General features: G+C 33.7%; 138 protein-coding genes, 3 tRNA genes and 1 pseudogene (2 of these 142 running past the window's edge). 67 read left to right on the forward strand and 75 right to left on the reverse strand.

Going from position 1 to position 114230, the window contains the following annotated elements:
* The 10 genes from NADRNF5_RS07290 to NADRNF5_RS07330 all read right to left on the reverse strand — a co-directional run.
* Positions 1 to 1053, reverse strand: partial view of a lamin tail domain-containing protein gene (locus NADRNF5_RS07290; RefSeq protein ID WP_048116706.1) — the start only. 2235 nt of this gene lie to the left of the window's left edge; the window shows 1053 of its 3288 coding nt (coding positions 1-1053); it begins with the start codon at positions 1051 to 1053; its stop codon lies beyond the left edge, outside the window.
* 226 nt (positions 1054 to 1279) lie between these two features.
* Entirely contained in the window at positions 1280 to 1522 is a 243-nt protein-coding gene (locus NADRNF5_RS07295; RefSeq protein WP_048116716.1) for a hypothetical protein, read from the reverse strand.
* Positions 1523 to 1630: 108 nt separating this feature from the next.
* On the reverse strand, positions 1631 to 1951 hold the full coding sequence (locus NADRNF5_RS07300; protein WP_148313084.1) for a hypothetical protein: 321 nt from the start codon (positions 1949 to 1951) through the stop codon (positions 1631 to 1633).
* Positions 1952 to 2397: 446 nt separating this feature from the next.
* Positions 2398 to 2547: a hypothetical protein gene (locus tag NADRNF5_RS11160; protein WP_160289400.1), complete on the reverse strand. Its 150-nt coding sequence runs from the start codon at positions 2545 to 2547 to the stop codon at positions 2398 to 2400.
* A gap of 143 nt (positions 2548 to 2690) precedes the next feature.
* Positions 2691 to 3509 (reverse strand): J domain-containing protein, encoded by an 819-nt coding sequence (locus NADRNF5_RS07305; RefSeq protein ID WP_048116721.1) that lies wholly within the window; start codon positions 3507 to 3509, stop codon positions 2691 to 2693.
* 56 nt (positions 3510 to 3565) lie between these two features.
* A complete protein-coding gene (locus NADRNF5_RS07310; protein ID WP_048116731.1) occupies positions 3566 to 4201 on the reverse strand; it encodes a 2'-5' RNA ligase family protein in 636 nt (211 codons plus the stop codon).
* 6 nt (positions 4202 to 4207) lie between these two features.
* Positions 4208 to 5020, reverse strand: a complete 813-nt coding sequence (locus tag NADRNF5_RS10725) for a CAP domain-containing protein (RefSeq protein ID WP_052661901.1) — start codon at positions 5018 to 5020, stop codon at positions 4208 to 4210.
* A 2-nt stretch (positions 5021 to 5022) separates the two neighbouring features.
* Positions 5023 to 5259 carry a hypothetical protein gene (locus NADRNF5_RS07320; RefSeq protein ID WP_048116734.1) on the reverse strand — a complete coding sequence of 79 codons (237 nt, stop codon included), beginning with the start codon at positions 5257 to 5259 and terminating at the stop codon, positions 5023 to 5025.
* A complete protein-coding gene (locus tag NADRNF5_RS07325) occupies positions 5256 to 5594 on the reverse strand; it encodes an AN1-type zinc finger domain-containing protein (protein ID WP_082051997.1) in 339 nt (112 codons plus the stop codon). The genes NADRNF5_RS07320 and NADRNF5_RS07325 overlap by 4 nt, the downstream gene beginning before the upstream one ends.
* Before the next feature lie 6 nt (positions 5595 to 5600).
* Positions 5601 to 7346, reverse strand: coding sequence for a zinc metalloprotease (locus NADRNF5_RS07330; protein WP_148313085.1), 1746 nt, complete (start codon positions 7344 to 7346; stop codon positions 5601 to 5603).
* Between the two features lie 332 nt (positions 7347 to 7678).
* Here NADRNF5_RS07330 and NADRNF5_RS07335 point away from each other — a divergent pair, with 332 nt between their 5' ends.
* The 3 genes from NADRNF5_RS07335 to NADRNF5_RS07345 are packed head-to-tail and all read left to right on the forward strand — an operon-like array spanning position 7679 to position 11288.
* A complete protein-coding gene (locus NADRNF5_RS07335; protein ID WP_048116743.1) occupies positions 7679 to 8887 on the forward strand; it encodes an ABC-three component system protein in 1209 nt (402 codons plus the stop codon).
* Complete coding sequence (locus tag NADRNF5_RS07340; RefSeq protein ID WP_048116747.1) at positions 8884 to 9372, forward strand: three component ABC system middle component; 489 nt, start codon at positions 8884 to 8886, stop codon at positions 9370 to 9372. Before NADRNF5_RS07335 ends, NADRNF5_RS07340 begins: the two co-directional genes overlap by 4 nt.
* Positions 9372 to 11288 carry a DUF3732 domain-containing protein gene (locus NADRNF5_RS07345; RefSeq protein ID WP_048116750.1) on the forward strand — a complete coding sequence of 639 codons (1917 nt, stop codon included), beginning with the start codon at positions 9372 to 9374 and terminating at the stop codon, positions 11286 to 11288. Before NADRNF5_RS07340 ends, NADRNF5_RS07345 begins: the two co-directional genes overlap by 1 nt.
* 42 nt (positions 11289 to 11330) lie before the next feature.
* Here NADRNF5_RS07345 and NADRNF5_RS07350 read toward each other — a convergent pair whose 3' ends face one another.
* The 9 genes from NADRNF5_RS07350 to NADRNF5_RS07390 form a co-directional block, all read right to left on the reverse strand.
* On the reverse strand, positions 11331 to 11600 hold the full coding sequence (locus NADRNF5_RS07350; RefSeq protein WP_148313086.1) for a hypothetical protein: 270 nt from the start codon (positions 11598 to 11600) through the stop codon (positions 11331 to 11333).
* Positions 11601 to 11714: 114 nt separating this feature from the next.
* Positions 11715 to 11939: a hypothetical protein gene (locus tag NADRNF5_RS07355; protein ID WP_048116762.1), complete on the reverse strand. Its 225-nt coding sequence runs from the start codon at positions 11937 to 11939 to the stop codon at positions 11715 to 11717.
* Entirely contained in the window at positions 11936 to 12088 is a 153-nt protein-coding gene (locus NADRNF5_RS11165) for a hypothetical protein (protein ID WP_160289401.1), read from the reverse strand. Before NADRNF5_RS11165 ends, NADRNF5_RS07355 begins: the two co-directional genes overlap by 4 nt.
* Positions 12089 to 12376: 288 nt before the next feature.
* Entirely contained in the window at positions 12377 to 13465 is a 1089-nt protein-coding gene (locus NADRNF5_RS07365) for a tyrosine-type recombinase/integrase (RefSeq protein WP_048116778.1), read from the reverse strand.
* 131 nt (positions 13466 to 13596) lie between these two features.
* On the reverse strand, positions 13597 to 13842 hold the full coding sequence (locus tag NADRNF5_RS07370) for a hypothetical protein (protein WP_237089235.1): 246 nt from the start codon (positions 13840 to 13842) through the stop codon (positions 13597 to 13599).
* A 144-nt stretch (positions 13843 to 13986) separates the two neighbouring features.
* Positions 13987 to 14063, reverse strand: a tRNA-Pro gene (locus NADRNF5_RS07375).
* A 131-nt stretch (positions 14064 to 14194) separates the two neighbouring features.
* Entirely contained in the window at positions 14195 to 15154 is a 960-nt protein-coding gene (locus NADRNF5_RS07380; protein ID WP_237089236.1) for a DNRLRE domain-containing protein, read from the reverse strand.
* Between the two features lie 90 nt (positions 15155 to 15244).
* Positions 15245 to 18616, reverse strand: a complete 3372-nt coding sequence (locus NADRNF5_RS11625; protein WP_237089237.1) for a S8 family serine peptidase — start codon at positions 18614 to 18616, stop codon at positions 15245 to 15247.
* An 89-nt stretch (positions 18617 to 18705) separates the two neighbouring features.
* On the reverse strand, positions 18706 to 20247 hold the full coding sequence (locus NADRNF5_RS07390) for an ATP-binding protein (RefSeq protein WP_048116785.1): 1542 nt from the start codon (positions 20245 to 20247) through the stop codon (positions 18706 to 18708).
* Between the two features lie 180 nt (positions 20248 to 20427).
* On the opposite strand from NADRNF5_RS07390, the gene NADRNF5_RS07395 reads away from it, so the two are divergent.
* The 3 genes from NADRNF5_RS07395 to map all read left to right on the forward strand — a co-directional run bounded on the left by NADRNF5_RS07395 (position 20428) and on the right by map (position 23744).
* The gene (locus NADRNF5_RS07395) at positions 20428 to 21645 is read left to right on the forward strand and encodes a response regulator (RefSeq protein WP_048116787.1); all 1218 of its coding nucleotides are present in this window, start codon (positions 20428 to 20430) and stop codon (positions 21643 to 21645) included.
* Positions 21633 to 22763 (forward strand): hypothetical protein, encoded by a 1131-nt coding sequence (locus NADRNF5_RS07400; protein WP_048116789.1) that lies wholly within the window; start codon positions 21633 to 21635, stop codon positions 22761 to 22763. The genes NADRNF5_RS07395 and NADRNF5_RS07400 overlap by 13 nt, the downstream gene beginning before the upstream one ends.
* A gap of 84 nt (positions 22764 to 22847) precedes the next feature.
* On the forward strand, positions 22848 to 23744 hold the full coding sequence (map, locus tag NADRNF5_RS07405) for a type II methionyl aminopeptidase (protein ID WP_048119341.1): 897 nt from the start codon (positions 22848 to 22850) through the stop codon (positions 23742 to 23744).
* A gap of 127 nt (positions 23745 to 23871) precedes the next feature.
* Here the strand turns inward: map and NADRNF5_RS07410 are convergent, their stop codons facing one another.
* On the reverse strand, positions 23872 to 24054 hold the full coding sequence (locus NADRNF5_RS07410; protein WP_048116791.1) for a hypothetical protein: 183 nt from the start codon (positions 24052 to 24054) through the stop codon (positions 23872 to 23874).
* Positions 24051 to 25181, reverse strand: a complete 1131-nt coding sequence (locus NADRNF5_RS07415) for a DUF1512 domain-containing protein (protein WP_048116793.1) — start codon at positions 25179 to 25181, stop codon at positions 24051 to 24053. Before NADRNF5_RS07415 ends, NADRNF5_RS07410 begins: the two co-directional genes overlap by 4 nt.
* Before the next feature lie 129 nt (positions 25182 to 25310).
* Between NADRNF5_RS07415 and NADRNF5_RS07420 the strand changes: the two genes are divergently transcribed.
* A complete protein-coding gene (locus tag NADRNF5_RS07420; RefSeq protein ID WP_048116795.1) occupies positions 25311 to 25871 on the forward strand; it encodes a TATA-box-binding protein in 561 nt (186 codons plus the stop codon).
* 167 nt (positions 25872 to 26038) lie between these two features.
* On the opposite strand, the gene NADRNF5_RS07425 is transcribed toward NADRNF5_RS07420, so the two are convergent.
* Entirely contained in the window at positions 26039 to 26368 is a 330-nt protein-coding gene (locus NADRNF5_RS07425; RefSeq protein WP_048116797.1) for a tRNA-binding protein, read from the reverse strand.
* Between the two features lie 38 nt (positions 26369 to 26406).
* The gene (locus NADRNF5_RS07430; protein ID WP_237089238.1) at positions 26407 to 26604 is read right to left on the reverse strand and encodes a hypothetical protein; all 198 of its coding nucleotides are present in this window, start codon (positions 26602 to 26604) and stop codon (positions 26407 to 26409) included.
* Between the two features lie 172 nt (positions 26605 to 26776).
* Here NADRNF5_RS07430 and NADRNF5_RS07435 point away from each other — a divergent pair, with 172 nt between their 5' ends.
* The 6 genes from NADRNF5_RS07435 to NADRNF5_RS07460 are packed head-to-tail and all read left to right on the forward strand — an operon-like array spanning position 26777 to position 33413.
* The gene (locus tag NADRNF5_RS07435; RefSeq protein WP_048119344.1) at positions 26777 to 27193 is read left to right on the forward strand and encodes an SRPBCC family protein; all 417 of its coding nucleotides are present in this window, start codon (positions 26777 to 26779) and stop codon (positions 27191 to 27193) included.
* A gap of 4 nt (positions 27194 to 27197) precedes the next feature.
* On the forward strand, positions 27198 to 28406 hold the full coding sequence (locus tag NADRNF5_RS07440; protein ID WP_048116802.1) for a glycosyltransferase family 2 protein: 1209 nt from the start codon (positions 27198 to 27200) through the stop codon (positions 28404 to 28406).
* 38 nt (positions 28407 to 28444) lie between these two features.
* Positions 28445 to 29587 (forward strand): S1C family serine protease, encoded by a 1143-nt coding sequence (locus tag NADRNF5_RS07445; protein ID WP_048116804.1) that lies wholly within the window; start codon positions 28445 to 28447, stop codon positions 29585 to 29587.
* A 41-nt stretch (positions 29588 to 29628) separates the two neighbouring features.
* A complete protein-coding gene (gene cofG, locus NADRNF5_RS07450) occupies positions 29629 to 30798 on the forward strand; it encodes a 7,8-didemethyl-8-hydroxy-5-deazariboflavin synthase subunit CofG (RefSeq protein ID WP_048119353.1) in 1170 nt (389 codons plus the stop codon).
* On the forward strand, positions 30795 to 32054 hold the full coding sequence (gene cofH, locus NADRNF5_RS07455; protein WP_048116808.1) for a 5-amino-6-(D-ribitylamino)uracil--L-tyrosine 4-hydroxyphenyl transferase CofH: 1260 nt from the start codon (positions 30795 to 30797) through the stop codon (positions 32052 to 32054). Before cofG ends, cofH begins: the two co-directional genes overlap by 4 nt.
* Positions 32055 to 33413 (forward strand): TldD/PmbA family protein, encoded by a 1359-nt coding sequence (locus NADRNF5_RS07460; protein WP_048116813.1) that lies wholly within the window; start codon positions 32055 to 32057, stop codon positions 33411 to 33413.
* Positions 33414 to 33433: 20 nt separating this feature from the next.
* Here NADRNF5_RS07460 and NADRNF5_RS07465 read toward each other — a convergent pair whose 3' ends face one another.
* From NADRNF5_RS07465 to NADRNF5_RS07475, 3 genes are all read right to left on the reverse strand, one after another.
* The gene (locus tag NADRNF5_RS07465) at positions 33434 to 34369 is read right to left on the reverse strand and encodes a calcium/sodium antiporter (protein WP_048116817.1); all 936 of its coding nucleotides are present in this window, start codon (positions 34367 to 34369) and stop codon (positions 33434 to 33436) included.
* A 121-nt stretch (positions 34370 to 34490) separates the two neighbouring features.
* A complete protein-coding gene (locus NADRNF5_RS07470) occupies positions 34491 to 34862 on the reverse strand; it encodes a DUF6659 family protein (protein ID WP_048116820.1) in 372 nt (123 codons plus the stop codon).
* 3 nt (positions 34863 to 34865) lie between these two features.
* On the reverse strand, positions 34866 to 36185 hold the full coding sequence (locus NADRNF5_RS07475; protein WP_048116823.1) for an ammonium transporter: 1320 nt from the start codon (positions 36183 to 36185) through the stop codon (positions 34866 to 34868).
* Positions 36186 to 36302: 117 nt separating this feature from the next.
* Between NADRNF5_RS07475 and NADRNF5_RS07480 the strand changes: the two genes are divergently transcribed.
* Entirely contained in the window at positions 36303 to 36632 is a 330-nt protein-coding gene (locus tag NADRNF5_RS07480) for a P-II family nitrogen regulator (protein ID WP_048116825.1), read from the forward strand.
* Between the two features lie 221 nt (positions 36633 to 36853).
* Here NADRNF5_RS07480 and NADRNF5_RS07485 read toward each other — a convergent pair whose 3' ends face one another.
* Positions 36854 to 37435 (reverse strand): P-II family nitrogen regulator, encoded by a 582-nt coding sequence (locus NADRNF5_RS07485; RefSeq protein WP_048116828.1) that lies wholly within the window; start codon positions 37433 to 37435, stop codon positions 36854 to 36856.
* Between the two features lie 176 nt (positions 37436 to 37611).
* Between NADRNF5_RS07485 and NADRNF5_RS07490 the strand changes: the two genes are divergently transcribed.
* The 3 genes from NADRNF5_RS07490 to purM are packed head-to-tail and all read left to right on the forward strand — an operon-like array spanning position 37612 to position 39779.
* A complete protein-coding gene (locus NADRNF5_RS07490) occupies positions 37612 to 37959 on the forward strand; it encodes a helix-turn-helix domain-containing protein (protein WP_048116830.1) in 348 nt (115 codons plus the stop codon).
* A gap of 22 nt (positions 37960 to 37981) precedes the next feature.
* On the forward strand, positions 37982 to 38707 hold the full coding sequence (locus tag NADRNF5_RS07495; protein WP_048116832.1) for a proteasome assembly chaperone family protein: 726 nt from the start codon (positions 37982 to 37984) through the stop codon (positions 38705 to 38707).
* A gap of 49 nt (positions 38708 to 38756) precedes the next feature.
* Entirely contained in the window at positions 38757 to 39779 is a 1023-nt protein-coding gene (gene purM, locus NADRNF5_RS07500; protein ID WP_048116835.1) for a phosphoribosylformylglycinamidine cyclo-ligase, read from the forward strand.
* A 32-nt stretch (positions 39780 to 39811) separates the two neighbouring features.
* Here purM and NADRNF5_RS07505 read toward each other — a convergent pair whose 3' ends face one another.
* The gene (locus tag NADRNF5_RS07505) at positions 39812 to 40114 is read right to left on the reverse strand and encodes a hypothetical protein (RefSeq protein ID WP_048116848.1); all 303 of its coding nucleotides are present in this window, start codon (positions 40112 to 40114) and stop codon (positions 39812 to 39814) included.
* A 205-nt stretch (positions 40115 to 40319) separates the two neighbouring features.
* Here NADRNF5_RS07505 and NADRNF5_RS07510 point away from each other — a divergent pair, with 205 nt between their 5' ends.
* The 6 genes from NADRNF5_RS07510 (at position 40320) to NADRNF5_RS07540 (ending at position 46781) form a co-directional block, all read left to right on the forward strand.
* Positions 40320 to 41567, forward strand: a complete 1248-nt coding sequence (locus NADRNF5_RS07510; RefSeq protein WP_048116852.1) for a cation:proton antiporter — start codon at positions 40320 to 40322, stop codon at positions 41565 to 41567.
* 76 nt (positions 41568 to 41643) lie between these two features.
* Complete coding sequence (locus tag NADRNF5_RS11630; RefSeq protein WP_237089240.1) at positions 41644 to 42519, forward strand: DUF6659 family protein; 876 nt, start codon at positions 41644 to 41646, stop codon at positions 42517 to 42519.
* A gap of 57 nt (positions 42520 to 42576) precedes the next feature.
* Positions 42577 to 44163 (forward strand): elongator complex protein 3, encoded by a 1587-nt coding sequence (locus NADRNF5_RS07525; protein ID WP_048116855.1) that lies wholly within the window; start codon positions 42577 to 42579, stop codon positions 44161 to 44163.
* 5 nt (positions 44164 to 44168) lie between these two features.
* Positions 44169 to 45755 carry a lysine--tRNA ligase gene (lysS, locus tag NADRNF5_RS07530; protein WP_048119362.1) on the forward strand — a complete coding sequence of 529 codons (1587 nt, stop codon included), beginning with the start codon at positions 44169 to 44171 and terminating at the stop codon, positions 45753 to 45755.
* A gap of 2 nt (positions 45756 to 45757) precedes the next feature.
* Entirely contained in the window at positions 45758 to 45958 is a 201-nt protein-coding gene (locus tag NADRNF5_RS07535; RefSeq protein WP_048116858.1) for a hypothetical protein, read from the forward strand.
* Positions 45959 to 45995: 37 nt separating this feature from the next.
* Positions 45996 to 46781, forward strand: a complete 786-nt coding sequence (locus tag NADRNF5_RS07540) for a coiled-coil domain-containing protein (protein ID WP_048116869.1) — start codon at positions 45996 to 45998, stop codon at positions 46779 to 46781.
* On the opposite strand, the gene NADRNF5_RS07545 is transcribed toward NADRNF5_RS07540, so the two are convergent.
* Positions 46776 to 47216 carry a pyridoxamine 5'-phosphate oxidase family protein gene (locus NADRNF5_RS07545; RefSeq protein WP_048116872.1) on the reverse strand — a complete coding sequence of 147 codons (441 nt, stop codon included), beginning with the start codon at positions 47214 to 47216 and terminating at the stop codon, positions 46776 to 46778. The genes NADRNF5_RS07540 and NADRNF5_RS07545 overlap by 6 nt on opposite strands.
* Before the next feature lie 227 nt (positions 47217 to 47443).
* On the opposite strand from NADRNF5_RS07545, the gene NADRNF5_RS11400 reads away from it, so the two are divergent.
* The 3 genes from NADRNF5_RS11400 to NADRNF5_RS11405 are packed head-to-tail and all read left to right on the forward strand — an operon-like array spanning position 47444 to position 48130.
* Entirely contained in the window at positions 47444 to 47593 is a 150-nt protein-coding gene (locus NADRNF5_RS11400; RefSeq protein ID WP_192828307.1) for a hypothetical protein, read from the forward strand.
* A gap of 29 nt (positions 47594 to 47622) precedes the next feature.
* Complete coding sequence (locus tag NADRNF5_RS07550; RefSeq protein WP_048119365.1) at positions 47623 to 47922, forward strand: hypothetical protein; 300 nt, start codon at positions 47623 to 47625, stop codon at positions 47920 to 47922.
* Between the two features lie 34 nt (positions 47923 to 47956).
* Positions 47957 to 48130, forward strand: coding sequence for a hypothetical protein (locus tag NADRNF5_RS11405; RefSeq protein WP_192828308.1), 174 nt, complete (start codon positions 47957 to 47959; stop codon positions 48128 to 48130).
* Positions 48131 to 48276: 146 nt separating this feature from the next.
* On the opposite strand, the gene NADRNF5_RS07555 is transcribed toward NADRNF5_RS11405, so the two are convergent.
* From NADRNF5_RS07555 to NADRNF5_RS07575, 5 genes are all read right to left on the reverse strand, one after another.
* Entirely contained in the window at positions 48277 to 48609 is a 333-nt protein-coding gene (locus NADRNF5_RS07555) for a hypothetical protein (protein WP_048116875.1), read from the reverse strand.
* 42 nt (positions 48610 to 48651) lie between these two features.
* The gene (locus NADRNF5_RS07560; RefSeq protein ID WP_048116878.1) at positions 48652 to 49170 is read right to left on the reverse strand and encodes a ferritin; all 519 of its coding nucleotides are present in this window, start codon (positions 49168 to 49170) and stop codon (positions 48652 to 48654) included.
* 81 nt (positions 49171 to 49251) lie between these two features.
* Entirely contained in the window at positions 49252 to 50517 is a 1266-nt protein-coding gene (locus NADRNF5_RS07565) for an NRAMP family divalent metal transporter (protein ID WP_048116888.1), read from the reverse strand.
* Between the two features lie 22 nt (positions 50518 to 50539).
* Positions 50540 to 50905: a carbonic anhydrase gene (locus NADRNF5_RS07570; protein WP_048116891.1), complete on the reverse strand. Its 366-nt coding sequence runs from the start codon at positions 50903 to 50905 to the stop codon at positions 50540 to 50542.
* Positions 50906 to 50934: 29 nt separating this feature from the next.
* The gene (locus NADRNF5_RS07575) at positions 50935 to 51489 is read right to left on the reverse strand and encodes a DNA-3-methyladenine glycosylase I (RefSeq protein ID WP_048116894.1); all 555 of its coding nucleotides are present in this window, start codon (positions 51487 to 51489) and stop codon (positions 50935 to 50937) included.
* Between the two features lie 48 nt (positions 51490 to 51537).
* Here NADRNF5_RS07575 and NADRNF5_RS07580 point away from each other — a divergent pair, with 48 nt between their 5' ends.
* A complete protein-coding gene (locus NADRNF5_RS07580; protein ID WP_048116897.1) occupies positions 51538 to 51963 on the forward strand; it encodes a hypothetical protein in 426 nt (141 codons plus the stop codon).
* On the opposite strand, the gene NADRNF5_RS07585 is transcribed toward NADRNF5_RS07580, so the two are convergent.
* The 6 genes and pseudogenes from NADRNF5_RS07585 to NADRNF5_RS11050 all read right to left on the reverse strand — a co-directional run bounded on the left by NADRNF5_RS07585 (position 51964) and on the right by NADRNF5_RS11050 (position 55750).
* Complete coding sequence (locus NADRNF5_RS07585; protein WP_048116900.1) at positions 51964 to 52356, reverse strand: CBS domain-containing protein; 393 nt, start codon at positions 52354 to 52356, stop codon at positions 51964 to 51966.
* A gap of 63 nt (positions 52357 to 52419) precedes the next feature.
* Positions 52420 to 53391 (reverse strand): annotated as a pseudogene (locus NADRNF5_RS11815) (dienelactone hydrolase family protein).
* A gap of 165 nt (positions 53392 to 53556) precedes the next feature.
* Positions 53557 to 54084, reverse strand: coding sequence for a hypothetical protein (locus NADRNF5_RS07595; protein WP_048116903.1), 528 nt, complete (start codon positions 54082 to 54084; stop codon positions 53557 to 53559).
* A 39-nt stretch (positions 54085 to 54123) separates the two neighbouring features.
* Positions 54124 to 54543 carry a hypothetical protein gene (locus tag NADRNF5_RS07600; RefSeq protein ID WP_237089242.1) on the reverse strand — a complete coding sequence of 140 codons (420 nt, stop codon included), beginning with the start codon at positions 54541 to 54543 and terminating at the stop codon, positions 54124 to 54126.
* Between the two features lie 64 nt (positions 54544 to 54607).
* Positions 54608 to 55432 carry a CBS domain-containing protein gene (locus NADRNF5_RS07605; RefSeq protein WP_237089243.1) on the reverse strand — a complete coding sequence of 275 codons (825 nt, stop codon included), beginning with the start codon at positions 55430 to 55432 and terminating at the stop codon, positions 54608 to 54610.
* A gap of 153 nt (positions 55433 to 55585) precedes the next feature.
* Positions 55586 to 55750 (reverse strand): CBS domain-containing protein, encoded by a 165-nt coding sequence (locus NADRNF5_RS11050; protein WP_237089244.1) that lies wholly within the window; start codon positions 55748 to 55750, stop codon positions 55586 to 55588.
* 176 nt (positions 55751 to 55926) lie between these two features.
* Between NADRNF5_RS11050 and NADRNF5_RS07610 the strand changes: the two genes are divergently transcribed.
* On the forward strand, positions 55927 to 57285 hold the full coding sequence (locus NADRNF5_RS07610) for a pyridoxal phosphate-dependent aminotransferase (protein ID WP_048116913.1): 1359 nt from the start codon (positions 55927 to 55929) through the stop codon (positions 57283 to 57285).
* Positions 57286 to 57610: 325 nt separating this feature from the next.
* Here NADRNF5_RS07610 and NADRNF5_RS07615 read toward each other — a convergent pair whose 3' ends face one another.
* From NADRNF5_RS07615 to NADRNF5_RS11410, 6 genes are all read right to left on the reverse strand, one after another.
* Positions 57611 to 58513 (reverse strand): sensor histidine kinase, encoded by a 903-nt coding sequence (locus tag NADRNF5_RS07615; RefSeq protein ID WP_052661902.1) that lies wholly within the window; start codon positions 58511 to 58513, stop codon positions 57611 to 57613.
* Positions 58510 to 58872: a response regulator gene (locus tag NADRNF5_RS07620; RefSeq protein WP_048116917.1), complete on the reverse strand. Its 363-nt coding sequence runs from the start codon at positions 58870 to 58872 to the stop codon at positions 58510 to 58512. The genes NADRNF5_RS07615 and NADRNF5_RS07620 overlap by 4 nt, the downstream gene beginning before the upstream one ends.
* A gap of 80 nt (positions 58873 to 58952) precedes the next feature.
* Complete coding sequence (locus tag NADRNF5_RS10730; RefSeq protein ID WP_160289402.1) at positions 58953 to 60464, reverse strand: sensor histidine kinase; 1512 nt, start codon at positions 60462 to 60464, stop codon at positions 58953 to 58955.
* Positions 60465 to 60592: 128 nt separating this feature from the next.
* A complete protein-coding gene (locus NADRNF5_RS07630) occupies positions 60593 to 61525 on the reverse strand; it encodes an ABC transporter substrate-binding protein (RefSeq protein WP_048116920.1) in 933 nt (310 codons plus the stop codon).
* A 244-nt stretch (positions 61526 to 61769) separates the two neighbouring features.
* Positions 61770 to 62978, reverse strand: coding sequence for a sensor histidine kinase (locus NADRNF5_RS07635; protein WP_052661905.1), 1209 nt, complete (start codon positions 62976 to 62978; stop codon positions 61770 to 61772).
* Positions 62979 to 63076: 98 nt separating this feature from the next.
* Positions 63077 to 63217, reverse strand: coding sequence for a hypothetical protein (locus tag NADRNF5_RS11410; protein ID WP_192828309.1), 141 nt, complete (start codon positions 63215 to 63217; stop codon positions 63077 to 63079).
* Positions 63218 to 63639: 422 nt separating this feature from the next.
* Here NADRNF5_RS11410 and NADRNF5_RS07640 point away from each other — a divergent pair, with 422 nt between their 5' ends.
* A complete protein-coding gene (locus tag NADRNF5_RS07640; RefSeq protein WP_048116927.1) occupies positions 63640 to 63840 on the forward strand; it encodes a C2H2-type zinc finger protein in 201 nt (66 codons plus the stop codon).
* A 67-nt stretch (positions 63841 to 63907) separates the two neighbouring features.
* Here NADRNF5_RS07640 and NADRNF5_RS07645 read toward each other — a convergent pair whose 3' ends face one another.
* From NADRNF5_RS07645 to NADRNF5_RS07665, 5 genes are all read right to left on the reverse strand, one after another.
* Positions 63908 to 64414 carry a dihydrofolate reductase family protein gene (locus tag NADRNF5_RS07645; RefSeq protein WP_048116930.1) on the reverse strand — a complete coding sequence of 169 codons (507 nt, stop codon included), beginning with the start codon at positions 64412 to 64414 and terminating at the stop codon, positions 63908 to 63910.
* Positions 64415 to 64757: 343 nt separating this feature from the next.
* A tRNA-Arg gene (locus NADRNF5_RS07650) sits at positions 64758 to 64832 on the reverse strand.
* A gap of 42 nt (positions 64833 to 64874) precedes the next feature.
* Entirely contained in the window at positions 64875 to 65696 is an 822-nt protein-coding gene (locus tag NADRNF5_RS07655; RefSeq protein ID WP_048119377.1) for a hypothetical protein, read from the reverse strand.
* Complete coding sequence (locus NADRNF5_RS07660) at positions 65689 to 66123, reverse strand: hypothetical protein (protein WP_048116933.1); 435 nt, start codon at positions 66121 to 66123, stop codon at positions 65689 to 65691. The genes NADRNF5_RS07655 and NADRNF5_RS07660 overlap by 8 nt, the downstream gene beginning before the upstream one ends.
* Before the next feature lie 39 nt (positions 66124 to 66162).
* Positions 66163 to 66867 carry an MIP/aquaporin family protein gene (locus NADRNF5_RS07665; protein ID WP_048116936.1) on the reverse strand — a complete coding sequence of 235 codons (705 nt, stop codon included), beginning with the start codon at positions 66865 to 66867 and terminating at the stop codon, positions 66163 to 66165.
* Positions 66868 to 66969: 102 nt separating this feature from the next.
* On the opposite strand from NADRNF5_RS07665, the gene bcp reads away from it, so the two are divergent.
* Positions 66970 to 67428 (forward strand): thioredoxin-dependent thiol peroxidase, encoded by a 459-nt coding sequence (gene bcp / locus NADRNF5_RS07670; protein WP_048116939.1) that lies wholly within the window; start codon positions 66970 to 66972, stop codon positions 67426 to 67428.
* A 25-nt stretch (positions 67429 to 67453) separates the two neighbouring features.
* On the opposite strand, the gene NADRNF5_RS07675 is transcribed toward bcp, so the two are convergent.
* The 3 genes from NADRNF5_RS07675 to NADRNF5_RS07685 form a co-directional block, all read right to left on the reverse strand.
* Positions 67454 to 68425, reverse strand: a complete 972-nt coding sequence (locus tag NADRNF5_RS07675) for a trans-sialidase (protein WP_048119380.1) — start codon at positions 68423 to 68425, stop codon at positions 67454 to 67456.
* Between the two features lie 141 nt (positions 68426 to 68566).
* Complete coding sequence (locus NADRNF5_RS07680; RefSeq protein WP_048116941.1) at positions 68567 to 68758, reverse strand: hypothetical protein; 192 nt, start codon at positions 68756 to 68758, stop codon at positions 68567 to 68569.
* Positions 68759 to 68826: 68 nt separating this feature from the next.
* On the reverse strand, positions 68827 to 69576 hold the full coding sequence (locus NADRNF5_RS07685) for a trans-sialidase (protein ID WP_048116945.1): 750 nt from the start codon (positions 69574 to 69576) through the stop codon (positions 68827 to 68829).
* 97 nt (positions 69577 to 69673) lie between these two features.
* On the opposite strand from NADRNF5_RS07685, the gene NADRNF5_RS07690 reads away from it, so the two are divergent.
* Together NADRNF5_RS07690 and NADRNF5_RS07695 are read left to right on the forward strand one after the other, a co-directional pair.
* Positions 69674 to 70048, forward strand: a complete 375-nt coding sequence (locus tag NADRNF5_RS07690) for a hypothetical protein (RefSeq protein ID WP_048116947.1) — start codon at positions 69674 to 69676, stop codon at positions 70046 to 70048.
* 178 nt (positions 70049 to 70226) lie between these two features.
* The gene (locus NADRNF5_RS07695; RefSeq protein WP_048116950.1) at positions 70227 to 71669 is read left to right on the forward strand and encodes a menaquinone biosynthesis decarboxylase; all 1443 of its coding nucleotides are present in this window, start codon (positions 70227 to 70229) and stop codon (positions 71667 to 71669) included.
* Here the strand turns inward: NADRNF5_RS07695 and mqnC are convergent.
* Positions 71664 to 72779 carry a cyclic dehypoxanthinyl futalosine synthase gene (mqnC, locus tag NADRNF5_RS07700; protein WP_048116954.1) on the reverse strand — a complete coding sequence of 372 codons (1116 nt, stop codon included), beginning with the start codon at positions 72777 to 72779 and terminating at the stop codon, positions 71664 to 71666. The genes NADRNF5_RS07695 and mqnC overlap by 6 nt on opposite strands.
* 143 nt (positions 72780 to 72922) lie before the next feature.
* Here mqnC and NADRNF5_RS07705 point away from each other — a divergent pair, with 143 nt between their 5' ends.
* From NADRNF5_RS07705 to aroA, 6 genes are read left to right on the forward strand one after another with little or no spacing between them, the layout of a single operon-like run.
* A complete protein-coding gene (locus tag NADRNF5_RS07705; protein WP_048116956.1) occupies positions 72923 to 73705 on the forward strand; it encodes a 2-amino-3,7-dideoxy-D-threo-hept-6-ulosonate synthase in 783 nt (260 codons plus the stop codon).
* Complete coding sequence (locus NADRNF5_RS07710; RefSeq protein WP_048116958.1) at positions 73698 to 74759, forward strand: 3-dehydroquinate synthase II domain-containing protein; 1062 nt, start codon at positions 73698 to 73700, stop codon at positions 74757 to 74759. The genes NADRNF5_RS07705 and NADRNF5_RS07710 overlap by 8 nt, the downstream gene beginning before the upstream one ends.
* A complete protein-coding gene (gene aroD, locus NADRNF5_RS07715) occupies positions 74756 to 75424 on the forward strand; it encodes a type I 3-dehydroquinate dehydratase (protein WP_048116962.1) in 669 nt (222 codons plus the stop codon). Before NADRNF5_RS07710 ends, aroD begins: the two co-directional genes overlap by 4 nt.
* A 46-nt stretch (positions 75425 to 75470) precedes the next feature.
* On the forward strand, positions 75471 to 76292 hold the full coding sequence (gene aroE, locus NADRNF5_RS07720; RefSeq protein WP_048116963.1) for a shikimate dehydrogenase: 822 nt from the start codon (positions 75471 to 75473) through the stop codon (positions 76290 to 76292).
* Complete coding sequence (locus NADRNF5_RS07725) at positions 76292 to 77146, forward strand: shikimate kinase (protein ID WP_048116965.1); 855 nt, start codon at positions 76292 to 76294, stop codon at positions 77144 to 77146. Before aroE ends, NADRNF5_RS07725 begins: the two co-directional genes overlap by 1 nt.
* A complete protein-coding gene (gene aroA / locus NADRNF5_RS07730) occupies positions 77136 to 78404 on the forward strand; it encodes a 3-phosphoshikimate 1-carboxyvinyltransferase (RefSeq protein WP_048116967.1) in 1269 nt (422 codons plus the stop codon). The genes NADRNF5_RS07725 and aroA overlap by 11 nt, the downstream gene beginning before the upstream one ends.
* Positions 78405 to 78713: 309 nt before the next feature.
* On the opposite strand, the gene NADRNF5_RS11640 is transcribed toward aroA, so the two are convergent.
* Both NADRNF5_RS11640 and NADRNF5_RS11645 read right to left on the reverse strand, forming a co-directional pair.
* Entirely contained in the window at positions 78714 to 79025 is a 312-nt protein-coding gene (locus tag NADRNF5_RS11640; protein WP_052661906.1) for an ATP-binding protein, read from the reverse strand.
* Positions 79026 to 79126: 101 nt separating this feature from the next.
* Positions 79127 to 80545, reverse strand: a complete 1419-nt coding sequence (locus NADRNF5_RS11645) for a PAS domain S-box protein (RefSeq protein WP_052661907.1) — start codon at positions 80543 to 80545, stop codon at positions 79127 to 79129.
* Positions 80546 to 80813: 268 nt separating this feature from the next.
* Here NADRNF5_RS11645 and aroC point away from each other — a divergent pair, with 268 nt between their 5' ends.
* The 4 genes from aroC to NADRNF5_RS07755 are packed head-to-tail and all read left to right on the forward strand — an operon-like array spanning position 80814 to position 84541.
* Positions 80814 to 81908: a chorismate synthase gene (gene aroC, locus NADRNF5_RS07740; RefSeq protein ID WP_048116970.1), complete on the forward strand. Its 1095-nt coding sequence runs from the start codon at positions 80814 to 80816 to the stop codon at positions 81906 to 81908.
* 4 nt (positions 81909 to 81912) lie between these two features.
* Positions 81913 to 83283, forward strand: a complete 1371-nt coding sequence (locus NADRNF5_RS07745; protein ID WP_192828310.1) for an aminotransferase class I/II-fold pyridoxal phosphate-dependent enzyme — start codon at positions 81913 to 81915, stop codon at positions 83281 to 83283.
* Positions 83280 to 84131: a prephenate dehydrogenase/arogenate dehydrogenase family protein gene (locus NADRNF5_RS07750; RefSeq protein ID WP_048116976.1), complete on the forward strand. Its 852-nt coding sequence runs from the start codon at positions 83280 to 83282 to the stop codon at positions 84129 to 84131. The genes NADRNF5_RS07745 and NADRNF5_RS07750 overlap by 4 nt, the downstream gene beginning before the upstream one ends.
* Before the next feature lie 5 nt (positions 84132 to 84136).
* Positions 84137 to 84541, forward strand: coding sequence for an NUDIX domain-containing protein (locus NADRNF5_RS07755; protein ID WP_048116978.1), 405 nt, complete (start codon positions 84137 to 84139; stop codon positions 84539 to 84541).
* On the opposite strand, the gene thiC is transcribed toward NADRNF5_RS07755, so the two are convergent.
* The 3 genes from thiC to NADRNF5_RS07770 all read right to left on the reverse strand — a co-directional run bounded on the left by thiC (position 84524) and on the right by NADRNF5_RS07770 (position 86495).
* The gene (gene thiC / locus NADRNF5_RS07760; protein WP_048116981.1) at positions 84524 to 85852 is read right to left on the reverse strand and encodes a phosphomethylpyrimidine synthase ThiC; all 1329 of its coding nucleotides are present in this window, start codon (positions 85850 to 85852) and stop codon (positions 84524 to 84526) included. The two genes, NADRNF5_RS07755 and thiC, sit on opposite strands and share 18 nt — an antisense overlap.
* Before the next feature lie 236 nt (positions 85853 to 86088).
* A complete protein-coding gene (locus NADRNF5_RS07765) occupies positions 86089 to 86316 on the reverse strand; it encodes a hypothetical protein (protein WP_048116983.1) in 228 nt (75 codons plus the stop codon).
* Positions 86313 to 86495, reverse strand: coding sequence for a hypothetical protein (locus tag NADRNF5_RS07770; RefSeq protein ID WP_048119386.1), 183 nt, complete (start codon positions 86493 to 86495; stop codon positions 86313 to 86315). Before NADRNF5_RS07770 ends, NADRNF5_RS07765 begins: the two co-directional genes overlap by 4 nt.
* A 103-nt stretch (positions 86496 to 86598) precedes the next feature.
* Here NADRNF5_RS07770 and thiD point away from each other — a divergent pair, with 103 nt between their 5' ends.
* The 3 genes from thiD to NADRNF5_RS07785 are packed head-to-tail and all read left to right on the forward strand — an operon-like array spanning position 86599 to position 89092.
* A complete protein-coding gene (gene thiD / locus NADRNF5_RS07775) occupies positions 86599 to 87891 on the forward strand; it encodes a bifunctional hydroxymethylpyrimidine kinase/phosphomethylpyrimidine kinase (protein ID WP_048116986.1) in 1293 nt (430 codons plus the stop codon).
* A gap of 53 nt (positions 87892 to 87944) precedes the next feature.
* Positions 87945 to 88646, forward strand: a complete 702-nt coding sequence (locus tag NADRNF5_RS07780) for a nucleotidyltransferase family protein (RefSeq protein ID WP_048119389.1) — start codon at positions 87945 to 87947, stop codon at positions 88644 to 88646.
* An 8-nt stretch (positions 88647 to 88654) separates the two neighbouring features.
* Positions 88655 to 89092, forward strand: coding sequence for a GNAT family N-acetyltransferase (locus NADRNF5_RS07785; RefSeq protein ID WP_048116988.1), 438 nt, complete (start codon positions 88655 to 88657; stop codon positions 89090 to 89092).
* On the opposite strand, the gene NADRNF5_RS07790 is transcribed toward NADRNF5_RS07785, so the two are convergent.
* Complete coding sequence (locus NADRNF5_RS07790; protein ID WP_237089245.1) at positions 89089 to 89541, reverse strand: hypothetical protein; 453 nt, start codon at positions 89539 to 89541, stop codon at positions 89089 to 89091. The genes NADRNF5_RS07785 and NADRNF5_RS07790 overlap by 4 nt on opposite strands.
* A 41-nt stretch (positions 89542 to 89582) precedes the next feature.
* A complete protein-coding gene (locus NADRNF5_RS07795) occupies positions 89583 to 90599 on the reverse strand; it encodes a galactose-1-phosphate uridylyltransferase (RefSeq protein ID WP_048119395.1) in 1017 nt (338 codons plus the stop codon).
* Positions 90600 to 90828: 229 nt separating this feature from the next.
* Between NADRNF5_RS07795 and NADRNF5_RS07800 the strand changes: the two genes are divergently transcribed.
* Positions 90829 to 92115, forward strand: a complete 1287-nt coding sequence (locus tag NADRNF5_RS07800) for a BPG-independent phosphoglycerate mutase family protein (protein WP_192828311.1) — start codon at positions 90829 to 90831, stop codon at positions 92113 to 92115.
* On the opposite strand, the gene NADRNF5_RS07805 is transcribed toward NADRNF5_RS07800, so the two are convergent.
* On the reverse strand, positions 92099 to 92662 hold the full coding sequence (locus NADRNF5_RS07805) for a DUF309 domain-containing protein (protein ID WP_048119402.1): 564 nt from the start codon (positions 92660 to 92662) through the stop codon (positions 92099 to 92101). The two genes, NADRNF5_RS07800 and NADRNF5_RS07805, sit on opposite strands and share 17 nt — an antisense overlap.
* 83 nt (positions 92663 to 92745) lie before the next feature.
* Here NADRNF5_RS07805 and NADRNF5_RS07810 point away from each other — a divergent pair, with 83 nt between their 5' ends.
* A complete protein-coding gene (locus NADRNF5_RS07810; RefSeq protein ID WP_048116994.1) occupies positions 92746 to 93138 on the forward strand; it encodes an eS24 family ribosomal protein in 393 nt (130 codons plus the stop codon).
* On the forward strand, positions 93138 to 93323 hold the full coding sequence (locus tag NADRNF5_RS07815) for a 30S ribosomal protein S27ae (RefSeq protein ID WP_048116998.1): 186 nt from the start codon (positions 93138 to 93140) through the stop codon (positions 93321 to 93323). The genes NADRNF5_RS07810 and NADRNF5_RS07815 overlap by 1 nt, the downstream gene beginning before the upstream one ends.
* 27 nt (positions 93324 to 93350) lie before the next feature.
* On the opposite strand, the gene NADRNF5_RS07820 is transcribed toward NADRNF5_RS07815, so the two are convergent.
* Together NADRNF5_RS07820 and NADRNF5_RS11415 are read right to left on the reverse strand one after the other, a co-directional pair.
* On the reverse strand, positions 93351 to 94058 hold the full coding sequence (locus tag NADRNF5_RS07820) for a hypothetical protein (RefSeq protein WP_048117000.1): 708 nt from the start codon (positions 94056 to 94058) through the stop codon (positions 93351 to 93353).
* A gap of 353 nt (positions 94059 to 94411) precedes the next feature.
* Positions 94412 to 94567: a hypothetical protein gene (locus NADRNF5_RS11415; RefSeq protein ID WP_192828312.1), complete on the reverse strand. Its 156-nt coding sequence runs from the start codon at positions 94565 to 94567 to the stop codon at positions 94412 to 94414.
* 40 nt (positions 94568 to 94607) lie between these two features.
* Here NADRNF5_RS11415 and NADRNF5_RS07825 point away from each other — a divergent pair, with 40 nt between their 5' ends.
* Together NADRNF5_RS07825 and NADRNF5_RS07830 are read left to right on the forward strand one after the other, a co-directional pair.
* Positions 94608 to 94937, forward strand: coding sequence for a winged helix-turn-helix domain-containing protein (locus tag NADRNF5_RS07825; protein WP_048117004.1), 330 nt, complete (start codon positions 94608 to 94610; stop codon positions 94935 to 94937).
* Complete coding sequence (locus NADRNF5_RS07830; RefSeq protein WP_048117008.1) at positions 94934 to 95545, forward strand: MEDS domain-containing protein; 612 nt, start codon at positions 94934 to 94936, stop codon at positions 95543 to 95545. The genes NADRNF5_RS07825 and NADRNF5_RS07830 overlap by 4 nt, the downstream gene beginning before the upstream one ends.
* 8 nt (positions 95546 to 95553) lie before the next feature.
* Here NADRNF5_RS07830 and NADRNF5_RS07835 read toward each other — a convergent pair whose 3' ends face one another.
* From NADRNF5_RS07835 to NADRNF5_RS07855, 5 genes are all read right to left on the reverse strand, one after another.
* The gene (locus NADRNF5_RS07835) at positions 95554 to 96693 is read right to left on the reverse strand and encodes a tRNA pseudouridine(54/55) synthase Pus10 (protein ID WP_048117010.1); all 1140 of its coding nucleotides are present in this window, start codon (positions 96691 to 96693) and stop codon (positions 95554 to 95556) included.
* A 22-nt stretch (positions 96694 to 96715) separates the two neighbouring features.
* Positions 96716 to 98044: a signal recognition particle receptor subunit alpha gene (locus NADRNF5_RS07840; protein WP_048117013.1), complete on the reverse strand. Its 1329-nt coding sequence runs from the start codon at positions 98042 to 98044 to the stop codon at positions 96716 to 96718.
* A gap of 2 nt (positions 98045 to 98046) precedes the next feature.
* The gene (locus NADRNF5_RS07845; protein WP_048117016.1) at positions 98047 to 98727 is read right to left on the reverse strand and encodes a diphthine--ammonia ligase; all 681 of its coding nucleotides are present in this window, start codon (positions 98725 to 98727) and stop codon (positions 98047 to 98049) included.
* A gap of 116 nt (positions 98728 to 98843) precedes the next feature.
* On the reverse strand, positions 98844 to 99254 hold the full coding sequence (locus NADRNF5_RS07850) for a translation initiation factor IF-5A (protein WP_048117019.1): 411 nt from the start codon (positions 99252 to 99254) through the stop codon (positions 98844 to 98846).
* 33 nt (positions 99255 to 99287) lie between these two features.
* On the reverse strand, positions 99288 to 99899 hold the full coding sequence (locus tag NADRNF5_RS07855; RefSeq protein ID WP_048117021.1) for a hypothetical protein: 612 nt from the start codon (positions 99897 to 99899) through the stop codon (positions 99288 to 99290).
* A 108-nt stretch (positions 99900 to 100007) separates the two neighbouring features.
* Here NADRNF5_RS07855 and NADRNF5_RS07860 point away from each other — a divergent pair.
* Positions 100008 to 100134, forward strand: a tRNA-Tyr gene (locus NADRNF5_RS07860).
* Between the two features lie 91 nt (positions 100135 to 100225).
* Here NADRNF5_RS07860 and NADRNF5_RS07865 read toward each other — a convergent pair.
* The gene (locus NADRNF5_RS07865) at positions 100226 to 100417 is read right to left on the reverse strand and encodes a cold-shock protein (RefSeq protein WP_048117026.1); all 192 of its coding nucleotides are present in this window, start codon (positions 100415 to 100417) and stop codon (positions 100226 to 100228) included.
* Positions 100418 to 100477: 60 nt separating this feature from the next.
* Positions 100478 to 100789, reverse strand: a complete 312-nt coding sequence (locus NADRNF5_RS07870; protein WP_048117032.1) for a translation initiation factor eIF-1A — start codon at positions 100787 to 100789, stop codon at positions 100478 to 100480.
* A 99-nt stretch (positions 100790 to 100888) separates the two neighbouring features.
* Between NADRNF5_RS07870 and NADRNF5_RS07875 the strand changes: the two genes are divergently transcribed.
* Together NADRNF5_RS07875 and NADRNF5_RS07880 are read left to right on the forward strand one after the other, a co-directional pair.
* Positions 100889 to 101452 (forward strand): YkgJ family cysteine cluster protein, encoded by a 564-nt coding sequence (locus NADRNF5_RS07875; protein ID WP_048117035.1) that lies wholly within the window; start codon positions 100889 to 100891, stop codon positions 101450 to 101452.
* A gap of 73 nt (positions 101453 to 101525) precedes the next feature.
* Positions 101526 to 102026, forward strand: a complete 501-nt coding sequence (locus NADRNF5_RS07880; protein ID WP_048117038.1) for an Lrp/AsnC family transcriptional regulator — start codon at positions 101526 to 101528, stop codon at positions 102024 to 102026.
* Here NADRNF5_RS07880 and NADRNF5_RS07885 read toward each other — a convergent pair.
* Both NADRNF5_RS07885 and NADRNF5_RS07890 read right to left on the reverse strand, forming a co-directional pair.
* A complete protein-coding gene (locus tag NADRNF5_RS07885; RefSeq protein WP_048117051.1) occupies positions 102018 to 102767 on the reverse strand; it encodes a response regulator in 750 nt (249 codons plus the stop codon). The genes NADRNF5_RS07880 and NADRNF5_RS07885 overlap by 9 nt on opposite strands.
* Positions 102768 to 102818: 51 nt before the next feature.
* A complete protein-coding gene (locus NADRNF5_RS07890; RefSeq protein WP_048117057.1) occupies positions 102819 to 103895 on the reverse strand; it encodes an alcohol dehydrogenase in 1077 nt (358 codons plus the stop codon).
* Positions 103896 to 103990: 95 nt separating this feature from the next.
* Here NADRNF5_RS07890 and NADRNF5_RS07895 point away from each other — a divergent pair, with 95 nt between their 5' ends.
* The 11 genes from NADRNF5_RS07895 to NADRNF5_RS07945 all read left to right on the forward strand — a co-directional run bounded on the left by NADRNF5_RS07895 (position 103991) and on the right by NADRNF5_RS07945 (position 110673).
* On the forward strand, positions 103991 to 104668 hold the full coding sequence (locus tag NADRNF5_RS07895; RefSeq protein ID WP_048117063.1) for a chromosome segregation protein ScpA: 678 nt from the start codon (positions 103991 to 103993) through the stop codon (positions 104666 to 104668).
* Between the two features lie 53 nt (positions 104669 to 104721).
* Entirely contained in the window at positions 104722 to 105300 is a 579-nt protein-coding gene (gene scpB, locus NADRNF5_RS07900) for an SMC-Scp complex subunit ScpB (protein WP_048117069.1), read from the forward strand.
* A 62-nt stretch (positions 105301 to 105362) separates the two neighbouring features.
* On the forward strand, positions 105363 to 105746 hold the full coding sequence (locus NADRNF5_RS07905; RefSeq protein ID WP_048117075.1) for a 30S ribosomal protein S8e: 384 nt from the start codon (positions 105363 to 105365) through the stop codon (positions 105744 to 105746).
* A 1-nt stretch (position 105747) separates the two neighbouring features.
* Positions 105748 to 106047, forward strand: coding sequence for a signal recognition particle subunit SRP19/SEC65 family protein (locus NADRNF5_RS07910; RefSeq protein WP_048117086.1), 300 nt, complete (start codon positions 105748 to 105750; stop codon positions 106045 to 106047).
* Positions 106048 to 106121: 74 nt separating this feature from the next.
* A complete protein-coding gene (locus NADRNF5_RS07915) occupies positions 106122 to 106388 on the forward strand; it encodes an H/ACA ribonucleoprotein complex subunit GAR1 (protein ID WP_082051999.1) in 267 nt (88 codons plus the stop codon).
* Positions 106388 to 107344, forward strand: coding sequence for a transcription initiation factor IIB (locus NADRNF5_RS07920; protein WP_048117088.1), 957 nt, complete (start codon positions 106388 to 106390; stop codon positions 107342 to 107344). The genes NADRNF5_RS07915 and NADRNF5_RS07920 overlap by 1 nt, the downstream gene beginning before the upstream one ends.
* Positions 107345 to 107435: 91 nt before the next feature.
* Positions 107436 to 108212: a Fe-S cluster assembly ATPase SufC gene (gene sufC / locus NADRNF5_RS07925; RefSeq protein ID WP_048117089.1), complete on the forward strand. Its 777-nt coding sequence runs from the start codon at positions 107436 to 107438 to the stop codon at positions 108210 to 108212.
* Between the two features lie 27 nt (positions 108213 to 108239).
* The gene (locus tag NADRNF5_RS07930; RefSeq protein ID WP_048117091.1) at positions 108240 to 108461 is read left to right on the forward strand and encodes a DUF167 domain-containing protein; all 222 of its coding nucleotides are present in this window, start codon (positions 108240 to 108242) and stop codon (positions 108459 to 108461) included.
* 36 nt (positions 108462 to 108497) lie between these two features.
* Positions 108498 to 109172 carry a chlorite dismutase family protein gene (locus NADRNF5_RS07935; protein ID WP_048117093.1) on the forward strand — a complete coding sequence of 225 codons (675 nt, stop codon included), beginning with the start codon at positions 108498 to 108500 and terminating at the stop codon, positions 109170 to 109172.
* A 156-nt stretch (positions 109173 to 109328) separates the two neighbouring features.
* Positions 109329 to 110327 carry an aldo/keto reductase gene (locus NADRNF5_RS07940; protein ID WP_048117096.1) on the forward strand — a complete coding sequence of 333 codons (999 nt, stop codon included), beginning with the start codon at positions 109329 to 109331 and terminating at the stop codon, positions 110325 to 110327.
* A 7-nt stretch (positions 110328 to 110334) separates the two neighbouring features.
* Entirely contained in the window at positions 110335 to 110673 is a 339-nt protein-coding gene (locus tag NADRNF5_RS07945) for a hypothetical protein (protein ID WP_048117099.1), read from the forward strand.
* On the opposite strand, the gene ahbA is transcribed toward NADRNF5_RS07945, so the two are convergent.
* Positions 110670 to 111686, reverse strand: a complete 1017-nt coding sequence (ahbA, locus tag NADRNF5_RS07950; protein ID WP_048117103.1) for a siroheme decarboxylase subunit alpha — start codon at positions 111684 to 111686, stop codon at positions 110670 to 110672. The two genes, NADRNF5_RS07945 and ahbA, sit on opposite strands and share 4 nt — an antisense overlap.
* Before the next feature lie 103 nt (positions 111687 to 111789).
* Between ahbA and NADRNF5_RS07955 the strand changes: the two genes are divergently transcribed.
* The 3 genes in view from NADRNF5_RS07955 to hemB are tightly spaced (at most 30 nt apart) and all read left to right on the forward strand, a layout consistent with a single transcriptional unit that may run on beyond the window.
* The gene (locus NADRNF5_RS07955; RefSeq protein WP_048117107.1) at positions 111790 to 112443 is read left to right on the forward strand and encodes a precorrin-2 dehydrogenase/sirohydrochlorin ferrochelatase family protein; all 654 of its coding nucleotides are present in this window, start codon (positions 111790 to 111792) and stop codon (positions 112441 to 112443) included.
* Positions 112440 to 113705 (forward strand): glutamyl-tRNA reductase, encoded by a 1266-nt coding sequence (hemA, locus tag NADRNF5_RS07960; RefSeq protein WP_048117110.1) that lies wholly within the window; start codon positions 112440 to 112442, stop codon positions 113703 to 113705. Before NADRNF5_RS07955 ends, hemA begins: the two co-directional genes overlap by 4 nt.
* A gap of 30 nt (positions 113706 to 113735) precedes the next feature.
* Positions 113736 to 114230 carry the 5' portion of a porphobilinogen synthase gene (gene hemB, locus NADRNF5_RS07965; protein ID WP_048117113.1) on the forward strand. It continues 486 nt past the right edge of the window, so the window shows 495 of its 981 coding nt (coding positions 1-495); its start codon is at positions 113736 to 113738; its stop codon lies off the right edge, out of view.

The raw sequence follows: 114230 nt of genomic DNA on the forward strand, positions 1-114230 counted from the left end.
ACCGTAGACAGGATTTACTGTAGTCAAAAATAAGCTAGTTGAGAATTTATCTTTTGTAGGATACAGATTGCCACTAGAGACAACTTTACCCTGAGGATCTTTTACAGTTAATTTCATTCCTTCAAATGGAATTGTTTCAGAAGTAACACCAGTTATTGAAACTAGTTGCCCTGGAATGTATTGTGATTTATCTGTAATAATACTTAGAGAAGAATCATCTTTAGTTTTTTGCTCTAATATTTCATAGCCTACAGAAAAATTTGTTTTGGTACTTGCGCCAGCATATGAAACAGATACGGTATATTCACCCTCTTTGATTCCCAGAACTTGATGTAAATTCAGAGTCGTTTTGTAATTTAGTTTCAGATCAGGGTATAATTTTAGAGATTGGAAATAGTTGGGGCCAGAAATCTCCACGTTGATTGGTTCAGATTGGAAAAATGGCTTTACAATAAAAACTTCTTTGGATACACTTCCAGATATTTTTGCAGTTTGTCCAAACAAATAAGATGATTTGTCAGTAGATACAGTTACAGTTATTTCATCAGATGCTTTAGTTTCTAAAATTTTTCCATTTGATGAGCCAGCAGTGGATGTTGCAAACTTCCAATCATCTGAACTATCAAAATCATATCCATCAAAAATTCGCTGCCATGATTTAAAGTCATTTTGAATATCTGCAATAAGAGGAGTCTTATCAACTACAACTCCATTCTTGTCTCTTAGTTCGACCATTTCATTTGAATCAGTAAACCAAACACTTTGATAAGAATATGTCAAAAATTGTCCAGGCTTTATGATGGTTCCATCAGGTATTGTCATTGTTTTTTTCAGAACGGTAGTGGATGCAATTTTCCAACCACCTAAATCAACATCAGAGTTTGTGGGATTGTAAAGCTCAACCCACTCTGAGATTGATGTTGCATCATTTCCAGGAGGATTGATATCCACTTCATTAATTACAACATGATCAGTATTTGTTTGAGCATATGCGGGAACAATTATTCCTACAAGTAATACCAAAGATAAAACTAGAGATAGATTACGAATCATTTTTGTTTCCTATTTTGATTGAATATAGGACTCTTTTTAGAATGAAATTGAGGAAAAGTTGAGCTTGTTGTTAAAGTTGACCTCAAATATCCGACTTTTTGTGGCTTTTTCATGCATATTTTACAGATTTTTGGTATTTAGGGTGTACGTAGAAATCATTCCAGTGAAAATAGCAGGAGTAATGATTTGATCAGTTTTATTCCAAACTTAAACTGGATATTGAACCTTAGCTCAATAACTCATACTCGCCTTTCAGAAAATTAGCACTTACTGCTTTTATTTCAATCAAATTTCCTTCAACATCAAGTGTTTGTCTCCCATACAAAGGTCCAATTTTCACATTATCCACATAAACTAACAGACTGGAATCAAGAGTTGGTCCATAAAGTCGATATAGCTTATTTGTTTTACCGTGATAAATTTTGGTTCTAAAAGTTCTCTGTGCAGACCATTTACCTACTTTTACCAATAAATGAACACTAATTTTTGAACTTAAGTATATTTCTGTTATCCATAAAGATACTTTCTACAGCATATGCAATTTTAGATAAAAAGCAAAAAATCCTGATGGGTTTTTCTATCTAGAAAAGATTCTCGCTAGGAATGTTTTCTTTTTTCTTGGAGATGAAGATATCTTCGAACTCTTTGTAAACTGCCTATCTATTATTGCATCAAGATGTTCATCTGAAATCAAAGTTTTTGGGTGGCTAACTTTAGGCTTTTCTGTCTTAAACGTACTTTTCTGTAGCATCTGTATTTTATCATCAAGCTGCTTTGTTTTTGATTCTAAATACATTTTATCAGTGTTGTAAAGAGGCTTGTTCTTTTCCATACATTCTAAAATGAATTTTAATCTGCCCTCATCCCCCATTCCAGAATTAAGAAGATCAGTTGCCATCGTTTTGTAATCACTATACATTTTTTATCTAATCACAAAATTGTTAATAATTCTTTCATTTTTGTAGATTCATTAAATGGTATTTGTATCATTCAAAATTAAGACTAAAAATAATTCACAATCAATAAATTACAACATTATTCAAGCTACCGTGACTTTGCAAACCCTGGGAGAGGTTCGCGAGCTTTCAGGTAAGGCATTGTCGTTAAATTATTAAATTTTCTCAATTCAATACCTGAATCCTAGTTGTAACATCATCTTGTGTAAGCAGTTTTGCATGTAATGTACAAAATCTCATGATACATTTTGCAAACGGTCTTCTTATACCTTCTTCAAAATAATAGTGCATTACCTGAGTAAATGCCTCACTATCACATCCTAGCATATTACAAATCATGAGAGAATCTATGAAAAATTGAGCCTAAAAGGGCAGGTTATTGTGAAAATCACCAGCAGCTATCATAGGTATCTACGGATTCCTTATTTTTCTGATACTCCAAAATTGCATCATACATCTGATTGAGAAGTTCATCATCTATTGGAATGCTCGTACCAAATTTCTCCAACTCTTTGACCATCACTTCTTTATTTTTCATCTGAATCTTCCTCCATGTTTGATTCAAGAAATGAAAACCCATCATACCACTTCATAGAAAAAATGCCAAAAAATTCATTATTTAACAATTATCCCATAAACGATCATCAGATGGATCTTAAGGTATTGCAATAAAATCTTGAATTATTTTCTATTCTTCATAATTGCCTCATATGCAATTTTAATTGAGATAAGCATTTTTTCTGCATATTTTGGTTCATTAGGATTTTTGTCTGGATGCCATTTTAGAACTAAACTTTTGTAAGCTTTTTTGATTTGTTCGACAGTAGCATTTTCTGATACTCCTAGTAGACTATAGTGTATTGCAAGATCTGGCGCTTCAAATATTTGCTCTGTTTGTTGATAACTCTTTTTGTGCTTGTTCTGATTTCTTTGCCAAAACTCTCTTTTGAATAGAGATTCAATGTATCTTTGGTGTGTCTGTGATTCTTCAGTGGATATGTCTGTCCAATGTGCTTGCTCAAACTCTTGAATTATTTGATCAAACTCATCATCGGAAATTCTATTCTTACTTGTTTGAAAAGTTGCTTCTTCTGGAACATAGTCTTGTCTTTCTCTGAATCGCCTGAAATTACTTTCAAAAGATTTTTGTTTTTTTAATCTACGATTTTTCTGGCAATTCCTACAGACAAACTCCTCAGAATTTTCTGGATGAGGCCACAAATCAATTCGGTTAAATGTTCCCTCACAATCCAAACACAAATTTTCACCATCATGTAGTTTACTTTTTTTCTTTTTCAATTTTTTTTCAGATTTTTTCTTTTCATACGTTGCATCTTTTTGTTCTGAATCATGAATTTCATGTGCTAATCCCATTCTATTCATTGCACATCGTGGATCATTACACGGATTCTCTACGGGTTTTGATTCAATGGATTCATGTATTTCATGTGAAACGCCCTGTCTGTTCAGGGGACATTTGGGATCATTGCACAAACTCATTTCTTTTGGTAAAGTTTAAGTTTGAACTTAAGCATATTGGAAATTGACATTTGATCTTATTTTCGAGTTATTCTTCGTCTTGGTCTTCGTCTTAGTGATTGTTGTCGATTAAGAAGTCTTTTTGTAGGCAATTCGTACTCATACATTATTTTTCCTTGATTAAGTAAGGTGATTCGATAGCACATCCCATTTGTTTTGATATCATAGTTTTGCAGATAATCCCAAATCTCATCAAATTTGTGATGAATGTCTTTCATTGCAATAGTTGCATGAAATTTGAATTTATCTTTGGAATCTTGATCAAAATTTACTGAATCTGTAATTTTGAGAAGTTTTTTTGCTAATGTATGCCTAAATTCTTTGAGTTCCTTACTTGGTTTGATTTTCAAATAGATTACATTTTTTCTAGACGATGTGGTAATGAAGAGAAATTTTTTCTTTAATTCAAAATAATCGAAACCATCAATATCATATTCTAATTCTGAGAACTCTGAACCTACTTCACCTATAGTGTGAATGACTTCTCTGAGAGAATGACACCTAAATGGACCAAATAATGACATGTGTGGAACTGGTCTATGTTTTACTGCTCCGTGAACTCTAAATTTTTTATGTATGTCATAGATTAACTGGCGTGCTGTATGTTTTGGTTCTCCCATCATTCGAATTTCGATTAAATATGGTTTGATCATAATTTATCAACAAAAGTTTTGTGTAGAGTATACTACTTCATCAGAATTTATCGAGACCCCCACTCCGATTCTATCATATTTCTTTTCCAGTATGTTTGCTCTATGTCCTGGACTGTCCATCCAACCATCGATAATTTCTTTTGCAATTGCTTCTTCATCTGCCATCCATGTATATGATGATTTGATCCCTTGAGTCATGTAAGATGAATAAGTATAACTCTGGAAAATATTTTCAGCTAATCCATATGTATAGTATGAACCATAATTTTTCTGGCAGTTATAACCTGCACTATTACCCCTATCTGTTGGATCTAGTCCTTCAGGAGTATCATGGGAAAAGAAATTACGATTTGACATATCTTCACTATGATTTCTTGCAATAGAATCAATTAATGAAATTCTATTAAGTTTTGACAATCCTTGTTTTTGTCTTTCATTGTTTGTAAACTCATAGATATATTGTTCAATTAAAGTACTATCAAACCCTGATTCAACTCTAAGAGGAGAAGTTATTTCAATTTCATTAATATCGACTTTAGGTATTTTTATTTCTGAAATAGTATCCCTAGCGTCTCCTACAAAATTCTCAGGAAGTGAATCCGGAATTTTTTGTAAGGATTGTTTTAGTTCATCTTGATTTATTTGAAAAATTCCATTAGAATACGCATAAACTGCTATGACTAAAACTAATCCTACTAAAATCCCTCCTACAAGTTTACTTCGTTGTTTTTTCTTGTATGCACGACCATAGGAACGTTTACCGCATTTTGTGCAAACAAAATATCCTTGAGTGAAAACATAGTTATGACTGCAGCCCATATCTAATGATGTGAAAAATAATGATGTGTTATGTAAGCGTCTTTATCTAAAAATTTCTGTAGGGGTCTGCAGTGTGCACAAATCCATAAATCTCCACCATCTGAAGAAGGATTTGTTTTTCTAAGAAATTCCTGAAGACATGTTCTGCATACATGACGTTTTTTTAACCAAGATTTCTCTACGGCAAAAACATCGATTCGATTAAATCTTTTTTTGCATTCAATACAACGTTTTTTCATTCTACACCCTCTAAGAATACTTTTGAGCCATCACAACTGTGTGTCTGAATGTGCGTTTCTCTTTCTTTACCTGCAAAATCAATTAATGAAAAACCTGATTGATATCCACATTGATCACAGACCACTTTGTATTGTCCACTACTAATGTTTAGTTCGTATTTTCGAAGCCAATTTTTTCTCAAATATTTTACATGAATAGTCTTTCCACATTCATGATTTTCAAGTTGTATGTGATCAAAGCAATACATATTATGACAAAATTTACATTTTTTACTATTGAAAAAATCTACCTCAGTATTACATCCTAAATAATTACATATTTTATCAGAGCTCATTTTCTATCAACACCACAACCAAGTACATTGATTTTTAGATACTTTTTCAGCATATTCTAGTTCCTGAGAGATGTACTTCATATCAGAACCAATCTGAGAAATCTCCGAGCTAACTTTTGAGAATTTACTTGAAAACTCTTTAAAATGATCATATGAAGAAGTCTTGGTTTTACTTTCTAGTAACAAATAGATGGATACGTTATCCTCAAGAATTTTCTGTAATTTTACTCTTTGATCATATAGTTTGTTGTATAGATCCCATGCTTTTTGTACATGGTGTTTTGATTGAGATTCAGAATATTTTGCATCTGCTTCTTTTAGATACTTCCATGTAGTATCCATTCCTTCTTCAAGTTTGAGAATAGATACTGAGGCAGTATCAATTTTCTGTGTCAGTGTTTGTTTTTGTTTTTCTGAAAATATTGGCATATGTGACTTGGAATTTGGTTTAGTGTCAGGGCAGCCATCTGAATCTTTGTAGCCATTTCTAGTCTCCTTTTGGTATTTACATTGATCATATTTGTCAACCATTCCATCCCCATCAGAATCTGCAGTCATTGTGTTTTTAGATGGTGGAACATATGCTCTACAACCCATCCTGTCTTTTGTTCCAAAAATTTTAGGACATTTGTCCTCTGAATCAGGAACGCCATCTCCATCTAAATCTGGTGAGAACTTATGATTTTGAGATTTTGATGACTCTTTAGTAATGTAAATTTCTTTTTTATCAAACTCTTTGCCATCAAATACTAATGAGATTTTATATTTTCCAGCAGGATAAGAATAATCCAGAGTTAACGGATATTTGAAAGTCTTCAGAGTCTTTGATACTTGAACAGCATTATGTTCAGTCACACCATTTGGTTTGTAGACTACAACATCCAGATACATGCCTCTTTTGTACAACTTGTCTGGAACATCACCTGAAATCATGTATGTCGCTACGGAGTTTTTGTTCAGATAAAAGGAGGATCTGTCGGAAGTTTGGATGATTGGTTCAGGGATTATTCTTTCATTAAATATGGTTCTGGGATTTTGTTTTTCTCCAAACCCCTTCACTCCATAAATTTCTTGAATTTTTTCAACATCTATTTTTGAAATATCTCTCCATTCCTCATTTGGTTCAATCCATGCCATAATTGATGGAGCTCCAATACCTGTATCATACCAACTTTGAGTTACACTATTGTCATATCCTCTATAATGACCTAATCCAATAATATGCCCAAACTCATGTTTTACAGTGTTGGCCATTTGTTTAGAACGAAAGAAATTATTTGTTAAGCAATATGAATTTACAAAAATTTCTAGTTCAGAATCATACACTTCATCACAAGCATAAAAAGACGAATAAGCTATTTCGATATATCCATTTCCCACATAAGCAATCCCAAAAACATATCGTCCATCATCAACAACAATTTTTTCAACATATTTTATAGAAATATCACAAACATTTGGTTTTAGCAAATCTAATTTTTCTAAGGGTACTTCAACTACAGTAATATCCCAATTTCCATTTCCTCCTCCTTGTAATTCTCCTCTCCAACTAATTATTCCATTTTTTGCATCTGAATACCATCTTTCCCATGTTTGTTTATCAACTCTAGAATCAGAGGGTTGAAAAACACAAACAGTTGGACTATGGGAAATTTGTTTCCCAAAAGTTTCTACGTAATATCCATTTGCAGCAAAAGCTGTTGTAGGAATTAGTAAAGTAGACAATAACACTAGAATTATGATACTTCTCATTTCATATATTCATAAAAAATTAGAAAATATATGATTTTTCTCAAATAAGCTCCAAAAATTATTCACAGATCAAATCAGGTTAATGTTTAGAACAATAATACAGCATTTTTGATGGTAAATTGTTAAATTTAACCTCAAATATCCGACTTTTTGTGACTTTTTCATGCATATTTTACATTATTTCGGTATTAGGTAGAACGTAGGAATTATCCTAAACAAGATATTCAGAAAAATTCCTCATTTTAAAAAAGCACTCTCTTTCAATCAAAGTAAAATCTAGGGAAAGATTAGTTTTTTAAAGTTTAATTATTCAAAGTATGATTTTCATATAATTGGTTAAAAATCAATTATCGCAATATTCAGCAACAGAGTCAGGGTTGGGGTTTCTTTATCAATTCGAAGTAGCATTTCTCACATTGCTTAAGAATCCAGGAAATGAAATTTCCATTGAAACAATTGATGATGTGGTTGTTGAAAAAAATGACAAAATATTAGAAATAATTCAATCCAAACATCACGTATCAGAAAAGGGGTCGTTACATAACACTAGCCAAGATATTTGGAAAACATTAAACATATGGTTAGATGGGTTTAATGAAATAAAAAAGAACAATCCATTTGTAAAAAGGATTTTGTTAACAACGGATGAATCAAAGACTACGCAAGCCGCATATTTTTTACAACAAGATGAACAGGTAAGAAACCCAAAAAAAGCAATGGACATATTAGAAAATATTGCAAAAACATCAGACGCTCTAAAAAATAAAAAAATATATAAAAAATTCCTAAGATTTAATCCAGAATTAAAAAAGGAGTTGTTTGAATCAATTTATGTTTTTGATGGTTCATTAAAAATTCAAGATGCGAGAAACAAGATAATGAATGAGATTGCGAAGAGAGGTAGAAAAGAATTTGAAAAACAGTTTTTTGAAAGAGTATGGGGACTTTGGATAAATATGGTAACAGACATTCTAGCTACAAAATCTAAATCTACAATTAGCTATGATGAATTTCACTCACACATTCAAGATATCAGAGATGAGTTCAATAGAGAATCATTACCAATAGATTTTATTTACAAAGATCCAACACAAAAACAAATAAAAACATACATGGATAAAATATTTGTTCAGCAATTGAATTGGATTATGGCAACAGAACCAATTATCGAATTAGCAATAGTGGATTATTGGAAGGCATATCAACAACGTTCCAAATGGATTAAAGATGAATTGTTATTTGATAAAGAATTGATTCAGTATGAAAAAAGGTTAGTAGATGCATGGAAAAAACAATTTGAGATGAAAAAATGGGAATTGGGAACTTCTAAAGAAAACTCAAAAAAGATTGAAAAAGGAAGAGAAATTCTAAATTGGGTCAATAGCACTACATCCCTTTGCATAAGGGACAGATGTACTGAACCATATGTAACCCAAGGTAGTTATCATATGCTAGCCAATAGGAAAAAAATTGGATGGCATGTAGATTTTGAAAAGAAATTGAAGAGCATCATAAGACATGCCACGGAGACTCCAGCATGATAGAATGGGAAGAGAGACCAATTGAAGTACAATCACTCTTAAATCCTGCATTTTGTGGCGAAATAATGTTAGAATGTATTAAAACATATAATGTAAAAAGCGGATCTTTCCCAATCACTTTAGCATTTTTAATTTTCCCTTTAGTTCTACATCAACCTACTAGAGAGATTCTACCTTTTTCATCAAAATATCTTCATAGTGCTCTAAATCAAAATAAGGAAGTCCTAATAGGATTTTCACAAAGAGCAAACCATATGATTTCAATTACTATTGAAACATTATTCTTTTTACTTCAAACAGAAGTTTTGAAAGTTGACTCATATGGAAAAATAACAATAAACAAAAAAGTAAAACTTAGTAAAATTCCAGAATCAAGAGATTCAGAAATTCAAGATTGTCTAAATAAATCTCATCAGCTTGGAAGATTATTTTCTAAAGGGGGAAAACCCTCAACAATCTATGCAATGTTTGGAGTAAGACCCTAATGCAGATTAAAGAGATTGTCATTTATAACAAAAAAGGACAAAAAAGAATTTTAAAAATCAAAGAAGACGAAGTGAATATAATCACAGGTAAATCTGGAACTGGAAAATCATCATTGATAGATATTGTAGAATATTGTTTGGGAAGAAGTTCCTGTAAAATTCCAAAAGGAGTCATCAGAAATCATGCTAGTTGGTACGGAGTTCTATTAACACATAGAGAAGAAAACATTTTCGTTGCAAGAGAAAACCCACCAGGGATACAAAAATCCACACAATTTGCATATATTGAACGAGGCAAAAATGTAGAATCGCCTGAGAATATACCTCAAACAAATTCAACTAATGATGAAATAGCAGTAACATTAAGTGAAATTTTAGGAATATCGCCTAACAAAAATTTCCCAAAAATGGGGCATACTAGGAACCCATTATCTGCAAATATCAAACACTCATCCTTCCTATGCTTTCAGAAAAAAGAGGAAATTGATTCTAGTCAAGTAATGTTTCACAGACAAGCTGAACAAGGTAGAATTCAAGATATCAAAGATACATTACCATATTTTCTAGGTGCGATACGTGAGGATGAATTAGCACTAAAACATGAATTAGAAAAAGAAGAAAGACTTCTCCGAATAGCTGAAATTACATTAAAAGAGGCAGAGATGCTAAAGGGGGATGAAATCAGTCAATCTATCAGTTTAGTTGAAGAAGCAATTGATTGTGGAATTATCAAATCTGAAATAAAAAATGAAAGTCAAACGGACAGAACAAAAATTTTAGAAAAAGTTTCAATATGGAGACCAGGTAAACCAACGCAATTTAATGATAATTTAGAAATTCTACAAGATGAGGCGAATGAATTAACTAAAAAATTATCATTACAAGATAGAAAAATAAGAGCAGCAGAAAGTTTTGCAAATGAATTAACTGGATTTTCAAGTGAAATGCTTCATCAAAAAAATAGATTAGATTCAATTGGAATATTTGAACACCTAAGTCAAAAAAATAAAGAGTGTCCTTTTTGCAAAGGAGAATTAGAACATAAAATTCCAGAAATCGAATCGATAAAAAACACATTAAAAGATCTTGATGAAGATTTAGAATATACGATTAAAGAGCGCCCACAATTAAGGAAAAAAATCTCCAATTTAAAAAGAGAAAGAGAAACCATACATTCAGAAATACAACAAAAATTGAAAGACATAGAGGGAGTTATTCAAAGTAGACAGGGGTTACTTGAAGAAAGAGATTTGAGATTTAGACAAGCACAAGTATCAGCTAGAGCAAAATTTTGGTTAGATAATGTCAGATTAACGGATGAGACATCACAATTAAAAATAGATGTCAAAAAAAGATCTGAAAAAGTTCAAGAATTAAGGAGAGAATTAGATGAAGAGAAAAAGCAACAACGTCTGAACTCGATTTTAAATAGAATCGGTGAAAAAATGACAAGATGGGCAAGAGAGTTGAAGTTAGAACATTCTGAATTCCCTGTTCGTATAAACATGTCTACAGCCAACATTATCATAGACTCTGAAGAAGGATCTATAGCACTAGATGAAATAGGAAGTAGTGAAAATTTGCTTGGATATCACCTAGTAACATTTTTTGCACTACATGAATATCTAAGAAATCATAAAAGACCTGTACCCGGATTTTTATTTTTAGATCAACCATCACAGGTCTATTTTCCAAAAGATACGGAATTCGATGATATGAAGGAAGTTCTAGACGAAGATAGAGAAAATGTTTTGAAAATATACAAATTCATTTTTAAACGAACAAAAGAAATCCCTGAATTCCAAGTAATTATCACTGATCATGCAGACATAAATGATAAAAAATTCCAATCAGTAATTAATGAAAGATGGCGAGATGGCATGGCACTTATTCCTAGAGAATGGATAGAAGGATAAATTCAAAAATTGTTTGAATAGAAAAAGAGAGAGAGTGAGACATTATTCAATGATGGAAGTTTCTTCAAATTTCCACATCTTTTGTTTTTTATCATATACAACTTGAAAACTAATCTCTTTTTTGGTTTCATAGTTTTTTCTTTTACATATGCTATAGCGAGAGCGCTCAATGAATTTGGATTTCCATACCTTCCATGTGTGAGGAGTGAACCTTAATTCCTCCATCAATAAAACATCAGGCACATTATGATTTTCAAAAATTATCTTTACAAGATAATTCCATTTAGAAGTAAAATTAATCTTCGAACTCATCATCACTCTCTCTCTTTTTTACACTCATGTCTATACCAACAACACATATCATCAAATGGCATAGTAATTCCATTTCTTGTGTCAAAATAGATAATTTTGTAACAATGATTACATTTAGTCATGATTACATTTCCTCTTTTGAGGTTCTTGCCAAATCCAAGGCAATTCTTCGTATTCCTCAAAATCTTTTCCAGATAACAGATCAATACCAAACACATTTTCAGAAATTACTATTTTGATTAGATCTTCAACAGACAAAGTTAGATTGTCAGCTGATTTTTTCAGCATTTCATATGTTATAATATCAAACTTTAGTTCGATTTTCTCACCCCAATTCATTGTAGCATTGCCTCTTCGTAAATCAAGAATTGTCTATCTTCTTCAGAATTACATTTTTCACATAAAGAAATAGAGTATTGGCCTTGTTCCCCACCATCAAAAATTAATCGATGTTTCTTTGGAGCAATACACATGCATTCTCTCTCCATTATGCGATACCTCCTTTTTCAAGAAGATTGCAAATCAAGTCATCAAAAGTCTGACCTTTTCTGCCTAAATTTTGTAATCGATTCCTCGTTGTTTTTTTCAGAGGAATCGAAGTTGTTTTAGATTTTTCCATAAGAATGATAGAAACAATCAGGCTTTGAGAAGTAATTTTGATGATTAATCTCATATTCCGTAACGGAATTCAAAATAACTATGATAAATTGTAAAAAATGAGCCTAATATGGCATATTTCATCCATTATGAAACCCAATAATAATTGAATTTTATAGTTAATAAACCAAATTTTCAGGATTTGGTGTCAAGATAGGAAGAGTGTTTTGAAGTCTTTCTACCATTTTTGTCAATTTGGCAATTTCTTGTTTATTGGAGGACGTTTCCTTATCATTTAGTTCAAGATCTCTTCTATATCGTTCACTTTGGTCAACTGTTAATTCAGGTTCAACCTTAGCAAACCATTCAATTTTCTTCTCTTCACTCATCCTATCATATTGAGGGAGATACCCACCATGACCAATCATCCTATGTGCATATCCTTCTCTATTAACATCAGCACATTTTCCAAAGAAAAATGATCTGAACGAATACAATGTAATTTTTCGATAATTGTTTGAATGATATCTATCTGTGAATCCAACCGAATCACAATATCGTGAAAATGTTTTACTTTCATTTTTTTCTGCAATCAGGGGATCTTTATGCTTTGCAAACACCAGATCATCATCCTGTAATTTTTCCAAAATTGGTAAAATGTGTCCATATGCTTCTTTTGTAAGATAAACAGAACGTCCAGAACGAGTCTTTACACCCTCAGGATGGATAGTTATTTTTATTCTAGAATTAGTTAAGTCAAAATCCTTTTTTCTTGCTTGTAGCAACTCACTAGGTCTTGCTCCAGTTGAAATTAGAGCCAAATAAAATGCCTTTTTCTGAGGTTTTGCTACAGCAAGTATCTTTTGTATTTCTTCCATTTGTAATGCATGTAATTCTTCACGAATTTTCTTTTTCCACACAAGGTTATCTTTGATATCCTGAGGGTGAATTTTGAATCCACGATAATGAAACAATACTTTGAGTTTTGAGAAATATACCTTTAATGTAGATGTAAGAATATTTTTTTGATAATTCCAATCAATCCAGCTTTGTAAAATATCAATTATGGCATCAGTTTTTTCTTTTTCAGAGATAGAATTTAACTCATCAAATATTTCATTACTGGTTCGTCCAGCATAATATTCGTGACAGAATTGATCAAAGGATTTTTGAACGGTTTGGAATATTTCCTGAGTTCTTTTTGAACGATTAGATATCTTTTCTTCAAATGTCTTTTCTTTGGATTTTTTGATGAGGAATGAACTCATAAGAGTAGAATGGATTATCAGAAATTAAGGAAGTAAAGTCCAACATTTCAGTCCGACTTCGTTGTTAAAGTCATATATCTTAAAAACATGAATATTTTTGGGATTTATCTCTATTAAGGCACACGTAGGAATTATTCTTTAGAATAGTCACAATTTGGGCATTTTTTATTAAAAACTTGAGAGCCGCATTCCATGCATATTCCCTCACCCACATCTTTTTCGATAGATTGTTTTCTTTTTCCCACATACACTTTGATTCCAAAATACATGAGAATTACAATAATTGCAGCATACACTGGAGCCATAAATGGGATAAGTCCTATCATGAATAGCAAAAGACCTACAATCAGTAGGATATCACGCCGCTCAAATTTCAATAAAAAAAACACTCAAAGAATTCATAAAAACATGCCGGAGCTCAGAGCCAATTAGTTTACTTCATATCAAAGTCAATTCTCTAACTCTTCTTCATTGCTCGGCAAATAGTATAGGCAATAATTTGATAATAACATAATGATTGATGGTGGGATCGGCGAAATTTGAATTCGCGACCTCTGCGTCCCAAACGCAGAATCATACCAAGCTAGACCACGATCCCAGCGAATTTCCAAAGTCGCCCAATTTAAGCTTCACAGATATGAGGTTTTCAGGGTAAAAATTATTCCCAAACTAAAAATCCATACAGGAGCATATTTGAAATAAAGAAAAATAAGAAAAAAGAGGTTTGTTTTATGTGAACGTTAGTTCCAATTGCGGAATGTTTGCCTGAGTTTCTCGTGCTGCAATATTGATTCTACCTGAAGAGTCCTCATCACTTTTCATGATTACCCAACCGTAGTTTGGAGTACCATCAAGATAAGCCATGATGTCTTTGGTAACATCAAACTCTATCCATTTTCCAGATATGTCATTTGATATCACTACCGTATCAGTAACAGTTGCCATAAAGCTACCACCATCCCAATTTTCACATGCATTCTCATCTGAGCAATCCCATGTTACACCCTTTTGTGTTCCAACAAAATTTGCAAATGGTGCATTAGAGCCTACTCCTTCTTGCCAAGGTTCAGTTAAACTGCGAACAGTAACTGATTGTCCTTCTTGCCATCGTCCATCATTGTCAACTACAAAAATTTTCAGTTTTGCAGAGTCCAGTGTTTTATCACCTATGGCAGTTCCCAATTGTGCTTCATCAAAACCAACTAGGACTCTGTTATTTGTTGGACCAGAACCCATGACACGCAAGACTTCGCTTGCGCCTTCATTTGATTGCTGTAGTCCTTCTCTAACAAAGCTGTCTTTTGATGAAAAGAGAATGGCTGAATTTTCAGTGAATTGAATGTCAGATACAGAAGTTTTTACTGCTCGGAATGCCGAGAAGCTTTCAGTGTTTGTTCCCATCATTTGTGAATCAAAACCTTGGCTTTGTTGAATAAATATTCCAGTAGGGAATGATGCAGATGAAGGATCAAAACATAATCCAGTGTTGCAAAGCATTTCGTAGTTTTTATCAGAAAGCAAAGACGACGTGAATCCATCACCTAGCATAAAAAAAGTCATGCCAGAAAAGACCACGCCAGCTATTACCATCACACTTAGAAGTTTAATTCCAGAATGCTCAGTTGTCGTCAGCGTTTTCATTACTTTATGATATACTATTGTATTAGTATAGACTTGTTTGTAATCCAATTACACACATTTTTCAAATGTATTCTAAAACCAAAATATTCAGAATGTGTTTTGGCAGCAAACAGGTATAATTGATGAAAATTTTAAAGATTAGTTTTTAGATGCAATGAATGATGCATCAACAACACCATATCCATATTCATTGAGATTACCACCTTGTGAGGAATTAGGTCTTGCATTTTGTTCAATTTCATTTAATAATTGTTCAGGAGACAATTCAGGGTTTGAGTCAATCATAAGTGCAACAATTCCTGCAACATGTGGAGTAGTAGCCGATGTTCCATAAAACAAGTTTCCACCATATGCAATTGTGGTGACACCATTTGGACCTACAACGCTTGGAACAGATTTACCATTATTTGTAGGTCCATGAGAACTAAATGATTCTAATTTTCCGTCCATGCTGTTAACTGCGCCAACTACAATGACACCTTTAGCATCAGCTGGAACTACAACACTACCTGAGGATACAGGGTATTCTATACTGTTGTTAACTGAAAATAACTCCATAGAGGAATGTTTTGGTACGTCTGATGGAGATTTCAGATCACCCACATAAGATATTCCCAAAGCATACAATCCGGCCATTTGTGGCATAAAGAATACACTTTCAGTTTTTTCAGAGTCAGAAGTCTGAGTGTTTGCAGAATAATCTACAATTTGTCCTAATGGGTCTACAAGTACCAAATCAAAGTCAGATGAATCACCAAGTCCATCATTCCAGTTCAGATAAATCATAATTGGGACTTTATTGTTAATTTGAGATTCAGATACCGATAGAGATAACCCTTCATCACTTTCTGCAAACTCATGCCATGAATTTAGATCACTATCAGAGAATGAACCCTCCCAGTGTTTTTCTGCAAAGTTACCTGATGGTACAATTACAGAGATTCCATGATTGATTGCTTCTTCAACTTTTTTAGTTATATGACTGGAACCATCAGTTGGTAAGTTTGGCCATCCTGCTGCCATTGCAATTACATCAACATTATTTGCAATTGCTTCATCAATTGCACGTCCAAATTCAACATCAGTGTTCATCTCATATAGATAAAGCCCAGAGTTTGGAGCAACATCAGATATGATTTCAGCAACTGCTGTTCCGTGACTTTGACTATCTCCTTGTTCAATGGATTGGAGAACCATAGAGTTTTCAAAAGAATTTCTAAATGATTTAAAATCTACAATATTATCAGATATTTTTGGATTTTCAGTATCAAATACAATATCAAGTACTGCAACTTTTACATCTTCACCTGTAATTCCAGAACCGTGAACGATATCCACATTTGTTGAGAATACTCCTTCTGAAACTGGATAGATAGTTTTTGGTTTGGTTGGTGTTACAGGAGCAGGGTTTGTTTCAGATTCTATTGAATCAGCATCATCTAAATCATCAGATTTTTTATCTTCGGAATCTAAAAGTCTATCAGACTTTTTATCATTACTGCTCTGTTGCGCGAAAGTATTGTCTTTGGTTTCATCATCTTTAGTTTCATCTATTTTCTCTTTTTCATCATCAGAAATTTCTAATGATTCTCTATCGGATTCTCTATCGGATTCTCTATCGGATTCTCTATCGGATTCTCTATCGGATTCTCTATCGGATTCTCTATCGGATTCTCTATCGGATTCTCTATCGGATTCTCTATCGGATTCTCTATCGGATTCTCTATCGGATTCTCTATCGGATTCTCTATCGGATTCCATAGTAGATTCTGAAGATTCTTTATCGGATTCCATAGTAGATTCTGAAGATTCTTTATCGGATTCCATAGTAGATTCTGAAGATTCTTTATCGGATTCCATAGTAGATTCTGAAGATTCTTTATCGGATTCCATAGTAGATTCTGAAGATTCTTTATCGGATTCCATAGTAGATTCTGAAGATTCTTTATCGGATTCCATAGTAGATTCTGAAGATTCTTTATCGGATTCCATAGTAGATTCTGAAGATTCTTTATCGGATTCCATAGTAGATTCTGAAGATTCTTTTTCTGAAGATTCAGATAATTGTATTAGATTAGCATATTTTACATCCCCAATGGTTTTCACCACATCAACAGAATTCACAAATGGAGACTGTACAGATTCAAATCCACCTCTAGCAAAGTCAGAAAGATTGGTAGTCGCCCTAGTTTTTGTTACATCTTGTAATGCATTAAGACGAGGGATATTTTCAACACTAGTACTAATTTGAACTATATTTTCACCTTGTACTTCTATATCAGAAAGACTTTGGATTTTCTCAATTGTTGCAGGATCAGTATTGGATAACTCTAAAACAATTCTTGTTTTACCTTGATAGGAGTCAACCCCATATTGCCATGCATTTTCATCAGGAGTTTCATCTTTCAAAAGTTCTCTAATTTGATTATCTGCTTTCTTTACCATAACACCAGGATTCTTTTGTTGCTGGATTTCTGAAGATATTTCTTTCACTTTATCCTTTACGTTTTCTACTTCAACAGTAACCCCAGGTTTAACTTCTAAAATCTTTTCAAAATATTGTAATTTTACTTTTTGAGTGTCTTTGATTAATTGTTGTTCAATCTGTTCTAATTGATCTCGAAAATTTTGATCAGGGGATTTTCCCTGATACTCTTTGTTAAGAGTCTTTATTGCTAATTTCGAGAGAACTTTTTCAACTAAAATTCCTTTTTTAGAATCTTTTTGAGCCTCTTTAACGGAGAAATCAATTTCGTCAGATTCATCGTCTGATTCGTCTTCAGATTCATCAATTATTTTATCAACTGCTTTTACAACAGCCTCCTTAATTTTCATTTTAATTTCAGATTCTAATTTTTTTGCTTTTTCCTCATTCTTTTTTGCATTCTCTGCTACTTTGGCAGCATGTTTTGCTGCATTCTCTGCTGCTGATTCTGCGTCAGATGCGGCTTGTTGAGCTGCTGATTCTGCGTCAGATGCGGCTTGTTGAGCTGCTTGTTCTGCGTCAGATGCGGCTTGTTGAGCTGCTGATTCTGCGTCAGATGCGGCTTGTTGAGCTGCTGATTCTGCGTCAGATGCGGCTTGTTGAGCTGCTTGTTCTGCTGCTTGTTCTGCTGCTTGTTCTGCTGCTTGTTCTGCTGCTTGTTCTGCTGCTTGTTCTGCTGCTTGTTCTGCTGCTTGTTCTGCTGCTTGTTCTGCTGCTTGTTCTGCTGCTTGTTCTGCTGCTTGTTCTGCTGCTTGTTCTGCTGCTTGTTCTGCTGCTTGTTCTGCTGCTTGTTCTGCTGCTTGTTCTGCTGCTTGTTCTGCTGCTTGTTCTGCTGCTTGTTCTGCTGCTTGAGTTACAGTCTCAGTTTCAGTCTCAGTTTTGTCTTTATCATTACCACCCAAATGAGTCACTTTATGATGAGCAAATGCGGGTTCGGCACCTGTAAATCCCCAAGTTAATAATAAAATCGATAAAGACAAAATTAGTATCTTAGAGTTAGTCGTGGCACCTGATTGAGTCTTCAATGTAGATATTATAGGATTAATTTAGATTATGAACTTCTGTTTGTAATTCAATTACATACATTTTTCATCAATATTGAATTTTTCAAAAATCATTCAGTTGAGGCAAATTTAGAACGTGATTTAGCATGTTCTTTTTTGATAGGGATTTGATAATTTGCTGGTTTTTTTGGCAATTGGATACTAAATGTTGTAGGATTATTTCTTACAGAGATTTTACCTTCGTGGGCATCAATTATACTCTTACAGCTAGACAATCCCAGACCGGTTCCTGTCTGCTTTGTAGTGAATAAAGGCTCAAATATTTTATCCAAGTCATCGTCTGAAATGCCTTTTCCAGAGTCCTCAACTTCAATAATTACATCATCATCAGTTTCAATAATTCTAAATATGATTTTTCCATCATCATTAATTGCATAGCATGCATTAATTACCAAATTTGTAAGAATGATCTCAAGCTTGTAAGGATCACATAAAATCATACAGTCATTTTCAGGAATAGTAATTTTTACGCCATAAGGAATTTTGTTATTTTTTATTGTTGATTTTATTATAGACAACAAAGAGCATTTTTCACGTTTTACTTCTGTAACGCTAACATAATCTAAAACATCATCTGTTTGGTGCGTAATTCTCTCAACGGCTCTCCCAATACGTTCAAAATTTTTCAACAAACTATCATCAAGAGTATTTTTAGTTTTAATTTCAATAATTTCAAAACTATTTTTTATAACAGATAAGGGATTTCTGATATCATGAGCAAATCTAGTAGCAAGGCTTCCAATTGAAGACAATCTTTCTTTTTCAATAATTTTTTTATGTAATTCTGCAAGGTCTTTTGACATAATATTGATGTCCCTTCCTAATTCAGAAATTTCATCATTTCCTTTTTCAGGATACAGTACAAAATCGCCCTTTGCTATAGAGTGAGTAACTTTTCTGATTTTATTAAGAGGGTTAGAGATTGATCTTAAAATCAAGAATCTGATTACAAGTGCAGTCAACACAAACAAATTTAATGCAATTACAATACTCCATGTGACTTCAGTGACTAGCAAATCAATGTATTCTTGTCTTTGATCAATGTTACCTGATGTCAATTCAATGGCATGATCAATTTCAGCATTCATTTTATCAAAAGAAGAATTAAAATCTTGATTTAATTGCAAGATTTGAAGTCCAGATACACCTGAAGTTTTCAATTGTATCATATTATTTGAAATGAATAAAAGATCATTCCATTTTGCAGCTAATTCCTCAGTAGTGTTGATATCATCATCATAATTTTTAATCATAAGACTAGAATATTTCGAGAATGAGTCATTGAACAAAGATTTTGCTTGCTCAATTTTATAGAAATTAATCTCAAGGATTTCCTCTAATTCACGATATTCATTTTCTCCAGTATTACGAGTTTCATCTTCAATTAACACAATCTCCATTGTTATTGCAGATAGTTGTGTGGATGCATAACGCATATCCTTTAAGGTATCTAAAACAGGCAAGGTCTCAGAACTGATACTAGAAAATGAATCTTGCAGTTGTTTTGTATTCATTATAGAAACAAAAGAAATCATACCGACTAGGGCAAATAAAACTACAACTTCCAGTACCAGTTTAGTCCTAATCTTCATGAAATTAATGCCTGATTTTAAAAACTAAAGAGTAGCTTGTCGAAAGTAAGCTGGCATAAATAACATATTTCATAAAATAATAATGAATTATAGGCATGAATATTTGAAGAAAAGCCTTGATTGTTTGTGAATAATGTAAACACATCTAATGATATAGCAAAAATGACGTAAAAGTTCCATATGCAGGTTCAAGATATCTCCCTAGACGATGATTTCAAACAGAGTGAAGAGCATGATGAGATTACAATTCTCAAGGATTTTGGTTTGGAGGAAGACGAGGCTCAAACATATGTAGGATTGGCACAGTTAGGATCAGCAAAAGCTAGTGAGATTAGTGCATTTACAAAAATTGATAGAGTGAGAACATACAAAATATTAGAAAATTTGAAAAATCTCGGATTTGCAACCTCAACACTTTCATCACCAATCAAATTTTCAGCAAATGAGCCAGAAAGTATTCTAAAAGATATAATTTTAAAACAAAAACAAAAAGTTGAGCATTTAGAAAAAAACAGTTCGCAGTTTTTAAAAATTTTGTCACGCTTAAAATTAAATGAGCCACAAATTGGACTTCCAAAATTAACTATAGTTTCAAACAGGAATAATATTTATGATCAAATGGCAAAAATTATCGAAGAAACCAATGATAGATTATTCATTGTGGTGACATTATCAGATATAATTCGAATGTATTATACATCAATTCCAGAAGTAATCAAAAAAGCAACAAAAAATAATACAAATATCAAATTAATGACAGGACCAGAACTTTTAACGAAACTTGAATACATCAAAAGGCTAGGAATAAATAAATTCAAAATTGTTACCCTTCCCTCACCAGGACGATTGCTTTGCAGTGAGACACAAGTGTTGATGTCAGGAAATACGTCATCTCAAGAAAACAAAAACATCAATGATGAATCAGTCATGGTTACAAACTCAAATGACATTATCAAAAACATGCAAAGCTTGTGTGAGTTTCTTTGGGAATCAGGAGAAGATATTGTAATAGAGGAGAAAAATAATAAAAAAGGAAAGAAATCGCAAAAGCAGTCAACGATTCTAGTAGTTGATGATGATGCAGACGCAGTGAATATTTTTGCAGATTATTTGGAGATAAAAGGAGTTTCAACGGTGGAGAGATGCACATCTGGTAAAAAGGCAATTGAGAGATTCAAAAAGATTCGTCCAGAAGCAGTATTTCTTGATATCATGATGCCTGATGTGGATGGATTTTATGTACTAGATGAGATTCGCAAGATTGAACCCAAAGCAAAAATCATTATGGTTACAGCAGATAAATCTCCTGAAACAACAAAAAAACTAAAAGAGGTAAAACCCGCAGACGTCATCTACAAGCCTTACGACATTGAGCAAATTACAAGGTGTTTAAAATAAAGTTCAATCAAAGAATTCTCCTCTTACCGTTGGCCATCACATTATTTGCAACATTAGCATCCAGTCAAGGGTATTCTCAATCACATGAAAGCGGATTAACTTGGCAGTTAATCTATCTATCAGATAAAGGATGTAATGTTTCAGAAGAACGTAAAGTAAAAGACATGACAGAGATTGTGGAAAAGTATTTTGCAATTTATAAAATAACTAATCAAAAATTAGATTCTGAATGCTTGTTTCAGGGGGAATTTTTTGACAAAACATTTTCAGACGTTGATTTGAATATCATAGTTTTTGATGACAGAATTGGACAGGATTTATTTCTAAAATATGGGTACAATGGTATGTATGCGCATTTTGGTTCACTTAGAATAGATAACCATGTAATTATGGCTACAACCCCTCCACAATTTAGCTCTGCATATGACCATACTGAATTTTCTTGGTCAATATCAGAAAAATTATCTCAATTCATTTTATCCTATCACGGATATAATTCTGAATCAATAGTAAGAATTCTTGATTTTAAATCTGATTATGATATCTGTGTTAAGAGAATTGTAGCTGACGAAAAATGTAACAGCATGGTTGCAGAAATACATTCAGATGTAACAGGAGACGATCATTCAGTACTTGCGCCAATTCCTGAAATATTTAATCAAAAATCAATAAAATATTTGCCAGAGGATCTATATTCATCACATGTGGTCAAAGAAGTATTACGTAAAATTACAAATTGGTGGGTAAATGGAATAATCGATGATCAAATGTATTTAGATTCAATTAAAGAGATTGTAGATGTTCCAATAAAAAATAATAAACAAATCAATACTATAGAATTAGAAATTCCTAATGGGTTTTCAATTCTAAGTTTTTCTAATAAAAAGATGCAAAAAGATTTCAACGAATCTCAAGTCATTACTGCAGAAAATAAGATACACAGTGTTTTAGAGTACGTTCCATTTAACACCGATTCACTATCACCTGATTCAGAATCAACCGAAATTCCAATTTGGTTCAAAAACAGAGCGACATTATGGGAACAAGAGAAAATAGGCGATAGAATATTTTTTGATGGGATGACAGCATTAATTCAAAATGGCGCCATAAGAGATTAACCACATCATCATATTTGCCAGCAATTTTGTAAAGATCCTTTCAACTGAGATAATCATTTTAAAGGCAACTAAATGAACAAAAATGTGCAACTAGAAGACTACCTCAAAGCAGGAAAGATTGCTGCCGAAGTAAGAGAAATGGTCAGAGTAAAAGACTGGATTGGAAAATCAGTATATGATATTTGTGAAGAAGTGGAAAGTGAGATCAAAAAGCGAGGAGCGAAATGTGCATTTCCGGTAAATGCAAGTATTAATGAAATTGCAGCACACTACACGGCTGAACCAAATGACCCAATTACAATCAAAGATACGGATTTGGTAAAAATTGATCTTGGGGCTCAAATTAACGGGCACATTGCAGATACTGCAGTTACTGTCTGCTATGATGCTCAATTTGATGGACTAGTTCAGGCAGCCGAAGAAGCCCTAGGCAATGCAATGTCGATGATCAAAGTAGGGGTAAAAGCAAGCGATATTGGACGCACCATCGAAACTACAATAAAACAAAGAGGATACAAACCAATTGCAAATCTCAGCGGACATTCATTAGAACAATATACAATTCATGCCGGAAAATCAATTCCAAACATTTGGTCAATTGGAGGGTTTTCACTTTCAGATAATTCAGCATATGCATGTGAGCCATTTGTCACCACAGAGCAAGGGGGAGGGTTTGTAAGGAATGGACAAATCAAAAATATTTTTGCAATTAATACACGAAAGAGAACAAAAGATGCAGAAGCTGACAGACTACTTGATTTCATCTGGCAGGAATTCAACATGTTGCCATTTGCATTAAGATGGATTACAAAAGAATGGGAAGAAAAGCAAGCAAGGGAATTACTAAATATTTTGATAAAAAAGAAAGCAGTTCAAGCATATCCCATTCTAATTGAAGTAAATGAACAAAGAGTAGCTCAAGCAGAACATACATTCATCCCATTAGAAGACGGAGTGACCGTAACTACAAAAGCACCATAGAGTAAATTGAGTGAAGAAGTAAGACCATGTCCTAAATGTGGCGGATTTATGTTCAAAGAACAAGGAGAGACAGTATCATGGTTTTGCCCATCATGTAACCTAAAATTTAGAACAAAGTAATTAGAATTTATTGTTCTAGAGATTCACCAAAAATTTTCTCAATCATCATCATACCATCACAAGAAGTACACTTTGAGCATTGAGAAAATAACACATCGCCTTCAGAATATTTTCTTTTTTCTTCTACTCCACATTTAGAGCATTTTTCAACAGTGTATTCTAGAGTAATTTTTTTCTTTTTGAAAATCATTGTGGTACACCACCAGTATTTCCCACACCTATAATTACAATTGAATGGCCTTGAGTTGTATTTTCTCGAATCATCTCATTTACTTGTTCACGCACACTATCAGCAGTATCTGCAATTTCTTTTGTCATCAAAGTTATTGCTTCTTTTACGGATTGTTTTACAACAATAGAAAATACAGGAATGTTCTTAGATGTAGCAATTGCTTCAATTTGAAATTTTTCTGTTCCAATTCCACCAATTGCAGCACCAAATCCTCTGGCAACAGTTGCAGAATCTTCACCTTCCATCTTTAATGCAGCATCAATCATAATTATTGCATCAATTTTATTTTCAGAAACAATTTTCTCCAAGCCATCAGCAGGACGCCCAACAGTCGAGCCAGGACCCTCAGCTTTTACAAGAAATAATTTTCTTCCTTCAAATTCAGATTTTACAAGAGTTGTTTGAAATGCAATTGTTTCTTTTTCTCTCTCTAACATCATTTTTCCAACAATCATCGGACCAATTCCATCACCTACTGGTTGGCCTTTCTTAAATACAGAAATTGCTTCTTTCATTGCCTCAGATTGCTCCATAATAAAAGGAAGAATCATCTGTAAAGGCAAAATTAATGGATAATTGTTTTGTTTTTTTGCAGTAAGATACATGTGATTAATTATTTTGTAAATCATTTGTAGCGATGAAGCAATTTCAAGCAAAGTTTGAGCTTTGCTCAATTCAATATCACTCATTTGAGGAGAAAGGGATCTAACGTGTTCTCGAGTGTAGTCTTCTCTTGACCTAACAATATGTTGGACTTTATCAACAATCCCATTAGGATCCATTTCAACTGGCATTATTGTAAAATAATCTATAAAGCGGTCAATTTTTGGAATTGGATCATCTGCAGGTTTCAAATTTTTATTCACATAACTGATCAATTCATCTCTTGATTCATTTCGAAATTCATCAAGTTTTTTAATTCCTTTTTTAATTTCACCTGATGTCACATAGAGTTGAATTCGTTGACCATAAAACACAAAAAAGAAAATTGGTAAAATCCAAATCAACATCATAAGTGGGTTTGTATCATCACTCATCGCAAATAGCTGTTCAAAATCAAAACTGGTAAAATTCACTAAACTCATCGATCGTCAAATCTAAATTAAATGATTCGTCTCATGGTCAAAATCCATCCAAAAATTAGAAAAAATAGTAAAGTAGAGTAAAAAATTGGCGAGTGCTTTTATTATAGTTCAAATACAAAAAACCTGAATATGCCACAAACAAAACCTATTGTAAGCGTGGAAAATGTTGTAGCCTCGGCTTCTGTAGACCAGAAGATGGACTTGAATGAAATCACAAAAACATTTCCAGATGTAGAATATCATCCGGATCAATTCCCAGGACTAGTTTTTAGATTAAAGACACCAAAAACGGCAACTTTGATTTTCACTTCAGGTAAAATGGTATGTACTGGTTCCAAATCTGAAGATATGGCAAGAAAAGCAGTAAAGACAGTTGTTCAAAAACTTCGAAAAGGCGGAATTAAAGTAAAAAAAGATGCAACAGTACAAATTCAAAATATTGTAGCATCAATCAATCTGGGTGGAAAAATCCATTTAGAGCAAGCAGCACGAACATTACCTAGAAGTATGTACGAACCAGAACAATTTCCAGGTCTTATTCACAGAATGCTTGATCCTAAGACAGTAATTCTATTATTTTCATCAGGAAAACTTGTCTGCACAGGAGCAAAGCAAGAGCCAGACGTATACAGATCTGTCAACAACTTGCATGCATTGCTAGAAGAAAAGAACCTAATGATTTATGATTAATCATAAATCAAATCTATTTTCATTAATTTTTCCAATTTGCTTATAAAGAAATTACCTTTTATACAAATTTTGTAATAACAATCATCCAATTCTGAAAAAATGGTTCCCAAAGAACCTACTTTAAAAATATGGATGAAGTGGAGGTAATTTGGACTCCTCTTCAAAAATTATTTGATTGGACTTCCCAATGGAACATCTTCATTGACTGTTAACCAAAAGGGCTTGTCATCAACATCAGCTGCCAACAGCATTGCATTTGATTCAACACCTGCCATCTTTTTTGGTTCTAGATTTGCAATTACAATCACAGTCTTTCCCACAATATCTTCAGGTTGATAATACTGAGCACCGCCAATAATTACGTCTCTCTTATCATCATTACCCAAATCAATCAAACCCTTGATGATTTTTGATTTACCCTCAATAGGCTCAGTCGAAATAATTTTTGCAACTCTAATGTCTAATTTTGCAAAATCATCATAGGATATGTTTGGCATGATAAACACTAATTATTCCTGTTAAAATAAATTCGCATTTACTGTAATTCCTTTTTGTCTATTCCACTAGTTTCAATCTCATATCTTAAAGCAGCTGGAAGCTCCATGTACTTTTTGTTGACCAGTGCAATTATCTGATCTTCTGGAACATTTACTTTTTTCAATAATTTCCCACGCTGGTGAGCATAGGAATTTTTCCAAAAACCAGCTCCGTCCAGTGTTCCAATTTTTGGCATGTATTTTGTGGGTTTCATTTTTTTTCAAATTTTAAGTGACTGTGACGGAAGAATGGCAAACGCCATTGGAACTGGAGTTACTGTTCCGGATTTTAGGCATGTTGCCCATCACAGTCTATTTGAAGTGTAGTTGGAATCTAATATATTTAATGCGGCAGTAATGATTTTGTACATGGCTACAATTGATGTCAAAGTAGAGATTAATGCCACACCTGAGAAAGTTTGGGAGATAGTCTCAGATATTGACAATGAGCCGAAATTTTGGAAGGGGACAAAGGAAGTCAAAAATTTATCAAAAGAAGGAGACACTATCAAACGAGAAATTACAATAGCGTTCAGGGATCAAAAATGTCTTCAAGAAGTAAGACTAGAGCCTAAAAAGAGAATAGAGGCCAAATTCACAAAAGGCATCATAAATGGTGAGAAGATTGTGTCAATCATTCCAAATGGAGACAAGACAATCCTGCAAACTGCATGGGACATTAAACTAACTGGAATGATGAGCATGTTCACAGGCATAATTAAAAATCACATCAAGAGTGGAACAGAGCAAGCAATGCAGAGTATCAAAGAAGAGATAGAGCGATAAATAGATGGAACTAATTTTTGAGATTATCAATTATTCTTTAACTGCAATTTTAATTGGAATTTGCGGCGCATGGATTTTTCTAATCAAATCCATGGTGGACTCATTTAGATTAACTCCATATCTTGATAAATTTGAAGATATATCAGTGTCCAACCCCAAGGTATCAATTATCCTTCCAGCAAGAAATGAAGAAGAGTTTATCAGTAAATGTCTGGACTCGTTAATTGATCAAGATTACAAAAATTATGAAATCATAGTAATCGATGATTCATCAGAGGACAATACACAAAAAATTATTTTAGAATATGCAGAAAAACATTCTAATGTAATTCCAGTTATTGCAAGACCAAAACCTAAAGGATGGATGGGAAAAAATTGGGCTTGTATGGAGGGATTTAGGAAAGCAACAGGAGAACTTTTGTTATTTACTGATGCAGATACAAAGCATTCTAGAAGTGTGATATCGTTATCAGTTGCACACTTAATTTCATTTAATTTGGATGCATTATCTGCAATTCCCAAAATGCTCACATTTGATTTTTGGACAAAAATCACACTTCCCATGATATCGACATTTTTACACAGTAGATTTTCTGCATTGAATGTAAATAATCCTGCAAAAAAGACAGGCTATTTTTTTGGTAGTTTTTTCATTTTGAAAAAAGAGACATACGAAAATGTAGGTATGCATGAAGGAGTCAAACATGAAATAATTGAAGATGGTGCACTAGGCAAAAAAGTCAAGGAGGCAGGGCATAAGATGAAATTAGTTAGAGGAGATCACCTAATTGATGCAGTATGGGCAAGAGACAAAAGCACATTATGGAATGCTCTTAAGAGACTAATGATTCCACTATATTTACAAAGTGGGAAGATTGCAATTGGTAGTTTTTTTGCAACTCTATTTTTGTTGTTTGTACCATTTCCAATATTTGCAGTGTCGATATCCCTACCAGTCGAGGCAATGTCTACAAAGATTCTTTGTATTTCTTCGGCAATTGCATCAAGTTTCATCTATGCAGCAGCAATTATCGAAGTAAAGCTTGGACTACATCTTAGATTAATTCATGCATTGTTTGCACCATTAGGTAGTTTGGCAGTAGTTTTGGGATTTCTAAGTGGGTTATTGCAAGCAAAAAGAAGCGAATCAGTAATGTGGAGGGGTAGAAGGTATTCTATGAAAGATCACACTCAAAGTTCAATCAGCATATAGCAAACCTTTTAGATACAAAATAGAAAAATAAAAATCTCATGGACAAATCTGGAATTCTTGCAGGCAGCGCAATAGGGGCTGCAATTGTACTGGTAATAGTTACAGTGTTATTCATTTCCCCTCCTGAATCAATTAAACCAGAGATCATAGTTAGCAACGGACATTCACCAAGTACAGTAGGTGAAGAAACTCCACTTTATGCAAAAAAATTATCGTTAATTGAAATTTTTGAAAGATCAGAACCGGGTGTAGTTAGAGTTAATGTGCAAAGAAGTGAAACAGCAGACATTACAAACGGGGTAGGCTCAGGATTTGTTTTTGATAAAATGGGGCACATTATTACAAATGCTCATGTTGTACGGGATGCAAACAAAGTCGTCATCACATTTCTAGATGGAAGATCATACAATGCAGAGATAATTGGTTCAGATGAATTTACAGATATAGCAGTAGTTAAGGTCAATGCAGATTTACAACTTTTACATCCTCTATCACTTGGAGACTCTTCAAATCTCAAAGTGGGAGAGCAAATAGCTGCAATTGGAAATCCATTTGGACTTTCAGGTTCAATGACTGCAGGAATTGTGAGTCAGCTAGGGAGATTATTACCATCAGGAAACGGGTATTCCATTCCAGATGTCATTCAAACAGATGCGGCAATCAATCCAGGAAACTCTGGAGGCCCATTGCTAAATATGCGCGGAGGCATAGTCGGAATAAATACAGCAATTCAATCAGCTACAGGTGAATTTACAGGAGTCGGATTTGCAATACCCTCACAGACTGTAGCAAAAATTGTACCAATTATCATTGAAAAAGGAGAATACAAGCACCCATGGATTGGAATTTCAGGAAGAGATATTGATCCAGACTTGGCAAAAGTTTTGGAGTTAAATGATGCAGTGGGATTCATGGTAGTCACAGTAGTCGAAGATAGTCCCGCATCAAAAGCTGGCCTAATTGGATCAGATAAAACAATCGAGGTTGACGGAGTAAGTTATGCAATTGGAGGAGACATCATTCTTGCAGTGGATGGAAATGAAGTTAGGAAAATTGATGATATTTTGATACATCTTCAAAGAGCAAAAAGCATTGGTGATGAGATGGTTTTAGAGATTTTAAGAGATGGTAGAACAACAAATGTAACAGTTGTTCTTGATGAAAGACCAAACGGCAATTAGGATAACACAAGAATAAATACTTCTAGTCAGGAATGATTCTGTTGAACAAGCTTGTCTTAAACTCTGAGAGTTTAAACAAAGTTTTAGAGAATAAAACCATATCTCGTGAAAATATTTCTGAAATCTATCAAAATGCAGTAAATGATCCTACCGAGCTTTTTTCAGCGGCTCAAAATCTAAGAGAGAAATTCAAAAATAACACAGTAACATTTTCAAAAAAAGCATTTTTCAATATCGTAAATTTATGTAAAGATACTTGCTCTTATTGCACATACAAATCAGAGCCAGGAGAAGAAAAACTATCTTTAATGTCAAAACAGCAAATTTTGGAATTAATGCAGTTAGCAAAAAAATACAGATGTGTTGAAGCACTCTTTGTAACAGGAGAACAACCTGAGCAAAAATATCAAGAAGCACGCGACTGGTTAAAAGAAAACGGGTTCAAATCAACTGCAGAATATTTAATTCATTCATCAGAAATTGCATTAGAGTTAGGACTATTCCCACACACAAATGCAGGAAATCTTAGTTTTGAAGAGATGAGAGAATTGAAAAAAACAAACGTGTCAATGGGAATAATGCTTGAAAATATCAGTGAAAGGCTAACTGAAAGAGGGATGCCACATTATCTTGCAGCAAGTAAAAGACCAAAGGCTAGGATGCAAGTGCTTGAGAATTCTGGAAAACTAGGAATTCCGATGACTACAGGAATTCTAGTAGGAATAGGTGAGACCATCGAAGAGGTAATTGATTCAATTTTAGCAATTAGAGAACTGCATGAAAAATATGGAAATATTCAAGAGATAATTTTACAAAACTTTCAACCAAAATCAGACACTATAATGAAAAATGAACCATCAGCTGATGAAAAATACTTCAAAACGATTGTTGCACTATCAAGAATAATAATGCCTGAGATGAACATGCAGATTCCCCCTAACCTATCACCAAAATCTTATCAGAGTTTTTTGTCTGTTGGAATAAACGATTGGGGAGGAATATCACCGTTAACTCCTGATTTTGTCAATCCAGAATTTGCATGGCCAGAAATTAACAAAGTAGATAGTGATTCTAAGAATGCAGGATTTGAATTGAAATGCAGATTCCCAGTATATCCAGAATTTGTGTCTTTTATTAGTAAAGAGTTAAGAGATAAGATGGCAGTGATTGAAAATGAGGAAGGATTGGTAAAGGAGGAGTATTGGAGATGACCATTAACATAGAACCGCTTTTGAAAAACGCTGATCCAATCGTATCTGAAATTCTTAACAATGCATTGTCAGACAAGGAAGTATCTGCTCAAGAGGGTTTAGAACTATTCAAAACAACTGGAATCGATTTTCATTTAGTAGGACTAGTTGCAGATGAAATTAGAAGGAGAAGAGTAGGAGATATTGTATCATATGTGGTTAACAGAAACATCAATTTCACAAATGTATGCATTAAACAGTGTGGGTTTTGCGCATTTAGTAGAGATTTTCGTGAAGAGGAAGGGTATTTTCTTCCAACAGAAGAAATAGTTCGTAGAGCAAAAGAGGCCCATCAATTAGGGGCAACCGAAGTTTGCATTCAAGCAGGATTACCCCCGGACATGAAAGGAGATCTTTATGAGAATATTTGCAGAGAGATTAAAAAAGAGATTCCAGATATCCATATTCACGGATTTTCTCCCGAAGAGATTCTTTATGGGGCATCAAGATCAGAAACATCAATTGAAGAATTTCTAAAAAGAATGAAGGAGGCAGGAGTAGATACGCTTCCAGGAACATCAGCTGAAATTCTTGATCAAAAACTAAGAGATGTTATTTCTCCTGGAAGAATAACAGTTGAGAATTGGGAGAAAATAATCAAGAACGCTCACAAAATGGGAATTAGTACCACATCAACTATGATGTTTGGTCATTTAGAAACACTTGAGCAAAGAGTAAACCACATCGCAAAATTAAGGGAAATTCAAAAAGAGACGGGAGGATTCACAGAATTTGTTCCGCTTAATTTCATCCATACAGAAGCACCAATGTACAAACACCAATTGCATGAGGGAATAAGGCAAGGTGGAAGTGGAAACGATGTATTACTAACACATGCAGTTGCAAGAATAATGCTAAACAATTCAATTGACAATATACAAATGTCATGGGTTAAGGAAGGACAAAAAATGTCACAGCTATTGCTAATGTGGGGAGCAAATGATTTTGGCGGCACACTCATCAATGAGAGCATTTCAACATCAGCAGGATCAGAGCACGGGCAATTATTAAGACCAAAAGAAATCAGAAGAATGATAAAAGAAATAGGAAGAATACCTGCAGAAAGAAATACCAATTATAAAATTCTAAAAAAGTTTGATTCAGACGAAGAAACAGATGAGGAACTAGACAAAGTATCAGATGCATCACAATTTGGCTCTTATGTAGAATTGATAAAAATAAACAAATTCAAATACAAAAATCCAAGAGAAAAGTAAATGTCTGCCTTAGATGAGGCATTAAATCATTCAAAGAATATTGGAATCGATGAATGTGAAGTAGTTATTTTGAAAAAAAAGATTACAACGGTACGCATTACAGATTCTGAGATTGCCGAAACAAAACAAAACTTTGATGAAAGTTACGGCATTAGATTAATTCACAAAAAGAAAATAGCATCAATTCAAACTACAAATTATCATGAGATTAAGGATCTAATTGATGAATCATTAAAAACACTGACAAATCTTAGACCAAGGGAATTTTGGAAAGGATTGCCCTCCAAAGCGCAATCAGAAAAATTAGATGGCACATATGATGAAAGGCTTGAGAAGATTTCAGGATCAAAATCAATTGATATCGCTGAATCCATGATAAATGCAACTAATAACGATAAAATTAATTCGATTACAGGCTCACTCAATATTGTTTCAGATGATTTTGAACTTGAAAATTCTAATGGATTAAATCTCAAAGAAAAGGCCACATACATTTCAGGAATAATTAATGCAGAATCAGAATTTGGGAGGGCACCAGTATCAGGAATTGGACACGATAGTTGCAGAACGTTATCACATTTTTCAGCTGAAAGAATTGGCATGGATGCAAAAAAAATGTGTTTAGAATCAATAAACCCCCAAAAAATTGATTCAGATGTTTATTCAATAATCTTTGAGCCATATTCAGTAGGAGAATTGCTGGCATTTGTTGTAGCAGCAAATTTTAATTTTAAAACATTTGCAGAAAAGAAAAGTTGTTTCTCAAATAATTTTGAAGAGCAGATTGCAGTAGAACAGCTTAGTCTCATCGACGATCCATATGCACTAGAAGGAATTGGAACAAAATCAGTTGATGATGAAGGAATTCAAACAAAGAAGCAAAGTTTGATAGATAAAGGGATTTTCAAGAATACTTTTTCGAATATTTTTGATAGTTACAAAGAAGAAAGACATTCCTCTGGAAATGCATTACGTTTAGGATCTCCATTGGGAAAAAGTTCAGAGCCAATCCCAATTGCAGCACCACACAATCTAAAAATCAATGCAGGTAAAAGTTCTCAAGAAGACATGATCAAAGATACCAAACGGGGATTGTTAGTGGGAAGATTATGGTACACATATGCGGTAAATCCAATCAAGGGCGATTTTTCATGTACTGCAAGGAGCGGAATCAAAATAATCGAGAACGGAGAAATAAAAGGTCCTGGAAAATCAGTTAGAATAATTCACAATCTCGGAGCAATGCTAAAAAATATTTCAGAGATTGGAAATAACCAAAGAAATGTGATTCAATGGGCATCACTGCCATCAATCACACCGTCAATAAAGGCCGAAAATATTTCAGTAAAATCAATTTAGTGCTAAAAAATAGGCACAAATTAATTAAAAAATGCAAATATCAGATACGCCACGTAGCCTACAGCAATACAACCACCCATTATGCGATTAATCACTCCAGTTTTCATGGCAAGTAATAATGAAACGCTAAAGATTATCATGATAGCATAATCAATGAAAACATCAGGTGCAATCATTACACCGCCAAGTGTTGCACCAACACCCATGATCATCAAAATATTGTATATGTTGCTTCCAATGATATTGCCAATTCCAATATCCCCATGCCCTTTTTTTATGGCAATTAGCGAAGTAATTAATTCTGGAAGAGATGTTCCAATTGCAATTACAGTCAGGCCAATTATTTTTTCAGACAAACCAAATTCTTGCGCCAAAATTACAGCATTGTCTACCGTTAGAATTGCGCCAACATACAAAAAAACAATCCCAATCCCAATTAATCCAAAAGATTTCAGATAAATGTTATTTTTGATTTGCTCAGATGTTTCTATTTTTTCTTCTCTATGTTTCATTGCATCTTTGAATGTATAATATCCAAAAACTCCCAATCCAGCAAGTAGTAAAACTCCATCATATGAAGAGATCTCCCCATCAATTGAAATCAAAATTAACAAAATAGAAACACCAAGCATTATCGGAATTTCTTTTCGTAAAACAGATTTACTTACTGCAATCGGAACAAGAATTGCAGAAATACCAATAACCATCCCAACATTTGCAATATTACTTCCAATGATATTTCCTAAAATTATTGCACTGTGTTCGCCAGCTGCTGCAACACTGGCAGCTAGTTCAGGAGTAGATGTACCATATGCAACAATAGTCATTCCAATGACAAGATTACTAATTCTAAATTTTTTGGCAATTGAAACACCGCCACTAACTAACCAATTCCCCCCAAAACACAGCATTACTAATCCAGCTATAGTCAATACAGCACTGATCACTACATCCATAGTTGGATTTCCAAGTATGATGGTTTAAACTCAATGATTTACCATAATTTCACAATTCTAACAATTCAAGCTAATTTTCAAAGTCATTTACAGGCTTAAAACGATATGAGAGTTTTCAGAATTAGGCTTCTTTTTGCGAATCTAGTGCAGAGCGTACATGATCAATGATCTTCAAATAGTCAGCCCTAGGTTCCGTACTAACCATAAACAATTCACTAGAATTAATTGGAATGCTAATCATTGTCACTTTTTCATATTCTGTAATAGAAGATGTTTCTTTGCCAATTTTGTAGGCCAAGTTAGTGTAAAGCTCTCTTTTTTGTAATGCATAGTGAATAGACATTTTTACCTCATCTTCAGATAACATGCCCTCAACATTCTCATTATGGTCTCCAGTTACTAGCTCACCTTTGCTGTTTGCAACCCCCGCAAATCTTACTTGTGAATCTAAAGCAAGAACTTCTTTTGATAATTTTTCATAATTTATCGCCATATTTCATCGATCTTTTTTCTTTTTGAATAAGATTTCATCTTTTTCTTGCAACTCATCTGTATAGTCATCCATATCCAACATGAACTCCTCTTCATCAGAATATGCAGATTCAGCATGCTCACTTATGTCTAGACCGACATCTTCAACTTCAGGTGAAACTCTAATGCCAATTAGATGCTTCAACACTTGTAGAATTATCCAAGTACCACCAAAGCCCATTGCAGCCGCGACCCCAACACCTACGGCTTGAATCCATAATTGATCAGGATTACCAAATAGTAATCCATCAACACCTCCAGGGTTAATCGCAGTGCTTGCAAAAATTCCTATTGCAAGTGCACCTACAATTCCTGCAACTCCGTGGACAGAGCTCACGTCAAGTGCATCATCAATCTTCAATCTTTCTTTGAATAGCACTACACCAGAATACGAGATAACACCAATTGCAATACCAATTACAAATGCATGTTCTGCGCTTACAAATCCAGATGCAGGGGTAATTCCGGCAAGACCTGCAATAGCACCATTAATTGTAGCTACAACAGATGGCTTTCCGGTTCTAATCCAAGAAAGGCCAGCCCAAATTAAAGCAGAAACAGAAGAGGCCATGTGAGTAACTATTACAGTGTTTCCTGCAACACCACCTGATGCTGAAAGTGCACTTCCTGCATTGAAACCAAACCAACCAAGCCACAATAATGAAGAACCAAGAACTGCAAGTGGAATACTATGAGGAATCATAATTGCGGGGCCATAATGCCTTCTTCTACCAAGTACAAGTGCGGCAGCAAGAGCTGCCATACCAACACTAGTGTGAATTACAATACCTCCTGCAAAGTCAACTACACCTAATTGTGCTAGCCAACCGCCACCCCAGACCCAATGGACTAGAGGATAGTAAATCAGCATAGACCATGCAGAAATGAATATGATAAAAGAACTGAACTTCATTCTTTCAGCAATTGTTCCTGTAAGTAATAGAGGGGTAATTGCTGCAAACATTAACTGGAATTTTACAAACAACACACCCGGAATTGTTGGAGCGTATTGTTCTAATGGAGCATCAGAAGGAACGCCTTTGAGAAAGACCCAATCCATATTTCCAACCAGACCCATTGTAGAGTCACCAAATGATAAACTAAATCCAAACACGAACCACATTACACTAAGTAAAGCCAAACCAAAGAATATCTGCATGAAAATTGATGCTGCATTCTTTTTTCTTAAGAGACCAGATTCAAAGAGACCTAACGCAGGAATCATTAAAAGTACAAGACTGCCAGCTACGAGCATCCATGCTGTATCCCCAGAATCAAGTACCATTATTGAAAGGATTTAATTCAAAACTAATAACAATGTCTAAAATCGATTACCAAATGATTATCATTTAGTTATCAAAATCAGAAATTATATTTGTGTAAGGGACAATATGATTACTAAATGCTCAAAATCGAAGTCATATTAGGCGAAAATGATGTAATGGCGATCAGTGAAGGACTAAAAAAGATCGGCATAGGAGGCCTCACAGTATCCAAAGTCAGAGGAAGAGGAAAGAGACCAGGTCCGGAAATTCACGCATCAAAAGGAAGTGAGATTTTCACACCACAGTTCAACGACAAATATAGAGTCGAGGCAATTATCACAGATGCCATGGAAGATGAAGTTATAGGAATTATCAAAGATAATGGAAGAGTTGGGAAAATTTTTGTCTCTCAGATTTTACGTGCAGTAGATATTGCAACCGGTGACGAAGGGGAAAATACAATTTAGAATTACAATGGATTTACGTAAAAGTAAATTATTTCGCAGAGAAAAGATGCAACCACTTCAACGTAAAGATTACCTCAAAGTTGCCGTAATGTGCGGAGTAATTATAGTACCATTACTTGTCGGTTTAGTTTTATGAAACTCTCAAAAATTTTTATTGCAAAATTAATTCTTGCAGCAGTTGGAATGACTTTGGTAGGATTAGCTTTGTTTGGACCTTATATCTAATAGTCGCCAAAAGTATTTTCATAAACAACAGTTGGGTTCTTCAATTGTTTTTCCAAAGTTGGCAGTGATTTTACAATACAGTAATTTACAAAGTCACTAAAAGATTTTATCCTATAATCATCTCTGAGTTTTTCTTTGTTTATCTCATAAACTGTTTGCAGTTTATGTAAAGTAAATTTCTGTAACGGAACAAATCTACTTCGTTTAGGTAATGCATTAGATTCTATTTTTTTTTCTAAAGAAACCTCCAAGTCTTGTTTTGCATCAAGTGTTTCCATATCTACAACTTCTTCCATCTCAGAAACAAAGATTTTTCCACCATGATCAGATGAAAGACCAGAATTTTTTGAAATCATCTCTACAACTTTTCTTGCATCTTTGTCAGATACAACAATCTCAATTTTTGCCAAAGGAACGGATTTTATTCCCGTAGAACCAATTCGAGAACCTTTTACCTCATCATAAATATCACTATCATCCAAATTTCGTTTATCAATTACATATGTCCCCATTACACTCAGATTAGTCTTAATTGTGGTGAAAGTTTTTCGCTTGATTATTGCCTCTATTTTTTTCACAAATAATTTCAAAAAAAGGTTCTATTTATCAGGATTGTTTATGTTCACAATTAAAAATTAGATCGCAGTAGAATTTAGAAGAAAAACAGGCACAATTAAGGTGTAAAAAAACCAGCTAGAAAGACAAGCAAAGCTCAAGTTAAAGACTAATAAGGTAATGTACCGTACGATACGGTATGATGCGAGCAAGACTAACATACGTACCACTAGAAGTGGCAGACCAATTTGGAGATTTTATCATACAAAGAGACGAACAAGTTCTCGATGCGGTAAAAGCAAGAACACGAGATTTTAGCACACTGTCTTTGATAAAGTTGCTATATCAATTAAGAGGAAACCCAATGACATTTTCTGATTTGTATTCAAAATCAAAAATCAGAATGAAAAAGTCATTTCTAAACTATCTACATCTATGTGTGGATTACAACTTTATCAAAAAAGAAGCAGTAGGTCCAAACATGATCTATACAATCACAGACAAAGGACGAACTATGTTGAATCTGTTTATGCAGAAAAGTAATTAGACAGAACAAATCGACGTAAGCAGTGCAGAAAGAATTTCCAGAAGCCGAAGTCTTTGAGATAAAGAAAGTAGAACTAAACAGTCCAATAATTTTTGCAGGGTTTGTAGGAGCAGGTCTGGTAGGCCCTCTTGCAATAAACCACATTATTGAAAAATTAGAAATGAAACAAATAGGAGTGATGAGATCAAAATACCTACCACCATCAACAGTATTCATGAGAGGAAGGCTTCGACATCCGTTCCGATTTTATGCAAATCAAGATGGAACGATTTGTGCAATAATTTGTGAAATAACTTTGAGAATGGAAGGATTGTACTATTTAGTGGAATCAATTTTAGACTGGGCAGCGCAAAAAGGATCAAAAGAAATTGTGATTCTAGATGGTGTTGCAAGTACAGAGCACGACGACAAAGCATATTGTGCAGCAGAAGAAGATTTGGTAAGAACCATGGCAGAAAAAGACATCAGTATGATTCCTCAAGGATTCATCACTGGAATTCCAGGAGGAATACTAAATGAATGTCTAGTAAGAGAAATCAAAGGAGTAACACTATTAGCAAAAGCAAACAAAGTGGCACCGGATTCAGGAGCAGCTGCTACGCTAATTGAAGCCATAAATCGATTTTATGACATGGATATTAATACAAAACAACTCCAAGATGAAAAAGATAGAATTCACACAGAATTCAGTGAATTGTCTCAGAAATATGTTGAGCATAGAGAAGAGATAGCTGGAATGTATATGTGATCGAAATAGCAGGCAAATTCTTTTATTCACAGCAAATAGGCATCAAACTATGACCCTAACCTACAAAAAAGCAGGAGTAGACATTTCTAAAATTAAACAAAGCCAGCAGGCAATTGGGAAATTAATCGCATCAACTCACAAGCTTCAGAAAAAAGCAAAGATAGCACATGGATTTGGACATTACGCAGGAATTGTAGAGATTCCAGGAGGAAAACTTTTGGCCACACATACAGATGGTGTCGGAACCAAAGTAGTAATTGCAAACATGATGAAAAAATACAACACCATAGGAATTGATTGTGTTGCAATGAATGTTAATGACATAATCTGTATTGGAGCAACACCAATTTCGTTTGTAGACTATATTGCTGCAAACAAAAATGATGTAACAATATTCAAAAAAATTGTAGAGGGATTAGTAACAGGTGCAAAGAAATCTTCAATGCCAATTGTAGGTGGAGAGACTGCAATAATGCCCGATGTAATTGAAGGGAAAGGATTTGCATTTGATTTGGCAGGAATGGTTGTAGGGCTAGTAGAGAAAAAAGATCTGGTGTTGGGAAATAAAATAAAAACAGGAGATGTGATTATTGGTGCAAATAGTTCCGGAATTCATTCAAATGGATACTCACTTGCAAGAAAAGCACTATTAACAAAATATTCAGTAAAGGACAAAGTTAAAGGAGTTGGAACAGTGGGCGATGCATTACTAAAACCAACGGAAATCTATACAAATCCAGTACTTGAGATAATTCAAAAATGTAAAGTGAATGGTTTAGCCCACATTACTGGAGGAGCATTCACCAAACTATTACGCCTCAAAAAAATAGGATACAAGATTGATTCTTTGCCAAAAATTCCACCAATCATGGGATTAGTTGAGGAACAAGGAGTAAAACCTGAAGAGATGTACAAGACATTCAACATGGGAGTAGGGTTCTGTGTAGTTGCACCAAAAAGCCAGGCAACTAGAATCAAATCAATATTCAAAAAACACAAAATATCAAGTCAAGAGATAGGACGAATTATTCCCAAGAAAGGTGTTTTTGTCAACTCTATTAAAATTGCATAAGAATCAATTTCCCAAAAGATAAAGATAAGAAATTAATTTGTAGGATTCATCAATGCGGCACGTTCCTTTGTTTTTTGATCTACTAGAGCATTAACAAATTGACCAGGTTCTGAATTACAATCACCAATATTTACTGCAAAACCATCCATAGTTTCTCCAATACAGCCATCTTCTGTAACTGCAATTATCTTAACTAGTTCCATAGTTTCTGCAGGTGCAATATAGAACATCAAATATGCAAAAAGAAGACCTGCCCCCAAGGCAATAATTCCAGCTATAATGAAAATAGAGTTCTTACTTGACGTTGGATTAGATTTTCCACCTACAGATGACATATTGGTATACCATGAATTTAACTAAAGAGGTATTCGGTTATTTCTCAGAATTGATTTTTAACAATACATGTTATTCGTGAAAGCATTTGGTAGATCTAGCACATTCTCAGCAAATTTACATAAATTGCTTTATTTACTAAAAACAAAATTATTTTCAACCTGATTTAGCTTATATGATAGATTCTCAGAAAGTAGTAAGATAGGAATGGCAGAGGCGCATCTAATTGAGACAATTATCGGTATAGGAATTCTTCTTTTTGCAGCTAAATTAATGGCAGAACTTTTCCTCAGATTAAAACTTCCAATTGTTTTAGGTGAGCTTTTGGCAGGAATGATAGTAGGACCATTTGCATTAGGAGCATTTTTTGTTGTTGACGGTAGGCAATTACTTCAGATCAACGACGAGATTAGAATTCTCGGAGAGATGGGTGCAATCGTAATTTTGTTTATGGCAGGACTTGAGATGACACCAAAAGAATTTCTCAAAGGGGGGAAAGCATCGTTTACTGTTGGGTCGCTGGGAGTAATAGTTCCATTCTTTGCAGGTCTTGTGGTTTTTCAAATGTTTGGCTTTGATGCATTACAATCAATGCTTATTGCAACGGCACTGACAGCTACCAGTATTGCAATATCAATTCAAGTTCTAAGTGAATTTGGTAAAATAAAAACACCCGAAGCAAGACTCATCATCGGTGCTGCAGTGGTAGATGATATTTTAGCAATTGCAGTGTTATCAGTAGTATCATCTATTGCAGGATCCGGTGGAGGAGTAGAAGATATAGAGATTAGTCAAGTAGTCATCACAATATTACAAGTGTTGGGATTCTTTGCAATAATGCTCATAGTAGCAGTAGTCATAATTCCAAAAATCATCACACCAAGATTATGGAAAGCAAAGGGCAGTGTGGAAGGTATTGCGACTGCGTCATTCTTCGGTGCAGCAGCGCTTGCAGGATCCATAGGGCTATCACCGATTGTAGGAGCATTTGCAGTCGGAATGGCATTATCAACTACCAAAGTATTTGAAAAAGTAGAGAACTACATTGGAAAAGTTGGATTAATTTTTGCACCCCTATTCTTTGCAATTATCGGCGCACAAGTAGACCTAAGGGCAGTGGATTTGAATGTGTTAATGTTAAGCGGAATAGTGATAGTAGTTGCAGTTGTAACAAAATTATTTGGTTGTGGCCTTCCAGCAATCCTATTTTTGAAAAACAAACAACAAGGTATGCGAGTGGGAATTGGAATGATCTCAAGAGGAGAGGTAGGACTTATTGTTGCAGGTGTAGGAGTAACGGCAGGGATTTTGACATCAGAAGTTTATTCTACAATCATCATCATGGTAGCAGTAACAACAATCATCACACCATTATGGTTAAAGATGGAATACAGAAAAGAACAGAAAAACAATACTGGCGCTACCGAGCAAAGTATAGAGCAAAAACCAGAATAAACAGCGAGTACCTTAGATTATATAGAAAATTCTTTATCGCAAAGTATGTTCTTTGAGAAAAGATGTGGTGAAAAAGTTGGCTGCTAATTACAACGATTTAACAAAACAAGTTCTAAATTTGCAACCACAGGTAAAATTTGCGGCAGTTGTAAATGTCAAAGGGGAAATTGTTGCTGGAGGACATAAAGAAAATGTGGAGCAATTACTCGTCGGTGACAATAGTAAGATGTCAATTCATTACGCTTTGCAAAAAAGAGACATCTACACTAATTTGACTTACAGAATAGGCAAAGAAAGATCTGCAATTACAGAATTTGAAAAAGTTGCAATCATCAGCATTCCAATAAATTCCAATGAATTGTTTTTAGTCCGTACAGATAAAGGAGTAGATTATTTTAAAATTGTAGAATTTGTTTATTCAAAATTAGATCCTCAAAAATATATTCGCGAGGAGATGAACGTGATAAAAAATGAGATCGAGAAATTAAAAAATCTCAAAGAAATCAAGACTGCTGCAAAGAAAAAGGTAGTAAAGAGAAAACCAGCTAGAAAGACTGCTGCAAAGAAAGAGGTAGTAAAGAGAAAACCAGCTAGAAAGACTGCTGCAAAGAAAAAGATAGTAAAGAGAAAACCAGCTAGAAAGACTGCTGCAAAGAAAAAGGTAGTAAAGAGAAAACCAGCTAGAAAGACTGCTGCAAAGAAAAAGGTAGTAAAGAGAAAACCAGCTAGAAAGTCTGCTGCAAAGAAAAAGGTAGTAAAGAGAAAACCAGCTAGAAAGACTGCTGCAAAGAAAAAGGTAGTAAAGAGAAAACCAGCTAGAAAGACTGCTGCAAAGAAAAAGGTAGTAAAGAGAAAACCAGCTAGAAAGACTGCTGCAAAGAAAAAGGTAGTAAAGAGAAAACCAGCTAGAAAGACTGCCAAACCTAAAAGAAAAACAAACAAAAGAAAATAGACAGCAAATAAGCCAAATTATTTAACGAATTTATGTCCAAATTAAGATGAGTAAACCATGAGTAATCTAGACCCAGTATTATCAAAGGCATGTAGTGAAATTACTCAGAATCTTCTAACAATCAATGAACCAAGTAAGAAACAAGTGAAAGAGGAAATCATAAAAATTTGTACAAAATATGCCCTAGAAAGAATTCCAAGAAATTATGAAATTCTATCAATGGCTAAAGAATCAGATTTTAACAAATTAAGAAAAGTATTGCTAAGAAAACCAGCAAAGACTGCATCAGGAGTATCAGTTGTTGCATTGATGCCTAAACCATATGCATGCCCACATGGCAGATGTACATATTGTCCAGGTGGTATAGAGTATAATTCTCCAAATAGTTACACAGGAAAAGAACCATCATCACTTAATGCAATTGAAAACGAGTTTGATCCTAAATTACAAATCACTTCAAAAATTAAAAAACTAATTGCTTTTGGACATGACCCATCCAAAATGGAAGTGGTGATTGTTGGTGGAACTTTTCTTTTCATGCCAAGAGACTATCAAGAAAATTTCATAAAATCATGTTATGATGCACTAAATGGTACAGATTCAGAAACTTTGGATGAGGCCAAATCAAATAACGAACATGCTGCAATTAGAAATGTAGGATTTACAATTGAAACAAAGCCAGATTATTGTAAAAAAGAACATGTAGATTTAATGTTAAACTATGGAATTACAAGAATAGAGATAGGAGTACAATCACTACAGGAACGAGTTTATGAAATAGTGAACAGGGGGCACAATTACAAAGATGTAGTAGAGTCATTTCAAATTTCAAAAGATGCAGGCTACAAAATTGTGGCACATATGATGCCAGGGTTGCCTACAATGACCCCAGAAGGAGACATTGCAGATTTTAAAAAACTATTTGCAGATTCACAACTACGTCCAGATATGCTCAAAATTTACCCATCATTAGTTATTGAGAATACTCCACTCTATGAAGAATACAAACAAGGAAAATACATTCCATATTCAGATGAAGATATGATCAAAGTTTTAACAGAAGTAAAAAAGAATGTTCCAAAATGGGTCAGAATAATGAGGATACAAAGAGAAATATCCCCAAAAGAAATCATTGCAGGACCAAAATCAGGCAACCTAAGACAAATTGTCCACCAGAATCTAGCAAAACAAGGACTGTCATGCAAGTGTATTAGGTGCAGGGAAGCGGGACTATCAAACAAAAAATCAGACCCAAATGATGTGAAACTAAAGAGAATCGATTATGATTCATCAGGAGGAAAAGAAGTGTTCCTATCTTATGAGGATAAAAATGAGTCAATTTACGGATTTTTGAGATTGAGAAAACCAAGCAGTGAGGCTCACAGAGACGAAGTTGGCAAGAACAGTTGTATCGTAAGAGAAATTCACGTTTATGGGAAGTCATTAAAGCTTGGAGAAAAAGAAGAAAATGAAATACAGCACTCAGGTCTTGGGAAAAACCTAATGCGAGAAGCTGAGAAAATATCCAAAGAAGAGTTTGATGCAAAGAAGATTCTAGTAATCAGTGCAGTTGGTACAAGAGAATATTATCAAAAGTTAGGGTATTCGTTATATGGGCCATACATGTCCAAGACATTGAATTAGTGGAAATGTCAGAACAAGAAATTATTGGTAAAGGGACCTGGATAGATAAGCTAGCATCAGAATTACTTGAACGTGAAAAATCACTTGGAAGAAATCTAGATATCATTAGAGTAGAAAGTGGTCTCGGAGCATCAGGTGTCCCACACATCGGAAGTCTAGGAGATGCAGTAAGAGCTTACGGGGTTAAACTTGCACTAGAGAATTTCGGTTACAAATCAGATTTAATTGCATATTCAGATGATCTTGACGGATTAAGAAAAATTCCTGAAGGATTTCCTGATTCTCTTGAAGAACATTTAGCAAAGCCAGTATCGCTAATTCCTGATCCTTATGGATGTCACGACTCTTATGGTATGCATATGAGCAGCATTCTTTTAGATGGACTAGACAAAGTTGGAATAAAATATGAATTTAGAAGAGCAGTTGATACCTACAAGAAAGGATTACTACAAGAGCAAATCCATACAATATTACAAAACAGTACAAAGATTGGAGATAAGATATCAGAGCTTGTAGGACAAGAGAAATATCAAAAATACCTACCATATTTTCCAGTTTGTGCAAATTGTAATCGCCTCTACACAGCAGAAGCTACAGAATACATTGCAGATGAGAAGAAAGTAAAATATCATTGCCATGATGCAGAAATTGGCTCAAAAATGATCAAAGGGTGTGATCATCAGGGGGAGGCAGACATTACAAAAGACCTTGGAAAACTAGCATGGAAAGTAGAATTTGCTGCAAGATGGGCTGCATTTGATATCAGATTTGAGGCATATGGAAAAGACATCATGGATTCAGTAAAAGTAAATGATTGGGTTGCAGATGAAATTTTAGGATTCCCACATCCACATCATGTAAAATATGAAATGTTCTTAGACAAAGGGGGAAAGAAAATTTCAAAATCTCTTGGAAATGTAATTACAGCACAAAAATGGTTAGAGTTTGGCAGTCCCAAATCAATTCTATTATTACTATACAAAAGAATCACAGGTGCAAGGGAATTAGGATTTGAAGATATACCATCACTAATGACTGAGTACAATGAATTAGAAGACATTTACTTTGGACGAATCAAAGTAGACAATAAAGCAAAACTTACAAAATCAAAGGGGCTCTACGAGTATGTCAATCTCCTCAATCCCCCAAAACAATCAACCACACATGTAAACTATAGACTATTAGTTGAACTTGCAAAAATATTCAAGGAAAATAGATCTGAAAGAGTAATGAAAAAATTACTAGACTATGGAGTAATCAAAAACCCTGAACCTGAAATAGAGAAACTCATAGAGCTTGCAGGGAATTATTCAAATGAGTTTGATGAGCAAGAAAAGATTCAAGTTGATTTAGATGACACTGCAAGAAAAGCACTAAAGATTTTAGTCGATGCACTTGGTGCAGAAGAGGAACCAGAAGATATTCAAAATACAATATATCAAATTGCAAAATCAAACGATGTTCAACCAAAAGATTTCTTTAAAATATTATACCAAATAATTCTCGGAACATCAAGAGGACCAAAAATAGGACCATTCATTTCAGACATTGGAAGAAAGCAAGTTGCAAAAACACTGTCAGAGTATGTTTAGTAATGGTTCACGCTGATCACAATAAATCAAAAAACAGTGGTGGATTTGCCTTGATAATTTTAGGGGCATTAATGCTATTTCTGGCACCCAATATCTATCCAGAAATGCCAGAATTAGGCATAATGGGCTTATTTGGAGGCTTGATTATTGGAGGAATTGGATTTTATCTGAAATTTATCAGGACACGAGTAAAGAAGGAATAAAGAAACGTTCATCTCTTGGAAATAATGGTTGAGTATCATGGGGCTTTTTGGTAAGAAAAAAGAAGAAGCAGAGACAATATCTCAAAACAGTGAAGAGTATGTACTAAAAGAGGAATTAGAATCCGAAGTAGAAAAGTTACAGCAAGAATACAGAGCAAAACAGGCAGAACTTGATTCGATTACCGAAAAAATTCAATCAGTAAAAAAAGAGTATGATTCTACAGTCGGAAATTTAATGCTTGTCAAGAAAGAACTTAATCAAAAAAAGATGGAGCATGACATCATTCAAAGAGAATGCAAAGAAATGGATGAAAGAATAAAAAATGCAGAAAAAATCAAAGATTCAAAATCAATTGAAGAGTTCAAACAGACAGAAGAGAATTTAGAGAAATTAAAAGAAGAATTAGCAGAATTTACAAAAAAACAAGACGAGATAAAAGATGAAATTGAACAAAGTAAAGTAGAACTACACAACATAAGAAAACAACAAATTGATGCTCAAAAGGAATTAGACGAAGCAAATTCAAGATTGTATAATGCAAAAGAAGAACTAAACAAAAAAGATCAATTCCAAGATACTGAAGTTTTAACACCTAAAGAAAAAGAATTCATTGTAGGTGAAAAAGCAAATGACAAGAGTTCTGCAGGAATCATAGAAGCTGCAAGTGCAGTAGTAGGATCTTTAAAATCAAAACTTAGTATGACAGAAAAAGAATTAGAAACAGTTCAACTGCTTTTAGAGAAAGAAAGAGAAGACCATCAAGAGACAAAAAAAGAATTAGATGAAATCAAAGCATTGTCTAAAAAACTAGAAGAATCATAAATTTGCAAAATGTTTTTTCCATTTTGATTTGATTTCTTGCTCTGAAACTCCCATATCATACAAGGGGGATATAACATTAGAAACATCAGTGACTTTTACTAGAACTATTGAATTGATTGGGCTCTTGACACCATTATCTCTATAATGATTGAGGATTTTCTCAAAGAGAGACTTGTCTTTGATAATTTGAGCCTCGCCCTTAAACAGATACCCCTTTCTAAGCAGAGGATCTATCACATTAATCTCCACATTAGGGTTTGTCTGTAAATTATTCATTGTGTCAGGTGAGCGTATATCAGCAAAAGCCAGTGTTTTGTCAGTCCATCCAATAATAGTTCCCTTGGGTGAAAGATTTGGAGTCCCATCAGAGTTTACTGTAGCAACATATCCAAGCTTTTGAAGGTCTAAAAATTCCTTAATTTCTTGTGTAATCACAAAGACTGTTACTCTGAATAGATATAATGTATTTAGTTTTGAAAATTATCGCATGAATTCAGCCATTTCTATTGAAAAGAAGAAAAACGCAATTCCCCCTCCAATAATTCCAATCCAAGCGGCAATTTGTTTAATTTTGGACATATAATAGAAATATCTAAACTCATTATTGAATCTAATTGAATTTTTTTAGACAATTTAATTAGACTGATTACAAAATACCAATATTGGCAAGTATCAAAGATATTGGAGGATTTTTTATGTTTATAGTTGGAGGGTTGGTAGCAATTATTGTAGGGTCATTTATGATTAGAGGAACTATGCATATGTGGGATAATCCAGATAATGAAAAAACAAAGGGCAAGAAAAAGGACTAAAAAGCAAGTAATATCAATTGAATTTAGAAGTGCTTCAGAATTCATCAATTAGAAAATCACTTGACGAATATATCAAAAGAAGGATTTTAGAAATTCCAACTGAAATAAAACAGACATTTCCAAACATCAGACAAATTTGGAAGTGCAATGACGAACTTGATTTTCTTTATGGGTATTACGTAGGAAAAATTGAAGAAGGCGCATTACATTATTTGCTTAAAGCCACACGAGCCTCAGCTGGAGGTTACGTAGACACATTTGAAATTAGAGGAATAATTGAAACACGGAAAATGGAATTGCATGATGCAATAAAGGCTGCAATCAATTAGTGAAGTAGAAATAGGACATCATTCATTCAATATCATGGTAGGACCACAAGATGGAGGATTTGGATTTGACCAATCAAAAAAATACACCAAGGTAGATAACATAGATGAGGTATGTGTGCAATGCCAAGCAGGTCAACACAAAAAATGTCTGAAAAAAGCAAAAGAACAAGATGTTTGCGAATGCGAGCACTGTATGATTTACGGATAGAAAGACAAGTTAATCGGTTTAAGAATAAAACAAATTGATATGAATTGCAATAATAAAAAAATTGGATGTTATCATGATAATTCCATTCACGCAGATATAGATGGAAAATGTCTAGTAAGAGGATGTAAGTGTGAAAAATTTGAACATTAAATATCGGCTAACTTGTTTTCAAGTTCTTTAATCTCTTTTTGATACAAGTCAGAAACATTTTGTGCAAACTCTTTGTGTGCTGAAATGATTGCATTCAAAGCTTCTCGATAATTCGGATGACCTTTTTTGAGAACATCACATGATTCCATGGATGTGATATGACCAGTTACAGTGGCGATTGCGCCTTTTTGGTTAAATTGCACAATCCCCCCAAATGCCTCAATTAGCATGTATGAAGAATCGGCTTTGCATTTGTACGTCACTCTTCCAGTTTCAGTGTTGAATAGTTGTGTTATTCCACCAGGTTTTCGGGTTACACTAACGGTCATGAAGGAATTTGAAATAAAGTGATATTAATTATTTTAGAGATCCTATGCTGCAGGATCAGCTTCTGGTGCCACTGTTTCTGCTGCAAGATATTTGTCAATTTCATTAATTCCTAGTTTATCTCTTCCAAGAAGATCAAACTTTTGTAGAATTGTTTCAAATTTTGTTTCTTCTTGAACTTGTTCATTTACGAACCATTCTAGGAATGCATATGTAGAGTGATCCTTTTCTTTTTGTGCAATCTCCACCATTTTGTGAATTGCAGCAGTTACTGTTTGCTCACTTTTCAGTGCAGTTTTGATAAGTGCTTCAAGTGATTTGTATGAACTAACTGGTGCTTTGATTGCAGGAATTGTTGCAGTTGCTCCAAGATCATTTAGAAAATGAACGAATTTGAGCATATGAGTTCGTTCCTCATCAGATTGTGCGTAAAAGTAATTTGCTGCTCCCTGATACCCTGTAACTTCACACCAGGATGCCATTGCAAGATAACTGTTTGATGCAAAGGCTTCTAATACAATTTGATCATTTAGTGCTTTTTTCATTTTGGGTGAGATTTTCATGACTAACAAAATTACATGGTTTTTTCTATTAAAAAAACTTGCTAAAGCGCAAAGAGAGACTAGTTCCTTGCACACAACTCATTATTGTAAAAATTTTATAAATAAAAAGAAGATTGCAAATCCGCTCAGAAAAACTATTCCCGAAAAACTCAAAATTTTCAACAAAGTAGATGGCTGGTGCTCTTTTTCAAGATATTTACCGGTAACTAATCTAAAATTAAAAATTGCAATTATTGGCGCTATTACAAATGACAAAACAGTTGCAAAGTCAACTAATTCCTTGAGATTACTTCCAAATTGAAATATCACCACAAGGGCGCCAGTAGATATTACAATTAAGAAAATTACATAAAATGTGCGAAATTTTGTGCGTATTTTGTCCTCTTTTTTGGTAAAAATCAACTCCACTGTTCTCTGCAATGACCTTGAATATCCATCGAGTACTGCAATGATTGTTCCAAACATTACAGTAAATGCAGATGCTGCAATTATGATGTAGCTCCAATCACCAATAGTTTCAGTGTATAGTGTTACAACTTTGTTTGCAAAATGAGAGTTATTGTTTGGTAGTTCTTCACCAGAACCATAGAAGATAAAAGAACCAAGTACCACAAACATTACTGCAAGAATACTAGTAATGATATAGGCTAAACGAAATTCAAGTAGTGTTTCTTTTAGTTTTGGTTTATAGCTTGTTTGTTTTATTCGCTCCAAAGTCCACAAACTATTCCAGCTTGAAAGATCAACAGCTGTTGGCATCCACCCCATTAATGCAAGTAAGAAGAAGATTCCAGTAATATTCCAAAGTTCTTTTGGCTCAAACCCAATTACTGGATCTATAGGCCCATTATACAATGCAAACAAAAATGCAGATATTGTTGAAATCAACAAGACAATTGCAATAATCTTAATTAGGCTATCAAGTACATTGTATTTTCCTATTGCTAAGGTTCCAACACACACTGCAAATAAAATAATTACAGTCCATTCTCCAAGAAAATCTATTCCAAATAAATTCTCAAAAAATCCAGCAGTGACAAATCCCACTGCACCTGTAACAAAGAACATTGATGAGATTGTTAGTAGAAAATACAACCACAATGCAGGTTTGCCAAGTTTCTTGTAGCCATCAATAATACTTGTTTGCGTAGAGTTTGCATAACGAGAACCATACTCAAAGAAAGGATACTTTAGTAAAAGCACCAAAATTACAAATCCCAAAATCAGTAAACCAAAATCAGCACCAGCCCTTGTTGATTGCACTAAATGGGATACACCGATTGCAGTGCATGCAAATAAAATTCCGGGTCCTGCAGTCTTTGAAAACTGAGATAATCTCTCATTCATGGTGTCCCAAATGGCCTAAAATCTAAACAGGCACAATATTCCAGGAACCATCAACCCAAACACCAATGACTTTGGCACCCAAATTCCATGAAGAAATAACTTCAACTGCATTTTTTATTTGAGCAATGTGTTCTTCATCAGATACAGGATTTGCAGCGCAATCATAGTGACCTGACACTACAATCAATTCAGATTTGTGGGCATTAATTGATATGCCAACTTTGGTTTTAATTGATTCAATGACTTGTGTTATGTTTTTGTCCACACCTGGTTCAGTTATGGTATCTACATAGTCTGCAGAATAATTTTCTTTAATCCATTTGTTTAATGGAATTTGAATTCGTCCATCCATACAGGATACAGATGTTGCAAATTTTCCTTCAGCCATGATTAAAGCAAATCATACTACCTTAAAAATTATTTTTGATACAGATAGCATTCAGAGGTATGGTCGTTTACCATCCCAATTGCCTGCATTAGCGCATAGCAAATAGTGGGCCCCACAAAATTAAAGCCACGTTTTTTAAGATCGAGGCTTAGTTTTTCTGAAATTTCAGTGGATGCTGGCAAATCAGAGTGTTTTTTGAATTTATTTTTGATTGGTTTGTGGTTTACAAATCCCCAGAGATATTTATCAAATGAGCCAAATTCTTCCTGAATTTTTAGAAACTGTTTGGCATTATTAATTGCAGAGTTTATCTTGAGTTTGTTTCGAATAATGGATTCGTCTTTGAGCAGTTTTTCTATTTGTTTTTGATTGTATTTTGAAACTTTGCGGGCATCAAAATCTGAGAATGCCTTCCTGTATCCATCTCTTCGCTTGAGAATAGTAGTCCAAGATAGACCAGCTTGGGCCCCCTCCAATACCAGAAACTCAAATAATTTACGATCATCATGCTGTGGTTTTCCCCATTCAACATCATGATAGGTTGTGTTAGGCTCGTCTTTTGCCCATTCACACCTTTTTTTCATTATTAGTTAAGAGTTAACACAAAATATTAGTTATCTTACAAAATTTTCATGAAGTTAAACCACCAGTTACTGCAAATTAATAGAAATTTTTTGATTTGTTTTATTGCATCAGCAACACTTTCTGCAATTGCCGCCCAATTATTATCAGATTACGATAATTATCTAAACACAACAATCACAATCATTATTGGGTATATTGTGTATTTTGGAATATTTTCTAGTTTGTTCTATTGGGACAATATTGATCGATATCGAGGAATGAAATCAAATTTAATTAAAAAAGAATTATTTGCATTAATTTCATCATTTGGATTAGGAGAGATTGTGTATTTAGGAATCAGATGGCCTACACTATTTTATTTTCTTGAAATTGGAATAGAGCCATACATTGCATCAATTATTTCTGAAGTCATAGCTACTGCATTCTACATGGTATCAGTGACAATTTTTCTTAGAAAGACTAGAACGTTTTAGTTACTTTGCCAGCTGAGTTACCAAGTCTGTTGATGTAATAATACCAACAATCTTTCCATTATCAGTTACTGCAAGTTTTCGAATTTTTTTCTCAGTCATTCTTTCTGCAGCAGCAGAAATTGGCTCATTATGATTTATCGTAATTAATGGGGAAGACATTATTTTTGCAGCAGGAGTTTCAAGAGAAAGACCATTTGCTGCAATTTTTGTTGCAAAGTCTCTATCAGTTACAATTCCCACAGGATTGTCATTTTCTTTGACAAATATGGCACCTATTCCACCTTGTTCCATCATTTTTGCAATTTGTTTGGCAGTTGTTGCAGGATTTACTGTAATCATTGCCCTAGTCATCACATTTTGAATCAGGACAGAGTTGAAATCTTGTTGACTCATGACTAGACTCATAGATTATAATATTTAAGAAATTCATAAAAAATGAGCCCAGTTATGCGGGATTTATTGCAGATTTGCTTCTAAAAAGACAATAGTTTTTTCCCATGCATCTTGTGATGCATCAGGTGCAAATCTTTCACCAGAGGGGTTTGCAAAGGCATGATCAACTCCAGAATAGATTTCAATCTCATTTTGTATGCCCAACTCATTTAGTGAGGATTCAAAGGCATTTACAGAATCTACAGTTATTCCTTTATCTAATTCTGCAAATATTCCAAGTACGGGTCAATCAATAGAAGAGAGTCTTTCAGAATCAGTAACAAGACTGCCGTAATAAATCACAGTTGCATCCACTTCACTATTGTGTAGTGCTAGATTAAGGGATTGTCCACCTCCAAAACACCAACCAATAGAGCCAATTTTTTCTGAAGAATAATTTTGATTTATGAATTCTGTTGCAGAATTCATATTTTCAACTCCCCGTTCTGAATCATAGGAAGTTACTAACACTCTTGCTTGCTCAGAAGTGGTTGCAATATTTCCCTCATAGAGATCAACTGCCAAAACAACATAACCATGAGACGCAAGTTTGTCAGCCATCTCTTTGATGTTATCATTTAACCCCCACCATTCATGAATCATAACTATACCAGGATAGTTTCCATCATCTACAGGTTTTGCCAAGTAACCAACAACATCATCAAAGTATGTTACGTTCTCAGACTCTGTGATATATTCTCCAACGGTAAAAATTTCAGAGTTATTATTTTCATTGATGTAATCAGGTAATACATGGATAGCCCAACCACGTGAGATTAATTTTTCAACGCTTGAGAAATTCACACATGCAGGCAATCCACTTGATTGTTTTAGGACAAGTTCTTTTCCTTCAGTGCATGTTACATGTGATGGATCAGTTCCTTGAGATATTTGTTTTAGCGGCGGTGGAAAATAGGCAATCGAAGATGGGGTAACTGTTTCATTTGGAGAATAAACCTCAGAGCATAATTTGTCCCCACATACCTTATCAGACATTACTTCCCATGCAGGTTTTCCAGATGCCTGCTCTGCAAATGCAGGTGATGAAAACCCAATTACAAAAAGGAGAAACACAGAAGATACAAAAAGAAATTTTTTCACGATTATCTTAATCAAAAAACAGAATTTAAACGATTTTCACATTTTAGAAATAAAGCAAGACTAAATTTTAGAGAGTATTTTTTTCTTTTTTTCTTGAAATTCTTTCTTTGTGATAATACCTGCCTTTTGTAAATCGCCCAATTTTGATAATAATTCCAACCCATCATTTGAAGAGGATTTTAGATTCTTTCCAACATTCATTCCAGATTTGATTCCCGACTTTGTTCCTTTTTTTAGTCTAGAGCCCAAAATTCCACCCTTGTAAGCAATTTTTTCGCTGATTTCATAGCCCTTTTTCTTTGCTTGGTTAATGATTTCTTCAGATTTTTGTTTGGTTGCTTCATCTACAAACTGGTGTTTTTTTGCCATCCTGCCAAATTTTTGAGTTTTTTTCTTTGCATGATGAGCTTGTGTTTTTAGATCTTTTATTATCTCATCTTTAGTTTTACGTTTGAATCGTCTAGTATATTCTTCAATAATTAAAACAGGAAATGGACTATACTCCACATCAAGATAATATTTGATTATTACATCATCAGATAGTGTCTTTAGATATTCTTTAATTGATTTTTCAGATTTTATTTCCATGATATTTTCTCAATGTATTCTCATAAAAAGATTCAAAGTCTATTTTTCAATTGCGTGTTGGTCTAAAACCTCAATGCAATCATTTAGGACTGCATTATCTGAAATAGCTTCAGTCACCTGTAGATTAAATTCTTGACTCAATTGCTGATCATATTCTATCAGATCATTTCGATATGTATGACATGCTGAGCGCAGCAATCTCCAATAGTAATAGCCCTTGTTCATCTCAGTCTTAATCTGCTCTGGTTCTAGTTTTAGTATTCTAGATAGATGCTCATAATCTTCACGGTAACTATCGAATTTACCCTTTACAATTTTCGGTAGTTCATCATACCAATCTCTACCCTCATTAGTTCGCTGAACATTGTGAATTTTTTGTAGCTGGTATGATACAGCATCACCTAACACATCTAAAACATCACTTGTTTCAAGCAGTCTCATCAATTCAGGGTTTATCATAAGCTACTCCCACCACATACAAAATTAAGCCTTTGGAAAAGATATTCTTTTGTAAAGTATTCCATCATAGCAAAAAGGCCAGCGCCTTTACAATGTCTGTTTTACTAATAATTCCTATGATATTTCCATGTCCTGATAGGACTGCTGCACCATTGATATTTTTCTCCAAAAGAAGTTTTGCAGTCTTTATCAAATCATCATCATAGTTTACAGAAACAATATCTTTACTCATTATTTCATTAATTTTTGTACTACCGCCAAATCCAGAATCAGAAATGAATCCTTTTCTGGGAAATATTACAGATATCAGTGGATCAGTATTATCTAGCACGTCTTCTTTGTCGCCCAGAGACAATGCCAAATTAAACAAATCCCTGAATGTGACAATTCCAACAGGGGACTCTTCATGATCACGCAGAATAACTCTGGAAATTTTTTCATCAATCATTTTCAGAACCACCTTGTATAGAGGAGTATCAGAGTATTGCCAAGCATAATACGGAGACATGTATTCACCTACAATTTTTTGGGAATCTATTTTAGTGAAATAACGAACTAGATCTGTCTTTGTAATAATCCCAACAACTTCATCATTGCGAGTTAAAACCAAAGAGCCTATTTCATTGGTCATCATCAATTGAGCGCATTTATCAATTCCAGTATTTTCATCAACGCTGATTATTTTTTTAATTATTTCAGATAGCGGGATTTCATCAAGAGTTCTTTCAGTAGCATCAGTTAAGAGGAAAATTCCCAAGTCTTTTTCAGACACAAGTCCTGTAATTTTTCCATCTTCTGTGACCAAAAGTCGACTTTTCTTTTCATCAATTATTTTTTTTAAAACATCTGCCAAGCTGGATTCATACTTTATAGTCCTAGGAGTATTCATGAAATCTTTTGCGTGCTTCAACAATTTGAAAAAATACGAGAGTTATTAATAGCTCAAGCCAAATTCCCACCCATGAAAATCAAACTATAAAATTTCAAAGTTTTCCTTTAGATGTAAGTACATTTACAATGTCAGATTTTGTAACTATGCCCACTATTTTTTTCCACGAACCACTGGGAGTCTTCCAATTTTATGGCGAATCAAAATATCTCGTGCGTCAAGAATAATAGTATTAGGAGGAATAGAGATGGGTTGTTTTATGATAGATGTTAGCGGTACTGGGATATTTACAAGAACTTTTGGTTGTCTCTTTGTCATGAAATATTTTTGTTCATTTTGTTATATCAAGTAGCAATAAAATATTAAGACTGAGAATATCAATGTCATTTAATTATGAACAGAGTGCTACATGTAATCATCAAGACTAAATTCTAGACTGGTGTTCATTTCAATCACACAGGTGCTTTTGTCAAATAGCAGAATATTTCAAGTAATTGAAATTTGTAATTGACCAGCAAGTACAAGATATAGAGATGCCAGAGAATCTCAAGCTAAATACATTTTTGCAGGAATTTCATTCTGATTGCCCCAGTCCAGAGTGCAGTTTTGGATTCTATGGTTTTGCATTTGGCCAATCACCATTTCATGTACCCAATCCAATTCAAAAGGCACTAATCAAAAATGTAGGCAAGGGGGCATATGCACCCATTCAAGGAATTAATGAGCTATGCAATGCCATTTCAGAATATAGTAAATATTATTTTCATGTAGATGTTGATCCAAAGCGAATCTATGTCGGCCCCGGAACAAAAGAAATACTATTCAATCTTTTAGAGATATTGCACGGTACAGTAATTTTACCAACACCTGCATGGTTGGGATATCTTCCACAAATCAGATTCCTGAAAAAAAATTACCACATGTTGCCAACAGGCGTAAATAAAAAGATCAAACCGCATGACTTGAGAAAATTATCTTTAAGATTGCAAGACAGGCAAAAAATTCTGATACTGAATAATCCAAATAACCCGACAGGTCTTTTGTATGATAAATTAGAATTAGAAGAAATTGCCGAAGTATGCAGAGAGCAGAACATCGTAGTAATTTCTGATGAAATTTATGCCCAAACAACATATGATTTTTCAAAATTTGTCACCATGGGAAAAATTTACCCAGAAGGGACATTTGTGACAAACGGTTTATCAAAATCCCATTCGGCAGGAGGATATAGAATAGGATATGTGATTTTTCCAGAAAATGCAAAAGATGTAAGAATTCAATTCAAAAAAATTCAAGCTACAGAGTATACTTCAGTATCCACACCAATTCAGCATGCTGCAGTAGAAGGATTTCAATTTAGTAAAGAGATGGATGAGTATCTCAACATTACAAGAAAGATTCATGAAATAATGGGAGAATACACTTACCATGGTTTAAAGAGTATTCCAGGAATAAAATCTACAAAACCACAAGCTACATTTTATCTTCTTGCAGATTTTAATCACTTAAAAGAAGAGTTTGAAAGATCAAACATTCAAACTTCACAGAAATTCTCTGAATCATTAATTCAGCATCCATACCACACAGCAATTGTGGGTGGCGACACGCTTGTTTTAGAGAGAACCGACTTTAGTGCACGAATGGCGTTTGTAGACTATAATGGTAAGCAGGCATTTGAAAACTATTTGAGTGATCCTCCAAAAACAAATTCAGATAGAATAGAGTTTGTACGAGATAATGCCCCAAGAATAGTCTCCGGATTAGACATGATAGAATTGTACTTTGAGCATCTAACAAGGAATGCAAAGTCCAGAATCGAATGCAAATATGAAGAATTTACAATACCAAATTAAAATTACATTAAATTAAAAATTTAGTTAAAATATTTAATGACTATTTTCTTGATAGATTTTGGCAATTATTCATGTAATTCCCAAGGAGAATCAGAGACATATTCATCATCGATTTTCTCAACTAGTTTTTCCCAAACTCTTGGTTCAGGGTTTGATTCAAAGAAATAGACTTTTTTCACAAATCTGATGAAATAAAATAAACTATAGAATGATGTGTGTTTGATGTAAGCTAACATCCTTTAGGTAAATTTTTCATCCATATCAAAATACAAAATTTCTAAATACATTTGAAGTAAAATAATGATTTTACATCATAATCTATTTCCTAGATTTGTGGTAATGTTATAATAAATTTTTTTGGATCATTACTTGCAGTTATAGTTCCTCCATGTAATTCAATTATTGATTTGCAGCTTGGCAGACCCAAACCTGTACCAGTTGTTTTTGTAGTAAAAAGAGGCTCAAAAATTTTATTCAAATCAGACAATGCAGGACCTGAATCATAAATAATTACGCTTATGTCAGTTTCGTCATTGGATATATCTATACTAATTTCACCAGATTTATCTCCAATAGAATCTATAGAATTTTTAATCAGATTAGAAAAAACCATTTCTAGTTTATGAAAATCACCATTAATGGTTTCATCATTTTGAGAAACTTTTACTCGTATTTCTTCTGGAATTTTGACTATGGAAATGGCTTCATTTATACAAGTTTGAAGTGAAATTGTGTTTAATACAAGCTCAGTATCTTTAAGATAATTCAAAGTATCAGTAATTTGTTCATTAATTCTATCTATAGTAGCATACAATCGTTTTACCTCAGAAGCATATTTTTTGTCATCTTTGTCTTTCATTTCCAAATTTGTGACGATTGCCTGTAAAACAGCTAATGGGTTTCGAATATCATGTGCCAGAACTGAAGTAAGTTTTCCAATATTTGAAAATTTTTCGGCAATTATAAGTTCTTTGACCTTTTTTTCAATTTCTACAGACAAATTAGAATTTAATTGCTCTATTTCATCAAGCTTAGAAGAGTACATATTAAATAATTTTTTGTTCATTAATTTGACTTGAAGGTGATTTTTGATTTCAGATGCAAAAAGGTGTTTTAAATTTTCTAATTCTTCTGAGTTGTTAAACGTGTTACTTAGATTTGTTAGCAGTAAATCAATTTCTTGATTACCAGTTAAAGAAGAAGTGTTAGAGGATGGAGAATTTTTCAAGATGCTAGTTTAGATATTTCCTTTTCAAGTTGATCAACTTCAATAGGCTTACGAATGATTCCACATACGCCTTTTTTGATTAAAGATTCTATCTCAGAATCATTGATTGACGAAGCAGTAAATATTACAATGTTAAAATCTTTAAGATTCCCCATAGTTTCAAGTTTGTTTATTACATCCCGTCCTGAAAAATCAGGCATCGCAAGATCTAACAAAACAACATCGTATCTGTTATTTGTTAATAGTTTCAAACCTTCTTGGCCGGTGTTAGAGGATGTTACTTCATGCCCCATAGCAGTCAATGTAATAGTTAGTAATTCCGTAATGTCTTGATTATCATCAATAGTAAGTATTTTCATGTTATTTTAAAAAAACCATAATATTTAACAAAATATTATATTTTGAAGAATTTTTAACAAAATTCTTCGTCAACAATATACTAATTTTTTACATCGTTAGGATTTTTGGGCAAGGAAAAGTAAAAAGTAGTACCTCTTCCCAAATCACTTTCAACCCAAATTTTTCCTCCCATGCCAGTTACCAATCCATGACATATGGTAAGACCCAATCCAGAACCCCCATGCTTTCTTGTAACTGAAGTATCTACTTGGTAAAATTTACTAAAAAGGCGTTCCTGATTTTCCTTTGAAATTCCAATACCATTATCACGTACAGAAAAAACAATTGAATTATTTTGTAATGATGCATTGATTACTATTTCACCACCAATTTTAGGAACAAAATCAATTGAATTATTAAGCATATTATTCAACACTTGTTTTATTCTTTTTGTATCACCAATCATTTTCCCAGTTTCATGAGCAGTGTTAATTAATTTAATTCCATTTTGTGAACATGTTTCTTCATATGATTGAGTAACCTCATTCAATAATTCAGAGATTTTAAATTCATCATTCACATATGTGATGTTTTTCAGATCAAGTTTGTAAGCATCAAACATATCTTCAATTAGTTGGGCAATTTCTTTTGATGATCTTAAAATTCGGTCGACTGCATCAAACTGTTTTGGAGACAACTTACCCATTATTTTTTCATCTTTTAATGCACTAGCCAATAAAGTAATTGGTGTCAGTGGAGTTTTTAATTCATGTGAAATCATTGAGAGGAATTCTTCCTTCATTTTATCTATCTGATGTAATTCTTCAATATTTTTAGATAAGATAATATTTTCTTTTTGTACTTCTTCTACACCCTTACTTCTAGTTCTAAAATATATCAAAAATGCAAAAACACTTACAAATAAAAAGAATAGCGGCATTATTTGTTCATAAAAAATATAGGATGTTTTTACTCTATTTACATCAGAGACAAGAATTGAGACATATTCATCTGTTGTTTCTTTTCCACCTTGCTCTACAAGAATTTTTTTAGAATCAAATTCATAATAGCTTTCCCAATTTAATTGAAAATCAATGTGTTTTCCAGTGATTGGTTCAACCCAAATTGTACAAGTGTAATAACTAAAAATTGGTTGATTTTCAAATTTTGGAATTGCATTTGTTATATCATAAGGTTGTGAAATGCAGTTAAAACGAAAAACTTCTACACCATGTTTTACATCTACACCATCAAAACTAAACAATGCATCAGTAAATGCTAAAGGAAAAGTCATGAAATAATCCTGCTTTTGAGTATGTGGTGGAAATGTAAAAAATCCTTCATGAGAGACTGAATTTGTACGTAGTTTTTTATTAACCTCATATGTTTTTCTCTCATCTAAAAATTTTGTGCCATCATCAGTTGTGGCTACAAGATTTGATTCCAACACAACATTTTCACCCAAGTCATCAATCAAGGTTAAGGTGTGAATATTATGATGAACAAATGGCTCAGATAAAGGACCCCCAATTTTTTCAGATAATCTATTTGTTCCAATTTGTTCTTCATAATAGGAATAATCAGAGGGTATAGACTCAAGTTCAGGTATCACGAGATAAAACCAAGCCACCACCAAAAATAGAAAGGAAATTCCAATAGGTAAACCATATACGCCTTTATTCAATTTAAATCACCTATCACATTTTTTAAAATATTAATTTCGTATTTCATTTTCTCAACTCATTGAATAATTATAGAAGCTTTCTCAAGGGTTTTTTGCGGGATTTCAATGTCAAGAGTTTCAGCAACAGGCAAATTAATAACAATTAATGGAATTCGCTGAGTTTCTGTAACAAGATTTGTAGGCTTGGTCCCTTGTAAAATGTATGTGGCTTTCTCTCCTGCAATTTTACCTAGTCCAGAAATATCTGCAACATTCCCCATCATGGCACCTTTTTTTATCGCATCAAGATTACATGTAAAAACGGGTACACTGTTTTCAGTTGCTATTTTAATTGCAACCACATCAGCACCACTTTGAATTAGTGTGTCACAAGCAAGATAAATTGCATCCAGATCACCAATATTTTCAGAAAGTAGTTCCGAAGTATTCGAGATAGAATTAGCAGCAATGTCAATAACTTGTATGCCTAAATCATCAGCTACCGGTATTGCCTCATTTAATTGAATTTCAGAGTTAACTTCTCCTTGTCTATGAATAAAGCCAATAGTCTTAATTGAAAGTGTGTCAGAAATTAATTCAAATTGTTTAGTCATTGGAACGTAATTTCTTACTCCAACAAGATTGTTACCTGAATTTTCTAAACTATTGATAATCTTTGCTTCTACTGGATATGTCACGACAGAAAATACGATTGGAATATCAGAAGTTATTTTTTTAGCTATTAGTGTTCCCGGAGTAGTAAGAGTATAGATTAAATCTATTTTTGTATCAACATATTCTTGAATTATTTCTTGCTGGCGCTCTTGACTTCCACGTGCGGATTTAACTATAAATTCTATCTCTTTTCCAGAAATGTTCCAATCAGTTATTTGTTTTTTAAAACTTAACACATTAAGATTTTGATCATCATTTTCAATCCATTTTGAAACACCAATGATAATTTTTTCTTCTGAATTTATTTCAAAATCTAAGATTTCAGTCTGAGACAAACTAAAACCAGTAATAATACCTGCAAAAAAATACCAAAAAGTAGGAAATTCTTCTGTTCCATAGTAAATTAGAATTAGGTTTTTACTAAAAGAACTGTGTGAATTTTTTAATCAACTAACTTGTCGATTTCTTCATTTGTTTATAAAAATAATTCGTTGTTTTAAGAAAAAGAATCATTATTTACACCAAATTTTTTGTATAATGTCAAAACTAGTACATAAGACCATAATGATGCAGAAAAGATTACGTTTTTGGAAATTCAACTGTAAATGTAGTAGGATCATTCCTAACAGAGATTTTTCCATTATGTTGCTCAATAATATTTTTGCAAATTCCCAATCCCAAACCAGTTCCCGATGGTTTTGATGTGAATAGTGGCTCAAATACTTGAGGCAGAATATCTTTTGGGATTCCAGGTCCAGAATCAATGACTAAAATCTTCACCCATGTGCTAGTTTCATCAATTTTTACAGTTATTTTTCCATTATTGTTCATGGCATACATTGCATTAACAAATAAATTCACAAAAACAGATTGCAGTTTGATAGCATCACATTTTATTGTCACATCGTTTTGCGGTAATTCTATTGTTACAGCATTTGGGAAATTAAAACTGGAAACAGATTGATTTAAAATATTCAATAATGATGATTCAGATATATTCAATTCCTTTGTTCTTGCAAATTCTAACACGTCATCTATAATGTGAAATATTTCTTTAACAGATCCTTTCATTCTATCACACATTGATTTTGTGAATTCGTTTTTTTCAGTTGATTTTAGTTCTAGCATATCAACACTTGATTTGATCACAGTGAGTGGATTTCTCAGATCATGAGCTAATCTGGAAGCCATTTGACCAATGGTGTAAAGTTTTTCTAGTTTTTGGATTTTTTTATTTTCTCTTTTCAATGTTTGAAATATTACATAAATTGTTGCTACATACACTACTGCATTAATTATTGGCAAAACAATTCCCAAAGTTTCTTTTTGTTTTATTGCCTTATTTGCATCAATTGTTAGTTTTTCTGTTAGTGAATCAGTAACGTCAAGCAACTCAAATTCTATTTGTTCAATTTCAAGTAATTCTTTACTAGTCAGTGAACCACTTACCCCTTGAAGATTATGTATGATTAGCTGTAGTTCAAAAAATCTCTCTTCTATAATTAACAAATCTGGAAGATATTGTTCTGAGAGTGGTTTAATTGAAGCACCTAAGAAAATACCACCATTTTTTAAAAGAAAGATATTCTGGGAATAGTCATCAAAAACTTTGTAAAGATTTGCTTTGGTTGTAATCCCATCATCAAATTTGTCAATTTCATGCAGTGTTAAAGCAGCATACATTCTGTTTTTTCCTGCAAGGTTTACATGATTAACAGAATTTGATTCTTGAATTTCTACTATGTATATTGAACCAAAACTTGCAGAAATTAAGAATATTTGTGACATTATAAGTAGAATGATGATATGCTGATACTTCATAACAATTTTTTAAATATACCACATTTGACTTTTTATAGAATCTTAATCTGAATCAGGCTCTTTTCTCAATATCCTTCTTCATCTAAATCAGGTTCAGCATCCACTTTTTCAAAAGTCATGCCCTTTTTTTGACAAGACTCACATTTTTCCATTAGACCAAATTCATTTCTATACTGACCTTTCCCATCACATCGGAAACAAACCAATCTGCTATAATTTGGTAGGTTATGCCTTAAGGTTTACTCTAATAGTTAGATTTGGGATAGAATTCAATTTAAAATTAAAAATTCAATTATTTAGATCTCAGATTGGTTTTGTCATAATTATGGTTTTGACGATTGTATGTGTTTTTCAATTTTTGCTAGTAGCTGTTGTTTTAATTCTGGATCATCAATTGCATGTTCAAGTCTTTCATTTCTAAATGATGCCTATTCATTTCATCAATTACGTGTTGTTTCATAGTAGAATCACTAATTCCTGCCATCATGGAACCACGTCATAATTCATGAGGATTCACCCATAAAATTAAGGACAGAAATAGATGAATGTGAGCGTAAAATTGTATTTAAAAAAATGAAAGTATGTATTGTATGAATTATCTATAGGATTAGAGGATACCAAGTAAAGTATGACAGATTTAGATGTAGAAAGTTCAAGGAAACTAAAATGTAATAAATGCGGTTCTAGATTCAAGTATCCCGAAAGACTTGAAAAGCACAAGGAAATTGCACATAAAAAGAAAAAGGAGAAATGCAGAGCTTGTGGTGCTGAATTTCATACTACAGAAGACCTAAGAAAACACAAAAAAGTTTGTAAGGAAAGAATGTAAGGTTCAGTAGGACTTTACCACATGAAGATTAATCATATTTTTGAGATAGAACTAGATACAAAAAAGACTATTTCGATACCTTGTAATACAAATCCACTAATTGATCATACTTTTCTGTTTTAACAAGATCAAGTTTTATTTCATTTTCAATATTCTGGAATAGTGAAATTCCTGTTGCTAAAAGAACAGGAATAACGGTTATGATTATTTCACCTACAACCCCCATCTTAAGGAATGAGGCAATAATTTTAGGTCCACCAACAAGCCAGATGTTTTTTCCTGCTCTAGGAAAACCATCTTTAACGAATCTTCCAAGATCAGATACAAATTCTACATTGTCATCATCACTTCTACTAGTTCTAGTGAAAACAAAGGATTTCTTGTCCTTATACGGATATTCTCCAAATGTTAACACTTGATCATACGTAGTTTTACCCATAATGACAGTATCAATAGACTTGTAAAAGTCATCATAACTTGATTCAGAAGATTCTGGAAGCCAATCAATACTTCCATTTTCCCTTGCAACAAATCCATCTAAGCTTGTTGCAATGTAAACCAGAATCTTTGCCATATTGAACATTATGGTTTGAGAGTTATAATCCTAGATTCAATTATACAGTGACGTGAACCACAATTGTGAAAAAAAGATTTCTATTTTTTAGCTTTTTGTGGTTTGGAATGTGCTTTAACCATGTGCCTCATTGTTCTATCAGAATCAGTAAATTCCATTTGACATATTCTACAAACTAGACCAGGTGTCTCGGACTTTTTTTTAAATAAATTCATGAAAAAACGACAATTTGCATCCATATTAATTATTACAGAATCAAATGGTTGTTTTTAGTCAGAAAATTTTTACATTTTGAATCTTTGAGCGTATGAACAATTTTTGAAACCAAAAACAAGATGAAAAACGGACCCGACCGGATTCGAACCGGCGACCTATTGCTCCGCAAGCAATCGCACTATCCAAGCTATGCAACGAGTCCAAAAAATTTGGGAGTTTTACGCTTAATTTGGATTGCTATTTTTCAATGGGGTTGAGCAAAAATGTATGGAGTCTCTTCAGTTTCATGTAAAGTCCAAGCAGTTGGCAAAGAAATTGTTTCAACTGGATTTAGATTATTTTTCTCAATTAATGTGCCCCATCCAGCCTCATTTTTTGGATCTGGCGCATATTTTTTAGAATAGGTTCCTGCAAAAACCCAACCAGCATTATTTTTTAAATTAGATATTGAATTAATTTTTTCTAAAATTCCTGATGATAAAACAATACCACCCATCTGGGCTAAACCGCCAATGAAGAATATTGGTTTTTGTAAATTTAGTGAAGAATAATCAAACAATATAGCATCAGTACAAAAAGGATGAAAATCAAGTAACGGAGTTAGAGTTTTTTGCAATTCAACTAGCATATCATCAATTTCTATGCTGTAAGATTCTAAATCCAAAACTTTGGCGCAGAATGCAATTCTTCCATCACCTGAACCAATATCAATAACTTCAGAGTATCCAAGATCCTTTGCAAATAATGCTCCAACATAACCTGACATTATCCATGTAGGAGAGAAAGGAGCTCGACTCGAGGAATGTTGAATGCTGTTTAGCCAATATTTGTTAATGTCGCCCTCATAAACAATGCAGTCTGTTTTACCAATTTTTTTCTCAAATGAATCATAATAGATTGGATTTTTTGCTGCAAACTCATGCAACATTTGTAAATCATTTTCTTTTATTGGGAAAAGTTCGGATTTTGATTTTGGAATTACTTCGTGAATCTGACTATTACCAGCATATATTTTTGTAAATTCTTTTTTTAATTCTACTAAATTCTTTGCAATATCTTTAATCATTTGAGAGTCCTTTGTCATATTGTTCAACAAATTCTTTAGTGCTCATTTTTTGACGTAGTTCTTCAAATAATTTAGCATCAGATTCAATTTTCTCTTTTGATTGTTCATTAGAATTTACAGATTGTAAGTTCTTAGTAGTCTCTTGGATTGATGATACAAGTTGTTGTGTAATCTTTGGATGAATCTCAGAATTAAATGTACCAGAAATGAATTTCTCAATTTTTTGAATTTTATCCAGTAATGAGTTGTTCTCAGTAGCATGAGTTTTGAGCATTGTAATCATGGTAGACACATTCATCACCTGATAATAGGTCTCAACAATTTCATGTATTGACAAATCAGATTTTTTTTCAGCAACACCAAGCAAATTTTGAAGTTTTTCTGATTCAGTATCAAACATTTGAGAAATATCTTGGGGAGAAGTCATATAAGAAAATCAAAGTTCAAATTTTTAAAAATGTTAGGGTTATGCTTCTTTTTCTGCAGATTTGGTAAAGACATAATTCATTATCAACCCAGCAATGATTCCACCCAATATTGGTGCTGCCCAGTATAACCAATGGAATTCCCAGAATCCAGAAATTAATGCAGGACCAAATGTTCTTGCAGGATTGACTGATGCACCGGTTAGTGGTACAGCAACTAGGTGAATTAGGAAAACCATTCCACCAATGGCAAGGCCTTGAATTCCAGGGGTTGCCTTTTTGTGAACTGCAACCATAAAGATTACTGTAACTAAGAAGAATGTCAAAATTGACTCTAGTGCAAATCCAGAGCCAATACTGTTATTGATTAAATCACTTGGGCCACCTTGAGTTCCAAAGTTTACTTTGGCACCAAGTTCAGGTAAAATTGCCATAAGTGTTGCAGCCGCTGCTACAGCGCCGATTAATTGTGAGATAATATATCCAATTCCATCTACAATTCCAATTTTTCTTGTAATCATCATTGGAATGGTAACTGCAGGATTAATGTGAGCACCAGATACATGTCCGAATGCATAAACCATCAAAGCAATGGCACCACCGTGTCCAAGAGAGATAAACAAAACAGATTGTGTTGTTAATTCTTCGCCAAATGCAGAAACTGCTAAAATTACTGAAAGAGGACCAAAGAACACTAAGCCATATGTGGCAATTGCTTCTGCAAGAAATGCTCTTGGATTAACCATCAAGCAAAAACCACTTGAGTTACCATATAAAACATTCGGAAAGAAATCTGATCTTATCTTGTCAAAAAGTAATTAATTATGGATTAATTCATTTGAGAATGTATGATATCTGAAGGCGACCCAGTACCAAAATTTGAGGTAAATGATGCAAATGGAAACAAAGTAAATTCATCAGATTTTAAAGGGAAAAAACATGCCATTTACTTTTACCCAAAAGATTTCACTCCAGGATGTACTACAGAGGCGGATGAATTTTCAAAAGATTATAAAAAATTCCAAAAGGCAGGAATTGAAATTATTGGAATTAGTCCAGACGATGTAGACTCTCACAAGAAATTCTGTGACAAAATGGGGATAAAATATCCATTATTGGCTGACGTAGATAAAGAGGTATCAAAGATGTTTGGTGTCTGGGGAAAGAAGAAATTCATGGGAAGAGAATACATGGGAGTTGCAAGAAGTACTTTTCTTGTAGATGAGAAAGGAAAGATTTTCAAAATTTATCCCAAAGTAAAACCTGCAGGACATTCAAAACAAGTTTTAGAGGATTTTTTAAATTAAAAAATAAGAAAAAGTTGTAGAAAGATTAGAAACCTTTTGGAAGTGTGCCTCTAGAAGATTTTGGTGCTTCAGGTTCTGGTTTTGGTTCAAATCCTTTTGGTAGTGCACCGCCTTTTTTACTAGATGCAGAGCTTGCCTCAGCTGCGGCTCTTGCTTCAGCTGCAAGTGATTCTTGGTAAGCTTTCTCTTGATCAATTCTTTCTTGTTCCATTCTTTTCAAGTAATCTTGTTCATATTCTTCGAGTTCTTGTTGTCGTGATTTGCCTTCATTTCCACCGGAACTGGTTTGTTGTGGTGGAGGTGCTTGTTGAGTTTGCCCCATTCCTTTTGGGAGTGTACCTTTAGCTGGCTTTGGTGCTTCTGGTGGAGGTGCTTGTGTTTGTGCTTTTACCTCAACGCCTTCAACACTCATGTCAACTCCACTAAATGATCCAAATCTTTTGTCAGCTGGATGGAATGCCATTCTTTGTCTTGTTGCAAAGTATTGGTTTGATGGTGCTGTATAACCAGTAACTGTTGCTTTTTGATCATTCCAGTTTCTTGTTGGAACGCTTCCAACAGGTGCATGTAATCTAACAAAGTATCTGTTAGGTGCTGGAGAATAGCCTGTTACCTTTGCTCTGTAATCATGAAATGATGTCATTGGAGCAGTGTAGTATGCGTTCTCTAAAGCCTCTTGTACTGTTGCTGGAGGTTGTGATGTTGTTTCAGCTGGCTTTGGTGCTTCCTGTGGTTTAGGAGCTTCTGCTGGTTTTGCTTCCATACCCTTTGGTAGAACACCTTTAGGTTTGGTAGTTGGAGCTGGTTTTTCAGCTGGCTTTGGTGCTTCCTGTGGTTTAGGAGCTTCTGCGGGTTTTGCTTCTGCCGGCTTTATCTCAGCTGGTTTTGGAGCTGGCTTTGCTTCAAGTTGTGTCGATAATTTAGTTAGTTTTGCCTCGAGTTCTGCGATTTTGTCTTCAAGATCTTTTTTTGTATTTGCCTTACGTTTTGCGGCCATTCCTTTCAGTAAATATTGCATTGTTTATTTACATTTTGATCAGTGATTTGTTTTTGATAAAAGAAATTATGAAAAAAATACAATAATTTGTAAAAATTTCAATAGTTTTGAGATGAAATGATCTGAAGATCGTTGTAAGAATTAGTCAGGTTCCCAAAAATGCATGACATACATGCAATTGTTGCATCGCCACAGTTTAACATGAATTCCATTTTCGGTATCAGCCACATATTTTCCATCATCCATCTTGGTAACTCTTGGCAAATAATTCAATTCTTCATTTTCAAGCCATTCGTTTTGTTGGCAGTTGGGACAGACGATTTTTGGAGGCATGTGTAATATAGAAAATGATCAAAGAAGAATATTACTATTAAAAATAGAAAATAAAGGATGTAATTGAATTAGAAACCTTTTGGGAGTGTACCTTTAGCTGGCTTTGGTGCTTCTGGTGGAGGTGCTTGTGTTTGTGCTTTTACCTCAACGCCTTCAACACTCATGTCAACTCCACTAAATGATCCAAATCTTTTGTCAGCTGGATGGAATGCCATTCTTTGTCTTGTTGCAAAGTATTGGTTTGATGGTGCTGTATAACCAGTAACTGTTGCTTTTTGATCATTCCAGTTTCTTGTTGGAACGCTTCCAACAGGTGCATGTAATCTAACAAAGTATCTGTTAGGTGCTGGAGAATAGCCTGTTACCTTTGCTCTGTAATCATGAAATGATGTCATTGGAGCAGTGTAGTATGCGTTCTCTAAAGCCTCTTGTACTGTTGCTGGAGGTTGTGATGTTGTTTCAGCTGGCTTTGGTGCTTCCTGTGGTTTAGGAGCTTCTGCTGGTTTTGCTTCCATACCCTTTGGTAGAACACCTTTAGGTTTGGTAGTTGGAGCTGGTTTTTCAGCTGGCTTTGGTGCTTCCTGTGGTTTAGGAGCTTCTGCTGGTTTTGCTTCCATACCCTTTGGTAGAACACCTTTAGGTTTGGTAGTTGGAGCTGGTTTTGCTTCAGCAGGTTTTGTTTCTGCTGGCTTTGTCTCAGCTGGTTTAACTTCAGCAGGTTTTGCTTCAAGTTGTGTTGATAATTTAGTTAGTTTTGCTTCTAATTCGGCAATCTTTTTTTCAAGATCTTGCTTTGTTTGCTTTTTAGCAGCTGCCATAATTTTGATGAACAAACTGGGGTTTATGTACATTTGGGTTGATTACCTCAACCAATTTTGATCAAGTTTTATATGCACTGAAAGTATACTTTGTCTAATGGACGACTTTGAGAAGGAATTTCCTGAATTTGATTGGAAAAATATTCCAGCATACAAACATCCCGGAGGCAAAGATTGTCCTTGCCCAAAGCATGAATATATTCGAGAGCAGATTAATTTTACAAAACAAGTAAACGAGAAAGGCAAAGAGCCATCCAGAGTCACACTCAAGTTTTGTCCCGATCATTATAGAGTCTACATGGACGAGGTAATTCCTGCAATGCCACTAAAGTACAAGATTCTAACAAAGATTGCTCTAAAACTTGGAGCAATTCAAGTTGAGCAATTAAAGTACATGGAGTCAGAATTATGCTTTTACTGCAAATTCGGTTCTGGCGGACATGACAAAAAGAATGAACTTCCACCAATGTAATAATTAAAAAAATACATTAGATTTTTCACATTTAGATTAGCAAAAATTACTACAGTATTTTTCTCAAAAATCATTACAGGTATCTCTTGTAGAAAAATCAAATTTACATGCTAAAAGAATTTTAGAAAAATATGATAAATCCAGTTAAGCTTATACTTGAACTAGGATCAAAGTAATTGTGCCAATAGAGGATATTCACGAGTTCGTATCAGAACTAGAAAAGAAGGGAGAATTAAAGAGAGTAAAAACCCAAGTTGATGCAGATTTAGAGATTGCAGAAATTCTAAGGAGGAAAATGTATTCTTATGGCCCTGCAATTCTTTTTGAAAATGTAAAGGGTTTTGAGATGCCAGTTTTAGGAAACGCGTTTGGTTCAATGAAAAGATTAGAGATTGGACTTGAGATGACAGACTTTACAGAAATTGGTAAACGTATTGCAGATATGACAAAGATGGACATTCCATCAGGATTACTAAACAAAATAAAAAAACTTCCAGAATTATCAAAGATGACAGCATCATTTCCCAAAACAGAAAACAGCGGTCCGGTTACAGAGATTACATCAAGTGATGCATCTTTTGATGATTTACCAATTTTAAAATCATGGCCAAATGATGCTGGAAGATTCATCACTCTAGGATTAGTTGCAACAAAGCATCCAGAAACAGGAGTGAGGAATTTGGGAGTGTACAGAATGCAAATAATTGACAAAACTCATGCATCAATGCACTGGCAGAAGCATAAACGAGGAGCTCATCACGGAGACATTTCAAAAGACAAGGGAGAAAAAATTCCAGTTGCAATTATTTTTGGCGGGGATCCTGCAACAATTTTTTCATCAATTGCTCCAGTTCCAGAAGGACTTGACAAGTATTTGTTTGCAGGAATTACGCGAAAAGAAGGAATCAAAACTGTAAAATGTAAAACAATTGATCTAGATGTTCCAGCAAATGCAGAGATTGTTTTAGAAGGATACGTTGATCCTGCCGACATTAGAGATGAAGGACCATTCGGAGATCATACAGGATACTATACCCCAGTAGAACCATATCCAACATTCACACTAACTGGAATTATGAGAAGGAAAAATCCAATTTATGTCACAACAGTAGTTGGCAAACCAATTCTTGAGGATGCATATATTGGCAAAGTAATCGAAAGATCATTTTTACCTTTGATACAAATGTTCCATCCTGAAGTTGTAGACTTTAGCATGCCAGCAGCAGGTTGGTTCCAAGGATTTGCAATTATTTCAATTAAAAAAAGATACCCCGGCCAAGCAAAGAAAGTGATGATGGGATTATGGGGAATGGGGCAGTTATCACTAACTAAGATGTTCGTTGTTGTAGATGAGGACGTCAACGTTCATGACATCAATGATGTAATTTGGGCAATTACTACAAGAGCAGATGCTGCAAGAGACACGACAATTATCAATAACACGCCAACGGATACTTTAGATCCTGCATCACCTCTTGTCAATCTAGGTTCTAAGATGGGAATTGATGCAACTCAAAAAACCAAAGAGGAGGGATATCAACGAGAAATACAACAGCCAGTAAAGGTTGACGATAAGACAAAAGATCTAGTAGATTCTAAGTGGTCTGATTACGGACTATAAAGTTACAGGATTGTAGAAATTATCACGCTCTTCAACTTCATAACCAATTTGGTGTATTGCATCCATGATTATTTTGTCAGTCAGCTCAGTTGAGCGTGCACCGGTACATGAAACTACCTCTTCTCCAATGAGTGTGCCACCAAAATCATCTGCACCATATTGCAATGCCAGTTGAGCCATACCAACACCATTTGTAAGCCATGAAGATTGAATGTGTGGAATTAATCCATCAAACACTAGTCTTGATATTGCAATCATTTTCAATAGTTGAATTCCACCAGTACCATATTCTACCAAACCTTCTTCGTGCATCAAAGTATTGTTTGGCTCAAAATTCCATGGGATAAATGCCATAAAGCCATTAGTTTTTTCTTGTAATTTTACAATTTTGTAAAAGTGCTCAACAACATCACTTTTCTTTTCTACATGTCCATACATCATTGTAGCAGAAGCTGGAATACCAAGTGAGTGTGCCTCATCCATTATTCTAATCCAATCATCACTGGATATTTTCTTGGGGCTAATGATTTCTTTAACAGAATCAGTTAAGATTTCAGCACCAGCTCCAGGAATTGATTGCAATCCAGCATCTTTTAGTCGGGATAAGATTTCTTTAGTGGAAGATTTTTCAACTCTTGCAATCATGTCAATTTCAGATGTTGACAAGCCATGAACACCAACTGTTGGGAATTTCTCTCGAATCATTCTAAATGCGTCTTCATAATATTCAATCTTCAAATTTGGGTTATGGCCACCCTGAATCAAAACTTGGCGGATCTTAAACATATCATAAGAGGTTTTAACTCTAGTTTCAATTTCATCAAGTGTTAATGTGTATGAATCATCAGCACCAGGTGATCTATAAAATGCACAAAATTTACAATCAGTGATACAGACATTAGTATAATTCAAAATAATATTATTTACAAAAGAAGCCTTTTTGCCAAATTGTTTTCTTGTTAGATGACCTGCTGCAAGACCCATTAAATGAACATCATCAGACTCTAAGAGTCTCAAGCAATCCTCAGGACCAGGACGTTGGCCATTTAGAGAATTTTCCAAAATATCTTTAATGTCGCTTTTTTGAATTTGTTCAGTAGTCTGACTCAATTGTTGTCTATCCTTTGTATTTTCTATTTAATCCTTGATAGAAATAATGAATACACTCAATGAGTAATTTGTGCTCAATTTAAAAAATACATGATTTACGAGTCACGTTATTTTTAAGTAGGGCACAAAAAGCAGATCAACGCATGGTATCAGGCAATCAAATCAGATTAAATCGAATTCTTCGAAAAGGAAGAATGTTATGTATCCCAATGGATCACGGTATTTCAAATGGGCCAATTGAAGGTCTAGAAGATCCAGTATCTACAATTTACAAATGTGAGGGCCATGGTCTTACCAGTGTAATTATCAATAAAGGAATTCTCAAAGCATTACCAAAGCCAACCAAAGTTGGAGTTTTAGTTCATTTCTCTAGTAGCACATCATTATCGTTATCACCTAACCGAAAAATGCTTACTGGAACAGTAAAGGAAGCAGTTGCGATGGGTGCTGATGGAGTTTCATTGCACATCAATATTGGAGGCAAGGAAGAGCCAGAGATGCTAGAACAATTAGGAATGACTGCAGACCAATGTCACAAGTGGGGAATGCCACTTTTAGCAATGATGTATCCAAGAGGGGAAAATATCAAAGATCCACATGAACCTGAAATTGTAGGTCATGTTGCAAGAATTGGGGCAGAATGTGGCGCAGACATTGTAAAGACACTATACACTGGCGACATTGATTCATTTGCAAAAATCGTAAAAAGTACTCCAGTACCAATTGTAATTGCAGGTGGACCCAAAGCAAAAACAGATTTAGATATTCTTCAAATGACAGAAGATGCCATGACTGCAGGAGCTAAAGGAGTTACATATGGTAGAAACATCTTTGCACATAAAACACCTGAAAAAATAGTTGAGGCATTAGCTGATATAATTTTTAGAAAAGTAACTGCAAAGGAAGCAATGAAGAAAATTGAGTAAAAATAGAGAATTAATTATTTCACCCAAAGTCTCACAAACACAGCTAGCTAAATTTCTTCCACAGTTAGAATCAGAAGGAATCAAAATGTTGTATATCGATCCAAAAAAATTAGGAAAGAAGAAAACAAAAATTAAAACAGTTTACCCTTCAAATGCATCAAACTTTGTAGTTCTTGAAAAAGAAGGAATGGTAAAACCAAAAGGCAAGAAAGTAGGCATGAAGTTTCAAGTATTATCAAATTCAGATATTGATCATATCCTTACTGTTGCAAAGAAAGGATTAGACTTTGTCATTGTAGAAGTGAAAGATTGGAAAATAATTCCTTTAGAAAACATTATTGCAAAACTCCACAAAATTCACACACAGATTTTTGCAATAGCAAAAACTCCTGAGGAGGTAAGAAAGATGTTCTCAATTTTAGAAGTAGGGGTAGATGGAGTTATTTTCAACACAGATTCAATTAACGAGGTTAGAGAGGCAATGCTATACCTAGGAACAAGAAGTTTCGATATGAAACCAGCAAAGATTATCGAGATTAAAGAGGTAGGAGACGGAGAACGAGTATGTGTAGATACCGCATCAATGCTTCACAAAGGGGAAGGCATGTTAATTGGGAGTAGATCAAACTTTTTGTTTCTTGTACACAACGAATCAGTAGGTTCATCATTTACATCTCCTAGACCATTCAGAGTTAATGCCGGCGCAGTTCATTGTTACACATTATCACCTGACGGTACAACAAACTATCTTTCAGAAGTTGAAACAGGTTCTGAAGTCTTAATTCTAAATTCTAAAGGAAAGGCAAGAAGAGCAACTGTGGGAAGATCAAAAATAGAAAGAAGGCCAATGTTGATGATAAAAGCTTCTGCAGGAGGAGAAATCGGAGGAATAATAGCTCAAGATGCTGAAACAATTAGATTTGTAAAACCAAATGGACAACTAGTCTCAGTAACACATCTCAAGAAAGGAGACACAGTTATGGTTCATTCAAAGCCTGCAACTGGCAGACATTTTGGAATGGAAGTTTCTGATGAATACATTTTAGAAAAATGAAGTACAAAACTTGTGTATCAATTGCTGAAAAAACACCAAATAAAATTAAACAGACATTAAAAATTGCATTAAAGAAATCAGATTTTGTTGAAGTGAGATTTGATTTTTTAAAAATTGAACAAATTCCAGAATCATTGGAATTAATCAAAAAAGATCTAAATAGAATTGTCTGCACACTAAGACCTAAAACAGAAGGGGGTAAATTTTCTGGAAATGAAAAAGAAAGAATTGCAATTCTCAAGCTTATTGCAGAATATAATCCATTTTTGTTAGATGTGGAATTTAACACACTAAAGAAAAATTCAGCATTAACAAAATATCTCAAATCAACAAAAACAAAACTACTTGTTTCATGGCATGACTTTAAAAAAACTCCAACGTCTGCAGAATTAAAAAAGAAGATTGCTCAAATGTCCAAGTTTTCAAACAATGTCAAAATTGTCAGTACAGCAAATTCAACAGATGACGCAACTAGAATGCTAGAGTTGTATAGTAAAAAAGGGAAAAATAATTTGATATCATTTGCAATGGGAGATATGGGAAGAATATCAAGGATTTTGTGCCTATATTTGGGCAGCCCATACACGTACGTCTCTTTGGGAAAAGCAGTAGCACCAGGTCAATTCAGTGTTGATGAAGTAAAAAAAATTACAAATCTAAAATAATTGTCATTTGAGAGTTTAAATCAATCATACAAGTGAGAAAAATAAGATGGGAAAATCATTTGCAGTAATAGGAGATCCAATTGATCATTCATTATCTCCAAATATTCATAGCGCAGCATTTAGGGAATTAAATTTAGATGCTTCATACATTGCATATAGAATTCCAGTTGGGGAATTAGAAGAAGGTGTGGAGGGACTCAAAAAAATAAAAATTGACGGATTCAACATCACCATTCCCCACAAAGTAGAGATGATGAAGTATTTGAATAAAATGGATGAATCTTGTAGTTTGATTGGTGCAGTAAATACTGTTACAAACAAAGATGGGATTCTAAAAGGATACAATACAGACATGGATGGTTTTCTAGAGCCATTTAAGAAGAAGAAATTAATCATAGAAAACAAAAAAGTTCTTCTTCTTGGTGCAGGGGGGGCAGCAAGAGCAATAGTTGCAGGATTTGCTAAAGAAAAAGCAAAATCCATAACAATTGCAAACAGGACTTTGCAAAATGCAATGAATCTCTCAGAATTTGCAAAAAAGATTGGGCTTGATGCAAATGCCATGAAAATTGAGGATGTAAAAGAATCTTCTAAAGATTATGACATAATAGTAAATGCAACTTCTGTAGGACTAAAAAATGAGCCAAGTGTTATTTCTTTAGAAGGCATCAATGAAAAAACAATAGTTTATGATATTGTTTACATGCCAATGAATACAGATTTTATAAAAAAAGCAAAAGCAAAAAATGCAGTAATAATTTTTGGTTATGAAATGCTACTAGGGCAAGCAGTAAGAGCCTTTGAGATATGGCATGGAATGGAAGCACCTTATAATGCCATGAAAAAAGCATTGTTAGGAGGATTTTGATGGCAAAAGCAAAGGCTACAGTCCATGGAGCAATATCACTAGTAAATGCAATTGCAAATCAAAAAGGCGCAACTCTAGGCATAGATTTAACAGTTGAGGCAACAATAGAGACGAGTCCAGGCAAAGGAATCACCATAGAGTCAGATAATAAAACTCTCAGCTCCCGATTAATCAACAAAACAATTGAGAAGATTATCTCAAAGAAAGATTTGGAGCAAAATAAAATTCTAGTTAAGTTGGATTCAGAAATTCCAACTGGGTACGGATTAAAGAGTTCAAGTGCAATTTCATCTGCAGTTGCACTTGCATGTGCAAAGATATTCAAACCTAAATTCACGGATCAGCAGATTTTGCTTGCAGGAGTTGATGCATCAATTGAATCCAAAGTGAGCATCACTGGAGCATATGATGATGCGTGTTCATGTTACTATGGAGGGTTTAATGTAACTGATAATGCAAAGAAAAGAAGAATACATTTTGAAAAAGGGCCGACCAATTTGATAGCAGTGATATTTATTCCAAAAAATAGAAAACGCGGGAATTTGAAGAATCTCAAAGTGCTATCAACTGTATTTGAAAATGCTTGGGAATTAGCAAAAAAAGCAAACTACTGGGAAGCAATGATAATTAATGGTTTAGCTACTGCTTCAATTCTTAATTCAGATCCTAAAATCATTACAAGTTTAATTGAAAAAGGAGCAATTGCAGCTTCAGTTTCTGGAAATGGTCCTGCAATTGCAGCAATTGTAAAAAAAGATAACGAGTCAAATATTAAAAAAATATTCTCTCCTCTTGAAGGAAGAGTAATTGTCTCTAAGGTGAATAATAAAAAGGCTGAAGTTCATGAAGTGTAAAGTTGAAAAGTCAAAGATTTCAGGGCAAATAATTTGCCCTGCAAACAAGAGCTATACTCATAGGGCCATATTTCTGGCATCACTTGCTGGAAAAAATAGTGAAGTTAAAAATTTCTTACACTCTGCAGACACAACTGCAACAATAGAAGCTTGTAAAAAATTTGGTGCAGAAATGATAATTGAGAATTCATCAATAATTGTAAAAAATCCCATAAAATTTGACAAAATCGTACCTGAAATCAATACCGAAAATTCAGGAACAACCATTAGAATTGCATCAGGGATTGCCAGTTTATTTTCTGAAGAGATAACATTAACGGGAGATTCCAGTTTACAAAAAAGACCAATGCAACCGTTACTTGATGCATTATCAAGTATTGGTGCACAATGCAATTCAACTGATGGGAAACCACCAATCAAAATCAAAGGAAGGATTTCTGGAGGAGATGTCAAAATTCCAGGAAATTTTTCTAGTCAATTTATTTCAGCGTTGTTGATTAGTGCGCCACTTACAGAAAAAGGAATTAATCTTACAATTGAGGGGAACTTGGTATCAAAACCATATCTTGATGCAACAATAGCTACAATGAGAAAGTTTGGAGTGTCAGTTCAGACATTAATTCCATACAAAAGATATAACATCACACCACAAAGATACAAAGAGGCAACATTTACTGTTCCAATTGATTTTTCTAGTCTCGCATTACTTCTCTCATCAACTGTTCTTAATGGTGATGAAATTACAATTAAGGGCAACATAGGAAATTTACCACATGGTGATGAAGTTTTCATAGATATCCTAGAACAATTAGGAGTTACTGTTATGATCAATGAGGAAGAAATCAAAATCAAATCACCTGAAAAACTAACTGGTGGAAAATTTGATTTGAGTAATTCACCGGATCTTTTACCACCCCTTGCAATTTTAGCTTTAAAATCATCATCACCAATTGAAATAGTAAATGTAAAACATGCAAGACTAAAAGAAACAGACAGGATTGCAATAATTGCAAGAGAACTTGTTAAATTAGGAATCAATATTCAAGAAAAAGAAGACGGCTTAATCTTAGAGTCTTCAGAAAATTTGAAAGGAGCTGAACTTAATTCCGAAAATGATCATAGATTATTCATGTCTTTTTGTATTGCTGGAATGTACATAGGAGATTGCACAGTATCAGATCCAGAATCAGTAAATGTTTCATTTCCAAATTTCATAGAAGAGATGAATCGTATTGGCGGAAAAATTCAAGTGGACTGAAAAAAATTATTTAAAAAAATCAAGTAAAAGGGGTAAAAGGCGCGACCCTGTATAGGGTGAAAAGCATTCTCCTCACCCACAACGCTTTTGCGTAGATAACATGTCTTTTTCGCAGGGCCGCGCAAATTATGGTTTAGAATTTACACGTTTTTCCATATAATGTGTATGTAATTATTATATTTAAGATTATATTATAATTATTTCAATAAAAATATAATAATTATGTAATTTTTTAGTAGGCACACTAGATCCTCAAAAAGAAACGAAATATGAATTTATGAAAAAATCAAAGGAATTTACTTTTCAAAATTAGACTGAATCTTCTGAGTCAGGATTCTTTGGAAGAGTTATGGTAAATATTGTTGGTGGAGAAGTTACAGAAATGATACCATTGTGACCTCTGACAATAGAGGCGACACTCGCCAAGCCAAGTCCTGTTCCTTGTTGTTTTGTGGTGAATAGTGGTTCAAAGATATGTTCTTTCATATCACTAGGAATTCCTTTTCCAGAATCTTGAATAGAAATCATAATTTCATTTGCATGTTCTTCACAGTTTATTTTTATCTCACCTTTTCCATCAATGGCTTGAATTCCATTAATAATTAGATTAGTAAGAGCCACTGCAAGACGTTTTTTATCACAATAAAATTCAAAGTCATTTTTTGAAATATCAAAATAGATGTTATTTGGAAGATTGATTGAATCTAATGCATCAGCAATAATTACAGAAATTTGTGTTTTTCAATTTGCATAGGTTCATTTCTAATGAAACCTAAAACATCTTCAATTTGATGAGATATCCTACTTATTGCACGTTCTACTCTATCAAAATGTTTTTGATCGATTTTTGTGTCTTTAGACATTAATTTTAGATTTTCAAGAGATACTTGAATGATTGATAGAGGGTTTCGTATATCATGCGCCAATCTTGCAGATAGTTCACCTATAGTAACAAGTTTTTCTTGTTTTAGTATTTTCTCCTGAAGTTTTATTCGTGGTGTAATGTCAGTTCGGATTTCAATATAATGATGTATTGTATTTCCATCATAAATAACAGGAGTGATCACGGTTTTACCCCAATGAAAAGTTCCATCTTTTGATTTATTTTTTATTTCACCACTCCAAGTCTTTCCGGATTTGAGAGTATCCCACATATCTTCATAGAATGAAAAAGTATGATATCCTGATTGGACAATTTTGTGGGTCTTACCAACCAATTCATCTCTAGAATATTGTGAAATTTGACAATATTGCTCGTTAACATAAGTAATTACACCATTAGGATCTGTGATTGTTACACTTGCAGAGTTATCCAATGCCTTTCTGAAATTTTCAAGTTCTTGTACGGAGGATTTTACAGTATTACCCATTTCAATGATTTTATTTCTTAGAGCATCAAACTCATTTTTAGAATGAGTGGAAACGATATCGTATTGCTTATCGGAAATTTGAGAAGTTAATTGTTTCAAAGACTCTACTTGTTTAGAAATATCAAATGAGATTATTATAACAATGATTATAGATACTAATCCTAAAAGAATATTTAAGATCAAATTAGAATTTGTTATTTGAGCAGAGATGTTATTAATAGAATTTTGCTCTAGTTCTATTCCAGTATTTTCCATAGAATAATTTTGTTCTAATATATTTTGAAAGTCATCATAAATTACATCCAAATCTTGAATTAATAATATTACAGTCTCACTATCTCCAGAGTCCACATTACTAATAATAGAATCAGACGTTAAGACAAACTCAGCAAAGATATTTTCATAGTGATCAACATAATTATTCATCATATTTTTCATCCTATCATCAGCTAAATCATCACCCAAGGAATTTTTTGCAAACGACAAATTTTCATATTCACGGACATGATTAAGAAAAGTAGTTTGTGATTCCAAATAGGCATTTTTTGTTTTCTCATTAGGAAAAATAATGTAATAATGTACATAATGGTTAGCAGTAATGAAAGACTTTTCAATATCTCCCAGAAGCGTTAATGCAGGAATACTCATAGAATTGTGGTATTCAGCAACAGAGTTAATCTCAGAAGATAAATAACTATTGTAAGACTGACCTGCAACAAAAATTCCAATTATCAGTATTAGTCCTAGAGCTAATTTTGTGCGAATCTTCAATTTACAGTTATTTGAAATGGATTAACTGTCATTGTTAAACATTTTTTTGAGTTGTTAAAAAAATCAATTAGTAACAAATAATGAATATGCGTTCACTGTTTTGAAAAAATTCAAAATCCAATCACATACACCTACAAGCATTATTTTGGCAGTCAAATAAAATGAGAAAACATCAAAAAAGTACGGTTTTTCATGCCTAATATCATACTTAAAATCAACAATTTGTTTTGGATTACCGTTATAAGCATCATTTAACTTTAGTAGATTATTGCCGGGAAGTTCAATTGGTCAGCGTCTAATTTTAACAAGTTTTGGTGAAAGCCATGGAAAAGCTATCGGTGCAGTGTTAGATGGGTGTCCTGCAGGTCTAGAAATCGAGGAAAAAGAAATCCAGAAGATGCTAGACTTGAGAAAGCCTGGACAAAATATGATATCAACACAAAGAAAGGAAGGAGATATTGTAGAAATTGTTTCAGGAGTGTTTAGAGGATTTACAACAGGCGCCCCAATTACCATGTTAATTTGGAACAGTGATCAAAAATCAAAAGATTATGAAAATTTAAAGACAAAACTAAGACCGGGCCATTCAGATTATCCGGCCATGATAAAATATAATCACTTTAATGATCATAGAGGCGGAGGTAGATTTTCTGGAAGACTTACTGCAACACACGTAATGGGTGGAGCAATTGCAAGAAAATTACTTAAAGTTACACTAGGAATTGAAACAAATTCGTTTACATCGCAAATTGGAAAAATAAAGATGGAGAAAAATTTCAATGAAAAAATGGTTCCATCAATTTATAAAAATGAAGTTAGATGTCCAGAAAATAAAACTGCAAAGATGATGAGGGAAAATATTCTAAATGCACGTAAAAAAGGTGATTCACTTGGAGGCATTATTGAATCTGTTACGACAAATGTTCCAGTAGGACTAGGCGAACCAATCTTTAGTTCATTAGAATCAGATTTGAGTAAAGCTATTTTTTCAATTCCTTCAGTTAAAGGAATTGAATTTGGTTCAGGGTTTAGAGGTTCAGAGATTCATGGCTCGGAAAATAATGACCTGTATATAATGAAAAGAGGAAAGATAATTACAAAGACAAACAACTCAGGAGGAATTCTTGGTGGAATTTCAAATGGAATGCCAATTACAATGAGAATTGCATTCAAGCCAGCATCATCTATTGCACAAAAACAAAATACTGTTGATATCAAGACGAAAAAAGAAGCAATCCTCCAGGTGAAAGGAAGACACGATCCATGTGTAGTTCCACGAGCCCCCCCAGTAGTAGATTCACTAGTTGCATTAACTATTGCAGATCATGCACTCCTTGCAGGGGCAATCAAGCCTGTTTTGTAAGAAAATGTCAGATATCAATGATCTTCGAAATAAAATGGATCAAGTAACACTTGAAATGATAAAATTATTAAAAATTAGAACAGACATTGCAAAAGAAATTGGTGAGGTTAAAAAAAATATTGGAAAAGGTGTCACAGATGAGGTCAGAGAAGATAATTTACGTCGAAAAGTAATTTCACTATGTGATGAAATTGGACTGGAAGAATCTATTGCAACAAAATTTTTCAATTTTCTATTAAATGAATCAGTAAAAGTTCAATCAGTCAACAAACAAACACATCTCTCAATATTCCTAAAAGCAAAATCAATGGAGCAGCAAGGAAAAAAAATTATCCATATGGAAGTAGGAGAGCCTGACTTTCTACCACCACTAATTGTTAAAAAAGCATTAGAAGAAGTATTTGATAAAGGGTTTTTGAAATATGGTCAAGCTAGAGGCATGCCAACTTTCAGAGAGGCACTTGCAAAATATGCTTCTAAAAAATTCAATGCTAAAGTAACTGAAGATAACATTATTGTCAGCCCGGGTGCTAGATTTTCAATATTTACTGCAATTACTACACTTCTCAATCCAGGTGATGAAATGATAGTAATAGAACCTGCATGGCCAGCATACAAAGATTGTGCACTTAATGCAGGAATAAAAGTAAGAACTATCAGTACAACTTTGGAAGAAAAATGGGATCCATCATTAGAGCAGATCAAAAATACAATAAATTCAAACACAAAGATGATTGTGCTAAATTATCCAAACAATCCAACAGGCAAAATACTTTCTGAAAAACTTCAAGATACGATTGTGGAGTTGGCCAAACAAAATGATCTGTATGTACTAAGTGATGAAATCTATTCTCAATATGCAAAATCTAACTGGAAAAGTATTCTATCATATGATTATAAGAAAAGCATAGTTACTCAATCATTTTCAAAATCTCATGCCATGACAGGATTTAGAATTGGTTATGCAATTGCAGATACAGAAATTATTGAAAAAATGGCAAAATTAGAGGCATTATGCCTAACAAATGTCTCAGAACCAATCCAATATATCGCCATGAAGGCTCTAGAAGCGGACACATCCAACAATTCTAATACGGTTCAAAATAGACTAGATTTGTTGATTGAAAAGGCATCTGAGATAGGGTTAGATTTTGTAGTTCCAGATGGCGCAATGTACATTTTTGCTAGAAATAATCAGGAAGGATTTGACGGAATTCAATTTGCCAATTCCAGTCTTGAAAAAGGACTTGCCGTAGCACCAGGAGAAGGGTTTGGGAATTACAGGAATTTCATCAGAATTTCTGCATGTCAAGACGAGAAAACACTAATTGAGGGAATGAATATACTGAGTAACATCATGAGTGAAAAACAATGAAAAAGATTACAGTTGTTGGTGCAGGAGGTCAAATGGGACAATGGTTTGCCAAATATTTTGCAGCGAAGGATTTTGAAGTAACAGGATATGATTCAGAAAATAAAATTGCAGGGAAAAATATTATTTCATCAGATTCTTTAGTAGGATCAATCCTAAAATCAGATTATGTAGTGTTATGTACTCCAACAAGAAGAACTCCAGAAATTATTAGACTGATAGCAAAAGAGATGAAGAGAGGCACATATCTTATTGAAATATCATCAGAAAAATCCAAAGTGGTTTCATCATTGTCAAAAATGCCAGATAAGATTAATCCAATATGTATTCACCCAATGTTTGGTCCTGGAACAAAAACGATCAAAGGTCAAAACATTATTTCAGTCCCCATTAAAGATGCTAAAAAAGAACTAACAGTAGCAAAAACATTGTTTGAAGGTGCAAACTTTGTAACAATTGATGCAGCAGAGCATGATAAAAAAATTGCAGTTATTTTGGGATTGACTCATTTGATGAATTTAGTTTTTGCAAATATAATTTCAAAAGACGAAAAAATGAATCTTACAGAAAAAATGTCAGGCACCACATTTAGAGTTCAAAAGACATTAGCAGAAAGTATCATGACAGAATCTCCAGAACTTATTGAAACAATTATCGCTAATCCAGAAATTAGGAGAGTTGCAGAAGAGCTTTGGAAAGATATTGGAAGATTACTTACTGCAGTACAAGAATCAAAGACTGAAGAAGTGATTACATATATCAAAGAATGTCAAGAGAGGTTAGCCAAGCATACTGATGTTGCTGAATCATACAAAAGAATGACAAAAATGGTAAAAGCAGTTGAAAAATAGTAGGCATGCGTTCAACAAAAATTGTTACGTCGTTCATTAGAAGTAATGACAAATTATTGATTTTGAAAAGAAGCGACAAAGTAAAATCAATGAAAGGTCTCTGGGCGGGGGTAAGCGGAATCATCGAAAATAATGAAGAGCCATTGAAAAGAGCAAAGATAGAAATTTTTGAAGAAGTCGGAATCACAGAAGATGAAATCAGACTTGTAAAATCAGCAGCAGGAATGAGAGTTAATTCCCCACAATATCAAAATCACGAATGGGAGATATACCCATTTTTGTTTGAGGCAGAAAATCCAACAGTCAAACTAAACTGGGAAAATTCACAATATGAGTGGATAAACATAGAAGAGTTAGAAAAATATGAAACAGTTCCTAGTCTTCAAAAAGTCTTATTCAATTTGTTGTAAGTTATCATTTTCTTTTTCATATTTTTTTTGTTGCGGTAACATCATGTAAACACAAGCGCCACCACACATAGTACATGGGACATTGTTTCCAGGGTGTTGTCCCGTTCTACTGTGGATTTTTGCGGCTTCTTCTGGATCTATAGATAGTGCAAGTTGCTTTTCCCAATCCAAAGTACGTCTTGCTTCAGTCATTTCCATATCCCATTTGATAACTTTATCACGAATTTTAACAAGATCACCTGCATGAGCTGCAATTCTATATGCAATTAATCCAGCTTTTACTTCATCTGCATTAGGCAATGCCAGATGCTCAGAAGGAGTAAGATAACATAAAAGATCCACACCTTCACTTGCTGAAACTGCAGCTCCTATTGCACTTGCAATATGATCATGTCCGGATGCAACATCTGTAACTAACGGACCTAGAACATAATATGGAACATCGCCGATTAAGGATTTTGCTAATCGCACATTTGCTGCAACTTCGTTTAATGGAACATGTCCAGGACCTTCGACCATTACCTGTATGTCTTGTTCATGAGCACGTTTAGTTAATTGTGAAATATTTATCATCTCTTGAACTTGCAACTCATCATGAGAGTCTAGGATCGAGCCTGGTCTAAGAGCATCTCCGAGGCTAAATGTCACATCATATTTTTTTGCAATCTCAATCAAATAGTCATAGTGAGTCAAGTATGGATTTTCTTTATCATGTTTTAGCATCCACGCAGCAGTAATGGTCCCACCCTTACTTACAACACCACCATATCTCTGAACCTTTAGTATTCTTTTTGCAATATCTTTTGTAATCCCACAGTGAATTGTCGTGTAATCAACACCATCTTTTGCATTATTTTCAAATGCGTTAAGATAATCATCTTCAGTTAAATTCAAAGGGTTTTTGTGAACTTCAACACCATAATTATAAGCCTCATAAATTGGAACAGTACCAAAAGTAATTGGTGCAGTATCCATTAGCGTTTGTCTTATCATTTTAACATCTCCACCATCACTAAGATCCATCATGGTGTCTGCATGATACTTTACTGCAACTTTTGCTTTTTCAATTTCTTCATCTAGATTTACATTCAGAGTTGAAGTACCAATGTTTACGTTTACTTTAGTTTTGAGACCCTTGCCAATTCCAACATTGTGAATTTTTTGCGGTCGTGAATTATTACTTGGAATTATAATTGAGCCACGAGCAATTTTTGGGATAAGCCAATCCAATGAAACATCTTCGTCTTTTGCAACTTGTTTCATTTCATCAGTTGCTACACCTCGTCTAGCTGAAGTCATCTGTGTTGCCATAGAACAATCTACGTTGTTACCTGATTTAAACAATAGTGAAAAATGAAAAAAAATCAGATCGCACCACTATTGTTTATAGTATATTAAGAAAATAGATCGACCTTAAATGTTAGAATGCCACTATAGATCAGTATGAGAGCAATCAAAGAATGTATGCATTGTGGAAAGGAGTTCTATAGTTTAAAAGATGATTTTTGTTCTTTTGATTGTGTAACTCAATCATCATAATTTTAAAATTAATCAAGTTCCAATTCTTTTTGCAGATCTAGTTTTTCGGATTTTATTCTAAAAATTCTATCCATTATAGGCGTGATAATGTGCTTAGAATCATCGGAATTTGCAAAATTTTCCTTAATCTCTTTTACTCTTTGAGATAATTCAATTTCAGCAGAAACTAGAGAGATGTATTTTCTTAGTTTTTGATTTTCAGATTTTAAAGATTCAATTTCAGAGGCAGTTGTCATCTGGGAGGACTCCAACTTTCTTCAACATCATTATTTGTAGATACAAGTAACTGCTTACCACATTTGAAACACTGCCAGAGGAATTTTTCATCTTTTTTTGTTTGATATTGCATGGGAAGTAAACAAGTCGTGCATCGTAATTCTTCAGGGGATCCATCTATTATCGGAATTTTTGTCATTTGCTTGTAGATAATCACTCAAGTATAAAATCAATATTATGAAATGAGAGTTTTGGAAAAAAGTAAAGTAAAAGCAAATTAGTGCTAAAAAAAATAGAAAACCATGAATTTACTTTCAATTGGAGGCTCAGATCCTTCATCAGGTGCTGGAATTCAAAGCGACATCAAAACTTTTTCATCATTTAATGTTCATTGTCTTACTGTAGTAACTGCAATTACCAGTCAAAACACATCAAATTTTGGTATTGTAGAGCCAGTATCACAAAAAATTTTAAAAGATCAAATTCTATCTGTAATGTCGGATTTTAAAATTGATGGAATAAAAATCGGAATGGTATACAATTCTGATATCATTAAAATTCTGCATACCAAATTAAGAAAATTAAAAATTCCAATTGTAGTAGATCCAGTAATTAAATCAACTACTGGCGGAATGCTAATAGAAAAAACAGCGATTGTAGATTTTCAAAAATACATCATTCCTCTTGCCACAGTTATTACGCCAAACAAGTACGAAGCAGAAATACTATCAAAATCCAAAATAACATCAAAAAAATCTACTAGCATGGTTGCAAAAAAAATTCAAAGGATGGGAGCTAAAAATGTTGTAATAACAGGAGCACAAACGGGAAGTAAAAAAATTTCAGATTTCATTCTAGAGAAACATAAAGAATACTATATTTCTGGAGAGAAAATCAACAGCATCAATCATGGTAGTGGTTGCAATTATTCAGCAGCTATAGTTTTTGCTCTAGCGAAAAACAAAACAATAGAAGAATCATTAAGATTTGCCCAGCAATTTACTCACAATTCAATTAAAAACGCAAAGAAAGTGGGAAAAGGAATAGTAATTACTGAAATTCAAGATCCTATTCACAAAGAGTTGTCAGAGGCCATAGAGAAATTTATTCAAATCAAAAATATTTACAAAAATATTCCTGAATGTCAAATAAACTATGTTTATTCCAAACAAAAACCAAAATCAATAAAAGATATTCTAGGAATTTCTGGAAGAATAGTAAAATCAGGAAATGGTGCTACAGTAGCAGGAGAGTTAGATTATGGGGGTTCAAAGCATGTTGCAACAGCATTATTAATCATGAATAAAAAATATCCAAAAATCTGTTCTGCAATAAATATAAAATATCAAGATACTACAATTTCAAAAATTAAAAAATCAAAATTAATTGTTTCAAGTTATGATAGAAAAGAAGAGCCAAAAAATGTGAAAATTAAAGGATCCACCATTGAGTGGGGTATCAAAAAAGCTGTGAAAAATACAACAAAAATACCAGATGTGATTTATCATAAAGGAGATTTTGGAAAAGAGCCAATGATCATAATATTTGGGGAAACGCCAGACAATGTTTTAAAAAAAATTATGAAGATTATTTGAGTATGATCAAAACTCATCCTTGAACATAAATACTCAATTCTCAAATGAAATTTGTGAAAGCAGTAATTCTTGCCGGAGGTTTAGGCACAAGGCTACAGCCATACACCACATTTCTTCCAAAACCAATGTTACCATTAGGAGAAAAACCAATTTTAGAGCATCTAATTGAATGGACAAGAAAAAATGGCGTTAAATCAATTGTACTATGTGTTAGTTATCTAAGGAAAACAATCGAAGATTATTTTGAAGACGGTAAAAGACTAGGAGTGAATATAGAATATGCAGTTTCAGATAAACCACTTGCAACTGCAGGTCAACTAAAAACAGCTGAGAAATTCATCGATGACACTTTTGTTTGCATTTACGGCGACTCAATTTTTAATTTTAGTCTCAGAAATATGATAAAGCAGCATAAACAAAAAAAAGCATTTGTCACTATGAGTCTAAACGAATACAAAACTAATTTGCCTTATGGAGTAATAGATACGCTGAAGAATGGGAGAGTATCAAGCTGGAATGAAAAACCAGAGATAAAGGCAAATGTAAACATGGGGTGTTATGTAATGGAGCCTGAAATTTTAAAATTCATACCAAAAAACAAACCATTTGGAATGGACGATGTTATTAAAAAAGCCATGAGTAGAAAAAAAGTAGTTAGCAGTTTTCTTACAAAGAATGGGTTTACAGATATTGGAAATAAAGCATCCTACAAAAAAGCATATCAGGAATATATTCAAAAGTTAGGTAAGATCTGAAAATAAAAATGAGCGATCCAATTATCAGAGAATTAAGAAAAGAAGACCTCTGGAATGGATTTCTAATTTCACTAGATTCATTAAAAAATGCAAGCAATATCGAAAAATCTAAAGCTGAAGAGATTTTTGAAAAAATTAATTCAAATCCCGATCATATAATAGCAGTTGCAGAAATAGATGGGAAAATTGTAGGTTCTACAACACTTCTCATAGAATCAAAGTTTATCCATAATGGGGGATTAGTTGGACACATTGAAGATGTGGTTGTGAATAAAGAATTTCAAGGACAAAGAATAGGAGAGAAAATTATGAATTATTTAATCGAAATATCAAAAAAACGAGGCTGTTACAAGACAATTCTAGATTGCACAGATGATGTTAAACCATTTTATGAAAAGCTAGGCTTCAAGCAAGTAGCTAATGAATTAAGGTTGGATCATATCTAGAAATATTCTTTCTTTGGACGTTTCTTTTTTTCTTTCATCAAATAAGCCCCAACAACAATTGCAGGGATGGAGAGAATAATAAACAATATAGGAGTTAACTGAAGATAATCAGTAACATAATCATCATTTATTGAATCCAATATGAAATAAGAGGCCAACATCCCTACCAACAAAATTGCACCGCCTGCAACAATGATCATGCCAGTGGGTTTAGAACCATAAGTTTTTGTCATTATAAAAGGAACAGCAGCTAAAATTCCAGCAGGACCAGCACCGATTGAATAAAACATGAACAGTTTAGAATCAATAAAGTTCTGAGTATAAAGATCAGGATGTTGATCATCAATCAGTAAGTATTCCAGAGAAATTATTTGACCAACAAACAGTACAAAAAAAACAAGACTGGTTAATGCAAGCCAATTTTCAACTCGCATTTTAATTTTAAACATAGTTTAACACAATTTAGTTGATAAATAAACCATTCAAAAAATCAAACAATACCAACCAAGTTGGCTAATTCTTTTCTACAAGATGCCCCGAGTTTTTCTGCAGCTTGTTCTGGAGAAACATCATTTAAGAAAATACCATATCCACGTTCTAATCCAGACCAAGATTTTGTGATAGGATAAACCTCAATGTGCCAATGAATTTGTCGACTGTTTTTCTTTTCAGGGGACAAATGAAAAACAAGGTTATACGATACATTTTTGACAGTTTTTGACAAACCACCCAAAGTTGCTCTTAAAATTAAAGACAAATCATTAATTTCTTTTTGTGTAATTTTTGAAAAGCTAGTAGTATGTTTTTTTGGGGAAATCCAAAACTCATATGGATATGATGGAGACCAAGGACAAAATGCGATAAAGCCTTCAGTTTGAAGAACTTGTCTTGGACCAGCAATTTCTTCATTTACGGTCTGACACATTGGGCACACTCCTTTTTCATTTAGAATTTTGTGTGATGCCTCGGCTTCACTCTCAATTACTGGAGGAATAGTAGAGAAGGTAAGGAGGTTTAGGTGAGGGTGAGGATTAGTACTTCCTGCCAAATCACCATGATCACCAAAAATTGAAACGTATGTAACACCTTTTTGAGTATATAACCATCTTAATCTATCTTGAACAACAACTAGAACGTTTGACCATTGTTCAGGATCAATTGTTGCAAATGTGTCTTTTTCTTTTGGAGATGCAACAACAATGTAATGATATCCATATGCTGGTTCACTATAAAATGGCCTATCACTGTAAGAATTTTCTGTATCAATTGAAACAATAGGATTTTTACTTTCAAATACTCTAATTGCCCAACCTTCAACATATTCATCCTCATTATCTTGAAGACGTTGTAGCATTCCATCTTTTGCAACAAGTGATAGTACAGAAGGGTTTGTCATGGATTCATTTCCAGGAGCAAAGGGGGATTTTTTTGGATCAATAATTTTATCTTCTTTTTTGGTTACAATCATGAAACGCTCAGAAACATAATCTTTGCGCATATCCCCCATAATTGTAACTGAAAGAAAATGTCTGTTAAAACGTTTACTAAGAGATGATATTTTCAAATTAAAAACATATTTTGAAATTAATTTCAATAAAAATTAAAATTCATATTTTGAGTATTTATGAATAAGCTAAAAATCAAATTTAAAAAATTAATTGATTCCAAATTTTTGATCGCACATTTTGTTGCAAGCTTTAAAGGAGAGCAGCTAAGTTCCTAAAACAGAGAATATTATGGATAATTCAGATATTCATATGATTTACGTTCTATTAGATGGAGTCGGAGATCTTCCACATCCAGACTTACAAGGAAAAACACCATTAGAGGCAGCAAATACTCCGACTTTGGACAAAATTGCAAGCAATGGATGTATTGGAGAGGTGATTTCTGTTGGCAAAGGAATTGCTCCTGAATCAGATATTGCTGTTTTCAATATGCTAGGATACAGATTCAATCATGCAGAATATGTAGGAAGAGGAGTCATCGAAGCAATAGGAATTGGTATTGACTTTAAGGACGGGGATTTAGCATTAAGAGGAAATTATTCCACATTAAATGATGACGAAGTAATTATCGATAGAAGAGCAGGAAGGAATATTGAAAAAGAGGATGCAGATGGAGTTGCAAAAGAGATTGAAGAAAAAATTAGCCTCTCAAGTCCAGATACATCTGTCGTAGTAGCACCAACAATAGGTCACAGAGTCACAGTCAGAATAAGGGCAAACAATAGAAAACTTTCTTCGAAAATCACCAACACAGATCCTGCATATAGCAACATAGGAGGTATGGGAGTAGCAAAAGCAGTGGGAGATTTCCTAAAAATTGAGAAATGCTTACCATTAGTAGATGATGAAAGTTCAAAATTTACTGCAAATATAGTCAATGAGTTTTCAGAGCAATCAATCAAAATTATGAAAGAAAGTGAAATTAATAAAAAAAGAAAAGAGCAAGCAAAGAAACAGCTTAGTTGTATTTTACTAAGAGATGCAGGAAACAAATACCCAGATGTGATTCCAATTAATGAAAAATATTCTATGCAGTTTTCATGTATTGTAGATATGCCAGTAGAGATTGGAATATCAAATGTTCTAAAAATGAAAGCATATGAAGCTGGAGGATTAACGGATTATGAAGAAAAAGCCAGAGTTGCAGCAAAAGCAATGGAAACTCAAAATTCAATCTATGTCCATCTCAAAGGACCAGATGAATTCGGTCACGATGGAGATGCAGTTGGAAAAATGAAAAATATTGAAGAGATTGATCAAAGATTTTTCAAAACACTTGTTGAAAACATTGATTCGAGTAAAGTTGCAATAGTAATATCTGCTGATCATTCTACACCATGCATTAACAAAGGTCATAGCGATGATCCTGTACCAGTTTTAGTTTCAGCAGATTTTATTAAAAATGACGGAACTACTAGAATGACTGAAGAGCAAGCAAAGAAAGGAAGTATTGGTCTTCTTCAAGGTGCAGAAGTTGTCCCAAAAGCACTAGAACTAATTAAATCTCAAACATAGTTAATTTTTTTGCTTGCTGCATTTCAACGCATTTCTTTCTTATTCTATCCACATCAATAGAATGATACATTGAAGGTGAAGAACCTAATTTTTCCAATGCCCTACTTAACATTCCGATGCCAATATTTTCTTCATTTTCTTGCTGATGTGCAAATGCTACTGCTACTAGAATAATTCCTTGGACTAGCTCCTTTTCTCTCCCATAGCATTGATTCCAAACACCCTCAAATGCTTCATGACACTCCCAAAATCTCTCATTATTAAAAAAAAAGATCCCATCCTTTATGCCCTTCTCTTTGTCAATGTGTTCCTCAAAAACATGTCTGACATTATCAAGATCCCCTATAGGGGACAATTTATCAACAAGTGAATCTAGATCTTCTTTTTCAGCAGCCACATCAAATTCTATAAATTTTGTAGCAACTCTAGCTAGTCTTACTGAGACATTTTTCATATCGGCTGCAAGATCTCTTGCCTTGTGAGCAAGCTCCCTGCAATTCTGAGGCAAATATTTCTCATTTTTAAAATGAAGAAGATAACGTTCCACATTATGATTCAGAAGGATTTTCTTAAATTTCTTCTGGATTTTCAATCAAGGTTTATATGAAATATCCAAAGGATTTTTGATACATGTCCATCATCGAGACAATCACAGACGTAGATAATACCTTTCTATCTAGAAGAGAACTTACATGTAATTTTGCCGGATTAGGTGGAAAACTAAAAAGTTTAGAGGCAGCAGATATGATTACTAAAGAATTCAAGCTAGATGGCAAAGTGGTAATTCCAATGAGACTTAAAACTCATGTAGGACAATCACATGTAACAGGTACTTTCTATGTATACGAAGATGAAGGTCTAGCCAAAAAACATGTTAATCCAACCATCTTCTCCAGAATTGAAAAAATTAAAACTAAATTGGCAGAAGCTCCTGCAGAAGAAGCATCTGAAGAAACACCTGCAGAGGTGAAAGCAGAAGATGCTGCACCTGAAGAAGCAAAAACAGAGGAGAAATCTGAATAATGCCTGTAGAACAAAAAGGCAAGAAAGGTTCTAGCCCAAATGTTTACAAATATTTTAAAGTAGACGGGGACAAAGTTACTAGAATTAAAAAAATTTGTTCGAGATGTGGAAAAGGTGTTTTTATGTCAGAACATAAAGATAGACATACTTGTGGAAAGTGTGGACTAACCGAATTCAATCAATAATAAAATTATTTTAAAGTAATTTCTTATTTAGTACAATCTTTTTTGTCGAATTTTAGAACTTTTTTCTTCCAACTGTTCAATTTTTGAAACAAATTCCGGTACAAGTTGTATTTTAGAAAGAGATTCTGCAGATAATTTCACATTATTTGAATCCAAAGAGATGTTTGATTTTGGAAGATTTTTGTCAGCCCAAAATTTCATCACTTTATCTTCAAGTTTGTAATCACGAAATCCAGATGGGAATTTTTTTGTTATATGATTTAACAAAGTACGATCCTTGAAAACAACTTTTGGTTCAAATAACCTGGTTTCATCAGTGTAAACATTTTCAAATAAATTTCCAGATATTTCATCAGACAATAACTCCATCTTGGAGATTTTTCTCATTAATTCTAGAAAATGTAAAAATTCATGCGCCAAAATTGCATGAATAGTACCTTTAAGCCCATAAGCAATTAGGGGTGCAGAAATCTGAATTACTACTTGGAACTTATCATCAAACATTACGGGTATTGTTCTTGCAAAGAGTATTCCAAATTCATAAGAGTTAGGGTTGGGGGAAGACAACACAAGAGAGGGTTCAACATATGCAACTGGGTATTTTATGCCAGATGCTTTTTCTATCCTATTAATTCCAGCAACAACTATTGGAAAACGTTCTACTACAAGATCATAGATTTTATCAGGAATGATTCCTTTAGAATGTGCGTCTTTGAAACGTATTAGCGGATCCAATATTACTCCTCGACAACTTTGAATGTAAAAGGGTTAATGTGTTTAGGATCTTGGCTTTCCAGATTTTGCTTTCTTTCTTTTACGAGTTTCAGCCCTTTGATCAGCATGTCTTTGATGTTTTCCTTTTTTTCTCATTGGCATGATATTTTACGATATTCAGAGGTAGTTAATTGTTATCATTTTACTAAACTCAGAAATACACAGAAACGATTTTTTGAGTACGGGGTATCAAGAAAGGGTTATTCTGTAAGAGTTTTTTGAGTCATTTCAAGTGCACAAGTAGTTGAACAGTAAGGACTTGCGCGGTTTTCAAATTCCTTTTCACAATTCATACATCTAGAAATCAAGAGAGATCACTTCATACACTTACGTAGTTCTTCAGAGATCACATGAGAAAAACTTGCTGTGCTATTGGTTTGTTGAATAAGTTTGGCTTGTTTTACTCTTAGTTTTTTAATTACTTCATCATCTAAAACAACAGTTACACGTTTTTTAGATAAATTACTCACATACTATATAATGCAATTATGAAAATAAAGAACACGCCCCATGGAGAGTTTAGTTAATAAGAAAAAGCAAGAAAAGACACATAGAAAAGCGAGACGAAGTAAGTTGGAGATCTATTACAACATATTAACAGAGTTAAAAAAAGAATCAAACCTAGAACAAATTAAACCCACAAGAATTCAACAAAAATGCAACATGTCCTATGATAAATTTTCTAAAAACCTTTTAGAATTACAAAAACGAAAACTTGTTGCAGATGACCAATCACTCAAAATTACGGATAAAGGAATTCAATTAATAAATGACTATAGTAAAATCAACGATTTTTTGGAAAAAATGAAACTAGATTACATCGAGGAGGAATCAAAATGAAACAAAATAATGAAAACTATCCTCTAGTTAATTACATTAAAAAACTCTCAGATCAAAACCATTTGCTCGTATTATATGACAGTATAGAATATGCTCAGATAGTACAAAATCAATTTGTCATCGAAGGCCTCAAAAAAAATGAAACATGTGTAGTGTTCACCCATACTAACCCCAAGATTATTGAAAAAATTATGCGAGAGGGAGGAATTGATGTAGATTATTACAAGACGAAGGAACTTTTACTAGTATATCCATTAGAAAATATCATTGCAAATCCTGAAGGCATCGTTCCAGCGTTTAACAAATTGTATAAAGAGATATCAAAAGATTCAAAGCAATCATGTAGATTTATCGGTCGTTTTATTTCAGATATTTGTACTAGAGAAGGAATCAAGACAGAAGTAGAATTAGAAAAGATGTTTCATGAAAATTTTGATTCATATAATTGTTCATTCATGTGTAGCTACAGCATTGAGGATATTGAAATGCAAGGTAGAAGTTCTTGGATTAAAGAATTATCTAATCATCACCACAAATTAGTATATGCTACAGAACCTGAGTCAGCAGTAGGATTTGATTCAGATTTACTCAGTACTTTTGACGAATAGTGTATTCATTACTGCACTTCAACATCACTAAAATCAAATTGATTACATTTGCATGTAGTATCAAGAATTTGAGAAATTCCAGGAACCACATCATCACCGTCTATAAATCGTCTAACTGGCAGACCCCCTTCAGTCTTCAAAGATAGAGTGAATAGGTTTTTAGAATTTTTTTTATATTTTACAGTGAATATCTTTTTCTCTGATCTTTTTCCAGATTTATCATAAACTACTACTGGTTGCTTTTCAAGAATTTTTAATTTTTTTAGAATTTTAGAATCAATATCAGAAGATGTAGAAATTTTTAGTTGAATTAAAGAATTGAATTTTAGTGGATTTTTTGGGGATTCATTAACTAATTTCAGATTAGAAATTTTAAGAGAATTACTGTTAAAAGATGGCAATTTGAGATTTCGTTTTAAAGGATTTTGAAGTTTTACAAAAAAGGGCCTTCCATTACCCAAAACCAAACTAGATTTGTCCTCACCTCCAATCCAAGTGAATTTAGCTGTAGTACCACCTATTTTTTCAAAAAGGAATTTTGAGATTTGGCCCTCAATACTTTCAAATTCAGAAATTCCATGAAAATCACACATTCTACATCCTTTTCCAGAACAATTTTCACATGATTTTTGTTTCTGGGGAATACCTCTCATAGTTTTGACATATCTCCCAGAGAATGTTATTGATTTTGAATGCAATTTGATTGAATCATCTTTTAGATTTACGGTGAATGTAACATCAGAATTTTGAGTGTCAATATTCTTTTTTGTTTTTCTAGAGAAAGATTTTGCTAGTTCTCTTGTAATGTCAGTCTTTATGCTGTCAATTCCTTTTAATTTATACTGCGAGCGAATAAAATCATCCCTATCCACAATGGATGGCTTTATCATGGCCCCAATACTGAATGTCTCAAAAGAATAGTTTGATGAGGTATCAAGCATTAATTTTAAAAAATAATTTAGATTTTCAAATATATTTTTACATATATGACATTTTTTTGTAGTATTTTGATTTAGTTTTTTTCCTAAAAGTTTGTTTGATGACAAATGTAATTTTTTGGAGAATAATCTACCTAAACAATTATCACATAAAGGATATTTTTTTGAGATTTGATTTGCAATAGAAATTATTTTTTGATATTCAGACATGCTAGAAAATTTATTTAAAATATTATCCTAATCCCATTTTTCTAAGAGTACCCTGCATTTGGCGTCCTTTGGATGCCTTCATCATACTTTTAGAATTTTTATAATTTTTCAATAGTTCTTTTACTTCACCCTCGGGCCATCCAGAACCACGAGCAATTCTTTTGATTCTAGAGGAGTTGAGTAATCCTTCAGGGTCTGCTTTTTCAGCTTTTGTCATACTTTGAATTATGTATCTCCACTTTGAAACTCTACCCTCCATTTGATCAACTTGATCACCTTTTACCATTCCAGAGAGCCCCGGCATGCTATCAAGAATTCCTTGTAATGAACCCATTTTGCTTACTTCTTCTAACTGAGAAAGAAAATCCTCCATGTTCATTTTTCCACTAGAGATTCTTTTCATTCTTACATCATCTCCCTCTTCTTCTAGTCGTTTAGCTAAATCCAATACAGCTTGAATGTCACCCATTCCAAGTAATCGTCCAACAAATCTAGTAGGAGAGAATTTTTCTAAATCATCAATTCGCTCACCAGTGCCGATGTACATAATTTGTGCACCAGTTGCGGCAGATGCGGCAAGCGCACCACCACCTTTAGCTGAGCTATCTAATTTTGTAATAATTACACCTCCAACAGGAATGGTTTTGTGAAACGCCTCTGCCTGGTTAAAGCATTGTTGGCCAATAGTGCCATCAATTACGAGTAACGCCAAATCAGGATCTGCAACTTTGTTAATCCTATCCATTTCATCAAGTAAATCTTGTTCTTCTTTGTGACGACCTGCCGTATCAATTAGAATGACATCTAATGGTTCACCTTCATAATGTTTTAATCCATTTTTTACAATACTAGGAGAATCTTTGTTATTTTCTTCACCATAAACTTCAACTCCAGATTTTTCACACATAGTTCGGAGTTGTACTAATGCGCCAGGTCGGTATGTGTCAGCTCCAACTACACCAACTTTGTATCCCTGTCGGGTAAGGAATTTTGCAAGTTTTGCGGCAACAGTAGTTTTACCACTGCCTTGAATTCCAAGTAAAATGATCTTATTTTGTTTGTTAGGTTTAAAGTCAAATTCAGATTCATTTCCTAGTAATTTTGATAATTCATCATAGAGAATCTTGACAATGTGATCTTTTCTGGAAAGACCTGGAGGGGGAGTCTCATTTAATGCCCTTTCTTCAAGATGCTTTGTGATTTCTAAAACTAGCCTCACATTAACATCGGATTGTAGCAATGCTCTTTGAACATCTTTTGAGAGTTCTTTGATTAGTTCCTCATCAATACCCGAAGATTTTACAATTTTTTTGATTGCATCACCTAAACTATTCTTTAGTCCATCAAGCATTGTTAATTCAATCCCGCATCCACTATTTCAAACCTTCCTCTATAGCCATCCCATTCTTTTCGAGATTCTTTAATAATGATCGGATTTGAAAATAAAGGACAGTTAATCACAAATGTTTCTGCTTCACCTCCTTCAAAATTTAAATTGAATCCAAATTTTTTAGATAATTGTTTCAAGGTAATAATATCTGATTTTGAAATTGATTTACCAAGCCAAGTATCATCTAAACCTCCAGAAGAAACACTTGTTATTATAAAATGATAATTTGATTCAATTAATTCATTCATGTATGTTTTTGGTTCTGAATCCCATAAAGGTGATATTAAAATTAAATTAAATTTAGAGCAAAGGGTTTCAAATTTTTCTTTTTGGAAATTACTTTTTATCCCACCATGAACTAAACCTTGAATTTGATATTTGTCAATTGCTTTTTGCAATAATTGTCCTAACAAAACTAACTCATTATCAGTATCATCAGAATCAGAATTTATTGTCAACTGTGGAATTTTCATAGCTCTGGATTGCAACTTTGTCCATTGAAGATTAGGATGGTGCAGTAAATGGCTTTCATCAGATTTTGCAAAAACACTCAAGAGGCAAGTTATTTCATGTCCTTGTTTTTGAGCTAGGTGAATCGCATATGTGCTATCTTTACCACCCGAGAAAAGAGAAGCTAATTTCATAATCTAAAAAATATTTCATTCAACAAACTTATGAGATTTGTTGAAAAAGGATGCTTCATTACTCATAATCCTCATCAACATTCAGACGGCTTTTCCGCTCATCATCAGCATCCGATTTAGGATTTGATGCGCATGATTTTAGTTTTATCCATAACGACCCAGTATTCCACATTTTGTCCATTTTCCAATTTTCCTTTGACTTCATCATCAATTAATCCAACATCGATAGTCTCAAATGATTCAGAGTCCATTACTTGGACTGTATCACCATTAATTGAGATGATTTGGCCAACTTTTTTGTTAATCATCGGAACGTGAATTTGCATACTGACTGGGCCTACAAGAGGTCTTTTTTGGCCATCAAAAATTCCTTCACCCACAATTCGGGCTTTTGCTGCACCGTGCTTTCCTGGCTTTGATGTATCATATTCAACAATTCTACATGGCTCACCACTAGGTTGATCAGTGTGTGGTAGTAGAATGTAAGATCCAATTTTCAAAGAACCAAGGTCAGACGGTTTACTCATGAAAAACAGTTTTTGGTCGAATATTTAACTTTTCTACTTTAATTGATCAAGAATAGATAGACTCATCAAATTAGTCATTGTCATTCCTTTTCGATTAACATCTCGTCTTGTTTGTTCACAATATTTCTTCACACTTTGATGACTCTTTTCACTTGCAACTTCAATGACTACAACATGTTCAGAATATGGAAAAGTGAACTTTGACGGGGTTAAACAGAATGTATTCATATTTCCAAATCCCGCTTTCTCAATTTTTTCTCTTTTCAGTAAAAGATTTGCAATTTCTTGGAAATCTTCTCCATCTTCACCATATTCCAAATAGTATACAGTCACAAAATTTGTATCTCCGTTAACTTCCCTTCGGAATAAATCATCATGTATGTTAAATACAAAAGAAGTTTTGTCCTGATTGTGTTTAATTAGATCCTTTGATATTTTTGCACTATCTTTGAATTTTGCTAAAAGATAATGATTGGTGGAATCAGAGAAATAGGGTTTACTTTCAGTGGAAAATGTGCCCGTTACAAAAAATAATTTTTCAATATTTTTTGAGTTTATCCAAGATTCCTTTAGTTCTACAGATTCATGAGTATGCAAATATGGAGCACAGACATAACCAGAATAAGAAACCTCTAGTTGAGACACAGAAATACAAGAATTTCTATCGCTATTTATGCTTATAATGCATGCAACGATCAAAGGGAAAAGTATCTACGATAGTTTTTTAATACCAGAGATCCTCGTTTTTCTTGTCCCAAGCTAGCTCAGCCTGGTAGAGCTTCCGGCTGTAGTTGTTGGCTTTAGATGGCTGACCGAATAACAGCATATCAGGCATACAGAAACCGGGTTGTCGAAGGTTCAATTCCTTCGCTTGGGACCACAAATTTTTCTAAAAATAAAATTAAAAATAATAAAAAGATAGACTAGTTTAAGAAAACAAAGATGAAATCTTAAATTAAAAAACTTGTTGCCTATGCTGATTTTTTGACTTTTTGTGCTGCAGGTCCTTTTTGACCTTCGCCTACTTCAAACTCGACTTTATCGCCTTCGTTGATGAATCCGTCAACATCTGATTTGTGAACAAACAGATCGTCTCCACCTTCTCTTTCGATAAAACCAAAGCCCTTAGTACGGTTAAACCACTTTACGGTGCCTTGTTCCATTTGATACTCAAGTAATGAATTGGCTATATTAACTAAGCAGAGTAAAACAATGTAACAAAATTAGAAATCTTTTGGAATGTGATTGTTATCTTTTAACCACTCAACTTGAGGAAGTGTGAATCTCCAAATAATATCACCGCGGTCAGCCTCTTTGAAATCCCAAGGTGCAATAATTACAATATCATTATCTCTAATCCAAACTCTTCTCTTTAGTTTTCCTCTGATTCTTCCTCTTCGAGTCATATTGTCAGCACATTTTACCATAACATTTTCACCGCCCATCATTTTCAATACACGTCCAAATAGTTCACCCTCTTCAGGAAGACGAATTTCTTTTAGTGCACTTTCATTTTTTACTTGGCGCTTTCCCATGACTTATTTTAACAATTTGAGCATATAACTGGTAGGGTTTTTGAATGGAAAGATTTGACCTTACGCAAGAGATTTTATCCAATACAATTAAAAAAATATGTGGAATTCAAATGTATTGAGGAATGCTCACAGTGTTGTATAGAGAGAGAGTATTACCCAAGCAAGGAATTTGGAAAAATTGGCGTCCTAATTCTCCCTGAAGAAAAAGAAAAAATCGAAAATATTTCAAAATTAAATAAAACACAAGTGAAAATTCTTCCAAGGATTGGAGTTTCAGCAGAAAAAAATTCAAGCCCAACAAAAATTTTAGCTTATCAAATGATGGGAATTGAAAAAAATGGCAATACATGTCCCTTCTTAGATACCTCTAGCGGTAACAAATCACCACATGGAGGATTTCCATGTAAAATTTATGAAGATAGGCCACTTGCATGTAGAGCATACCCACTGATTGAATCAAAACCAATTACACTTGATGAAAAATGTAAGTTTTGTAAAGAACATGGAAATGCAGATAATAATCTAAATTCAGAAATGGAGGCACTCTTAAAAATTAAAGAAAGTATGGATACAGATTCGCCAGTAATTTGGAGATTTGCAACAGAGATAGGAGAAGATGAAGATCAGGCGATTTTAAAATCGGGTTGGATTTTAGAAGAGTAAGTAAACCCTAAAAACATATGGTGTAAAATAGATTCAAGCAAAAATTCAAAAGGCATTAGAACTTTTAGTCCATATGAGCGAAGATGCATGGTCAAATTTGGATAAAGTTGATCAGAAAATTATAGAGATTCTCAACAATAATGCAAGAACACCATCAAAAGAAATTGCAGCAGAATTAAAAAAATCAGGTCATGATGTTTCAGATAGAACAATCAGAAAAAGAATAGAAAGACTTGAAAAAAGTGGAATAATTAAAGGATACAAAGCAGTTCTAACAGACGTATCCGGAATAAACCAATATCAAGTAGTATTAATGAAGTTAAAACCTTCTAAATCTCTTGAAGCTGTGCAAGACTCTATCAAAGATTTCATCACAAAGTTAGACAACTATCTTCTTGTTGCAAACATGCATGGGGAATGGAATATGTTAGTAATTATTCAATCGAATTCTGAAAAATCAAATACGCCACAAAAAATTGTAGAGAAATTTTCTGAAGAATTAATAGATTATAGAATTAATGAAGTGGACATTAAAGATGTGAATATTCTCAACATGTCATTATTGTTACTGTAACAAAGTATATTCAGATTCTGCAATATCTATAGATTTTTTGAGTTCATCAAGAGTGAATGGTTTTTGGATGAATGCAGATACACCCGAACTAATTGTTTTGTTTACACGTGAAGTATTTTTTTCATCAGCAGTAATTACAATAATTTGTAATTGTAGATTATCTTTTAGAAGCTTTGATGCTACAACATCACCTTCTAGATCTGGCAAACCCATGTCAAGGAGAACTATAGGGAGTTTATTTTCCGAAAAGAGTTTTTTGCATCCCTTGATCGAATCTTTTCCATTTTCAAAAATATGAATTTCTGAATAGCCTAATTTTTCAAGATAACTTTTTAATTTCATTGCTACTGATTTACTATCGTCAATAATTGCAATAGGTCTTGTTACTTGAATTTTTGTAGGGATGATCATTTTTGCTTTTTGATAAACATCTTTGGCCTTGTCAAATTCACCCAACAGCAAATAACATTTTGAAGCACATAGTAAGGCACCCTTTACATTTTCAGAATTTTCCAATTTAGAATATTTTACAAATAAACTCCCTGCTTCTTTTATTTCATTTTCAAAATCTTTACCTTGTCTTTTTTTACATTCAGATGCCAACATGTACAATAGAGCGGATTTCAAGTGTTCAGATTTTTTAAGAGATTCAGCTTGATCAAGAAATAGATTGTAGGCAGTAATGAATTGCTTATTCTTAAGATGAGTTAGTGCTATTTCACAATTAATTTTGATTGTCAATATCAATATCCACTTTTTTTATTTTATAAGATTTTGTAGGGATTTCTCAAACTACGGATTAATTACAGCACGGCCAACTATTTTTCTTGCCTTTAGATCCTCTAATGCGGTGTTTGCATCATCAAGGCTATATCTTTTTGAAATCATAGGGTTAATGATTCCTTTCCTTGCAAGATCAAGTAGTTCTACCATGTCAGTATAATTACCAGTGTATGCGCCTTGAATAACAATGGATTTTAGGGGAATTGTCACAAGTGAAATTTCAAGTGAGCCTCCAAACAATCCAACTAAAACAATATTTCCTCTTTTACGAACAACACCCAATGCAGTTCTAACAGTTTGAGGTGCATTTACAAAGTCAATAACACTGTCAGCCCCCTTTCCATTACAGATAGAAATTATTTTATCAACTGGACTTCCTGTTCCGCTTGACAAAGAACCAGATACGCTTGTATTTACAACAAAGTCTGCACCCATCTTTTTTGCAGTATCAAATTTTTTATCATCGTTATCAATGCAAATAATTTTGGCTTTAGTTATTGCCTTTGCAATTTGAATTGCCATTAAACCCAAACCACCAGCACCAATAATTAGTAGAAATTCAGGTGAATTCTCATTTGCTTTTTTCACAGCATTGTATGCTGTAAGACCAGAGCATGCAAGCGAAGTTGCAGAATCAGGATTAACACCATCAAGCTTAGCTAAATATTTGTAATTTGGAATTAATGCATAATCAGAATAACCGCCATCTTGAAAAACACCCATTGATTTTGGAGTATCACAAAGATTTTCATTTCCAACCTTACATGCAGGACATTCTCCACATCCAATCCATGGAAAAACTAAAACTTCATTACCTTTGGATATGCCAGAGACGTCATTTCCAATATCTTCAACAGTACCAACGATTTCATGGCCTGGAGTTACAGGGTATTTTACTCCCCTATCTGTGACTTTCATAAAATTGCCATCACCTAGATCATATCCGCCCTCCCACAAGTGTAAATCACTATGACACACACCTACAGATTTTACTTTGAGTAGGACCTGACTTCCTTGAGGTTTCGGGGTCTCAGATTCAGATACTGAAAGGGGTTCATTTGGGCCTATAATTCTAGCAGATTTCACAAAGGGATTTTTTTTCTGAACAATATAAGAGTTGACTGGAAGTGAGAAAAAAATAGAGCCCTTAGATATTATTGAATAGGTAAGAAAAATACTATGTGAGCGAAGCCCATACACCTAACAGTATTTCTCAGGAGCCAGTAAACATACTGTTTAGCCCATCATCAGTTGCTAAAAAAGATGTGTGGGAAATTGATCTGATACAGATTTTAAATTTATTAATAAAAATTCTTGAGAAGACAGGCAAGAAAGATCTTAAGGTAGCAGGAATGGCGGCTTTATCATCATCGTTAATTTACAGAATGAAAGTTGAAAGTATTTTTGCATTACAAAAAGCTGCAATGGAGAAAAAGCCAATGCATCAAAGAACAGATGTAGATATTGAGATGATAGACATTCCATATAGACATGAATCCACTTACCCAGTTTCATTAGATGATTTGTTAGGATTACTTCAAAATCTAATTGGGACTATAGCAAATCCACAATCCAGGAGAAATCGACAAGTGGACATTGAACCAATTGTAGCTCCAGATTTTCAAGATTACTTTATTTCACTTGAAAGCATTATAGGAAAATATGAAGATCTAGTAATGAAAAAAATTTCATTAACAGGATTTGGGATACTTCAAGAAATTATTTCAGAGTTGGATCAAGTCGATTCAATTAGGTGCTTCTTTGCTGTGCTATTTTTAGCAAGAGATCAAAAAGTAGATCTGGAGCAAATTGAAGATGACATCAAGATTATTTTGATAAAAGAAGAATTAACAAATTGATCAAAAATGGAGAAAAGAGTTCTTTAACTAGATTTTAGAGGAGATGAAGGTAATTGACTAAAATTGAGAATATGGATGAAGCTACTGCAAGAATAGAGGCAGCTCTATACTCGGCAGGCAGACCACTTAGAATAGAAGATATTATCAGAGCTTCAGGCACAGAATCAAGGACCAAAACACTAGATTTACTTCAAAGTATTATGAAAAAAACAAAAACTGCCTTCAAAGCATTAGAAGTCGTTATTCTACCAGATGGGTCTTATGTCATGCAATTAAAACCAGAATACAGTTCTACTGTCAAAAGATATGCATCAAAACCGGTTCTTCCAAATGCCACACTAAAGACATTATCATACATAGCATATATGCAACCAATATCATCAAAACAACTTGTAGAGACAAGAGGTTCTGGAGTATATTCACATCTAAAAGAACTTCGACAGTTAGATTACATCAGCCATCAAAATGTTGGAAGATTAAAAATTTACAGCACAACAGAGAAATTCCAAAAATACTTTGGAATTCAAGGGGACGTAGAAGATCTTAAACAGAGATTGTTTTCCAAGGTCAGAAAAACAGCAAGTATGAGTAGAACAAATACCACACCTCAAATAGTTACAGAAGTGAATTAAAAAAGTAATTACGGCTAATTTTTTGCGTTTTGTATAAATTAGAGTAATTCAGACAAGTTTTTGTGAGAAAATCCGTAGAGAATTTAGCTACAAGTAAAATTACTGGAGGTCGAAGACATCCATTAAGAATTCGTAGAAAATATGAAACAGACAGATACCCTAACGAACCAAATACTGGAGCTCAAATTACCATTACAAGAAGAGTTCGAGGAAATAATTACAAAACGGCATTGAAATCAATTGACTTTGTTAATCTATCAACAGGAGATGCAAAAGTAAAGAAGACAAAAATTCTCAAAGTATTAGACAATGCAACAAACAACGATTACAAAAGAAGAGGCATCATTACAAAAGGTGCAATTCTTGAAACAGAAGAAGGCAAATGTAAAGTTGTTTCAAAACCAGGTCAAAACGGAATAGTTAACGCAATTTTACTAAAGGAATAAAATGAAAGATTACGAACACATCGTAATCTGGTTGGATTATTTTAATAAGAATTTAAAAAAATCAAAAGGCAGACGTTTAGGAATTGAGAAATGTGTCTTTGATCCTTCACTAAAAGAATTAATGGATGCAACCACTGCTGCAGGATTTAAAATCACAGAATCTGATGACAAAGTAAGATTCCCAAAAAGACCTTTTGTCAGGTCAGGGTATATTGTGTTACCAAAAGAATCTTCAAAGACAAAAATTCTTAACAAGATTTCAGAAAAACTCGTATCAAAAAGAAGCAAACAGTCAAGATAAAACCAATTCTAGCTCTTAGCTAAAGTAAAGTTGACAGAAGTCTATGAAAAGAATATCATAGTTACTACTTTTAATTGCAGGAGGTAGGCGAAATAATGCACCTAGCCGGTAGTGGCAGGGTAATCATTCAACTATCTAAAGAATTAGTTGAAGGACAGATACTCTGTGACGAGAAGGGAACTAGAGTTGCAAAAGTAAACGAAATGATTGGTCCAGTAAGTAGACCATATGCATCAGCAACGCCATTAACAAACAGCATCAAAAAATACATTGGCAAAAGCGTTTACGCAACAGAGCAATCTCCTGTCAATAAACCAAAAAAATTTAGGAGAAGAAAATAATGAACATACTAGAAAAACAAAACTGTCCTGAATGTAAGTCTACATTAGTAGATGACATGCAGAATGGTGAAATCATCTGTTCTGGTTGCGGCGTAGTAGTCGATGATCAGATAGCAGATTATGGTCCAGAAACTATTAGCTCAAATTTCGAAGACAAAATGAAATTAGCACGAGCTACAGGACAAACAACTTATTCCCAACATGATTTGGGAATAACTACTGAGATTTCAATCAGTGCAAAAGACTTTAGCGGAAAAACAATCAACCGCGATGTTGCAAATCAAATGCACAATCTCAGAAAGTGGCAACAAAGAGTAAGAGTTTCCTCACCAAAAGAGAGACGACTTGCAAATGTTTTAACAAAAATGGGAGAAACATGTGATAGTCTTAGTCTTTCAAAAAATGTTTTGGAAACTGCTTCTATGATATACAGAAACTTGGATGGACATGTTGATGTGAAGGGAAAATCAGTAGTTAGCATAACTGCAGCTACAATTTACATGGCATGCAAACAGTGTGATGTAGTTAGATCATTGGAAGAAATTTGTCGCGGAATTTGTCCGGCAAAAGATGTAAAGTCAAAAACAAAACTTGCAGCAAGATACTATAGAACCATGGTAATGGAAATGGGGCATTTAGCATCCCCAGTTGTAACCATGGACAAATACATCTCAAAGATAGCCAATATGACACAAACTGAGGTCAGAGTTGAAAGACTAGCCTTGGAAATTGCAGAAAAAACTAAAGATAGCAGTATTGCAGATGGAAAAGCTCCAAATGGAATTGCAGCAGCATATCTTTATGTGGCATCTGTACTACTTGGACAAAATGTTCTACAAAGAGACGTTTCAAGTATTGCAGGAGTAACAGAAGTTACTATCAGAAATAGATGTAAAGAAATTCTAACATGCTACAAACTCAAAATTACTTTAAGACCATCTCTGGCCAAATATTAAACCCCCCCCCCTCTTTTCATTTTATTAAAAATCACATTAGGATTAGCTAAATTTCGTCGGTATTATATAGAGAAACAAAGGAATGCGTATCATGGCAGTTTTAGAAATTAAAGATCTCCACGTAACTAGAGAAGGAAAAGAGATTCTCAAAGGAGTCAATCTAAAGACAGGGCCTGGAGAAGTACACGCCATCATGGGACCAAATGGTTCTGGAAAAAGTACACTAGCTTACACATTACTTGCACATCCAAAATACGAAGTAACAAAAGGAGATATTTTGTTAGATGGCGAGAGTATTTTAGAATTATCAGCAGATGAAAGAGCAAAGAAGGGATTATTCTTAGGATTTCAATACCCAACCGAAGTTTCAGGTGTAGGATTCTCTCATTTTCTCAGAACAGCTTACAATTCATTGAGTAAAGCACTTGAGGGGGATGACAGAGAGGTGTTCATTACAGTTAGAGAATTTCAAAAATACCTTAAAGAGAATTTAGAAAAAGTTGGATTAAAAGAAGAGTTTCTATCAAGATACCTAAATGAAGGATTCTCAGGCGGAGAGAAAAAGCGTGCAGAAGTTTTGCAAATGGCAGTACTAAAACCAAAAATTTCAATATTAGATGAACCAGATTCAGGATTAGACATTGATGCAGTTCAAGCAGTTGCACAGGCAATTAGCAAAGTTTCAGGTAAAGATGCAACAGTAATTGTAATTACTCACTATGCAAGAATTTTAAAATTCTTAGACAAACTTGATTTTGTTCATGTGTTTGCCAGAGGACAAGTTTTGAAAACAGGTGACGCATCTCTTGCAGATAAACTAGAAGCAGAGGGATATGACTGGGTTTTAGAAGAACCACAAACTAATTAGATTTAACTAAAAATATTTTCCATAACATTGATTTACAAAGTTCATGTAGAGTTCTCTAAAGAATTTTTAGAAATAAATGATAAACAAATTAACATTGGAATAAAATCAAAGCCACTCAAAGGAGAAGCAAACAAAGAGATAATCAAAAAAATTGCAAAACAGTTTGGCATATCAAGTTCATTAGTTCAAATAAAATCAGATCATAAATCACGAGATAAAATTATAGAGATTCTAGAAGAGAGAATCTAGTTTTTGTTTAAATAGGGTTTCAAAATTGTAGAAAACATGTCAGAAGACAATGATCAATATTATTTTAATTTCTCATTTTTCAAAGTAGACCCCAAATGGAGATGGATGGCAGATTTGGCAAAAGAAGAATCTGCGAAAGAAGTTGAAAATGTAATTAATAATTCAGGAATAATGTTCAGATCATATTCAAATTTGGGATTAAGAGATGATGCAGATTTTTTGTTTTGGTTTGCAGCAAAATCAGTAGAGGAAATTCAAACAGTAATTGAGAAAATTTACAAAACAGTTTTTGGAAAATACATCCTTCCTTCTATGACATACTTGTCATGTACGAGGCCATCAATTTATGTACAAGAACAAAAAGCCCACGGATTTGTAACAGGGAATAATCCAAAAAAACATGTCATTGTTTATCCATTTACAAAAACTAGAGAATGGTATCTTCTGCCAAAAGAGAAACGTCAGGAGATCATGGATGAACATATCGAGGTAAGTAAGAAATATCCACAGGTGGTTCTAAACACAACATATTCCTTTGGGATACATGATGAGGACTTTATGCTAGCCTTTGAAGTGGACAACATTAGAGATTTTCAGGATCTAATAATGGATTTAAGAGAAACTCAAGTTTCAACATATGTTAAAAACGACATTCCAATGATAGTGTGTGTGAAAAAAGATCTTGTTCCATTGATTTCCAGTTTAGGATAATTATTCAAAATAGAGCCCACGAAAAAAGGCAATTTCACCAAAAATATCAAAATATCACATATGCTAATCTTGGATAAACATAAATGATGAAATTAGACACGAGAAAACAGTTTTGAAATATATAATAATAAAATCAAAACTTGAGGAGATAAAATAATGAAATACAACAAGCTAGGAAAAACAGACATCAAAGTATCAGAACTTGGATTTGGTGCATGGTCTATTGCACTTGATTGGTGGGGGAAAAAAATTGAAGAAGACGAAGCCAAGAGAATGCTCAAAAAGGCATACGATTTAGGGATTAACTTTTTTGAAACAGGGGACATGTATGGTAAAGGAAAAAGTGAAAGACTAATCGGCGAAGTTTTCAAAGATATGAGAGATGAGGTTGTAATTTCTACTAAATACGGATATGATTTTTCAGAAGTGGAACAAATTGGACATAGTGAACTACCACAAAGATTCGATGAGGATTTTACTAGAAAAGCATTAAGAGATAGTTTGGAAAGATTACAAACAGATCATTTAGACATGTATGGTTTACACAATCCAAAATTAAAACATATCAGAGATGATTCAATTTTTAATGTATTAGATAGTTTCATCGAAGATGAATCAATTAATACATATCAAGTTGCTCTAGGTCCTGCAATCGGATGGACACAGGAAGGTTTAGAAGCAATGGAGAGACCAAATGTCAGTGCAGTTCAAACAGTGTACAATATTTTAGAACAAACACCCGGAAATGAATTGATGAGAAAAGCAGAGGAGAAGGATGTAGGAATTCTAGTAAGAGTTCCAGAGGCATCAGGAATTTTAACTGGAAAAGTAAAGGCAGACACCAAGATAGATGAAAAAGATCATAGATCAGTAAGAAAAGGAGAATGGATTAAAGCATCATTGCAAAAAGTCGAACAATTACGGCCTATTGCAGAAAGAAACGGATTAACAATTACAGAATTGGCCATGAAATTTATTATGACAAAGAAAGGATTCGCATCAGTTTTCCCAACAGTAGTAAGTGAAGAAGAGATAGTAAATTATGTAGAAATGACAAAAGGAGAATATGTTTCAGCATCGGACATGAAAGAGATTGAAGAATTGTACAACACATGGCCATCTTATGAATTAAAGGCAACGCCTCAGGCAAATTAAGCAACAAATGGACATCCCCATAGATTCAGAAAAAACTTTAGAAGTCATAGAAAGAATGAAACTTGCCAAAATTGGTAATTATAAAAAATGGAAGGTAATCATTAAAAAAATCAAAAATGAAGAGCCGTTAAACCCAGGTGAGGTAGAATACTATACAAATTTGACTAGAATTTACAAGGATTCAAGTATTTCTAGTAGAAGCAAGATATACCATACAAAGCTCTCAGAACTGGATGAAAAGCCACCATGTGTTTCATGTGGGGAGAATTCAGAATTTTATTGCAACATGAATGACCAATATTTTTGCACAGTTCATGTTGTAGGACATGATGAAAATGAGTTTTAGGAAGCAGGAACTTTCTCTTCCAAACTAAAAGAGCTCTCTACAAAATACTCTACTCGCGTTTTCTTGAATTCACGGGAACTAAAGAGAATTTTATAATCATCAACGTGTATCTGATCCTGAATTGTTTTTGCCATTTCATTGGCCTCATCATGGGTTTTACAGTGGATCATTGAAAATACATTGTACGGCCAATCAGCATAGGTAGGTCGTTCATAACAATGACTCACCTGAGGAAATGATCCCAGAGTCTCACCAACTTTCGAAATTCTATCTTCAGGTACTTTCCAAACAATCATTCCATTTGCAGTAAATCCAACTTGTCTATGTCTTAAGATTGCGGCAAATCTCCTCATCACACCAATTTCTTCATAGTATTTCATTTTTTTAAATAATTCTTCTTCAGTAATTCCAAGATTCTTGGCAGCTTTTACAAAAGGCTCGTCAATTATTTCCATATCTTTTTGTAATTCACGGATAAAATTTTTGTCGTCTTCAGTGGGTTCAAATTTAATATTTTTAACTTCTTTTTTCTCTTCTGTTGGTGCAACTTTATGTTTTTTGTCATCTACCATGTCAAGTTTTACTCCAATCTTGAATAATTGTAAAGTTGGAAGCATTCTTACTTTTTTAATACCTGGTAGTACATTGAATTTTTCAAGCTCATCTTTTAAATCAGCACCTGGAGGAACTGCCAAAGTGAACCAGAGATTGAATTGATGATCTCGCTCATAATTATGGCTAACACCAGGATGACGATTAATTTGACTAGCAACATATTCTAGTTTATCGTCTTCAATTTCCATTGCAACTAATGAACTAGTATATCCGAGTTTCCTAGTATCAAAAATTGCACTTAGTTGCCTTAGAACGCCAATCTCTTTTAGTTGGTTGAGGCGTTCTTTGATTAGTTCTGGCGTGGTGTTAAATTTTTCAGCAATAGCATCAAAAGGTCTTGTAACAAGTGGAAAAGTCCATTGAATTTCATTTAAGAGTTCTTTATCAGATTCATCCATCGAAGTCATCAAGTCAATATTTTGGCCATTCAATTAAAAATGTAGCTAGAAATTTACTCTATGATTTTTAATACATAAATAGAAACTCTAGTCCTTTTGATCGATGATAGTTGATCTTAATCTTCAAAATAAGCTAGTAGTCGTCATCGGGGGAGGAAATGAGGCTGAAAAAAGAATTAGTTCTCTATTAAAGCAAAATTGCAGCATACTAGTAATCAGTGATTCGACAAGTACCAAAGTGAACAAATTATTCAAAGCAAAAAAAATCAAATTAAAAAAACAGAAAATTCAGGATATAAGATTTATTTCTGAATTCAAACCACATATGATCATCACAACAACAAACGACAAAAAATTAAATCATAAAATAATCAACGCTTCAAAAAGAAAAAAGATTATTGCATATAGTTCTGATAATCCCGAAGAGAGCGATTTTTCCAATCCAGCAATTATTGATTTTGATAATACGATCCAGATTGCAATATTTACAGGAGGTCAAAGCCCTGCAATGTCAAAGAAAATTAAAGCCAAATCAGAAGAGGCGCTCAAGGAATTAATCACAAAAGAAGACATTGCGCAGATTAAAATTCAAAAGATCGCAAGGAAATTTGCAAAGGAATCTATCCCCTCGCACACTCAAAGAAGAGAGTGCCTACGTAAAATCATCAATGATAATGAGATTGATCAGTTAATAAAAGACGGACAGATAAAAGATGCTGAAAAGCGAGCAATTACAATATTGAGGAATTGGAAATGAATCAAAATATCATCAATGCACGTGTTACTTTTCGTAACTCACCAATTCACATTCTTGAACAATTTACAATAAAAAATATGGAAAGTGCGTATGAGCAGTTCAAAAAGCATTCAGGATTAGATGAGTGTGTAATAATTCAAACATGCAATAGAATTGAATTATTTGGAAAATCAAAAACTTATGACATAGATAAAATCAAGAAAACATGGGCAACAATTACAGGACTTGAAGAAGAAGCATTTGATGAAAATATCGAATGTGTAGAAAACAAAGAGGCGCTCCACCATTTGTTAAAACTGACATCAGGATTAGATTCAATGGTATTAGGTGAAGAACAGATTCTAGGTCAAATAAAAAATTCCATCACTTCTGCCAGAGAAGTTAAAGCATCAGGGCAACATCTCAATAAATTATTTGACAAGGCAATTCGAATAGGTACAAGAATTAGAAACACCAGTGGTATTGGAGCTGGTGGAATATCAGTAGGCTCTATGGCAGTAAAGCTTGCAGAAGAGAATATCGACGAATTAAAAGAAAAGAAAATTTTACTAATTGGCACAGGTGAGGTATCAACTCTTGTTGCAAAATCATTACAAAGAAGAAGGTATGCTTTTGATGTTACCAGTAGAACACTTGGAAGATCAGAGACATTCTGTGAAACAATGGGTGGAAATCCAATAAAATTTGAACAGGTTCTATCAGGTTTTGGAAATTATGATGTAATGTTTGTTGCAACAACAGCACCATATTTTCTTGTAACAAATGAAAGAATTTCAAATGCAATGAAAGACAAAAAGGGCGGAATGATGATTTTAGATTTATCAAATCCAAGGACAGTGGATGAAAAAGTTGCAACAATAGGAGGAATCAAGCTAATGAACCTAGATCAAATCGCAGAGATGGTTGAGAAAAATATGAATGCACGGTTAAACAAAGTAAAAACAGTTGAAAATATAATTAATGAGGAAGTTTGTGTATTAGAAGCCTCAATGAAAAGATTAGATGCAGAGCCTCTAGTAAAAGACGTATTCAAAAACATAGAGAATCTAAGAGAAAAAGAATTACAGAAAGCACTACAAATGCTTGATGAAAAAGATGAGAAAAAAATAAAGATTATCGAAGAGTTAACAAAAGCAGTTGTTGAGAGTATTGTATCAACTCCAATGAACAATATCAGAAGGGCATCTGAGCAAGGAAAACCAGACGTTTTAGAATTGGCAAGTAAGCTATTTGACTATAAAAAACAAGATCAGGCAGACTAGGATTATATTTTACCCATAAAGAATTTCATTATGTCATTTCCAGCAAGACGATTACGTAGACTAAGAACATCTGAAAAAATGAGAGAGCTCATTCAGCAAACTACTCTATCGCCTAAAGATTTCATTTGTCCAGTATTTGTTCAAGAAGATCTAAAGGCCAGAGTAAAAGTAGAATCAATGACAGAAATTGAAAGACTGCCTTTAGAAGATGTAAATGACGAAGTAGGGACAATTAGTGATTTAGGAATTCCTGCAATCATGCTTTTTGGGATTCCAACTCAGAAAGACGAGTCAGGAACTTCTGCATTTGATGATAATGGAATAGTTCAAAAAGCAATATCAAAGATTAGAGAAAATTTTGGTGATAAAATAGTAATCATGGCAGATGTGTGTCTATGTCAATTTACATCCACAGGCCATTGCGGAATCATTCAGGGAGATAAAATAGATAATGATACCAGTTTGGATACACTTGCAAAAATTGCTGTCAGTCAAGCAAAGGCAGGAGTAGATACAGTGTCACCA

It is taken from the genome of Nitrosopumilus adriaticus (genome assembly GCF_000956175.1).
Taxonomy (GTDB): Archaea; Thermoproteota; Nitrososphaeria; order Nitrososphaerales; family Nitrosopumilaceae; genus Nitrosopumilus; species Nitrosopumilus adriaticus.

Coding starts and splice junctions, on each gene's coding strand:
- NADRNF5_RS07300 (WP_148313084.1), bottom strand. CDS start 1,951: ATGGCAACTGATCTTCTTAATTCTGGAATGGGGGATGAGGGCAGATTA.
- NADRNF5_RS11160 (WP_160289400.1), bottom strand. CDS start 2,547: ATGAAAAATAAAGAAGTGATGGTCAAAGAGTTGGAGAAATTTGGTACG.
- NADRNF5_RS07305 (WP_048116721.1), bottom strand. CDS start 3,509: ATGAGTTTGTGCAATGATCCCAAATGTCCCCTGAACAGACAGGGCGTT.
- NADRNF5_RS07310 (WP_048116731.1), bottom strand. CDS start 4,201: ATGATCAAACCATATTTAATCGAAATTCGAATGATGGGAGAACCAAAA.
- NADRNF5_RS10725 (WP_052661901.1), bottom strand. CDS start 5,020: ATGGGCTGCAGTCATAACTATGTTTTCACTCAAGGATATTTTGTTTGC.
- NADRNF5_RS07320 (WP_048116734.1), bottom strand. CDS start 5,259: ATGAAAAAACGTTGTATTGAATGCAAAAAAAGATTTAATCGAATCGAT.
- NADRNF5_RS07325 (WP_082051997.1), bottom strand. CDS start 5,594: ATGAGCTCTGATAAAATATGTAATTATTTAGGATGTAATACTGAGGTA.
- NADRNF5_RS07330 (WP_148313085.1), bottom strand. CDS start 7,346: ATGAGAAGTATCATAATTCTAGTGTTATTGTCTACTTTACTAATTCCT.
- NADRNF5_RS07340 (WP_048116747.1), top strand. CDS start 8,884: ATGATAGAATGGGAAGAGAGACCAATTGAAGTACAATCACTCTTAAAT.
- NADRNF5_RS07345 (WP_048116750.1), top strand. CDS start 9,372: ATGCAGATTAAAGAGATTGTCATTTATAACAAAAAAGGACAAAAAAGA.
- NADRNF5_RS07350 (WP_148313086.1), bottom strand. CDS start 11,600: ATGAGTTCGAAGATTAATTTTACTTCTAAATGGAATTATCTTGTAAAG.
- NADRNF5_RS07355 (WP_048116762.1), bottom strand. CDS start 11,939: ATGAATTGGGGTGAGAAAATCGAACTAAAGTTTGATATTATAACATAT.
- NADRNF5_RS11165 (WP_160289401.1), bottom strand. CDS start 12,088: ATGGAGAGAGAATGCATGTGTATTGCTCCAAAGAAACATCGATTAATT.
- NADRNF5_RS07365 (WP_048116778.1), bottom strand. CDS start 13,465: ATGAGTTCATTCCTCATCAAAAAATCCAAAGAAAAGACATTTGAAGAA.
- NADRNF5_RS07390 (WP_048116785.1), bottom strand. CDS start 20,247: ATGAAGATTAGGACTAAACTGGTACTGGAAGTTGTAGTTTTATTTGCC.
- NADRNF5_RS07395 (WP_048116787.1), top strand. CDS start 20,428: ATGCAGGTTCAAGATATCTCCCTAGACGATGATTTCAAACAGAGTGAA.
- NADRNF5_RS07410 (WP_048116791.1), bottom strand. CDS start 24,054: ATGATTTTCAAAAAGAAAAAAATTACTCTAGAATACACTGTTGAAAAA.
- NADRNF5_RS07415 (WP_048116793.1), bottom strand. CDS start 25,181: ATGAGTTTAGTGAATTTTACCAGTTTTGATTTTGAACAGCTATTTGCG.
- NADRNF5_RS07420 (WP_048116795.1), top strand. CDS start 25,311: ATGCCACAAACAAAACCTATTGTAAGCGTGGAAAATGTTGTAGCCTCG.
- NADRNF5_RS07425 (WP_048116797.1), bottom strand. CDS start 26,368: ATGCCAAACATATCCTATGATGATTTTGCAAAATTAGACATTAGAGTT.
- NADRNF5_RS07430 (WP_237089238.1), bottom strand. CDS start 26,604: ATGCCAAAAATTGGAACACTGGACGGAGCTGGTTTTTGGAAAAATTCC.
- NADRNF5_RS07435 (WP_048119344.1), top strand. CDS start 26,777: ATGGCTACAATTGATGTCAAAGTAGAGATTAATGCCACACCTGAGAAA.
- NADRNF5_RS07440 (WP_048116802.1), top strand. CDS start 27,198: ATGGAACTAATTTTTGAGATTATCAATTATTCTTTAACTGCAATTTTA.
- NADRNF5_RS07445 (WP_048116804.1), top strand. CDS start 28,445: ATGGACAAATCTGGAATTCTTGCAGGCAGCGCAATAGGGGCTGCAATT.
- cofH (WP_048116808.1), top strand. CDS start 30,795: ATGACCATTAACATAGAACCGCTTTTGAAAAACGCTGATCCAATCGTA.
- NADRNF5_RS07460 (WP_048116813.1), top strand. CDS start 32,055: ATGTCTGCCTTAGATGAGGCATTAAATCATTCAAAGAATATTGGAATC.
- NADRNF5_RS07465 (WP_048116817.1), bottom strand. CDS start 34,369: ATGGATGTAGTGATCAGTGCTGTATTGACTATAGCTGGATTAGTAATG.
- NADRNF5_RS07470 (WP_048116820.1), bottom strand. CDS start 34,862: ATGGCGATAAATTATGAAAAATTATCAAAAGAAGTTCTTGCTTTAGAT.
- NADRNF5_RS07475 (WP_048116823.1), bottom strand. CDS start 36,185: ATGGTACTTGATTCTGGGGATACAGCATGGATGCTCGTAGCTGGCAGT.
- NADRNF5_RS07480 (WP_048116825.1), top strand. CDS start 36,303: ATGCTCAAAATCGAAGTCATATTAGGCGAAAATGATGTAATGGCGATC.
- NADRNF5_RS07490 (WP_048116830.1), top strand. CDS start 37,612: ATGATGCGAGCAAGACTAACATACGTACCACTAGAAGTGGCAGACCAA.
- purM (WP_048116835.1), top strand. CDS start 38,757: ATGACCCTAACCTACAAAAAAGCAGGAGTAGACATTTCTAAAATTAAA.
- NADRNF5_RS07505 (WP_048116848.1), bottom strand. CDS start 40,114: ATGTCATCTGTAGGTGGAAAATCTAATCCAACGTCAAGTAAGAACTCT.
- NADRNF5_RS07510 (WP_048116852.1), top strand. CDS start 40,320: ATGGCAGAGGCGCATCTAATTGAGACAATTATCGGTATAGGAATTCTT.
- NADRNF5_RS07525 (WP_048116855.1), top strand. CDS start 42,577: ATGAGTAATCTAGACCCAGTATTATCAAAGGCATGTAGTGAAATTACT.
- lysS (WP_048119362.1), top strand. CDS start 44,169: ATGTCAGAACAAGAAATTATTGGTAAAGGGACCTGGATAGATAAGCTA.
- NADRNF5_RS07535 (WP_048116858.1), top strand. CDS start 45,758: ATGGTTCACGCTGATCACAATAAATCAAAAAACAGTGGTGGATTTGCC.
- NADRNF5_RS07540 (WP_048116869.1), top strand. CDS start 45,996: ATGGGGCTTTTTGGTAAGAAAAAAGAAGAAGCAGAGACAATATCTCAA.
- NADRNF5_RS11405 (WP_192828308.1), top strand. CDS start 47,957: ATGGTAGGACCACAAGATGGAGGATTTGGATTTGACCAATCAAAAAAA.
- NADRNF5_RS07555 (WP_048116875.1), bottom strand. CDS start 48,609: ATGACCGTTAGTGTAACCCGAAAACCTGGTGGAATAACACAACTATTC.
- NADRNF5_RS07560 (WP_048116878.1), bottom strand. CDS start 49,170: ATGAAAATCTCACCCAAAATGAAAAAAGCACTAAATGATCAAATTGTA.
- NADRNF5_RS07565 (WP_048116888.1), bottom strand. CDS start 50,517: ATGAATGAGAGATTATCTCAGTTTTCAAAGACTGCAGGACCCGGAATT.
- NADRNF5_RS07570 (WP_048116891.1), bottom strand. CDS start 50,905: ATGGCTGAAGGAAAATTTGCAACATCTGTATCCTGTATGGATGGACGA.
- NADRNF5_RS07575 (WP_048116894.1), bottom strand. CDS start 51,489: ATGAAAAAAAGGTGTGAATGGGCAAAAGACGAGCCTAACACAACCTAT.
- NADRNF5_RS07580 (WP_048116897.1), top strand. CDS start 51,538: ATGAAGTTAAACCACCAGTTACTGCAAATTAATAGAAATTTTTTGATT.
- NADRNF5_RS07585 (WP_048116900.1), bottom strand. CDS start 52,356: ATGAGTCAACAAGATTTCAACTCTGTCCTGATTCAAAATGTGATGACT.
- NADRNF5_RS07595 (WP_048116903.1), bottom strand. CDS start 54,084: ATGGAAATAAAATCTGAAAAATCAATTAAAGAATATCTAAAGACACTA.
- NADRNF5_RS07600 (WP_237089242.1), bottom strand. CDS start 54,543: ATGATAAACCCTGAATTGATGAGACTGCTTGAAACAAGTGATGTTTTA.
- NADRNF5_RS07605 (WP_237089243.1), bottom strand. CDS start 55,432: ATGAATACTCCTAGGACTATAAAGTATGAATCCAGCTTGGCAGATGTT.
- NADRNF5_RS11050 (WP_237089244.1), bottom strand. CDS start 55,750: ATGACAAAGAGACAACCAAAAGTTCTTGTAAATATCCCAGTACCGCTA.
- NADRNF5_RS07620 (WP_048116917.1), bottom strand. CDS start 58,872: ATGAAAATACTTACTATTGATGATAATCAAGACATTACGGAATTACTA.
- NADRNF5_RS07635 (WP_052661905.1), bottom strand. CDS start 62,978: ATGTCACAAATATTCTTAATTTCTGCAAGTTTTGGTTCAATATACATA.
- NADRNF5_RS07640 (WP_048116927.1), top strand. CDS start 63,640: ATGACAGATTTAGATGTAGAAAGTTCAAGGAAACTAAAATGTAATAAA.
- NADRNF5_RS07645 (WP_048116930.1), bottom strand. CDS start 64,414: ATGGCAAAGATTCTGGTTTACATTGCAACAAGCTTAGATGGATTTGTT.
- NADRNF5_RS07655 (WP_048119377.1), bottom strand. CDS start 65,696: ATGATTAAAGATATTGCAAAGAATTTAGTAGAATTAAAAAAAGAATTT.
- NADRNF5_RS07660 (WP_048116933.1), bottom strand. CDS start 66,123: ATGACTTCTCCCCAAGATATTTCTCAAATGTTTGATACTGAATCAGAA.
- NADRNF5_RS07665 (WP_048116936.1), bottom strand. CDS start 66,867: ATGGTTAATCCAAGAGCATTTCTTGCAGAAGCAATTGCCACATATGGC.
- bcp (WP_048116939.1), top strand. CDS start 66,970: ATGATATCTGAAGGCGACCCAGTACCAAAATTTGAGGTAAATGATGCA.
- NADRNF5_RS07675 (WP_048119380.1), bottom strand. CDS start 68,425: ATGGCCGCAAAACGTAAGGCAAATACAAAAAAAGATCTTGAAGACAAA.
- NADRNF5_RS07680 (WP_048116941.1), bottom strand. CDS start 68,758: ATGCCTCCAAAAATCGTCTGTCCCAACTGCCAACAAAACGAATGGCTT.
- NADRNF5_RS07685 (WP_048116945.1), bottom strand. CDS start 69,576: ATGGCAGCTGCTAAAAAGCAAACAAAGCAAGATCTTGAAAAAAAGATT.
- NADRNF5_RS07690 (WP_048116947.1), top strand. CDS start 69,674: ATGGACGACTTTGAGAAGGAATTTCCTGAATTTGATTGGAAAAATATT.
- NADRNF5_RS07705 (WP_048116956.1), top strand. CDS start 72,923: ATGGTATCAGGCAATCAAATCAGATTAAATCGAATTCTTCGAAAAGGA.
- aroD (WP_048116962.1), top strand. CDS start 74,756: ATGAAGTACAAAACTTGTGTATCAATTGCTGAAAAAACACCAAATAAA.
- aroE (WP_048116963.1), top strand. CDS start 75,471: ATGGGAAAATCATTTGCAGTAATAGGAGATCCAATTGATCATTCATTA.
- NADRNF5_RS07725 (WP_048116965.1), top strand. CDS start 76,292: ATGGCAAAAGCAAAGGCTACAGTCCATGGAGCAATATCACTAGTAAAT.
- aroA (WP_048116967.1), top strand. CDS start 77,136: ATGAAGTGTAAAGTTGAAAAGTCAAAGATTTCAGGGCAAATAATTTGC.
- NADRNF5_RS07745 (WP_192828310.1), top strand. CDS start 81,913: ATGTCAGATATCAATGATCTTCGAAATAAAATGGATCAAGTAACACTT.
- NADRNF5_RS07750 (WP_048116976.1), top strand. CDS start 83,280: ATGAAAAAGATTACAGTTGTTGGTGCAGGAGGTCAAATGGGACAATGG.
- NADRNF5_RS07755 (WP_048116978.1), top strand. CDS start 84,137: ATGCGTTCAACAAAAATTGTTACGTCGTTCATTAGAAGTAATGACAAA.
- thiC (WP_048116981.1), bottom strand. CDS start 85,852: ATGGCAACACAGATGACTTCAGCTAGACGAGGTGTAGCAACTGATGAA.
- NADRNF5_RS07765 (WP_048116983.1), bottom strand. CDS start 86,316: ATGACAACTGCCTCTGAAATTGAATCTTTAAAATCTGAAAATCAAAAA.
- NADRNF5_RS07770 (WP_048119386.1), bottom strand. CDS start 86,495: ATGACAAAAATTCCGATAATAGATGGATCCCCTGAAGAATTACGATGC.
- thiD (WP_048116986.1), top strand. CDS start 86,599: ATGAATTTACTTTCAATTGGAGGCTCAGATCCTTCATCAGGTGCTGGA.
- NADRNF5_RS07785 (WP_048116988.1), top strand. CDS start 88,655: ATGAGCGATCCAATTATCAGAGAATTAAGAAAAGAAGACCTCTGGAAT.
- NADRNF5_RS07790 (WP_237089245.1), bottom strand. CDS start 89,541: ATGTTTAAAATTAAAATGCGAGTTGAAAATTGGCTTGCATTAACCAGT.
- NADRNF5_RS07795 (WP_048119395.1), bottom strand. CDS start 90,599: ATGGGGGATATGCGCAAAGATTATGTTTCTGAGCGTTTCATGATTGTA.
- NADRNF5_RS07800 (WP_192828311.1), top strand. CDS start 90,829: ATGGATAATTCAGATATTCATATGATTTACGTTCTATTAGATGGAGTC.
- NADRNF5_RS07810 (WP_048116994.1), top strand. CDS start 92,746: ATGTCCATCATCGAGACAATCACAGACGTAGATAATACCTTTCTATCT.
- NADRNF5_RS07815 (WP_048116998.1), top strand. CDS start 93,138: ATGCCTGTAGAACAAAAAGGCAAGAAAGGTTCTAGCCCAAATGTTTAC.
- NADRNF5_RS07825 (WP_048117004.1), top strand. CDS start 94,608: ATGGAGAGTTTAGTTAATAAGAAAAAGCAAGAAAAGACACATAGAAAA.
- NADRNF5_RS07830 (WP_048117008.1), top strand. CDS start 94,934: ATGAAACAAAATAATGAAAACTATCCTCTAGTTAATTACATTAAAAAA.
- NADRNF5_RS07835 (WP_048117010.1), bottom strand. CDS start 96,693: ATGTCTGAATATCAAAAAATAATTTCTATTGCAAATCAAATCTCAAAA.
- NADRNF5_RS07840 (WP_048117013.1), bottom strand. CDS start 98,044: ATGCTTGATGGACTAAAGAATAGTTTAGGTGATGCAATCAAAAAAATT.
- NADRNF5_RS07845 (WP_048117016.1), bottom strand. CDS start 98,727: ATGAAATTAGCTTCTCTTTTCTCGGGTGGTAAAGATAGCACATATGCG.
- NADRNF5_RS07850 (WP_048117019.1), bottom strand. CDS start 99,254: ATGAGTAAACCGTCTGACCTTGGTTCTTTGAAAATTGGATCTTACATT.
- NADRNF5_RS07865 (WP_048117026.1), bottom strand. CDS start 100,417: ATGGAACAAGGCACCGTAAAGTGGTTTAACCGTACTAAGGGCTTTGGT.
- NADRNF5_RS07870 (WP_048117032.1), bottom strand. CDS start 100,789: ATGGGAAAGCGCCAAGTAAAAAATGAAAGTGCACTAAAAGAAATTCGT.
- NADRNF5_RS07880 (WP_048117038.1), top strand. CDS start 101,526: ATGAGCGAAGATGCATGGTCAAATTTGGATAAAGTTGATCAGAAAATT.
- NADRNF5_RS07910 (WP_048117086.1), top strand. CDS start 105,748: ATGAAAGATTACGAACACATCGTAATCTGGTTGGATTATTTTAATAAG.
- NADRNF5_RS07920 (WP_048117088.1), top strand. CDS start 106,388: ATGAACATACTAGAAAAACAAAACTGTCCTGAATGTAAGTCTACATTA.
- sufC (WP_048117089.1), top strand. CDS start 107,436: ATGGCAGTTTTAGAAATTAAAGATCTCCACGTAACTAGAGAAGGAAAA.
- NADRNF5_RS07935 (WP_048117093.1), top strand. CDS start 108,498: ATGTCAGAAGACAATGATCAATATTATTTTAATTTCTCATTTTTCAAA.
- NADRNF5_RS07940 (WP_048117096.1), top strand. CDS start 109,329: ATGAAATACAACAAGCTAGGAAAAACAGACATCAAAGTATCAGAACTT.
- NADRNF5_RS07945 (WP_048117099.1), top strand. CDS start 110,335: ATGGACATCCCCATAGATTCAGAAAAAACTTTAGAAGTCATAGAAAGA.
- ahbA (WP_048117103.1), bottom strand. CDS start 111,686: ATGGATGAATCTGATAAAGAACTCTTAAATGAAATTCAATGGACTTTT.
- NADRNF5_RS07955 (WP_048117107.1), top strand. CDS start 111,790: ATGATAGTTGATCTTAATCTTCAAAATAAGCTAGTAGTCGTCATCGGG.
- hemA (WP_048117110.1), top strand. CDS start 112,440: ATGAATCAAAATATCATCAATGCACGTGTTACTTTTCGTAACTCACCA.